Below are 115,343 nucleotides of genomic sequence, written 5' to 3'. Positions count from 1 at the left end.
TGGAAAGAAGTGAAAGAAAGCAAGGCGACGTTTTTTAATTACATTGGTTCGATGTTAACTATTTTATATAAACAAGAGCAAAGCATGACAGACCGTGATCATTCAGTAACTAAAGTATTTGGAGGAGCTGCACCGAAAGAAATATGGGAAGGGTTCGAAAAACGATTTAATTTAAAGATCCTAGAAGGGTATGGACTTAGTGAAGTAGCGACTGTAAGTATGTGTAACACGTTGAGAGACCAAAAAATAGGTTCAATTGGGAAACCTTTATCTCACCTAGACGTGAAAATTGTTGCTCCAAATCGTAAGGAATTACCACCTAATACAGATGGTGAAATTGCCATTCGTGCAAAACAAGAAAACACGATATTTTCAGGGTATTATAAAATGCCAGACAAGACCGCTGAGGCAGTTGAAGACGGCTGGTTTTTCACAGGGGATAGAGGTTCTGTGGATGAAGAAGGCTTCTTTTACTTTAAAGATAGATTGAAAGATTGCATACGTTACAGGGGGGAAAATATCTCTTCTTATGAAATTGAGAAGATTATTAATAAGCATCCAGATGTAGTAGAAAGCGCAGCTGTTGGTGTTCCTTCTGAACTGTCTGAGGAAGATGTAAAGGTATATTTAATATTAAAAAGTAATATAGACGAAAAGAAATTCGACTTTGAAAAATTCATCAAGTATTGCGAACAAAATATGGCTTATTATATGATACCACGCTATATAGAACTTCGTCACAAATTTCCGAAGACAGCAACCGAGAGAATCCAAAAGTATGAATTACGGAAAGAAGGTATTGATTCGGCGTGGGACCGTGAGAAGCATAATATTAAGAAATAAGAAATGTGGAGCCTGACATAACATGCATTTTTATCTAGTTTGTCTTTCAATTTAGTTATATATCAAATGATACGATATATTGCTAATTAAATATTATTTTAATTAAAGGGAGAGTGCATAACATGGGTTTAAGAACAGGACTATTTTTTATGCCAGATCATCCAGAAAAAGAGAATACGACTTTAGCTTTAAAAAGAGACATAGAACAAATTATTTATGCTGAAAAATTAGGATTTGATGAGGTATGGATGGGGGAGCATCATTCGGGAGGAAGAGAAATCGTTCCATCAGCAGAAATTATGTTAGCTTATGTTGCAGCGCTTACTAAACGTATTACATTAGGGACGGGTGTCGTTTCACTACCTTACCACCATCCATTTCAAGTAGCTGAGCGAATTGCCTTTCTAGAACACTTAACGGAAGGCAGACTAATATTGGGGGTAGGTGCAGGAGGATTACCAAGTGATATGGAATTATTTGATATTGCTCCTGAAGAAACGCGTCCAATGATGAATGAATCATTAGAAATGATTATGAAAATATTTAGTACGGAAGGACCTGTTTCTCATAAAGGAAAGTATTGGGAAATGAACGAAATGGAGCTAAATGTAAAACCATATACAAAGGGCGGACCACCAATGGCAATTGCCGGTTTGGCAACGTTAAACAGTTTTACTCTTGCTGCAAAACATGGTATTTCTCCATTAAGTGTAATGTTTTCTCCAGTCCATGTTCTTAAACAACACGGCGAAACATTAGATGTAGTTGCAGCTGAACACGGTCGGCCTTCACCACGACCTGATTGGAGAATCACTCGAGTTGTTTATGTAGCTGAAACTACTGAACAAGCTTGGGAGGATATTAGAGCAGGTGCAGAAGAAACGTATTATGATTACCTCTTTGGGTTAGGGTTAAGACCGCTTGCGAAAGTAGACCCAGATATGCCTGATGAGGATGTAACATTAGAATATATGGCCGAAACGGGTCCATGGATTATAGGAAGTCCTGATGATTGTGTTCGAAAAATTAATAACCTAAAAAAAGAAATAGGTGAATTTGGTACGTTATTAATAACTACTTATGATTGGACAACAGTAGATAAGTGGAATAAATCACTCGAGTTGTTTATGCGTTATGTAAAACCTAGAATTTAAATATAATATTTTTTGAAAGCGTTTTCTATTAAAGGGGGAAGGGTATATATAATAAGAATTTTATATTTTCCTCCTTTTTTATTTTTCTAATCTTAGTAATAAAAATCGTTCAATTTCAGTAAATAAGGAAATATGAAATGACTTGAATACAAGAAATATAGGGACTTCGCCAAAGTGAAGAAATGTCTCTTCAAAGGGTAGAGAGTAAAGAGTTGCAAAACATAAATTTTATGGAAAATTAACAGTAATAGAAAGAATTGATTGTATAAGTAGTCCCGAATAGTTTTCACCCAACAGGTGCAATTGCTAGAAAAGCAAAATATGATGAAAATGTTAAATTAATTGAATTCATTCCAGCAAATTTTATCATCGGTAGGGATCGAGTAAATGGTCGTAAAGTAGTTGTCGGTGCAGATGTTACCAATTCGAGGTGGAGCCGCAGACGAATTAATCCAGTGAAAACAAATTTATGCTAAACGATTGGGCGATAGGACAGGTGGAGAAGGAAGTGTAAATTACCTGGATACTGAAGGACATACGTATATTCTAATTAACCCTGCATGGAATTTAGTCATAGCTAATATGGAATGAGTGCTTGTCGTTTCTGCTTGTTTAGGATCAGTTGCGGGACTTGGAGATACTAGAGTAGCACCTTCTCATTTCTAAGTTATGGTTGAAAAAACCTTCAGCTTTTTGTAGCAGCGCAGGGCCCCCTGTTGTCACCTTTAGTTTGGGACAGGAATTAACGAAGGAGGAGTTAGATAGTGTACAAGTGAATGCTCAAGTAGAGCGATAGATATTTTTGTTTAGTACGAAGAGGAGGCATTTTCACAAATTCAAACATTTTTATCATACCTACCTTCTAACGATTGGCAAGCTCCACCAATCATTGAGAGTAAAGACGACCCTAATCGCAGAGTGGAAAGACTGATTTCAATCATTCCTAAACATCGTAGGTCCCCCTATAAAATTCGCGATATTTCAAATATTATCTGCTATAAATTCAATTTTGTTAAGGGAAATTATTATGGTTGGAGGTACAATAACCGTGAGTTGCGAAGTTAAATGGGTATCCTGTCCGTGTCTTACCCATACGTCAATAGAAGAGGGCTAACTTCGGAGAAGTTAAAGCGATTTTTAGATCTATGTCAAATGTTTCACTTACCAGTTGTCGATGAAGTAGATCACCCTGAAATGGTTATAGGTCTTACATCTGAAGAAAAGGGAATGATCCGAAAAGGGGAATGAGGAATATCAGCAAGCAAAATGACGATGGTCGAAATAATCCTTCGACGTGTTTTTGGAGTTGGTTGTGCTGAAATGACGAATGAACATGGTTTGAATTTACAGTATGCGTGGCTGTCAGGAGAGTAGGTTCTTTATCTTTATCAGTGAAGGAGAGTACATTTAGCTTGTCTTCGGGAATTAAAAGCTAGTGATAGTCCTGAAGCACTATTAAATGAATTGATGGTAATAGGATATTATTTAATGCTTCTTAAGTTGGGCTTTAATGTTATAAACGATCGATCAGTTTGGATCTTACCTATACTACTACTTTTATTAAAGTTACAGATAGGGTCTTAACGGAGAATTTATATTGTTGTTAAGCAGTATGAAGTTATTTATAAGCAGATATTAAAGGTGAAATGCTAATTTGGCGAATTTAGTAAGGCACAAATACTTAGTTCACACTCTTTTTTGACTCTTTTGACAATAGTGTTGAATAATGATAAGTTTGTTTTAAAATTGGGAATAGAAAAAGGGAGAACCAATGGAAAGAAAAGATAAATACTCAATTAGTGAAATTGCTTCGATGTTTGATATTACATCAAGAACGATCCGTTATTATGAACAAGTCGGTCTGTTAAAATCCGAAGAACGAGAAGGTCCAACGCAACAACGTTATTTTACAGACAGTGAACGGCGTAGGTTAAAATTAATTTTGCGTGGAAAGCGCCAAGGGTTTAAATTAGAAGAAATTAAAGAAATGATTGACCTTTATGAGTCAAACCCGACAGGTGAAAAGGAAAAACAGCGTATCTTACAATATGCTGATGAAAAGATAGCTGAAATTACAGAAAAAATTCATGAATTAGAAGTGATGAGAACCGAGATTGAAACTAATCGCCAACGGTTTTTAGAAGAAAATACGAACTCACCGAAGGGATAAATTGAAAATCTCCTTATAGTTACTTTCAGTATCTATAGGGAGATTTTTTTTTACCATTGGAAATGAATAAATATTTTGACAAATCAAAATCCGAATGGTAAAATTTCCATAAGTTGACGTTAACGACAACTATAACTCTTATTCTAGTAAGATTTTATTCTATCAAATCAAGGAGGACTTTAATGACGACGATTCATGGATTTTTAGAAAGAAATGCGAGGAAATTCCCTAATAAAGAAGCATTTATTACTTCAACAAACCGCTTAAGTTATCTTGAAATGAATGAAAAGGCAAATCAGATGGCCCGTTACTTACAAGGTCAGGGTATCGGAAGTGGTGACCGAGTCGCAATTATGTCGAGAAATAATGAGCACTTCTTGTATTCATATTTTGCTTTATTAAAATTAGGTGCTACCGTTATGCCGCTTAATGCTCGATTAACAGCAGGCGAGGTTAGTACTATTCTAAAAAACGTTGATGCTAATGGACTTCTTTTTGAAAGCGTTTTCATCAATGTCATTAAGGAAATGGTCAAGGAATGGTCACCAGCTTATTTACATACGATTGAAAGTGCAAGTGAAGAATCTATGCAACTTGAAAAGTCAGATTTAAACCTCTCTATGAAAACAACCGATATTTGCGAAATTTTATTTACATCAGGAACTACAGGAGTACCTAAAGGTGTTTTATTTTCTCACGAGAGAATGGCAGCAGTAGCAGCCGCTATAGCCATCGAACAGAACTTTTCAAGGGATGATAAAGTTCTCACCATGATGCCGTTATCTCACTCGGCGCCGTTAAATGCTTATTTTATTGCCCCTTTATACTGTGGAGCCGCTTTTGTCATTGGTGATTTTGCACCGAAAGCATTTTTAGAATGGATTGATAAAGAAAAAACAACATTCACCTTTGCGGCACCAGTTGCCTATTTATTGGCTGCTAAAGAACCAAATATAAAAGATTATGTTTTTTCTAGTATGCGAGGGTTTGCATACGGAGGTAGTGCGATGCCTTTAGCTTCGTACGAATATGTTGCAAACGCATTTGGAAATACAAACTTCTATCAAGTTTACGGTTTAACAGAAGCGGGACCTAATGGATGTATGCTAAGACCAAAAGAGCACTTAATAAAGTCAGGAAGTATCGGAAAACAAGCGACTGTTAATATGGAAATGAAAGTAATACGTGAAGACGGTTCACAAACAGCCCCAGGCGAATATGGTGAAATTTTGCTAAAAGGGGACTCGTTAATGCTAGGTTATTATAACAATGAGCAAGCGACAGCTGAAACTGTTAAGGATGGTTGGCTGTACACTGGGGACATTGCCTATACCGACGATGACGGATACGTATATATCATTGATCGTAAAAAGGATATCATCATCCCTGGTGGTGTGAATGTTTATCCGAGAGAAGTTGAAGAGGTGTTGACTAAGCACCCTGCCGTATATCAGGCATGTGTTGTTGGAATCCCAGATGAAGAGTGGGGCGAAACAGTAAAAGCCGTTATCGTTTTAAAGGAAAATGAAAACTGTTCTGAAGCAGATTTAAAAGGTTATGTTAAGAACCACTTAGCAGATTATAAACATCCTCGTATTTATAGTTTTGTAAAAGAACTGCCATTTAACGCTAGTGGAAAGCTACTAAAACAAAAAGTAAAGGAGATGTAAGAGAATGGGGAAAAACGTGATCGAAGAACAAAGCAAGCTTGAATACGGAAAATGGGAAAGTGGGAATGAGGCCAACTGGTATACAGATGATCCTATTTTAACTCGCTATGCTAAACGTTATTTATCTAGTGCGATTTTTAATTATGTAGAAGAGGCTTTTACAAAAACAGGGGCTTTAGCGGCAGGACCGATGGATAAACGTGCGGTACACACCGACCGTGATGGTGCACCTCGATTAATCCGATATAATAAGAAGGGTGAAGAAATAAACGAGGTTTGGTACAACGAAGGTTATCGCCAGACGGTTAAGGATGGATATGGAACAGGAGTTGTTGCTTATCGCTATGATGAAAATGCACCTGAAAAAGTACCGTTCCTAGTTAATGCTATCTTAATTTACTTAATGTGTGAAACAGAACCTGGATTTACTTGTCCTGTTGGATTGTCTCAATCAGCAGCGTTTGTCCTTGAAAAGTTTGGATCTGAACAACAAAGGGCAGATTATTTATCACTACTAGCGTCATGGGATCCAGAAACACATCAAGAAGGAGCAACATTTTTAACAGAAATTCAAGGGGGGTCTGATGTTGGGGCCGCTACAACTGCTGCTGTTAAAAATGGTGATCATTATTTATTAACGGGAGAAAAATGGTTTGCGAGTAATTGTGATGCTGAAGTAGCAATCGCTTTAGCACGAGTGAACGATAAGCCAGGAACTAAAGGGCTTGGTTTATTCCTTGTTCCACGCACGTTGCCTGATGGAACGCGAAATAATATAACGATACGCCGGTTAAAAGATAAGCTAGGTGTTCGAGCTGTTGCAAGTGGTGAACTTATTTTTAATAATGCAGTTGGTTATTTAATCGGTGATGAGGATAAAGGCTTTAAATATATGGCAGAAGCCCTGAATGTTTCTCGGTTGGGAACAGGGATTTCTGGTGTCGCATTAGCGAGACGTGCCTTTCTCGAGGCTGCAATTTATTCTGAACATCGTGAAGCTTTCGGACAACGAATTAACCGCTTTCCGATGGTTCGTGAAACATTAGTGAAGATGATTACAGAAATTGAAGCAAGCTGGGCAATTTCTGCACAGATGATTAAATTGTTTGATGACGTTCACACGTTTGATAATAAAAATGCTGAGAATTACACATTACTAAGAATTTTACTATCATTAGTGAAATACCGTGGCAGTGAATTAGGTGTTTCTGCAACAAAGGACGCTTTAGAGCTTCACGGTGGTAATGGTTATATCGAAGAGTATGTAACGCCTCGTCTCCTTCGTGATGCTGTTGTTAACCCAGTTTGGGAAGGTACAGCCAATATTCAAGGACTAGAAATTTTAAAGACGTTACAAAAAGCAGGTCCAAGTAGTTTTATAAAGGATCTCCGTGAAACGCTTGATCAAATAAATAATCCTTCATTAAATGATTATAAGAACTCACTTCAGCAAGAAGTTATCCGTGTTGAGGAATTACTCACTCATACATTGAGTCAAGATGAATACACACAAACAGCCTTGGCGAAAAAGCTAGCAGACTTTATGTACGATGTTTATGCAGGTGTTCACTTACTTGAGGAAGCTCAATATGATCTTGAAACGAGTTCCGATGGTCGCAGAGCACTAGCTGTAGAACAATGGATTAAGCTCGTATTTGATCGCTCTCCTGACCGCGGTATTCTAGCAAACGAAAGTATTACAGATGGCGTTTTTGAAGCGTTAGTATGCTTCGGAAAACACTCTAGTTAAAACCCAACTAAATAAATATTGCACCACACTTCTGCCAAACTTCACTCAAGTGATATCAGAGGTGTGGTGCTTTTTATTCGTCTCCATGGAACAGCTGGGTTGGTAGATAATGTATGAACCAACTATTAAAAGCGAAAAATAGTTTGGACTTAAAATTTACAGTAAACATCTTTGCAGAGGAGATGATCGTGTGCTTCCTCAACAACGACCTGTAATCGGCATTACTAGTACGGTTGAAAAGCATAATAATCTATCATCAGTGCATGTTCATGAAAAGTATATTGAAGCGGTTTTGCAGGCTGGCGGAGTTCCAATAGTAATCCCAATCGGTCCAGTAGAAATGGTCAAGGATTGGGTTGCAATTTGTGATGGTATTATCTTAAGTAGTGGTGAAGACGTGGACCCATATCATTTCGGTGCAACTCCACATCCGTTGTTACAAAAAACATATAATAAACGTGACCAACTGGAAATTGAACTAGTAAAAAAAGCACAAAAGCCAATCTTAGCAATTTGTAGAGGAATTTCTATATTAAATGTTGCTTTCGGTGGAACACTTTTGCAAGATATTGAGGCCAGTAACCAAGAAGCTATTAAGCATTTTCAACTGGCAGAAAGACCCGAAGCAACTCATCAAATTAAGATCAATGAGGATAGTTGGTTATACGATGTTTTAAAAGTAACAAATACACGTGTTAATAGTATGCACCATCAAGCAATTGACAAGATAGCAGCCAATTTTAAGGTGGTGGCCAATGCCACAGATGGTGTAATTGAAGCGATTGAGGGGGTTGGTGCATCCTTCATGGTGGGGATCCAATGGCACCCTGAAGAAATGGCAAGCAATGATCCAAACATGGCTGAGTTATTTAAGGCGTTTATAGCTAAATGCACTCATTAGGTAAATTAGCAAATTTTTCGTAAAAAGTTTCTTTATAATACTTTTAAAGGTGGGAATAAATTGATGCAAAAGAAGAGATATGTTTGGTACGCCAGTTACGGTTCAAATTTAAGTAAAGATCGATTTTTATGTTATATACGAGGTGGAAAACCTGAAGGGTCTAATAAAGAAGAAATAGGTTGTCGAGACGATACGCTCCCACAAAAAGAAGCGTCTCATATTATCCACTATCCAATGTATTTTGCAAAAAACGCTGATAGGTGGCAAAAACAAGGTGTCGCTTTCATCGGCTTAACTAAAGATCAAGATCAACGAACGTATAGCCGTAAATATTTAATTACAGAAGAACAGTTTTTTGATGTCGTTAAACAAGAAAATAATGGGATAGAATTAGAGATAAATTTAGATGAAGTAAAAAAAGAAACTTATAAAACTCTTCGCGATTCGTGGTATGGAACAATTTTATATGTAGGTGAAGAAGACGGGTATCCGATTTTTACGTTTACGGCTGATTGGGACTTAGATGTTCCTTTCCAAAAACCGTCAGAACCATATTTAAGCATGATCATAGAAGGGTTAAAAAAGCATGTAAAGCTAGACGATGCTAATATTGTTGAGTATCTTATAGCAAAACCAGGTGTAAATGGAAACTATGATCGTACCAGTATTAAAAAGTTGATTAGATAATGATTTTATAATAGACAATTGATTTATTAAGAAGAAGGGAAACAAGTCAAACAAATTGAATATTATATATAATAAGCTTTACTTTTGTTAGGTATCTAACCCATATAAATCAGCAAAAAAGGAGGTAATAATGACTGTTATTCCAAAACCTGCCTCAACGGTTGTATTGATGGATCATTTATCAAGAGTATATTTAACGCAACGTCCAAAAACTATGAAGTTTCTAGGTGGTTATTACGTTTTTCCAGGTGGAGCAGTTGAACCAGAAGACTACATAGTAGGCAGCGAGTATATTATAAACCATAATTCATCTGAGACTTTTAGCGTTGCCCACTATGTAGCAGCTGCGAGAGAATTATTCGAAGAAGTTGGTATATTTCTAGGAACGCAAAAAGGCGGACGACCCGTTAATTTTACAGTAGAACAAGAAATGGAATATCGCCGTCTTTTACTAGAAGGGAAAGTATCTTTCTTAGATATATTAACTCGTGAACAATGTTTTCTTAACCTTAGTCACTTACAGTATTTCGGTTATCGGCTAACTCCAAAAGGGAACCCTGCGCGCTTTGATACACGCTTTTTTCTTGCTAAACTCCCTGATGGACAAAGCCCAAAACCTGACCTTCATGAAGTTGATGACGCTTTTTGGGTTACTCCTGAAGAAGCATTAGCCTTATATGAAAAAGGTGAGTTACCGATGGTATCCCCAACCGTTATTTCACTTCGTACCTTGGTGAATCACCAACAAGGAGAGCCACTGATGATGCCCGAGAGACAAAGAAGAAATGGCTAGAGTGATTAGGAACCTACGATGAAATAATTTAGGTCTTTTTGTCCTACAGTACCTTCATTAATTAGTTTAATGAGGTGGGCTTCTATTGTTTTCTTGGCAACATAAAAAACACTAGGATGAATGGTATTTTCATAGATTTTTTCAGTCAGTTGAGTAGCGGTTAGATACTCATGATTAACCAATAAAGATTTGATTTGATTTTCACGTTGAAGTCGCCGTTTTAATACGAATTCGAGTTGTTCGTAAGGGTTTTTAATCCATTGCCCGTGACCAGGTCCAATACATGTCAGCTTGAGGCGTTTTAAGCGATTGAGGGTTTGGATATATTCACTCATATTTCCTTCGGGTGGTCCAATCCATGTTGTTCCTTCAGCAACAATATTGTCTCCAGCTAGTAAGATTTGTTCGGAAGGAATATATATATTGATTTGACCTGATGTATGTCCTGGCCCATGAAGCACTACTAGCTTAAGAGAGGCTATATTTAAAGTAGCTTCATCTGCTATATATGAGATCTTTGATATAGGTGAGATGGCTTCGATTATTCCTCGTTTTTCATTTTTATGACAGTATACGGTGGGTGACCAATCGCTTAATTGCCGAACGCCTGGTGCATGGTCACGGTGGGAATGGGTAAGAATAATTTTTTCTGGTCTAGCTAGATGATTTTGCTCGATTGCTTTTTCAATTTCTACCTTCGTCTCTTTACGATCATACCCTGCATCAACTAGTAAACTTTCATACTCGTTACCGATTAGGTAACAATTTGTGGTGGTATGGGGGTATAACGTTGGGGTAGGAACAGGAACTTGAATGATTTTCGCTTTATGACCTAATTGCATAAACACCTTCCTTTCACTTTTTTTACATCAAACTACCATTTACTAACGATTCTTCTTCTTTCAAGAAATTCCTTCTTAAAAATGACTAGTTAAACAACATAATAAATAGGGTCATGAAACTACTTTTAGTATGAGGAGTCAAAAAATGAACCTATATGTGTTAACGATTATTTCCCCTCTAGTGTTTTTGCTTTACCAAGTTATCATTGATTTTGTAGATCTTTTTCCTTTTAATGATATAAAGGCAAGAGATAAGCGCTTACGAAAATTTGAAATATTAGGAAATTATCCTCCACTCATTATTATTGCGTTATGTTTTTACTATAATACAAGCTGGAGTGTGTGGGTTGGTTTTGGTTTAACAAGTATCATACTCATAATGCATGTATTTGCTTGGTGGTTTCCTTATTTTACTGGTTATCCTAAAACCGTAAGAAAAGATTATGAGCAGTATTTTATGAGAACCTATAAATTTTTACCGAAAATAAAAAATCATATTGTACCAGATGCAGAGCACGTTGGTGTTGGTGTGCTACTACTAGTAACTTTTATTGTCCAAGCGATGTATCTATTTGGATAAATATTTTAATTAAAATAAAATCCCCTCTGTATACAACTTATAATAGTTGCTTCTTAAATGAGGGGATAATTGTCTTAGCTTTTCAGGATTAGATTGAGTTTAAGCCAGGAATTATTGTTGCGAATTTTGTCTGCCTGTTGGCGAAATTGCTTTTTCTAGCTCTTCTTTTGATAACATATTATCAGAAGTCATTCCATCATTATATGGATTTCCTTTTTGACTTCCGTTTTTCTGGTTCATTCGCTTTTTGTTGTTGGTCAATTTATTCACTCCTACTCATAATATCTTCACTTCATATGATGGCAATTATCAATAGAATTTATGCTTAAGCATTAAGCAACATTCTTTAAGTAAAGAGCCTTTAATATTTAGTCTAAAAGTTTGTAGCTCTCACTCAATAAAATTTATAGAAAATGTGAATGCACTACCAAAATGAACATGAAGTAATTATGATTAAGGTAAGAAAAGATTTGGGGGTGATCAAATGAGAATTGTAACTGCCGAAGAAATGTATACTATTGACAATTACACTTTCCAACAAATCGGAATAAGTGAAGATACATTAATGGAATGTGCTGGACAATCAGTCACAAAGCATATAATGGAAAAGATAAATGCTCATCAACCTATTGTAGTCCTTGCAGGCGCTGGAAACAATGGCGGTGATGGGTTTGTAATTGCAAGAATTTTAAAAAGCTATGGATATACTGTCCAACTATGGGTCATACCGCCATATGAAAAAATAAAAGGGGCAGCAAAGCATGCTTTAGAAGTATACATAAGATCGGGGTACCGTGTTGATTACTTTTCTGGTAATGAAGAACGATTTTTTACGTTATTGTCTACTTACGATGTTATTATTGATTGTCTTTTAGGAATTGGTGTAAAAGGTGACCTGCGTTCTCCATATGAAGAAATAATTCAAGAGATTAATTCATTAAAGTCTAGACAAGTCATTTCCATAGATATTCCTAGTGGTGTACCAGCTGACGGGGGAAAAGTAACGTTAGCTGTTAAAGCAGAAACGACAATTGCAATCCAATACCCTAAAGTGGGCGCTTATACTTATCCAGCAGCTTCATTTTATGGTGAGGTACAAGTTGCTGACATCGGTATACCTCCGTTAGTCGGCAAAGAGTGTGCACAAAAAAGAATGCTGTGGACAGAACAGCAGGTAAAGCAATACTTACCTAATAGACCTGCTCATTCACACAAAGGCGCGAATGGAAAAGGACTATTGCTCGGTGGTTCACAGCGTATGACGGGGGCTATCATGCTTTCTGCAAAAGCTTCGTTACGAAGCGGAGCGGGTTTACTAACGGTTGCGGTACCAGACGTCATTCATCCTATTGTAGCAACTCATTTTTTAGAAGCGATGTATATGCCATGTGCTTCCGAAAACGGACATTTTAAAGGTGAGGTGGACCTTAACTTTAATGCGTTTGATGTAATTGCAATTGGACCTGGGATGGGAAGAACGAAGGGTGGACAAAAAGTAGTAGAAGTTGCTTTAAAGCAACAGATGCCAGTTGTTTTAGATGCGGATGCTTTGTTTCATTTAAAAGAATTGTTGTTCCTTTTAAAAAGCCGTTCGAAACCGACTGTAATAACACCCCATGCAGGAGAAATGGCACGGTTATGTGGAGTCTCCATTGATGACGTTGAGAATAACCGATTTGGACTATCTAAAAAGTTTGCTGAAGAGCATGGAGTTTATCTAGTATTAAAAGGGCCTTCTACGATTGTAACGACACCTGGTGGTGAACAGTTTGTAAATCCAACAGGAAATTCAGCACTAGCTAAAGGTGGTACTGGAGATGTTCTTACGGGTATTATTCTTGCTTTTATGTTGCAGCACAAGTCCATTCAAGCAGCCATTAGTAATGCAGTATTTGTTCATGGCCAATCAGCAGATTTATTAATTGAAGGTAAACATACTAAGATGGATGTGCTCGCAACGGACCTTATTGAACATCTCCCAGCAACGCTAAAATTACTGAAATAAATACTACAGATAGGAAGGACGTTCTATTTTGATTACATACAAGGAATTACATCATGTTAGTTTGCCAGTTACAGATTTAGAAAGGGCAAAATCGTTTTATAGTGAAATATTAGGATTAAAGGAGTTAGACCGACCTAACTTTGATTTTGCTGGCGCTTGGTTCCAAGTCGGAAATCAGCAAATACATCTAATCGTGCTCCCAGAGTCTAAGATGATTAAGAAGAACCATGAAATTAATACGCGTGACGCTCATTTTGCATTGAGGGTAGAAAATTACGATGCAGCACTAGAATGGCTTAAGAAGCACAATGTTCCACACAAAGAAAATCGTTATAGCAAAAGTGGCTTTGCACAGATCTTTTGCTGCGACCCTGATGGTCATATTATTGAATTGAATGTTGATCAAAAAAACTTATAACGTTAGAAAAGCGCAAGAATAGGGACGTTACTGGACGTCCCTATTCCTCATATTCTGGTTCTGACACTTGTGCATCGAGAATTTTTTGTAATAACGTTAATCTTTTTTTATTACTCACTTGCTTGATCGTGCGATTGAGGAGATTATCAGAGTTTACGCGATGAACAAAAACGAGTTTTTTTTCTGGTATGATATCGATTGATTGTCCGTATCTCCCGATCGCAGAATAAAGACCTAAATCACTAAACTCCTCTGTATCCGCAACCCACCACATATATCCGTACCCATAAGCTTCTGTATTCATTACTGGGGTATGCACCTTCGTACTCTCCTTAATCCAGTCGTTCGGAATGATTTGTTTACCTTCCCACATTCCATTTTGTAAATATAATTGGCCGAATCTAGCCATATCTCTTGTTGACATTCGAAATAAAAAAGAAGGATGGATCGAGCGATTGACTTCTAGTTTATAAGAGGTATCCTCAACAGAATAATCTTCCATCCCAATAGGAATCGCAATTTTTTCTTTGAATTCTGTAAACAAATCAGTATTAGTTTTATCTTTAAAAATCGTTCCTAAAACATTGAAGTCCCAGTTGTTATAGTAAAAATGAGTTCCTGGTAAATGTAAGCCGCGATCTGGTCGAGTCCACCTCATCCATAACGACTCTTCACCCGCGGTTAGAAAAACACCCGAACGGGATGTAAGCAAGTCAGCAATTGTCGCTTGTTGTTCTTGTTCAGTAAGTTGAACATTGTCCATGATGTCTAAGTCTTTTAATGTGGCATGAATGTCGATGGTGCCTTCATTAATGTGAATGCCGTAAAGTGCACTTAAAAAGCTTTTCCTGACAGAATGAATATTGCTTTTTCTTGTAACATCTCCCCAGGAAGCTAGAATTTTCCCATCGTATATTACCATTGCAGCTGTTGAACCTAAGGTGTCATAATATCTTTTAGCTTCTTCCAACCGTTCTGATGACCACCCTGCCTTCTCGGGTGTTTCATGCTGTTCCCAGTTTGAATTTGTATTCAAAGGTGTTGAATTTTTTGACCCTGCAAAGGTGTAGATAATTGTAAAAAATATCCCAGATATTATAATTATTGGCCATTTGTTTTTACCAAACATGATAAACTCATCCTTAAATTAGTAGGTTTTTAAGTGACGCCTCGCATATTTACATTTGATTTAGAAGTCTTCACAGTTGATTGTTGATTAACATTAACATTTCCAACTATATATTTTCCAAATGAAAATAGGTTAAGTATATAGATAGTGTAAATTGAACAAATTATACTCCCAAAGAATAGGATTATAATTGTAAAAACTCCTAGATTTATAGAGGTGAGAGCAAAGAACAAAATAAGGGCTGCCATATAGAGTGTATGCAATAAATATATCCCGTAAGAGTACTTACTGATTAGCATAAGAACGCTCGGAATTTTTTTCAGTTTTATACCGATATAGATTACTAATGCAATAATACTGATCGTGTGAAGTAAAATATCAACTCGTTTTGAACTGTGAATAATAATGACCTCACTATGATACAAGGATAGTAAGGAAATGCTTGTAATAATTGGTGCTGCTAATATTAAGTTTTTGTATTTACTTATTGTAGTAATCATGGCTTGATAATGACGCCCCGTATAATACGCAAGAGAATAATAAAAAATCCATCCAGGGAAAGGGATCCAATAAAAACGTTCCCAAATATATTCGCTATACCAAACATTTATAGGATCAGTAAAATTGAAAATAGATAAATAGATTATATTGATGATTAGAGAGCCTGCAATAACAAGGGAAGGCGAACGACTGTCAAACCATTTCTTGAATAAGATAAACAGAAAATAAAATTGAAAAATAATTAACACAAAATAGGCATGGAAATCACCTATTACAGCGTTTAAAAATACTTTCAAAGTAAATTGTTCTAGTGAAATTAGTAAAAACGGCAGGGCATATAACACAGCCATACATAAATAAGGTATTAGGATGAATTTTACTCTTTTTAGCATAAACGGCTTAAAAGCAATCTCCTTGCCCTCGTAACTATACCCGAGAATAAAAGCTGTTATAAAAATAAACGCAGGTGTCCCGTAATATAAAAATACATTTACAGAGTCTAATATCATTAATAAAAATTCAGGAAGCTTGGATAAATGTCTTATATGCTCCGTTCCCCATGCGATCGAGTGCAGCAAAACGATACTTAAACAAGCGATGCTTCTTAAAAAAAATATTTCATTTACATGCTTTTTTTTCATATCCATTCAACATCTCTCTCTATTCTTTTTCTTTTGGAATTTGGAATAGGCCTTGACGTTTTCTTGTCTATAAATAGGTTAAATTTACACCAGTGCATATTTAAATGAGATTACTGATTAGATGTGATAAATTAAATAAGTCTTAGTATAGTTTTATTTCTCATCCAGACTGCAACAGTAGAGCTGTAAATATGATGAATTTAACATATTATTGCCAATTTTAAAAGCGACAAGCTTATGATTGGGTGTCAGGCACCTTTAACACATTAATATGATAAAGGTGCCTGACACGTATTTTTTTCTCCAGTTCATATTCAGTTCATCTTAAAGTGTTACAATCGTTAAAGTTGAGATAAGTGTAATTTATTTTTGTAATGATAGATGGAGGTCAAGAACATGAAATTTAGAAAACGTGTAGGAGTTGGACTTCTTGCAACGACAATGGTATTAAGTTTTGGACTAGCTGGATGTAACTCTGAAACTACTAGCTCAGTCGAAGAAGAAGAGGTAGAAATCAGTTATCCAGTTGAAATTGCTGAAATTCAAAAAGGTGAACTCGTTAGTGAGCTAAAGCTTCCTGGAAATGTTATGGCAAGTAAGCTTGTTCCAGTTATACCTATGTTAGCTGGTGAGGTCAAGACTGTTCGTGTTAAAAACGGAGATACTGTTAAAAGAAACGACGTTTTGATTGAAATAGATGCAACAGATGTCGACCTAAACATATCTCAAGCACGAGCTGGTTTAGAAGCAGCTGAAGCCAATTTAAAAAGTGCTAAATCTATGAGAGAACAAAGTATTAAGCAAGCCGAATTACAGCTTCAACAAGCGAAAGATGTAGTAGAGATGATTAAAAACGCAGACAGCCAAGCAGATATAGACCTTGATGAGGTACCAGAAGAATTACAAGGCGTTTTTAAAAGTATACTAGGAAGTAATATGCCGACAGAAAGTGATAAAAAACAAGCTGAAACAGCAGTGAAACAAGCTGAAATGGCGTTACAACAAGCACGAGGAACAGATCAAATCTCAGCTGCAGAGGCCTCCGTAAAGCAAGCTAAAGTTGGCGTAGAAATGGCAGAGCAACAAAAAACACATGCCGTAGTACGTGCCCCCATGGCTGGTCAAATTAGTAACTTTAACGTATCTGTAGGTGAAATGGTTTCTCCACAAGCTCCATTATTACAACTTGTTCAAATGGATGAACCAGTTGTTCAGTTAAATGTAAATGAGTCAGTCCTGCCTAACTTACAAGTCGGTGAAAAGGTCGATGTTCATATTCGTTCAATGAACAAAACGTATGAGGGTAATATTAGACATATTAGTATAATCCCTGCTGAACAATCACGTGCTTATCCTGTAGAAATTGCATTGGTTGATCCAGATGATGACCTAAGAATAGGGATGCTTGCAGAAGTGATTATTAAGCCTTCTTTTGCGGTTGAAGAAATCCTAGTCCCTGCTAATGCTGTATCAACTGAAAATAACGAACGAATTGTTTATGTAACTTCTGACGGAGAAAGAGTTGAAAGACGTGCTATTACTATCGCTAATGAAACATCAGAAATGTTTAGTGTTGAAAGTGGACTAGCAGAAGGTGAATATGTTGTCGTAAGAGGAACTCATCAGCTTTATGATGGAGCACTCATTAATATCCGAAATAATATTGGTCAAACGTTTGAGTCTCAAACAGAGGAAATAACGGAAGATGACGAAATAACTGAAGACGCAGAGCACAATGAAATTGAAGAAGTTGAAGATGAAGTTGAAATTGAAGTTGAAATTGAAGAAAAAGACGCGTAAACGCAAAACGGGGGTTCTAAATGAAATTAATTAAAGAATCGGTGAAACGGCCAGTTGGTGTCATCATCATCGCTCTCGTTATGATTATTCTTGGGGGCGTGTCGTTGTCTGGATTAAAAGTAGATTTAATGCCAGACTTAGATTTACCAATTGCGGCTGTTGCCACTTCATATAATGGTGCTGCACCACAAGAAGTTGAGAATTTAGTAACGAGACCACTAGAAGGAGCCTTAAGTGCAACAGAAGGTTTGTCGACAATGCAGTCGATTTCCACTCAAAATCAATCGTTAATTATCTTAATGTATGATTTTAATACAGACTTAGATGCAGTTATGCTAGACTTACGGGATCGGATTGATATGGTACGAACTACACTACCAGATGGTGCTGGCTCACCAAGTGCTATGCGCTTTGACCCTAATCAATTCCCGATCATGCAAATAGGTATTTCAGCAGATATGGAATTAACGAGACTAACGAACATTGCAGAAGATAATATTATTCCACGAATGGAACGTATTCTCGGTGTCGCATCTGTAAATTTAACTGGAGCTCAAGAAAGAGAAATACTAGTTGAACCAGACTTGACGCTCATGCAAAACAACGGGTTGACGATATCACAATTATCGCAAATGATTGGTGGGGAAAATAGAAGTGCTCCAGCAGGAGAGATTAAACGTGGTGGAGAAGAAATGCCACTACGGATGATCGGTGAATTCCGAACCATTTCTGAAATCGAAAATATCAATATCCCGCTTCGTACAGGGGAAACAATTAAACTATCAGATATTGCTGTAGTAAAAGATACATTTAAAGAGATGTCTTCATTTGCTTATGTCAACGGAGAGCCTACATTGAGCATTGATATTTCCAAGCAAGGAGATGCTAACACGGTAGACGTAGCAGATGCTGTGAATAGAGAAATTGAACGATTACAAAGAGAACTGCCACAGGGGGTTACACTAACACCTATTATGGACTCTTCTATTTTTATTAAAGAGTCAATAAAAAGTGTAACGATGAATATGATTCTTGGTGGCGCCATGGCGGTGCTTGTGCTCTTACTGTTTTTACGAAGTTTCAGAAGTACATTGATTATCGGATTGTCTATTCCAATCGCGGTTATATCTGCTTTCACCCTCCTATACTTTGCGGGAGAAACAGTTAATATTATCACATTAGGTGGTCTCGCACTAGGTATTGGTTTATTAGTAGATAGCTCGATTGTTATATTAGAAAATATATATAAGTACCGCGAACGTGGGTACAGTCAAAAAGAAGCGGCAATAAAAGGGGCTTCCGAAGTATCGTCTGCAGTTATCGCTTCAACGATGACAAGCCTCGTCGTATTTGTTCCAATTTTATTTACACAAGGAATTGCAGCTGAACTCTTTTTACCTCTAGCCTTAACGGTAGGCTTTACGTTAATTGCCTCACTAGCTGTAGCATTAACGATCGTACCTATGCTTTCTGGACTTTTATTACCAGAAATGAAAGTTGAAGAGGACCCTAAAGGTTTAGGGAAATTAAGTGTTCAAATTGGTCATTTTCTAGAAGGTATTAATAATAAATATCGTGGTGTTTTAAAATGGTCGATAAATCATAAAAAAACAATTACATTTGGGACATTATTTTTATTAGTAGCCAGTCTAGGTACAGTAAAATTTGTCGGTCTGGAGTTAATGCCTGCGTTTGACCAGGGCGAGATTTCAGCAAGCTTTGAACTGCCCCCTGGAACTGCAATTGAAGAAACACAAGCAACAGTTGCGGAACTAGAGGAGTTTTTATTAGATACAGGTGTCACTGACGTTGTTTATACTTCAATAGGTGGCGGCGGTATGATGGGAGCTGGGGGTGGCTCAAATAGCGGTGATTTTTATATTCGTCTAGTTCCTGCTAGTGAGCGAGAAGTAACAACAAATCAAGTCATAAAAGATTTTGCTGCATTTGCCGAAACGCTTCCCGATATTGAGTTAAATGTATTCTCATTCGAAAGTGATGGAATGGGAGGGAACCCAATCGAAGTCGAGGTAAGAGGAGAAGACTTTGATACACTTAAGGTCATTGCTGATGATCTTAGTGAAATCATTAGTGACATTCCAGGGACAAAAAATGTTACGCATTCCATGGGAGAAACAAGACCAGAGATGCAAATTCATGTAGACCGTGATGTCGCTATTCAATATGGTTTCACATATGCAGAAGTAATGGATACAGTAAGAAGCAGTGTGAGCGGACAAGTCGCATCACTTATGCGAACTGAAGGTCAAGAAGTAAACATTACAGTTATCTTACCTGAAGAAAACCGTGAGAATTTTACACAATTGCAAAACTTGCCGTTAGTAACGCCTACTGGTGATACCGTTCTTCTTTCAACAATTGCTGATTTCGTTCAAGCCGATGGTCCTAATGTGATCAACCGACAAAACCAAACACGGGGGGTTGCAGTAACTGGGGACATTATGGAACGTGACTTAGGCAGTGTAATTGCTGAAGTTGAAACAGAATTGAATCAGTACATTTTCCCAGAAGGGTATGATTATCAAATTGGTGGAGATTATGAAATGATGATGGAGGCATTTTTTGACTTAGCACTTGCCTTAACATTAGCAATCTTCCTAGTTTATGCCGTTATGGCGTTCCAATTTGAGAAAGTGCTATATCCGTTTATCGTTATGTTCAGTCTTCCAGCGACTTTTATTGGTATAATGGCAGGCTTCCTAATTACAGGCCGTCCTTTAAGTGCTCCTGCATTTATCGGAGTCATTATGTTAGCTGGAATTGTTGTAAACAATGCGATTGTTTTAGTAGATTATATTAACAAGCTGAGAGATCGTGGAATGACGCGAGAAGAAGCTATTTTGGAAGCAGGACCAACTAGGTTACGTCCAATCTTAATGACGATGCTAACAACTGTTTTAGCGATGGTTCCATTAGCAATTGGAATTGGTGAAGGTGCTGAATTACAAGCTCCAATGGCAACTGTTATTGTATTTGGTCTAACGTTCTCTACTGTTATTACGTTAGTTCTGGTACCCGTAATCTATATCTACACTGATAACTTTACTAATTGGTGGAAAAGATTATTTAACCGACAAAAAGAAAAAAATGATGTAGAAGCATAATTAAATTTACTTCATTAGTACTATAACCTCCATTACTTTGAGATGTTCATACGAAATGGGAGGAAGTTAAAACAAAGGGTGGACCCGTTCCATCCTTTGTTTATAGGTAAAGCTTTTGAAGACGTATTAAGTTACGCTATCCAAAAAATGCTAAAACATTCTTATAGTTTTTACTTAGAACTTATATAAAAAAGCTCTTATAGAAAGTTGGATTTTATGAACACCATTTTAGTAGTTGATGATGATGCACATATTCGAAAACTAATTAGATTATATTTAGAAAATAGCCACTTTTCGGTTATTGAAGCGTCTGACGGAAGAGAGGCGTTAAAAATTCTTTCCGAACAACAAGTTGATTTGGCTATTGTTGATGTGATGATGCCCTACGTTGATGGTATTGTATTAACTGAAGATATTCGCTCCTTTCTAAATATTCCGATTTTGATGGTGACGGCTAAAGGGGAATCACAAGATAAAGTGAGAGGGTTTAATGCGGGGACAGATGATTATTTAGTGAAGCCATTTGATCCAGTCGAACTCATACTGCGAGTGAATGCCCTTTTAAAGCGTTATAATTCTATTTCAGAAAATGTAATTAAGGTGGGGTCTACTACGATTGATATCGAGAGACTTATCGTACAAACAGATGACGAAACAGTGCACTTAAAAAGAAAAGAATGTGAATTATTATTTGAGTTAGCCCGTTCACCAGGTAAAATCTTCACACGTACACAATTAATTGAGAAAATTTGGGGCTATGATTACGATGGTGATGAAAGGACCGTTGATGTTCATATTAAACGTTTAAGGGAGCAATTAGGGTCTTTCCCAGATTTGACAATAACGACAGTTAGAGGGCTTGGTTATCGCCTCGAGGAGGTTTAATTGATTAAAAAGAGCCTCTACTTGCGAATTGTTGGTACCTTTATTAGTGTTGTAATCATAAGCTTGTTTATCTCCTATTTGATCAATTCTTTGTTTTTTCATCGAGAAATCTTTATAGATGATGAAGTAAAGAAAATGACAAATGGTGTTGCTGAGCTTGTTGAAATTACCCAAGTTGAAAGGATGCCAGAGTTATTTGAGACATTAAGCGAATTTAATTTTGAACTGATGATCATAAATGAAGATGGGGTCACGCATTCTTTTACAGACCCTTCTTTTACGATTGATACGGATACCGTTTTAATGATCCTGCAATCACCTGAAATGGAACCTTATATTCTTCCACACCACGACATGGATGCGACAAGGATTGTAGGAATGCCGATCAAAATAGCAAATGAAATGAATGCTTTATTTATTCGGATTAATTTCGAAGAAGAAGTGTATGCAATTAAACGTGTCATCTTTTTTACGTTATTTTTAGTTCTGTTTATTGGTAGCTTATTAATCCTGTTTGCTTCAAGGTACTTCGTGAAGCCGATTAAAAAATTAACTGATGCAGCAAAGGAAATGGCGACAGGGAATTTTTCAGTTCGATTAAAGAGTAAGGATAAGGATGAAGTTGGGGAATTGATTACGAGCTTTAACTATATGGCTTCAGAGTTAGGAAAAATTGATAAAATGCGTGAAGACTTCGTTAGTAACGTCTCTCATGAAATACAATCACCTCTTACATCCATACGAGGCTTTACAAAAGCATTACGAGACGATGTTATTCCTAAAGATCATCAAAAAGAATATTTAGATATCATTTATCAAGAAACGGAGCGTCTTTCGAGGTTAAGTGAAAACTTATTACGTTTAGCTTCGCTAGATTCCGAGCACCACCCATACCATCCTAGTAAGTATAAGCTCGATGAACAAATTAGAAGAACGGTGTTAGCAACGGAACCTCTATGGAAAATGAAAAATTTAAAAATTAAATTAGATCTGGAATCTTCTGAAGTACTTGCTGATCAAGATTTATTTGAGCAAGTTTGGTTAAACCTTATTACCAATGCAATTAGATATACAGATGATCAAGGTACAATTGAAATTCATTTACAGAAACGCTCGAATGAACTAATCGTAAGTATTAAAGATACGGGGAAAGGAATTCCAGAGGAAGCTATCCCTCACTTATTTGAGCGCTTTTACAAAGTAGACAAAGCACGAAGTAGTTCGGTAAAAGGAAATGGACTCGGATTATCTATCGTTAAAAAAATATTATCATTACACGGCTGTTCTATTCGAGTTGTAAGTGAAGAAGGACTAGGCTCTACTTTTATCATAAAGATCCCGAATAAAGGGTACCAGGCACCTTCATCCCTTTAATGTGTTGAAGGTGCCTGGCACTTGACATGAAGAGGGTGGTTCGTTATTAAGAGAAGAGTAGTTTTATCGTTTTTCACCCTAACGGTTATAATTACGATTTGTTATGTTATGTATGCTTTCCTATATGGAGTACTTGTTTTTAGCATACAAAAACCACTAGAAAGTAGCTATTTAGATGGGGTTAACGTGGAGCAGTTCTATGGAGATGATCGTTCACAAGACAGGGTTGTACTTGTTGAAGACCCTTTGGACGCAGGAGTTGCTCGCGTTAATCTTATTGCAAATGCAGAGGATACTCTCGATATTACTTATCATGTCCTCCATGCTGGTAAGGCTAGTGACGTATTTTTTTCGAGTATAATTGATGCAGCGGATAGAGGAGTTAAGGTCCGTATTTTACTAGATGGGATGTTTCATAATCTTAGAGGTTCGATGAAAGACGTACTTTACGCTTTTACTTTCCATAATAATATTGAACTTAAATTTTATGAACCGATTGACGCCCTTCGTCCATGGACATTAAATAATCGACTTCATGATAAACTGATTATTAGTGATAAAGAGTATGCAGTAATCGGTGGCCGAAATATTGGTGATAAATATTTTGCTCCAGAAGGTTTTGAAGGCGCATCAAATGACAGGGATGTCATAATTATTAACACGGATTTGCATAGTATCAATGGTAGCGTCGTTAATGATATGAAGGAGTACTTTGATAAAGTGTGGGAACATGAATATACTAAAACACCTTTAACGCAATTATCCTACAAACAAAAAGGAGTCGCTCAAGATAGTCTAGATACATTCAGACTGTTATTTAACACTTTTTTTTTGGATCACCCCGAATTCCTTCAGAATGATTTAGATTGGCTTGATCAGTCGGTACCTACAAATAAAATTACCTTTATTCATAACCCGATAGAACGAATGAATAAAGAGCCATGGGTTTGGTATGAATTAACTAACCTTATGGAACACGCTGAGCAATCAATTTTAATTCAAAGTCCATATATCATTCCTACTAAAAATATGACAAAACATTTAAATACAAGTAACATTTCAGCCAACGACATTACTATTCTTACAAATTCATTAAGTGCAACTTCTAATGTGATTGCTTATTCAGGGTATAAGAGGTACCGAGAGAAAATTGCAGGTTCCATTGCTAATCTATATGAGTACCAAAATTCTACGAATCAATTGCATACTAAGTCATTTCTATTTGATAATCAAATTAGTGTTATTGGTTCGTTTAATTTAGACCCAAGAAGTACATTTCTAAGTACCGAATCTATGGTAGTAATAGATAGTGAAGAGCTTGCCGATCTATTAATTCAAGAAGTAGAAGCTGTGATTGAAAGACAAAGTTTACTTGTAAATTATGATGGTACTTATGTCTATAACCCTCTTGTTGAAGAGGAAAAGGTACCATTTAAAAAAGCTATAATTACTAAAATCTTATCAATTCCCGTACGGCTAGTTGAAAATATGTTGTAATAGTATAAGAAATATTGATATAAGAGGTGTGAGAATGAACATCAATAACATAGTTGTCGTAAGTCCAATGTATCAAGAGATACAAACGCTTATGGAAAAAAGAGAGATAACTAAGAATTTTCGTTTTTTACCTGAAGAAAGGGTAACATCAGCTGATTTAGCGTGGGCTGATGCGTTTGTCGCTTTTAATACAAAAAAAGATTATGATTATTGCCAAGTCCAATGGGTTCATTCCCTTGGTGCAGGTGTCGATCGTTTTCTATTCAAAAAACAATGGCCTGAAGGAGTCCTATTAACAAGGACGATTTGTTCATTTGGTCAAAGAATTGCTGAATACTGTCTAAGTTATATATTAAAAGATATACAGTTTCACAATGAATTTAACGAACTACAAGCTAAAAAAACGTGGAAGCCGCTCACTCCAAAATTACTTAATGAACAAAAGGTCATGATATTTGGAACAGGAGAAATTGGTCAAAAAACAGCTGAAATTCTTTCGTCATTAGGTGTCGATGTTTTTGGCGTATCTTTGAGCGGAAAAGACAAAGAACACTTTAAAGAAGTGATAACGATCGGCGCACATGAAGAACGGCTAAATGAAGTGAATTATGTCATTAATACTTTACCGTTAACTGAAAAAACAGAGGCTCTTTTTGATGAAAAAGTATTTAATCATTTATCTAACGTAGGGTTTATCAATGTCGGTAGAGGTGCAACGATAGATGAAAAAGCATTACTTCAAGCTCTTGAAAATAAGCATATAAAGTTTGCAGTCCTTGATGTTTTCACGGTAGAGCCACTTCCAAAAGATAGCTCTTTATGGGAACATCCAAGTGTAATTATTACCCCACACATATCAGCTGTCACAACCCCTGATGAAGGAGTAGACTGCTTCGTAGATACCTTAATGAACATTGAAGCTAAAAAACCGCTTCGTAATAAGGTTGAAATAAGTAAAGGGTTTTAACTTAATTCAAAAAATGAAGACCTCATCAACAAGTCGGATGAGGCCTTCATTTTTTATCTATACTATTTTCACTATTTTCGCAAAAAGCATAGATAAAACAAATTAAATCATTTGCTTAATAGATTGAACGGCGGTGTGTACCATGTCACTTGTTACTTCTCGGTGCGTAACAAAACGAATGATGCCATCATCAAAAGGAACTGCTAGAATGCCCTGGTCTTTTAGTTGGTTTAAAAATTGATCGTTTGATAACCCTGTCTGTTTAATATCACAAAGAATGATGTTTGTCTCAACATCCTCGACACTTACAGATAGCTTCGGGATAGTATCTAACCCCTCCGCTAACAGACGTGCGTTTGTATGGTCTTCCGCTAGACGATCGACCATTTTTTCAAGAGCGATAATCCCTGGAGCTGCAATCACACCAGCTTGGCGTAATCCACCCCCGAGGCGCTTTCTCCATTTACGTGCCTCTTTAATAAACAATTTACTTCCCGCGAGGATTGACCCAACAGGCGCAGAAAGCCCTTTAGAAAGGCACACCTGAACTGTATCCACATATTTCGTTAATTCGGACACAGGCACACCTAAGGCTACTGCAGCATTAAATAGTCTTGCGCCATCAAGATGGACGGGTACCTCTTTTTCTCTAGCAATCTCATAGATCTCTTTCATGGTTTGAAGCGGTACGACTTTTCCACCTGCTTTATTATGAGTATTCTCTAAACAGATTAAACCTGAATATGGATAATGGATATCGTCGCCTCGAATCGCTTTTTTTACATCAAGTGGATCGAGTGCTCCTTTTATTCCTGGAATGGGGCGTGTTTGTACCCCTGCTAAAGCTGAGGAAGCGCCACCTTCATATAAGAAGATGTGGGATTCTGCTTCTAGTATCACTTCATCACCTGATCTGCAATGCGTTAAAACCGCAACTTGGTTTCCTTGTGTTCCACTTGTTACAAATAATGCATCCTCTTTACCTAGTATTTTAGCAGCTAATGCTTCTAAGCGGTTTATCGTAGGGTCTTCTCCATAAACATCATCACCAACTTCAGCAGTGAACATCGCCTGCCTCATTTCTTCGGTTGGTTTTGTGACTGTATCACTTCGAAAATCAATAAAAGTCATGTTTTTCTCTCCCATGTTGTTATTTTATACACCATTATACAGGACAAACAGAAGTTTAAATAGGAAAAGAACCTATATTCTATGATAGGCATATGGTAACAGATAAAACAAAACAGAGGGGGAGAACTATGAACGAGCAGCAATATGTTATAAGAACTGAAAAAATCCCTGTGCAATTTCCTCCCCAACATCAACCGTTTCATCCAGGTTTTGAATGGCTGATGAGACCAAGGCCTATTTCTGAAACACCTACCTATCGAACTACTGGGAGATTAGGAGGTAAGGTTGCGGTAATATCTGGTGGAGATAGTGGAATCGGTAGAGCAGTCGCTTATGCATTTGCTAAAGAAGGAGCAAATGTTGTTATTATCTATTTAAACGAGCATGTTGATGCATTAGAAACGAAACAACGTATAGAACAAATAGGACAACATTGTCTTGCCATCGCTGGTGATCTAGGCCAGGAACAAATAAGTCATGATGTTATTAAGAGAACGATGCAGTTTTTTGGAAGAGTCGATATTATCGTGAATAACTGTGCTGAGTCGTACCCGAAAGAACGTATTACAGATATAACAGCAGAACAACTACTACGAGTTTTTCAATCCAATATCTTTTCCTATTTTTACTTAACAAAGGCAGCGCTTCCTTATTTAAACCGCGGAAGTTCTATCATTAATACAACTTCCGCGGTTGCATATGAAGGGCAACAAGGAAACCTCGATTATTCCACAACTAAAGGGGCAACTGTAACTTTTACGCGCTCACTAGCTCTTGATCTCGTGAATGAGGGAATTCGGGTAAATGGGGTTTCACCAGGACCGATATGGACTCCAATAATCCCTTCAAGCTTTCCTGCTGAACAAATGTTGAGTTTTGGATATGGCACTCCGATGAACCGAGCGGGTCAACCGTATGAGCTTGCTCCAGCATATCTTTACTTAGCAAGTGATGAATCGAGCTATGTAACTGGACAAATGCTTCACGTTAATGGGGGCATTAGAACAGGGAGCTAAGTGACTTTTATTGAAAAATGGTACTTACGTTGTATAAGCCCTTACACTTGCTTACATTTTATAAAGCAAGTTTTTTATTTTCGTTCAAACTCCCAAAAGTCTTTTTTCCAAACCTCTCCAAAAATTTTTTTGTTGGAGTGTGCTGTATGGCCTCGATTATTCATGGTAAAAATAGCTAAAAAACGGTGTAAGGAGTTTTTATGAACATCATTGAATTAGAAAACGTTGAAAAGGAATACGCCGACAGAAAAGCAGTGGGTGGGATCAGCTTAAGTATAAAGCAAGGTGAGGTATTCGGAATCCTAGGGCCAAACGGCGCTGGGAAAACGACGACGCTTCTCATGCTTAGTGCACAACTCCAACCTACAAATGGGGTCGTTTGGTTTAATCAAATGGAATTGACGAAAAATATGAAAAAAGTAAAGTCTTCCGTAGGTGTCGTGCCACAAGAAATAGCTTTATATAGTGAAATGAATGGTTTTGATAACCTATACTTTTTTGGCTCTTTATATGGAATGAAACGAAAAGAGTTAAAAAAACGAGTTACCTCTCTGCTAAAAATAACAGGCCTTAGCGACCGGGCGAGAGAACCATTGTCCCAATATTCAGGTGGAATGAAGAGGCGAATCAATATCGCGGCAGCACTTTTACATAACCCTAAAGTCGTTTTAATGGACGAGCCAACTGTAGGAATCGACCCACAGTCTCGTATCAAAATATACAAGTTAATCGATCTGTTAAAAAGAGAAGGAAAAACGGTCATTTATACAACGCATTATATGGAAGAAGCGACATCGCTATGTGACCGAGTTGCGATTATTGATCATGGTAAACTACTGATGCTTGATAGCGTTTCAAACTTAGTCGATAGTGTAGCTGCTGGTATCATTGAATTTCAACTACGTGCTCATGAACAACTAGAACAAGCTCTTCTTGAAATAAGTCATTTACCATTTGTAAAAGAGGTTGAAAATAGTGGGTTAAAGATTAGTATTGTCGTCACAATGGATATCCAAGAGGCGATCGGAACATTAATGAACAAGCTTCAAACTAAAAAAATATTGATTGAGAATTTAGTTATTATGCCGCCTAATTTAGAAACAGTCTTCTTACGGTTAACTGGAAAAGCATTAAGAGAATAATTTGGAGGAGTAGCATGTCATTTTTAGCGATTACGAAAAAAGATCTTAAAATACTGTTTCAAGATCGTGGGGCTGTTGTTGTATTATTTTTACTTCCAATTATGTTCATTAGTGTGATGAGTTTTGCATTAATGCCAATGTATAACCTAAGTGGAAAAGATATTGAAGTTCTAGTTGTAAATCAGGACTCAAGTAGAGAGGCTGAAAGCTTTATAGAGACGCTAAATGAGGTCGATGGAGTTTCAATTATCACGGTGTTAGAAGATAAAAAATTAACGGAAGAACAAGTCCAATCCCTTATTCTTGATGGGAAATATCCGTTTTCTATTATTATTCCAAGTCATTTTAGTCAAGCCTTGAATAATCAGGAGCAAATTTCTATAACCAGTTTTCAAGATGCTGCTCAAAGAAGTTCAACCTCTGTTTTAGAAAAAGCGATTGAAGGTGTCACGCAGTCTTTTTCGATGCAGTTTACAATTAACAGAATGGTTGATAATCAGGTAGAAATCATTAACGAGAAAATGAATGAAGAACTAACAAAAGTTGAGATGAAATATGAACAAGAATATGTGCAACTTTTAAATAACCTGAATGTTGACCTATTCCCTCTAGATCCACTTGAAAGTCAACGATTTGTCAGCGAGTTTAAAAAAGAGTCGTTTTTACTAGATGGTGTCAAGAATGACCTAAAAATAGAGGCTCAAGCAGCTTTTCAAAATCCAAATTTAACGATTGACTCTTTAACAGGTTCAAATAAACGCTCCACTCAACCAGACCCTTTCCAGCAAAATGTTCCAGGTTACACTGTCATGTTTGCTTTTTTTATCGTTACGTTTGCAGGTAGATCATTTTTAAACGAGAAAAAAGCGGGGACCATGCAAAGAATACTATGCGCGCCTGTTAACGGCTGGAGTTTACTATTTGGAAAATGGATACCATTTTACTTAATCGGTCTCACCCAGGTCATTATTCTCTTTAGCTTTGGTCATTTCGTCTTTGGGATGTCGTTAGGAACCTCATTGATCGCTCTAGTTTTCATTAGCTTAGCTTTAGTTTGGGTTAGTTCTACTCTAGGGATGTTAATTGCTTCACTCGTTCAAACGGAATCACAAATTACTGGCTGGTCAGTCATGGTCATATTAACAATGGCAGCACTCGGCGGAACAATGGTTCCCTTATTTGTCATGCCAGACTTAATGCAACAAATTGCCTTTATTACGCCACACGCATGGGCGTTAACAGCTTATCAAGATATTCTAGTACGAGAATTAGGCTTTAAAGATATTGTAAGCCATTTGCTTGTGTTAGGAAGTTTTGGGACAGTATTTATGTTCACTTCGATTTGGAACTTAAGAAACTATATATCTAATGGTCACAAACGTCACAAACAAAAGCTATTTAAGAAAACCACCGAAGTAGAAAAGGAATCCTAACCGATGTCATTTTCATTGATATAGTGTTAGTGCTTTGTTATGTTATACAGGAAGATACTATTAGAAAGAGTGTGATTATCATAATAAAATTCTTTCAGTATAACTGGCAGGTAAGAGATGAATGGTTTGAGTGGTGTAAACAACTTTCACCTGAAGAGTTGATAAAAAAACGTGACGGCGGCGTAGGTAGTTTCTTGCAAACCCTTTTTCATATTATCGAGGTTGAATATAGCTGGATTCGTGGAATGCAGGTAAAAGAAGATATAGTCTTTGAGTTCCATGATTATAATACGCTTGAAAAAGTTAAGTCACTGTCAGATGAAATTCGGGGTGAAATAGTTGATTTTTTCAGAACAAAAAAAGAGGAATTAAACAATGAAAAGATATTGGTTGCGTGGGAAAACGAGCCGTATACTAGAGATGCCATATTACACCATGTCATTGCACATGAAATCCATCATATTGGTCAACTTTCTGTATGGGCAAGACAGCTTCATCTAGCACCAGTGCCCGCTCATTTTATTGGTAGAAATCTATAGTTAAACAAACCTCATTTCTACAATGAAAAATGAGGTTTGTTGCTATATATTATGCAGCTTCTTTCCCGATGTACTTCTTTGGTGTGATAGGTTTTGGCATTTTAACAAGCTTGGCCATAATCATTGCGATAACACAGATAAGACCTGCAAGGAGGAAAGCTTGTGAAAACGGAAGAGCTTTAATGATGAATGGTCCCGCAAAAGCGGAAAGACCATAGGCTTGATACATAAATCCGTAGTTACTACCAATATTTGTAGTTCCATAGAAGTCAGCAGTAACTGAAGGAAATAGCGCCAAGAACCCGCCGAAACAAAAACCAATTAACGAAACAGAAACTAGAAACGACCAGTAATTCATCTCCCAAAAGCTCATGTAAAGCATGATAATAGCCGTTAATCCGTAGATAAGCATTAATGTGCTCATTCGCCCAAGACGATCGGAAAGGTTTCCTAACAAAATTCGTCCTGCTGCGTTAAAAAGTGCAATAACCATTACGGCATTAGCCGCTTTTTCAAGGTCGAGCTTTGCTACTTCAATGCCGATATCTACTGCAAAACTAATGACCATTAAACCAGCCATACTACCAAATAAAAACATAATCCATAATAAATAAAACTGATAAGTTGTCAACATTTGCTTAGGTGTAAATTGGGTGTGCGTATTTAGTAAAACTGCACTTTCAGGTGCCGTTTGATCAACTGCTGGTGGATTTTTCAACAATTGTGCTCCCGCTACAACAAAGAATAAATAGATCAATCCTAGATATAAAAACGAAGAAGATACACCCGTGAGTTCGATTAAGTATCCGATTACGGGCTTATAAATTAAGCCACCTAATCCAAATCCAGCTACTGCGACCCCACTTATAAATCCTCTTTTTTCTGGAAACCACTTTACGCATGCTGATAAAGGACAAACATAAGTCATACCAATGCCAATTCCGCCAATAACACCGTAGTATAAGTAGAGTTGCATAAGTGTTGTCGCTTGACTAGATAGGATGAGTCCTAAGCCTAGTAAAAGTCCCCCAATCGTAGCAACCCATCTCGGTCCTATTTTATCTTGCAGCCTACCAGCAAAAATGGTCGTTAGGGCAAAGGTAGCAATTGTAATGGAGAACGTAACGACAACATCTTCTCTAGCCCAGCCAAATTTATCAATCAATGGCTGATTAAACAAGCTCCACGCATACACTGCTCCTAAATTAATTTGAATAATAACAGCGCCAAGGACGACGAACCATCTATTCAAAAGTAAAACCTCCTTGATTTTCTAATATGTATAGTTTCAAACTAACTAGATTAATTGAAAGGCCTTTCAACATCAAAAAAAGACCAACGTGATTGACATAAAAATCAAACAACGCTGGCCTCCTTAGTACTCACATTATGTGTTTACAAAAAGTTTCCATTTTAATTAGATGTTAATTTTAGATTGTTGGGTTGTGAACCATATTCGGAATTAATAAAAACCATTCTTGTTGATTTCTCTTACCCTTGTGATGGCAAAGGCAACAACTCTCCTGAATGTATTATTTTTATGCTGCCTTTCCTATTATGGCATAGTTTTTGTAAGTGTCAATTAAAAAATTATATAAAAATAATGAAGGCGATTACATAGAAAAAGTATCGCCTTCATAAAAGAAAACTTAACAATAATCATTCTAGAATATCTGATACCTTTGGTTTGTTTAACAACCGCTGGATGTACACACCAACTGCAAGACTTGCAAGCTTTGTAATAAGGGAAGCAGTATAAAATGCTCGATAAGAAAAAATCTTTATTATTTTTGATTTTATTAGCAAAGTTTCCAACATCAAGAAAGAACAGACAGCGGTGGTTATCCTATATTTCATATTTTTTAATATTGCAATAACGAATATTATTGAGCTAAAAGCACTGTATAAAGTTGAAATCGCTACATGGCTGCGGTATGGATTTTTATATAGACGAATAGTAAAAAGACACGTTTTAAAAAGTGAGACATGTAAAAAATTCATCGTGGAATAGCAAACGAAAATTGAAAAATAAATCGTCAATAACTCAAACCATTTATTTCTTTTTTCTATAACTTGTATCATCCAAAATTTCGCTAAACCATAAAAAAACTGTAAACCGACTGTTGTATATGGAGTTTTCCACCAATACTGCTTAAAAACGTTTTGCTTAACAAAAAGTCTTTCAATACCTGACAGTAGTAACGAAAAAAAGATCGACCACCTTGCTTTTAACTTTAACATGTTCATAAACATGCTTGTCGTGGGGACGACAAACAGCTGTGAAACGGTTGAGCCCAATATATTATCGAAATATTGCTGTTTCATTATTTTCGGATCATACTCATAACTCTTCCCGATAATTAGGATGATAAATTCAAAAAAATAATTAAGCCCAGTAAAAGCTAAATAAAGTGGTATAAAATAGTTTCGTTTTGCTTTTTCTGTTTTGCGAAATGTGAAAATTAATAGTAATAATGAAAATAAGTTTAAGCTTAAGTAAAATATTCTATTTTTCATTTAAAGAACCACCTAACCACACTATTAATGGGATATATTGGACGGGACCTGTAATTTAACTTAACTACAGCTCCATCCAACTTTACGATTAGAATATCCTAAAATGCCTAATCTAATAATTTATTGGTAAGGGACGCCATTTGCCAACAAAAAATAGAGGTAGTGATTAGGTATTTACATTTCATCTATTTACCTTTTTGCTTTATTGGGAGGAGTGTAACGATAAAAATAATAGCTGCAAGCATGTAAGCGAATTTCGATAAGCTTGGGTAGCTTACTTGGTTTTGTACTCCGATACCGATGATTGCCCACACAAATACAAGTGAGAAAAGTCGATCATTCTCATTAATTCGAAAATGTATAGCTAATAGTGTTGCAACAATGAGCATGATGATCGTCCAAGTGATCGGTGATAAGCCAATTCCGTCCCAGTTGTATTCCACCAATACATAACTGATGTTTGCAATCGTGGCCACACTTATCCAACCGAGATAAATGGAGAATGGTGCTTGGTCAATCTTAGCTGGCTGATTATCTTTAACTTTTCGATAAAGTAGGATAAGCATAATGAGTAAACTAATCATTACAAGGACAGTCCAAATAAATAATTGATAATGCCAGAGGAAAATCCATGTAACATTTAATAGACAACTTAAAATAAAAAGTGGGCTGGTTTCTCTATAAAGTGGAAGCTTTCTTCGCCTTTTAGATATTTGCCTGACGAGCCAAATCCCTAGTAGCATGTAAATTAAGCCCCAAATTGAAAATACATAGCCTGCAGGAGTAAATAAAACTTCTAATCTAGCTGATATTTCCCCAGTTGTCTTTCCTCCAATTGGAATAATATTTGCAAGTGCATTTACTAACACCATAAATAGATAAGCGAGCCAATTTAAAATTAGTGTCAATAGCATTTCCTCCTTTTCACGAATGTTAATAGGAAGCTTTTTCCTAATTATAAATAATATGAAAGAGACGTCCCAGTCATGTATGGGGCGTCCCTTTAGTAATGGATTTGTTCTGTTCGATAAATTTATTACGATTCCATATTAGCTAAGTAGTATATCGCTTTAGCATAAATCGCTGTAGCTCTTAATAGATCTTCAACTTCAATATACTCGTCCTTTTGATGTGCAGTCATAACTTTTCCTGGGAAGACTGCTCCGTAGGCTACACAATTCGGCAGTAAGCTCGCATACGTATTTCCACCACTTGATAGTAGTGTTGGCTCCTCACCTGTTTCTTCCTGATACGCTTGTTGGAGAGAGCGGATCATAGCGGTGTCTTTATCCACATGATGAGGATTTTTGTTCCGAATTTCACTAATTGTAAAAAGAGATGTATCAAGCGTGTTTTTTATTTCACGTTCAATCGTTTCAAAATGACCTGTAACAGGGTATCTAATATTCAATTGTACGGTACCTTCAGCTCCTGGTTCATAATGAAATATCGCAGGATTTACGGTTAACGGTCCCGTTATTTCGTCTGTATGAGCAATACCGAGGACTTTTCCGTAATGATCCTCATAAAATGTATCACTAATAAACGATAGATATTCCTTTCCATTTTGATCAAACTCGAACGTCGAAAGAAAATGGGCTAAGTAAACTGCAGCGTTAATTCCTTTAAATGGCTCCATACTATGAGCAGAAACACCTTTTAACTCTAGTCTGAGCTTATCATGATCGGTCGTGCTTTCGCCATTTAAATCATAACTTTCTAAGAAGGATGTAAATTTTTCTGCAATTGTAGTAACATCACCACAAATTGTAGCTGTCGCTGTTTCAGGAACCATGTTTGCTCTTGTTCCTGATGTAAAGGAAAAGAGTGTAAAAGGACTTGAGCTAGAATGATCAGGTTCGCTTCGGTAATTCATGACACACTTCACATGAATTTGACCTTTTTCAGCGTTAATAATAGGGAAGGTAGCGTCTGGTGCGAAGCCTGCGATAGGGCGCTCTTCAACTTCCCGGTACTTCTTCATACAACTCATGCCACTTTCTTCATCAGTCCCAAAAATAATGCGAACATTGCGCTTTAAGGGTAATTGAAGCTCATTTAATACCTTTACTGCATAAAACGCAGCCATGGTCGGACCTTTGTCATCAATCGCACCTCTGGCATATAGCTTTCCTTCGCGGATAGTCGGTTCAAATGGTGGAGAAGTCCATTGACCAGTGGCAGGAACGACATCAATATGACAAAGCACAGCTATATGCTCGCTATTTGAAGTACCAAATTCGGCAAAGCCATAAAATCCCTCATGATTTTTTGTGTAGAACCCTTGCTGATCAGAAAGGGTTAGCATATAATCTAAAGCTTTTGCTATATTCTTACCCATCGGTTCTGCAGGTGAAGCTGTTTCTAGATCCTTTGTACTTTCTATTTTTAATAAGTTCGTTAAATCTAACAGTAGATCATCTTTACGTTTTAGCACTTCCTGAAACCAATTCATAAAAGCCACTCCAATCTAATATGTACTTTTGAAAAAGAAAAGAACTATAAAAATCCTTAGTAAACCGAAATATATTGAACAATATCATTATACCAGAACTTCTTCACCTCGTTTATTTCATAGGCTAGAGTTTTAGAAATTTAACTAAATGATGTTTATACATGTTTAACTGTAAGGAATAATGATTATAGAACAGGAGGTCGACGATGAAGTCTAAATTTATAAAAGAATCAAGAGTCATTAAGACACATTTAGTATTACCGAATGAAACCAATAATCATAATACGTTATTTGGTGGAATTTTAATGAGAAATGTAGACGAAGTCGCTTCAATTAGTGCAAGGTTGCACAGTCGAACAGATGTTGTGACAGCTTCTACTGATTCAGTCGATTTTTTAAATCCTATTTATCAGAGTGATGCGGTTTCATTGGAATCGTTTGTAACGTGGACAGGGAAAACATCAATGGAAATATTTGTGAAGATTATTGCCGAAGATTTTAATTCCGGACAAAGAAGAATGGCAGCAACTGCTTTTCTAACATTTGTAAGCTTAGGAAATGATGGGCGACCTGTAGCCGTCCCTGGAGTTATTCCAGAAACGGAAGAAGAAAAGAAACTTAACAATACAGGTCATGAACGAGCGAAGATTCGAATTGAGAGAAGAAAACAAAGTAGAGAAATGGCTGAATTTATAACGACAACTAAACCGTGGGAATAACAGACAGTAAAATAACTCCAGTGATTATAAATAAACTTACATGCTTTAAAATTGGGATTTATGTTATAATTTGGATTGGTCTTTCTACGAAAATTTAAATAATATAAGAGGCGATAATTAATGGCAAAAGTTATTTTATTTGATCTAGATGGTACGTTACTTCCTATGGATACAGAAGCGTTTATACAAACTTATATTAAAGAATTAGCACCAAGAGTATCACATATAATTGAACCGCAACATTTTGTGCCAGCGCTTTGGGCAGGAACTGAAGCGATGATGAAAAATTTAGATCCTAGTTTAACAAACGAAAGAGTGTTTGAGGAAACGTTTTTAAAAGTAGCAAATGTAAAGAAGGAAGAGATTTGGCCAGCATTGGATCATTTTTATGATGCCGTTTTTCCAACATTTTCTCATTTGAGTCAGCCGAGTACTGTCGCTAAAAAGATTGTAGACGAAGCTTTCTCACAAGGGTATCGAGTAGCTATTGCAACGAATCCCGTCTTTCCGAAAGTAGCTATTCATCACCGTTTACAGTGGGCTGGAGTTGCTGACATGCCATTTGAAATGGTGACCGTTTATGAGGAAAGCACATTTACGAAACCACACACTCATTATTACGAAGATATTTGTAATCGTCTAGAAGTCACTCCAGAAGAATGCATAATGATTGGAAATGATATGCAGGAGGACATGGTTGTTAGTACGATGGGTATGAGAACATTTCTTGTCGAAGGTCATGTCATTGATCGGGGAACAGCTACTTATTCAATAGATGAAAGCGGGACGTTAGAAGATTTGTATGAGAGGATCGTGAAGCGTACGGGAGTTTTTGCCAAATAACTACTGATCCGTATTTCCTTTTGCAAGTGAAGTTAGACCTTTGAGTATAACTAGCTGTTTAAGATGGCTAAGCTAGTCCACGTATAACATAAAAATTAAAGATAATACTACTCTTAAAGGATAAAATATTTTTTATCCTTTTTTTATGCTTTATAAGTTTTCATGCGTCCGAAGATTTTAATAAGTTGCCAGATTTATAAAAACGTTAAATAAAAGTGCAACAAATTATAGGGGGACCAAACATTTATGTGTGGATTTGTAGGCTATTTAAAAATGGAGAAAGAAGATGAGACAATAAGTAACGACACCTTCTTTAATATGACCAACCTTATTACGCATAGAGGACCAGATGATGTTGGCTTTTATTTTGATGACTATGTAAAATTAGGCTTTAGAAGGCTATGTATTATAGATCTAGAGCAAGGGAAACAACCATTTACATATGAAAATAATCGGTACTGGATGGTTTTTAACGGAGAAATTTACAACTATCTTGAGTTAAAAACCCATCTTCAAAAAGATGGCTATAAGTTTAAAACATATTCAGATACAGAAGTGATTATTGCATTATTTTCAAAGAAGAAGGAAAAAGCATTTTACGATTTAAGAGGAATGTTTTCGATTGTAATTTGGGATAGAGAGGAACAAACCCTTTACGCAGCTAGAGATCGCTTTGGGATTAAGCCATTATTTTATAAAGAAACTAATAAGGGTTTAATTGTAGCATCAGAAAAGAAGAGCATTTTATATGCTCAAGAAAAGGAACAGATTAATCAAGAGGCGCTTCATCATTACTTGACTTACCAATTTGTCCCAGAACCTCTGACGATGTCAGAACGGGTTCAGAAAATAGACCCTGGACATATGTTCATAAAGAAAGTAGGGCAGCCGCTAACTATAAAGAAATATTGGGAACCAACATTTAAGCCTAATATTTCTTCAATAAATCATAGCAAGCAAAAAATCCTCAATGCTCTTAAGGATTCTGTAAAGTTTCATATGCGTAGTGATGTTCCAGTTGGTTCCTTTTTATCAAGTGGTATTGACTCAACAGCCATTGTTGCTCTTGCAAAAGAAATTCACCCTAATATTAAAACGTTTACTGTAGGCTTCGAACGAGAAGGGTATAGTGAAATTGATATCGCCAAAAAAACTGCAGACAAGTTAGATGTTGAAAATATTGCGTATGAAATCACGCCTGAAGAGTTTGTTAAGGAACTACCCAAAATCGTCTGGCATATGGACGATCCAGTTGCTGATCCTGCAGCGATTCCCCTTTATTTTGTAGCTCGCGAAGCAAGTAAACATGTAAAAGTCGTGTTATCTGGAGAAGGGGCAGACGAGCTTTTTGGTGGATATGGTATTTATAAAGAACCACTTTCATTAAGAAGAGTTTCTTCATTATCAATTAATACTAAAAAGATACTTAAATCCATTGCTGAAAATCTCCCTTCTGGTATTAAAGGGAAAAACTTTATCGAACGAGGATGTACACCAATTGAAAAAAGGTATATCGGTAATGCGAAATTGTTTAGTGAACTGGAAAAAGCAAAACTATTAAAAAGCTACTATCCAAAATTTCATTATCAAAACGTGACTAAGCCATTGTATGAAAAGGTTTCCCATCTAGATGATGTTACCAAAATGCAATATATTGATATACACACGTGGCTAAGAGGAGATATCCTTGTCAAGGCGGATCGAATGACAATGGCACATTCTCTTGAATTACGAGTACCATTTCTCGATCCGGAAGTTTTTGAAGTGGCTTCACAACTTCATCCAACAATTAAGGTCACAAAAGAGACGACAAAGTATGCTCTTAGAAAAGCACTCGAGGGAATAGTCCCTGATCATGTTGTTAATAGGAGAAAACTTGGTTTTCCTGTACCTTTACGTCATTGGCTGCAAAATGAATTGTATGACTGGGCAAGAAATTTAATCCAGGAGAGTAATACTGATTACTTGTTTGATAAAAACTACATCCTTAAACAACTTGAGGAACATCGTCAGGGGAATAAGGAATTTAGGTCAAGGCACTGGAAAAGTAAACAAAGCTTAGGGGACCATAGTCGCTATTTATGGTCTGTATTACTATTCATGATTTGGCATAAGCAAAATATTGAAGAAGCTTATGAAAAGAGCTTTGTTGATAAGGAAAATAAAAAGTATATCTAACCAAAATAGTGAGGGAATACCTCACTTTTTTGGTTTTTGGTTTTTTTATTCCCTTTTTCCCTTTTAGTTCCAGAACATACCTTTTAACAATTAATGTTTTAACCTTCATTTATGTTGATACTTTTTTAATATATGTTTCATATCCTTGTGCTTCTAATTCTTCTGCTAACCGTCTAGCATTTTCTTCATTTTCAAATGCACCGACTTGAACGGTATATAAGACATCTTCTGTGTTGTTATTTTCCGTTTCCTCAAGGTCAAATAACTCAACTAGACCATTTACGTGGGCTTGGGCAATCTCAGTTAGGAAGGAAGAATTACTTAATTTTTCGGCTTCTGATTCATTATCAACAAACAGATTTTCCGTTAGAATAGCAGGCATAGCTGTCTCCCGTAGTACAGCAAAGTTCGCTTCTTTTTTTCCTCGATCAGTTACATTTAAAGTATTTACAATCACCTGATGCATTGTATCTCGTCTATTAACAGTTTCTGATGCTTTACTCGTATGAATATACGATTCAAAACCTGAACCCCCACCAGCATTTACATGAACAGAAATAAAGTAATCTGCATCCCAATCATTGGCCATTTGTGCTCTTACTGATAAACTTACCGATATATCCTTCTCACGACTTAATTGAACCTCTACATTTTCATATCTATTTAACAATGCCTGCATTTCTAAAGAAATCGTTAAAACCAAGTCCTTTTCAGCTAACCCATTTGCTTCAGCTCCAGCGTCATCGCCACCATGTCCAGGGTCTATAAAAATCTTGACCATTTGAATATCACCTCATTCTTATCCTACGAGTAATTCTAAGGACTGTATAGACAAAAATGGAATTAATTATGAAATGGTTAGAAGTACATGAAAGCCGAGTTAACAATTCATAACTAAAAATTAAATCAGTCTTAAAGGAGAAGGATAAAGATGAGGAGATTTATTATAGATAGAGATACAGCTTCAGATGATGTCGTTGCACTTATTAGGCACTGCGAGAGCCTAGTATAAAAGTAGAAGCAATAACGGTGGTGGCTGGCAATGTTACAATTGACTTAGCAGCTAAAAATGCCCGTATATCTATTGAAAAATCGAATACTTATACTCCACCTGTTTATAAGGGTGTAGGAAAGCCGTTTATGAGAGAGCTATTTACGTCAAAATATGTCCATGGAAAAGACGGAATGGGAGATTTAAACCTTCCAGAACCGTTATAAAAATAGAGCGAGAACATGCAGTTGATGCAATGATAAATCTCATTATGGATAACCCTGGAGAAATGGAAGTTGTCACATTAGGCCCGCTAATAAATCTTGCGTTAGCTTATTTAAAAGAACCGCAAATGGCAGTTGCAATTTCAGATGAAATCATTTTAAAAAAATATGAGGCTCATGCTTTTATTGAAACTAAAAGTGAACAGACCTATGGGCAATTCGTAATTGATCAGCACCATTTGTTAAGAAAATCAGTAAACGTTACGATTTGCGAGGAAGTAGATGCGAAAAGATTTAAGGAGCTGTTATTTAAAAATATTATCTAGCTATTTAAAGGAGAAAAGGGGCACTCAAATGAAAATGATTATGCCCCTTTTAGATATTTTTTTTGGTACTCATTTATTTAGATCGCTTTGAGGCCATTGGAGGTTGTTCCATCCATTGGTTTTTTATCATTAAATTCATACTACGTTTCACTCGCATAAGACTTAATTTTTAATTTGTAAGGGTACTACTTTTTCACCGATTGCACGGATTAATTCAGGAGGCAGAGGGAAGTTCAAGGATGCTGGATCAGCTGCTACGGCTGTAATCGTTTGTTGAAAAGCTTTCTCTGTAATATTATAAGACTCAAAATTGGAAGGAAGGCCGACTTTCTGCTGGAGCAATTTGATTTTCTCGACTACTTGACTAAGTAAAGTTTGAGGGTCGTCACTACTCAATCTGTTTATACTTAACGCTTCAGCCAACTCTTTTACTTTCGGTAAGTATAGATCAGGGACAGACTCTATGATAACTGGTAAAAATACTGCATTAGCCAACCCATGAGGAATACGGAATAAGGCCCCGTAAGCATGGGCAAAGTTATGAACAGGAATCGCATTTAAGGCAAAACTAAACGCTGTAATTCCCATAAGACTCGCTTGAAGCATTTCCATTCTTGCTACTTTATTGGCTCCATCCTCAACAGCAAGAGGTAGGTTTTTCTCGATCAAACGAATAGCATGAAGGGCATACGCATCAGTTAAACCAGTTGCAGTTGGAGAAGCAAGTGCTTCAATCGCATGCGTCAAAGCATCAAAGCCTGTGAATGCTGTTATGAATGGTGGTAAGCCAATGGTTAAGTCTGGATCTAAAATGGCAATATCAGCTGCAATAAAAGGATTTATAATACTCGTCTTTATTTTAAGATCTTCATTAAAAACAACCGAGATTGGAGAAACTTCAGAACCTGTACCAGCAGTAGTAGGAATTGAAATGTGGGGGATAGGGATATAGGTTGCTTGCGGAAATGACTCGTATAAAAATCCCCCTGGAATAGCCTCATTAATATTTGTCAAGCCTTTATGAAGAGAGTATTTTACAGCTTTTACTGTATCTAGAACACTTCCTCCACCTACCGCTAGTAGGGCATCTGCGTCTACATCTCTTGCATAACGTGTTGCCGCATTAACTGAAGAGCTTTCGGCATCTTGAGTAATGTCTAAGTATATACCTACAAGTTCTGGTCCCGAGCCTCCTGTAGTTAATTCAAACATTTGCGCTACTTTTTCTACAACCCCAGCTTGTTCAAGTCCTCTGTCACTAAATAAAACAACACGCTTCGCTCCTAATCCTTTAAAAAGATCAGGGACTAGTGCTCTAGTATTGGAACCATTATATATAGCTGTTCGTAATGAGAATTGAGATAAAGTTGTCGTTAACAAAAGATCACCCCATAATTTTTTTAGTTTTTGAAAAAGAGATTTAGTTAAGATTAGAGAATAATATTTGATACCAAGAACGATTTTTTAAATCAGAAACCATCGAAGAGTGAACATGTTTAAGTTGGGTATAAGCATCTAGTGATTGTTTCCCCATTTCACGACCGATTCCACTTTGTTTATATCCTCCAAACGGGGCATCATTTCGTAACATATGCCAGTCATTTATCCAAACAACTCCAGCGCGTAATTGTTTTGCTACTTTATAGGCTTTATTTACGTCTTCAGTCCACACACCCGCCGCTAAACCATAAATCGTATCATTAGCTTGTTTGATTGCGTCATTTATGTCTGAATAACGGATGATACTAAGTACAGGTCCAAATATTTCTTCTTGGGCAATTTTCATATCATTTGTAACGTTCGTAAATATAGTTGGTTCAATAAAGTGACCGCCTTCACAGCCTTCTACAGCTACTGCTTTTCCACCGCAAACAAGTGTTGCTCCTTCACTTAAACCAGATTCAATATAGGATAAGATCGTATCTTTCTGTTGCTTAGATATAACAGGACCAACGTCTGTCGTTTGATCTAATGGATTTCCAAGCTTTAGCTGCTTCGTTAAGGTAACAAGCCCTTCGACGACTTGATCGTGGAGTTGATCAGGGACAAATAACCTTGTACCAGACTCACATAATTGGCCAGAATGGAGGAAGACGCCAAATAAACTACCAGGTAAGGCTAGGTCTAAGTTTGCGTCGTCTAAAAGTATATTAGGCGATTTACCACCAAGCTCTAACGTAGTATTTTTTATCGTGTGAGATGCCATGCTCATAATATTTCGTCCTACTTCCGTAGAACCTGTAAAAGCAATTTTATCCACATCAGGATGATTGGCTAATGGTTCACCAACCTCTTTTCCTGAACCTGTTACTACATTAATGACACCTGGAGGAACGACTTGAGAAATAATCTCTGCTAATTTTAATGTCGTTAACGGAGTAAAACTCGCTGGTTTAATGACAATTGTGTTCCCAGTCGCAAGAGCAGGGGCAATTTTCCAAGTTGCTATTAACATCGGCATGTTCCAAGGTGTTATCGCTGCACAAACTCCAATCGGTTCACGCCAAACAAAATTTTGAGAGGGTCCTGGAAAAGGAGGGATAGGTAGCGTTTCAGAAAACGGATAGTCGACGACAATTTTAGCCATCGTCTGGAATAAGTCAGCCATTTGTAAAATATCACTACTTGATACTCTACGAACTGTTCCGCCTGAACTAATGACTTCCAAGTATGCTAATTCTTCAGCATTAGCAACAATTAAATGAGAAATCGTGTTTAATAGTTGTGCGCGATCCTTCGGCTTCATATTCGTCCATTCTTCATTTTCAAATGCCGTTTTAGCAGCTTGCACAGCGGCGTTAACATCAGCTTCATTGCCTTTTGCTACCTTTGCAATGACATCTCCTGTTGCTGGATTTTTTACATCAAAAGTATCACCAGTGACAGAAGGTACCCATTGCCCATTAATGAATAATGGAAAGTTCATTACTTCAAGATTAACCGTCATAAAGAAAAGCCTCCTTTTATTATTGGAACTGGACAAAATGACTTTCAAAAAACATAATTGCAGGCTATAATTAGATTGTATTTTAAATTTTCAATCTAGTAAGCGCTTACAAATATAATTTTATATACAAATTTTCTTGAGGAAAAGTACTGAAAATCGAGGGGTGAATATTGTCGAATGTTAGATGTGAAAGTGTTTGATTACATTCATAGTTTACAGACGATAGATGACCCACTAAAAAGAGTGGAGTGGATGATGAAAGGATGTACAATTTTCTTTCCTTTTAATAGAGGAACGATTTATACTTATTCACCATTAAATTATATTGGTGAAGGTATTCTATTGGTCGAAGACGGGAACATACAACCACTCAATATGATAAAAGAAGATGTACGAGATTTTCCACCTATTTATTATGCACTATCCAAAAAAAGACCTCATCAAACTACAATTGAACCTAAGAATTGGCCCATCCATTACATAGAACAATTTCAATTAACTTATCTCATTATCATACCTATTTGTTATAGCGGAACCGTTATTGGAACAGCATTAATTGATCGTTGTATAGATGATCGAGAAATTACAGCAGAGGTACTTGAAGATCTCTATCAATATTTCCAAATCTCCTCTCAATGGCTTTTACCACACTCTAAGACTAAGCACAAATTAAGTAAACGTGAAAAAGAAGTCCTACAGAAACTTTCCTATGGTTACAGTTTAAAAGAAATGGCAGATTTCATGGGGTTAAGCGAATTTACCGTTAGGGATTATTTAACATCAGCTAGTCGGAAGCTCGGAACTAAGCATCGAACGGAAGCTGTTGCTGTTGCGATGAGAAGTGGAATAATTATTTAAAGTATAGATAGGTATATAAAAAATAATAAAGTAAGCTTGTTCATCCGCACTGTGGAAGAACAAGCTTTTTCTTGTGAGTTAGTTCTTGTTATTAAATTTGCACCGTTAAGTTAAAATACAAGCTGTTTGTATAATTCTTACTTATACTAAACAGGGGGGATTATTTTCATCTAAACTGATACATAAATCGTTCCATATAGTAAATAAACAATTGATTATAATTACCTGAATAATAAGAGTTACTAGCATGTCCAGCATATGGGAGGAGGATTAATTCAGATTTTGAATTTCCTCTTTTTTTGTAGGTTTTATGAAAATTAATCGCTATCTTCTGATCAACAATCCCATCATGCGTCCCTTGACATATTAAGACAGGAGGACTATCTTTTGCTACTAAAAGTGAGGGGTCCAAAATGTCTTCTGATCCGTCAATTCCCACCACCGTTGCTAACCCATTGGCAGGATAAACAGGTATGACACCTTTAATTTTCAGCTTTGGATTTAAATAATCGTATCAATTACTAGCTGGCTAGCAAAGTGTTTATTTAATTGTGCGTTATTCAAAGAGCCTTTATCACCTGATGTCCAACCTCCACCATGAATTCTTATCAATACTGAATGGTTTCCAGGTAAGTCCTTTTTATAGGTAGTTGGCATATAAACATCAAAATGAAGCGTAATTCCTTTATCGACACCTTTTGTTCCTTCGTAATAAACAATATTTTCTTTAACCCGATAATTACGTGTGTTTACTCCAAAAAAGTAATCAGGCATTGAAAATGGAGTTTTTGTAAAAAAGTTACTTTCATTAGCAGGGATGATATCTTTTGGATCAACTCCAAACGCTTCCATATATCTTTGGTCCGCTTCATAAATGATAAACGGTGTCATTAACAACGGTAAACTAATTATTACCGTTAGTGAAATACCAACTATAGCTACCATCGATCCAACAAATGGTTTCGTTCCGTTCGGTAAGATTTTTAAAATAAGTACAGTTACTGCAAGGAAGATGATACTAAAAAATAAAGACAGCTGCGGGACGGCTACCTCAACAACATTAGCGCCTCTTCCTACAAGTAACTCGAAAGCTACATAAATACCTAATCCTAGACTTGCACTTAATATAATTAATATTGCTATATTTATAACCCATTTAATAAGTGAAGTTTCCCTTTTACAAGGCCGTTCCAGAGATAATTAGGTCTTTTTTGAATGACGTAAATTTAAGAGTGATAATAGACCACCAAAAAACAACAATGAAAAAAGTAACGTAATCGAAACTGTGCTCCGAGAAGATGTATTTGTTACTTCTTCTGATACATGCTTGTTCATAATCGGTACAATGAGCATTATTACGATCGTCATACATAAATAAAGGTAATCTAAGCTCCTTCCACCACTAGTTATTAATGTTAGGAGTATATTACCAATTAGTGTAAAGAAAAAAATGACCCCAAAAATATTCCACAGTCCATGAGAGATGTTTGTTACTAAATATATGATTGCAAGTATGATTGACAAACCATTTGCTGCAACTATTACTTGTATGAAATAACCATGTAGTCTCTCCTTAATAAATACTTCCTTGGATACCAGTTAGTGATCATAAATTTTCTTATTATAGTGTAACGTACTAAGTTTTAGGTTTTCACCTTATTAAAAAAATACTCATAAACATAAAGGGTTTTAGATGTATAAATTACGTATAAAAACATTGAACTTTTTTGTAATATAATTGGATATTTTGTTGTTTTATCATTTACCTTTGGGGTATAATCTTATATATTATCTGAATATTCAGATTTATTATAGTAGAATAGAAATTAGGGGTGGAGTAATCGTGTCTGAAGTGAAATTTTATTATGGGGATCAAGTACCTTTAGAGATGCATAAGGTGCGAATTGTGCAGAAAATCAACCTTAAACCAATTGAACGTCGTTTAGAGGCCATCGAGGAAGCAGGTTTCAATACATTTTTGTTGAAAAATGATGATATATTTATGGACATGCTAACTGATAGTGGCGTCAATGCGATGAGCGACAAACAGCAAGCCGCGATGTTAGAGGCAGATGATAGTTATGCAGGTTCAACGACTTTTACAAAATTAGATAATAAAGTACGTGAAATTTTTAAAAAAGAATTTTTCTTACCAATGCACCAAGGAAGAGCTTGTGAAAATATCATCTCCCAAGTGTTTGTTCAACAAGGAACAATTGTCCCGATGAATTATCATTTTACCACGACTAAAGCTCATATCGTGATTAATGGGGGGATTGTTGAAGAGATCTTCACAGACGAAGCACTTAAAATTACGAGCGAGCATCCATTTAAAGGAAATATGGACATTGACAAGCTTACTGGACTCATTGAAGAGCATGGTAGAGAGAAAATTGCTTTTGTACGTGTAGAAGCTGGGACAAACCTCATCGGTGGACAGCCATTTGCATTAGAAAACCTTGAAGAAGTCCGAAAAGTTTGCGACAAGTATGATCTCATGCTTGTTCTGGATGCTAGTTTATTAGCAGATAATCTTTACTTCATCAAACAAAGAGAAGAAAAATGTAAAGAAATGAGCATTAAAGAGATTACAGGAGCCATTTCGGATCTATGTGATATTATTTACTTCTCTGCACGTAAACTAGGTTGTGCTCGTGGTGGAGGAGTTTGTACAAATAATAAAGAGGCCTATCTTAAAATGCGTGAATTAGTTCCGCTCTACGAAGGATTCCTTACTTATGGTGGGATGTCTGTTCGTGAAATGGAAGCATTAACAATCGGTTTAGAAGAAACAATGGACGAAAATATGATTAATCAAGGACCTCAATTCATTGCTTATATGACAGAGGAACTTTTGAAAAAAGGGGTCCCTGTTGTAACACCTGCAGGCGGTCTTGGCTGTCACCTAAATGCGATGGAATTTCTTGATCATATTCCGCAAACCAAATACCCAGCAGGTGCACTTGCCGCAGCTCTATATGTTGTCAGTGGTGTTCGTGGAATGGAAAGAGGAACATTATCAGAGCAAAGAGAAGAGGATGGAAGTGAAACATTAGCACACATGGAATTACTTCGCCTAGCGATGCCACGACGAGTGTATACTCTTTCTCAAGTAAAATACGCTGTCGACCGCATTGCATGGCTTTATGAAAACCGTGATCTTATTGGTGGGTTAACGTATGTTGAAGAACCAAAAGTTTTGCGCTTCTTCTTCGGAAGATTAGAAGCTGATTCAGATTGGCCAGAAAAATTAGCAGCAAAGTTTAGAGAAGATTTTGGCGAAAGTTTATAAGTATCCAGAACAAAATGAATTACAAGTGATCAGGCGCTTACCCTATTGGGTAGCGCTTTTTTATTGGTTATAGAGAGGCTCGTGTAAAGAGCGCAAAGAACTTAACTTATATTGTTAGATAAACGAAAAAACTCGAAATAGAATTTAGTTAACTATTATTTATTTTTACATAAATTCAAAAATCCTTAACAAAAGTACAACAAACTGTACTTGTTTGACAAAACGTATGTTCCTATAATGGAGATAAAGGTATTTCATTTGAGTTTTTTAGAATAAATCGTAATCTGTAACATTGATTAAATATTAAAATTATAAAAAATGGAGGGAGAACAATGGCGAGAAATCCTGGTATAACTGATGATATAATAATTGATATGTATAAAAGCGGCATGTCGTATAAGGAAATGCAGACAATTGTTGGGATATCAGATCGTGCAATTCGTAATGTGATTTATAAACACGGGATAGACATGAATCGTAAACAATATTCAGGGCAACCTCGTAAACATAAAGTAAACGAAGATTTCTTTAAAGTTTGGACACATGAGATGGCCTGGGTTTTAGGACTGTTTGTAACAGATGGCTGTGTTAACAACAAAATTCATAGTGTGACTATAACTCAGTAGGATGAAAGAATTCTCCGATTGGTTGCTCAATTGATGGAAGCGGATTATGTATTGGCACCGATTGGTTCCACAAGGACAACTCCAACCTTAATTATTAATTCTAAGAAAATAAAAGAAGATCTAAATGGATTAGGGATCCGCGCTAAAAAGTCCCTGGATATACAATTCCCAGAAGTACCAGCAGAGTTTTTACCTTCATTTATAAGAGGAGTTATTGATGGGGATGGATGGGTTCAAAATACTGGCTATGTTATGAATGTCACAACAGCTAGCTTATATTTTGCTGAGGGACTATTACAAGTATTCCAATCTTGGAATTTAAGAAGTGAGATTACTATTACTAATAGTAATACTAGTAATATAATTTACCGCTTATGGGTAAAAGGAAAAGAAAGTCTACCTAAACTTGCAAATATTATTTACAAAGATAAAGATACATTAATTTATTACACTTCTGATAAAAAAACACGTATGAAAAAACATGAATAAGAGCGAAAAAATCAGCTGGCTGAGGTGAAATTACTATGTGGAAAAAAGTTAATGGTGAATTGATACATACAACCGATGAAACAAGAGTGAAATTTAGAACAAACATAAGTAAATCTATATTAGATCAACTTGAAAAAATTGCTTTAGAAAACGATACTTATGTAAATTACCTTATTGAAAGTGGTTTGCGTAATGTATTATCTGCAGGAACCATTACTTTTGATAAAAAAAATAGACCGAAAGATCGAGTGCAATTTAAAACGACGTATGATGAAAACTTACTGGAGAAAGTTAAGGAATTCTCTAAGGAACATAAATTATTTATAAATGATGTAATTGAATATAGTACCAACTTTATTGATGTAACAAATATTAAAGATCGAAGTTATAGATATAGGGTGGAATAGCGCATATTCCATTTTACCAAACAACGCCCCCGACATAATATATATTATAAGAACTTAAAAATTAAAAATATAAAAGCCGTTAATTACTAAATTTATAACGGCTTTTATCTCAATTGTTAAGTAAACTTGCAATAGTGAGACAGAATTTTAAATTTTAATTTGAATTCCATTTGCCACACGATCCCATGAATTACCAATGCCTTCTTTACGCAGCTCATATTTTTGAACTCGTTCAGTAGCTGTCTTTGGTAAGGATTTTTTAACTTCAATATATCTAGGTACCATATAATATGCCATGTTTTCAGAACAATACTGAATGAATGCCTCATAATTTAATTCTGCATTTTTTTGTAAAACAATTACAACTTTGACGTCTTCTTCCGATAACTCGGACGGTACACCTATTGCTGCACATTCACTAATGTCTGGATACTTGTTGACAACTTTCTCTATTTCGAATGAAGAAATGTTCTCACCGCGGTATCGTATACAGTCTTTAATACGATCTTTAAAATAAAAATACCCTTCTGTATCCATGAAGCCACGATCTCCTGAATGAAACCAACCATCTTTTACTGTTTCTTCAGTCTTTTCTTTCATTTTATAATACCCCATAAACTGAGTATTTGGCTGAAGTTCTCTAATGACAATTTCGCCTTCTTGTCCTGGGGTTAAGAAATCGCCTTTATCGTTGACGATTTTTACGTCTACGTAAGGCACTGGAAGTCCGATTGAACCCACTTTGATCTTCTCTAGAGGATTACAAAGAGCGATTGTTGCTGACTCGGATAAACCATATCCCTCAACAATAGTCATTTCAAAGCGTTCTTCAAATTCGTTCCATATTTCTTTAGGGGCTGCCCCACCAAAGGCCCTTGTTATTGTATTTAATTTATCTGCCTTCCCTACTGGTTGTTTATAAAGGATAGTTAACATGGATCCAATATAATTAAAAATTGTTGCATTGTGTTTTTCTATTTCACTCCAAAAATTCCGAGCACTAAACCTTTCAGATAATGCTAAAACCGTTCCAGATAACATAGCTCCCATTACTGATAATTGTTGTGCATTGCAATGAAATAACGGTAAGCAAGTATATAGTTTATCCCTCGTTGTAATATTCATCATTCGATGTACGAAAGTATTACCAGTATTTATATAAGTATAGTGCGGAAGAATTACACCTTTTGGTAGCCCAGTAGTACCAGATGTATAGATTATTGCCATCGGGTCATCTTGATTAATAATACTAGCAGGTTTGTCATTCATTGTTTCCTTAGTTACTCCATTTATAAAAGTACTACAATTCACAATTGATTTTAAAGAGTAAAGATCTTCTTTGATTTTACGAATTTCATCCTCATATTCTGAATGAAAAATGATCATAGTTGAGTCGGAATGGTTGAGGATATATTTTAAGCTTTCCCCTTTGATACTTGTGTTTAACGGGACCATTACCGCACCAAGTTTTGCTAGACCGAACCATATCCATAAGAACTCTGGACTATTTTTAAGCATCATAGCCACATGGTCCCCTTTTTTAATGCCGTACTGTTTTTTTAAATGATTTGCTGTTTGATTAGACTTTTCTTCTACTTCTTGATAAGTATATCTTTCTTCCTTAAATTCAAGAAAAGTTTGATGCGGAATATTTTGTGCGTTTAGTTCAATGACTTCTACTAAATTATTAAACTGCTTCATAATATCCTCCCTTTAACCAAAAATAAGTGGTATAAATGTTACGCCTAATGCCGCTACAATAAATAGTAAAAACATAGATACTAAACAATAACCCCAAATATCTCTAAGGGAGAGTCCTGCTAAACCTAGTGCAGGTAATACGAAGAAAGGTTGAAGTAAATTTGTGAGTAAATCTCCAATGGTCACTGTATTAATGGCTACGCTGATTGGAATACCCATTTCTTGTACTGCTTGAACCATAATAGGTCCTTGTATTTGCCATTGTCCTCCTGCAGATGGAACAAAGATATTTACGATTCCAGCCGAGATTAAACTAAATAAAGGGAACGTAAATTCATTTGAAATACTTACAAACCATTGTGAGATCAGTGTAATTAAGCCTGCTCCGACCATCATTCCCATTATTCCCGCATAAAATGGGAATTGAAGTGCAATTCCAGCTGCTGATGGCATTCCTTTAGTAATGGCATTAATATAGCTTTTCGGTGAACCATGTAGCGCTAAGCCTATCATTAAGAAAATAAAGTTAATAATATTTAATTCCAAATTAAACCCGTTATTACTAAAGTACATAATAATCCAAGTTAAGCCCATTGCCACTAATATGTAGGATAAGGCTTTGCTGTTTTCTAAAATTGAAGCAAATGTCTTTTTGGATGGTGGTTCGGGATTAATTTCAGCTGTAGCTGCAATTTCTTTATTTTGAAATTCTGTGAATGGTCTAACATCCTCTTTTTTTGGCGCCATTTTTCTATAAGCCCAAAGTGTTACAATGACAGAAACTAAGGCAACAATTAGTAACACTGGGCTGAAAATGGTTTCTGTTAATGGAATTAGGCCAATTTGTTCTTCTAGAGAGTGTCCTGGAGTATTTACGAGTAATGGAGCAGTTACAGTTATACTTGCAGGTAAAATAGCAACTGTACCTGTGTATGCAGCAGCGATCAGTATTCGATAATCTGCAGTTTGTACATTGCGAGCTACTTCCATGGCAAATAGTGTTCCTAATACGAAACCTAAACCCCAACTTAAGTAACCTGCTACTGCAGCAACTAAAATTGTTATTGTTAATGCTGAAGTTTGTGTTTTAGGTATTTTAGCTAGTTTTGTCATCCACTTTTTAACCAGTGGAGCTTGTGTAAGAGCATATCCTGTAATTAAAATAAGGAGCATTTGTGTAGTGAATGCTAAGAAGTTCCAAAACCCACCATACCAGTGTTCGATCATTTGAAAAAATGACTGTCCCCCTGCTGTCATTCCAAAAATGAGAGTGACAAAGGTTAATACGATTGCAAAAATAAATGCATTAGGTAGATAATTTTCAACGGCTACGTTAAACCTTTGCGATATTGACCTTAACAAGCAAACTCCTCCTCCATAAAATAAAGCGCTTTCAATTATCAGTAGTATAATTGCAGCCCTTTAAAGATTTATTCTATAATTAACAGACTGCAGTCTGTTAATTATAACCCTAATTTTATTTTCAATTTTCAGAATTGTCAATAACTATTTCATTTTTAAGAAATTGTTGTATGATAATACATAATAAGTAGTCATGTTGTTGACTAGGAGGTGTAGTGTGGTTACGAGAAAACAGAAAGCTCTTGAGACAAAAAATAAAATCTTAACTACCGCTTTAGATTTAATTGCTAAAAAAGGTTTTAACAATGTTAGCGTTGATGAAATTGTTGCAGTATCTAATACTTCTAAAGGAGCATTCTATACTCACTTTAAAACAAAACATGCGATATTTTATGAAACTTTTAAAGAAGTAGATGAATACTACCTTAAATATATTGAAGTTCAAAGCCCTTTTAATAATGTTTGTGAACAATTATTAGATTTTTTTGAAGCGATGATGACTTATATTCAAAAAAATATCGGTTTAGATGTTCTAAGGACTCTTTACATCAATGAATTGAACCCTGACCGTAGTAGTTTTTTTACGAATCCAGATCGCCCTCTATATCGTATTATTAACGAATTAATAATTTCTGGACAAGAGTCTGGTGAATTTACAGAAAACCTATCCGCTGAAGTAATTACTATGCAAATTTCTAGGGGTATCAGAGGCTCGTTATATGATTGGTGTTTATATAGTGAAAATTATAATCTAATAGAGGAATCAAAATTGTTTTTATCTTTACTTTTAGATGGTTTAAAGATAAAAAATAGTCGTAGAAGCCATTAAGAAATGGTCTCTACGACTATTTTATTTATTTTTCAATTTGTTGATCTTTTTCTTGTTCATTCCAATAATCTAGAACTTTAGCATCTAACACTTTAGCATCTACATATTTTCCTTGTTTTTCTGTAAATGACTGACTCCAGTCTAACTCTAATTCTTTTGCAAGTTTAACGACTGTTAATAGTTCCTGCCAAGCTACGTAACGTTTGTACCAAAAGAATTGTGGTTGTTCGCTCATGTATGGATATAGGTCGTCAAATTCTGTGTGCTTACAATCAATCGTACGCTCGAATTGCACTTTTGCGGTTTCAATTTTCTGAATAAAAAAATTAGCTAGCTCTTGTTTCATCATATTTATCACCTACATATATTATTTTTTAGTGACACTTTGTAATAAAACCTAACTATACTATTACTCTATCATAAAGATGTAATAGTATCTAGTGACTAGTTTTTGTTAGTTTACATAATATAATTATGTGATGCGTTTGTGCTAATTTATTATTAGGATTTAAGCATACATCTTGTAAAGAAGGGTTAAATTTCACCTATTTCCGTTCAACAATGTATTATTCCCCCTCTATTTTTTCTTTATTTACTATTTATAGTTAAAAAGGTTCAAAAAAATGATGAGTAAAGTTACTCATCATTTTTTGGCTCGGTGCTAACGATTTGCCATATCCGGATGACTTCCCCGTCTGTGGCACTATCTACGACAAACGATCCGTTGCTATATCTATCATTAGGTCGTAAATGTGCGACTTCTACGAATGCTTTGGACTCCGACTTTGTTATCAAAATAATTTGTTCGTTATTAGTTACTTTTTGAATTCCTACGATTCGATGTGGCTCTTTTTTCAGCTCGCGCAACATCACGAGACCACGTTTTGCTCTTGTTGATTTATCGAATTCTTTAATCGACATTTTCTTAACAGCACCACGTTGTGTTGCCACAAAGAAATAAACTTCCTGATCTGACGTAAATGAATAGCCATTGACTACATAATCGTCAATTTTCAAGTTAATCCCTTTAACTCCAGCTGCTCGTTGGCCGACGATATTAACTTCATCTTCTGCGAACCATAAGCCATAGCCTTGATGGGTTCCGATAAAAATTTCAGTTGCTCCATTAGTTAACTGAACATTTACTACTTCATCATTTTCTTTTAGCTTTACTGCTACTAAAGGCTTTGTAAAACGTTGTGCTTTATAAAGAGATAACTGACTTCGTTTAACCATTCCATTTTTCGTTATAAATAATAAATATTCTTCCTCACTAAAATCTTTAATGACCATAGAATGGAGGATCTCATCTTCACGGTCTAATCCTGAAACGAGGTTTGCAACATGCTGTCCATTGTCTTTCCAGCGAATATCTGGAAGCTGATGGACTGGTAAATGTAGATAGTTTCCTAGCTTAGTGAAAATAAGAAGCGTGTCTACAGTATTGGTATTATAGTGACCAATGACATAATCCTCTTCCTTCATTCCTGTCGGTTCACTGTTTGATGCTGCATAAGAACGTAGGCTCGTACGTTTCACATAACCTTCCTTCGTTACAGTAACAATGACATCTTCAGCTGGAACAAGGACTTCAAGATCAATCTTAATTTCTTCCACATCTCTTTTTATTACTGTTCTACGCTCATCTGCAAATTTTTCCTTAATTTGAAGTAAGTCTTTCTTAATAACACTAATTAACTTTTTTTCACTATTAAGGATCGCTTCTAAGCGGTTTATTAGTTTAACTAATTCATCAGCTTCTTTTTGTAAAGTTGTAATATCTGTATTTGTTAAACGGTATAGCTGTAAAGTTACTATAGCTTCTGCTTGTGGTTCAGTAAATTCAAAGCGTGCTATGAGGTTATCTTTAGCATCGCGTTTATCTTTTGATGAACGGATTGTCGCAATAACTTCATCTAATATCGAAATTGCTTTAATAAGCCCTTCAACGATATGGGCACGTTCCTTTGCTTTACGAAGCTCGTATTCTGAACGACGTGTAATCACTTCTTTTTGGTGACTAATATACGCTTGGAGCATTTCTTTTAAGCCGAGTAATTGTGGACGTTTATTGTGAATAGCAACCATGTTGAAGCTATATGTCACTTGTAGATCAGTATTTTTAAATAAATAGTTTAAGATCGCTTGTGAACTCGCATCTTTCTTAAGCTCTACCACGATACGTAAACCCGTTCGATCTGTTTCATCTCGTACTTCAGCAATTCCATCAACTTTTTTGTCAAACCGAAGCTCATCCATTTTCTTAACAAGGTTTGCCTTAATAATCTCATATGGAATTTCAGTAATAACAATTTGTTGACGGCCGCCTTTTAATTCTTCAATTTCTGTTTTTGCTCGAAGTACAACTTTTCCTTTTCCTGTTTGGTATGCTTGCTTGATACCGTCTAAGCCTTGAGCAATACCTCCAGTTGGAAAATCAGGCCCTTTTATATATTGCATTAACTCCTCTAAGCTAGCTAAAGGAGTTTCCATTAAATGAATAGCTCCATCAATAACTTCACCTAAATGATGTGGTGGGATGTCAGTTGCATACCCTGCAGAAATTCCCGTTGAACCGTTTACGAGCAAATTAGGAAACATGGAGGGTAATACAACAGGCTCTTCCTGTGTATCATCGAAATTCGGGATAAAATCAACAGTTTCCTTATCGATATCTCGTAAAAGTTCAGAGGCGATCGATGATAATCTTGCCTCTGTATAACGCATTGCTGCTGGTGGGTCCCCGTCAATCGAACCATTGTTACCGTGCATCTCAACAAGAAGGTTGCGAAGCTTCCAATCTTGACTCATACGGATCATCGCATCATACACTGACGTATCACCATGCGGATGGTAGTTACCGATTACGTTACCAACCGTTTTAGCAGCTTTTCGGAACGGCTTATCTGCTAGGTTTCCTTCACGGTACATTGCATATAATATACGGCGTTGTACAGGCTTTAAGCCATCACGCACATCTGGTAGCGCACGATCTTGGATAATGTATTTACTGTAACGGCCAAAGCGGTCGCCAATAACTTCTTCTAGTGGTAGGTCTAAGTAGCGCTCTGTCTGTGCCAAGTTAATCCTCCTTCGTAACCATAATATTTTCGTTTTCTAGGATGTTTGTTTCTTCTTCTAAACCAAATGCAACGTGAGACTCAATCCATTTTCGGCGTGGTTCAACTTTATCTCCCATTAGAGTAGATACACGTTTTTCTGCACGGGCAATATCGTCGATTTTCACTCGAATAAGCGTTCGTGTTTCAGGGTCCATCGTAGTCTCCCACAATTGCGTAGCGTTCATCTCACCAAGACCTTTATAGCGTTGGATCGTATAGCCTTTCCCGATCTTTTTAATCGCCTGTTTTAACTCATCTTCATCCCAAGCATATTCCAGTACTTCTTTTTTGCCAGTACCTTTACTAACTTTGTAAAGTGGCGGAAGCGCAATATATACTTTTCCTGCTTCTACAAGCGGCTTCATGTAACGATAAAAGAATGTAAGTAATAAAACTTGAATGTGAGCACCGTCTGTGTCAGCATCGGTCATGATAACGACTTTATCATAGTTAATATCTTCAATGGAGAAGTCAGCACCAACTCCAGCACCAATCGCGTGGATAATAGTACGGATCTCTTCGTTTTTCATAATGTCATCTAACTTTGCCTTTTCCGTGTTAATGACTTTTCCTCGTAACGGAAGGATCGCTTGGAATTTACGGTCACGCCCTTGCTTAGCAGACCCACCTGCAGAGTCACCCTCAACTAGGTAAAGTTCATTGCGGCTCGGGTTCTTTGATTGCGCTGGAGTTAGTTTTCCACTTAAAAGAACGTCTTTTTTCTTACTCTTTTTACCGCTACGTGCTTCTTCACGTGCTTTTCGAGCAGCTTCACGTGCTTGAGCAGCTTTAATTGCTTTTTTAATAAGCATTGTACTTAGATCTGGATTCTCTTCAAAGAAATAAGCCAGTTTTTCGGAAACAATAGCATCAACTGCTGAACGAGCATCTGGTGTTCCTAGCTTACTTTTCGTTTGCCCTTCAAACTGAAGCTTTTCTTCAGGCACTCGAACTGAAATAATTGCAGTAAACCCTTCGCGAATGTCAGAGCCGTCTAAGTTCTTGTCGCGCTCCTTTAGCAATTTTGCTTTACGAGCATACTCATTAAACGCACGTGTCATAGCTGTTTTTGCTCCAGCTTCATGCGTTCCACCATCTTTTGTCCTAACGTTGTTAACAAAGGATAGCACGTTCTCCGTATAAGCATCATTGAATTGGAATGCGAACTCCATATCGATTCCATTTTGCTCCCCATTGAAGAAGATCACTGGCATCAATGTTTCTTTATCTTCATTTAAATACTCTACAAAAGCCTCAATTCCACTTTCATAATGGAATAGTTCACTTGCTTCTTTATCTTTGCGTTCATCAACTAATTCTATTTTCAGCCCTTTGAGCAAGAAGGCTGCCTCTCTTAAACGTTCAGTAAGAGTTTCAAAGTTGTATGTTGTTACACTGAACATCGTTGAGTCTGGTTTGAAGTGAATTTTCGTTCCTGTCTTCTTTGTTGTACCGACATGTTCCAACGTCGTAACAGGTTTTCCTCCGTGCTCAAAGCGTTGACGATAGATCTTTCCGTCGCGTTTGATCTCGACGACGAGCCATTCAGAAAGAGCATTAACTACAGAAGCCCCGACCCCGTGTAGCCCCCCACTGGTTGCGTATCCCCCTTGGCCGAATTTTCCTCCTGCATGAAGTACTGTCAAGATTACTTCAGGTGTAGGTTTACCGAGCTTGTGCATCCCCGTAGGCATTCCTCGACCATCATCAATGACACTGATCGAATTGTCTTTATGTATCGTTACTTTTATATAATCACCGTAGCCAGCTAAAGCTTCGTCTACTGCGTTGTCTACAATCTCATATACTAAATGGTGTAAACCGCGACTGTCAGTACTTCCAATGTACATTCCAGGGCGTTTACGGACGGCTTCTAAGCCTTCTAGTACCTGTATGGCATCATCATTGTATTCTAATTTCTGTTTAGTCGCCAAATTGAAAGCTCCTTTCCCACGCTCATATTCATTTTTTTCTTTTCTCTAGAATAGAACTATAACCTAAAACAAGGAAAAAATCTAATTAATCCTTAAACAATATATCACAAAAGAACAACTGTATCTTTGTATATTTTGTTCACAACTACAGTTTTTCCTGCTTTTTTGAAGAATTATTTAATGACTTTTGTCCTGAATTTGTCTTTGGACACAAAGGGAATTAGACCCTAATAGCTAAAGTTAACGAAGTATAACGAAAATCAATCCCTACAACAGGCAATAAAACTGTAAATAAATTTTAATAGTCAGTCAAATAGCCCTACTTTTCTAACGACCAAACATGAGCTCATAACTAAACCTCTCAAATTCAAGTTCAGTTTTAAAAAAAAGTCCTTAACTCAAACATTCAGTTAAGGACTTTACGGCAACTATTTGGTTAACGCATGTTCGACTTTAATGCATCTGTCCATAATTGTCGTTACGCCATGTTCCTTTAAGTAGTCATAAGCTTCTTCGTTTTGGAGCCCTAGCTGTGCCCAATAAACATCAGGCTTAATTTCAACCGCTTCTTTTGCTACATCAAGAAGATGCTCACTTCTTCTGAATACATTTACAATATCGACATGACCTTCGATATCTTTTAGCGATCCAACTGCTTTTACCCCTAAAATTTCTTCACCAACAGCAGCTGGGTTAACAGGGATGATTTCATAGCCTGCATTTTGCATCGCTTCAGAAACCATGTAAGATGTTCTGTCTGGATTTGTAGATAACCCAACAACAGCAATTCGTTTACTGCTCTTTAAAATTTCTCCTATTTCAGTACGACTTGGATTTTCAACCGTCATGAATAATCACTCCTTTTTGTTCCCTTTTATCATACGATTTCTATTCGCCTCTCATACATTCAGCATAATGTGCGAAATTCCTGCACTTTTTTCATAATTTTTAACAAAAAAGAAATAATAACTCTAAGGCACTATTTTTTGGCGATAGTAATGTAAGCTGAACTGAGGTGAAACTGATGAGCAGACTCCAGACAAAACTACAACAACTTAGATCAAGCTTTCTGTTTTTACCCAGCTTTTACAGCCTAATTGCTATCGCCCTTTCCTTCTTGTTTGTTCAATTGGATTATTATATTTTTTATTCTGATAGACTCGGAAACATCATACCCTCTGTGTTTTTTACTGATTTAAGTTTAGCGCAAACGCTTTTAGGTGCGATTTCAGCTTCGCTATTAACGATGACAACAATATCCTTTTCAACCATTATGGTAGTGTTGACCACCTATTTATCACAGTTCTCTCCGCGAACACTGCAAAATTTCGTAAATGATCAGCATACACAGAGAATATTAGGCGTTTTTATCAGTGGATTTATTTTTGCGATTGTGACACTTTTGTTGTTGCGAGAACGTGATGGTATATCATTATTTTTTTCACCGACGGTTGCTGTTATTTATGCAATTATATGTGTTGGTTTTTTTGTCTTTTTTATTCATCACGTTTCTCTATGGATACAGGTAAGTAATTTAATCCATCAAATTTCAATAAATACGATTAAAGTGATTCAAAATAATTATCAAAATAAACAAGAGGCTCACCACGATGCACCTTGGGATGATTGGGAAAGTGATGAAATCAAACAACGAGAACCTACGTTCTTGTATGTTAAAAAACCTGGTTATTTACAATTAATAGATCTTGATGCCCTTATCGAACAAGCAAAAAAGGATGATATCATTATTGAGATGAAGTTTCAGCTTGGTGATTACGTTGATACTTTTACACCATTTCTTCATATTTGGCCACTTGCTAATAAAGTGGACCCTGATCGTTACCTGTCCTTCTTTATTTTTGGGCATGAACGAGCGACGGTCCAAGATATTGATTTTGGTTTAACAAAATTAGTAGAAATCTGTTTAAAGGCCTTATCTCCTGGGATTAATGATCCGAATACTGCCATTTCGTGTATAAATGAACTTGGTAAAGTATTAACGGCATTAGGTCAAAAAAATGTGGAGCGTGCCTTTTATAATGATGATCAACGAGCACTTCGGCTAATGTTAGAACAGCAGCATTTTAGAGATTATTTATATAGAAGTTTCTATCAAATTCGTCACTATGCTAAAGATGATGTTTCAGTATTGTCAGCAATAATAGACGCACTTAACGTCGTCGCCTCACATAACGATAATGCAGTAAAACAAGAAATAAAAAGGTTTACTGAATATGTAATGGAAGGAATTAACGAAAAGTCGTTTTTATCTTTAGATAAAGAGTATTTGGATCATAAGCTAGAAAAGCTTGCTTTACATACAGAAACAAACGATCGGACCCAACATAATTTTTAAACCCGTCGTATATGCTATCTTAAAACATAGCTACTTTTTCACTAATAACGTAAGCAGGGGTTCCTATACTGAAATCAAACTTAAATCTTAAGAATAGAGCAATAGAGCCAAATTCAAAGAAATGACAAAGGAAGTCAAGCAAGCAAAAATCGATAAGGAGTCGCAGCATATGAATACCATTACTAGTCTTTTAAAGAAACATTAAATCACTACAAATCAGGTAGAGAAGTAAACGAAATTGAACAAAATTATTTTACTCTTCCTAAATCGAGGTTGACACTAGCTGTCAGCCTTTTTCTTTTATATCATACTCCTCTCTACATATGAAGATACTAAGCCTAAGAGGTGATCTTTCATGAAATTGATAATTGCTTTTATCATTCTTTGTTTTTTAATCCCAACTTCCGTTTATGCAGAAACTGAACGTTCCGAAATAAAAGTAGCTTTTGTTCGTGATGGCTATCTTTGGACAAAAATCTATCATCAAGAAGAAAAAATCTCGGCTGAACGAGCAAACTACACCGGCTCCCCACAATGGTCTTTCGATGGCAGTATGCTGCTTTATCAAAAACAAGGTCAAAACCATTCACAAAATGAAATTTGGGTTTACGATCTTCAGACGAAGCAACATCAACAAGTTTTTTATGACGGTATAGATGCTAAATGGTCCCCTACTGATAATATAATTGCTTTTAAAAGTAATGGCGTATTGAACATATCAGATTTAAAAGAATTTTATAACATTGCGCTAGGAGTTTGTGATTATGAGTGGCAGCCTGATGGTAAGGGGTTTATCGCCTCTTCTAGTGCTGTTCTTCGACCAACAGGCTGGACAAATACAACTCTTTATTCAATTTCAATTAAGGAAGGCTATCGAAATTTAAAAAGCTTAACGGATCATGTGAGAGAGTTATTTGTTTTACCTTCTGAATTAAAGAAAGGTGATCGATCAATTATGGCGATCAACGCTACTGACTTTTCTTATTCGCCTGATGGAAAATGGATTTCTTTTATCGTTTCGCCAACAGCATCTATGGCGATGGATAGCAATATGCTTTCTGTCATTTCTGCTGACGGAAAAGAATTTGAAGCGATTGATGAAATAATTCTTTACTTAGACGATCCGAAGTGGGCGTTCAAGAAAAACTTATTGGGGTATATCGCAGGTGGCGGTAGAATTGTCTTTGGGTTCAGGGATAAAGACTTAAAAGTAAAAGAGCTGCCCTCCTCTACTTCATTAAGTCTTACTCCACCAAACTATGCAGAGCTTGGATTTACATGGATAAATGATCAAGCCTTAAGTGTTGCAAGAGTAAAGGAAAGTGAGTGGTCGAATGATCCTAAGAAACGACCTAAACCTGCCTTGTATTATATAAGTATGAATGGACAAAGGCAGGAAAGAATATCAAATCCACCTGAAGGATATGGGGATTATCAACCAAAATTCCTACCTCCACTCCAGAAAATTTCTTGGTTAAGACGTACTGACATAACTGGAAGGGGCGACGTTTGGATAGTGGATGTTGACGGCAAAAACGCAGAACTATGGATCAAAGATGTCGAAGACTATACCTTCTTTATAAAACAAAATATTAATTATTGATGGTGCCTGGCACCTATTATGCAGATTTTAATATCATGACGTCAGTCAACGTTTTCTGATAAAGAATAAGTTCCATCTCATAAAAGTAACAGCAAATATATAAAAGATAAATGAATACCAAAGCTTCCATCCTGTATAGGTTAAATAATCAAACTTTACGGTTAACCATTCAAAGAACGTAGAAAACACTACCCAACCGATCAGATAAGGTATAAAAGATTTTATCTTTTTGGGCATGTAATTAGAAATTATAACTCCAAAAAGTGGAGACGTTAGAAATTTCATAAATAAAGCTCGAGCGCTAATGCTATCGTCATCATTGAAATAGTATAATTCCATTAAATGTCCTAAGGTTAAATCAACAGTGATTTCAATATAAGAAACGATGATCCATATGATGTGGGCGAGTTAAATTCTTTGGCATAAACCATACAAATATGGCTAATAACACAGTAACAATATACATAAAAGTCATACCAACACATCCTAATAAGCGGGGCTATTTTGAGTATTGCTTAAAAAAGATTTTATAGTCATACTTTCTTTTGACTATTGCTTTAAAATACTTGTTTAATAAAAAAGCCTTTTTATATGAGTTAGTTTTTATCTTGTTTTAATAGGTAGTTTTTGGTATAAACTGGTTTTATTATTCTATATTCGTCAACATATGTTCTTTTGGTTATCACACCTTTACTTACCATTGATAAAGTCGATTAAAACATGGTATATTACTAGTACAACAAACCCGAGAACGCAGTGAATTCACTGTTTCTCACTTCAAAACTCTTGCCATGACGCATACCATACATGCGTTATCTTGAAAGGGATGGATTGTATCTTTACCATTCCTCCTTTTACATAAACATCGCCCTACGATGTTAGTACTTCTTAATGTCTTAAACCGATACTGTTTTTTAGGGAGTTCAGTATTCCACCTCTAACAACAAGCCCTGCAAGCTAGGGGAAGTTGAAGGATTTGGAGAGGACACCCACCTACGAGAGTAGGTTTTTAAGACATCACGAGGTACGGCAGAGTGGGATACATACTCGGTTTGTTTGATTATTTTGATCATACTTTACGTCTGGAACGCTATTATCGTTCCAGGCGTTTTTATTTTTTGAACAGATTATGATGAAATCTTTATGGATGTAGCTTGATTTGCCTATAATGGTAATAAAAACTGTGAGGTGATTTTGATGTGTGGTCGGTTTACACTTTCTGCAGATCCCTCTTTACTAAAAGAACGTTTTGAGATAGTAAATGATTTTGAAGATCAATACGCTGTCAGGTACAACATAGCACCGAGCCAAAATATATTAACAGTCATCAACGATGGTCAAGACAATCGTGCGGGATACCTTCGCTGGGGACTCATTCCTTCTTGGGCAAAGGATCCGAAAATAGGCTATAAACTGATTAATGCTCGAGCAGAAACGCTAGCGGAAAAACCTAGCTTTAAACAAGCTTATAAAAAACGGCGGTGCTTAGTAATAGCAGATAGCTTTTACGAATGGAAAAAAGTTAAAAACAAAAAAGTTCCTGTAAGAATTAAACTGAAACAAGAAGGTGTTTTTGCAATGGCTGGACTATGGGAACGTTGGAAATCTACTGATGATAATATTATTTATTCGTGCACGATTATTACAACAAGTCCAAATTTGTTTATGAAGGATATTCATGATCGCATGCCTGTTATTTTAACAAAGGAAACGGAAAAAGTTTGGTTACATAATAAAATTGAGGACCCGCATACACTAGACGATATTCTTCAACCTTACCCACCAGAAGAAATGGAAGCTTATCAAGTTTCAACAGAGGTAAATTCACCCAAAAATGACTCACCTACTTTAATTAATCCACTCGTATAGTCATGTACTAACATAAAAAAAGCTGACTTTTAAAAGTCAGCTTTTTATTTTAGCCAGAAATGGATCGATCTTTTGGAGTTGGGAGCGTTCGTTCAGTTTGGTAAAGCTTTAGTAAAACAAAAACGACTGGAGCAATATATAGTCCCCATAGACCTACTAGTCCATAACGGATGAAGTCAAAAAGAACCGCATCTGGAAAAACAAATTTTAATCCTGATTGGATAGCAACAAGGCCGACAATACCTACAACGAAAGCAACCGCTTTCCGCCAGATCTGTTTTGAGATAACCATACGGTTCGTTTCCGCTTCAAGTAAGTAACCAACACCTGCACCTAGTAAAAAGCCAGCATATTTGATACCTTCTTCTTCAGGGAAAACGATCATCAGGACGATTGGAAAGACGATAGCAAGTAACCATTTTATTTTCGTTGTTAGTCTAGAAATACGTTTTTCTATTGCAATTGCTACAGTTAAAATGATAACCGCTAGTGAGATACCAACCATAACGTCGGTAGGCCAGTGTAATCCTGAATACAGGCGTGATGTAGATATTAATAATACGATGGTGATAGCAAAAATCCAAAATGCACGTTTATTAATCATATAAGCTAAATAACCAAAAAGTGTTGCTGATCCTTGAGCGTGACCACTTGGGAATGAGTCGTATGGATAGTGACTTCCTACTTTCGCTGACTCTAAGAAAATTGAATTAACTCCTTCAATATCAATCGGTCGCTTAACAGCAAAATGAATTTTAAAGAACGCATTAATATAAATCGACATTAAAAAGATATAAAATAGTCGAAAGCCAGCCGTCTTTGATATGCACCAATACACAAGCGGTAAGATGATCATATAAAACTCTTCATTGCCTAAAAACGTTAAAATAAGTGCAATAAAATTTAAAAATGGGTTTTGCAGTTCAGTCATTGTGACTAAAATCTCAGTTTGATTCATGATGCCTCCTTATTTTGTTATAAAATTATTTTAATATCATTCGACATCATGTAATAAAATCCTTCTTAAGTAGTGAATTAACTCCATTATTAACCGAGTTTTGCTGAATATATTTTGAATTTTGATCTGCTTAAGAAGGGGTTAATATGTGATCTTGTAAACTAATGTACTTTCGATAGACCAAGCCTAAAATGAGAAAATCTCAGATTAATAGAAAGAATTTTCTTAAAATAAAAATCTTTTTACAAAAACGAACATATAATAAAATAATTCGAATTGTCACCTATTATGGCTTATTTTGAAACCGCTTACACCTTAATGACTGAGTCCTGAACTTTTAAAAATAAATAATAAAGGAGAATGTGTATGAAATTCATTCCTAACTTTGGTGAATTTTATCAAAAGCCTCTTGTCCCTATTGGTGAAAATGACCGGATCTTAGCTTTAGAAAAATCGCCTAATAGGGAAATATTTGACGACTGTACGCATTGGCTCATCGCCTTAGAGGGCAAAGAAATCTCCGAGAACTGTAACTTCTACCAATGGCGAGTTTTAGTTTATCCAGCGAAAAAATGTGGTCGATTTGATTGCCAGCACCCTTACTTTATTTCAGCATTTTTTCCAACGATGGATGATGCATTGTCATTAACAAACGAAATAGAAAAAGGAGCTAATCAAGACAAAATTACTCAAATCCCTCAAGCTGCTAGCTAATTTTTTTAAAAAAGAAACAAGAATTCTTCTTCGTTTCTTTTTGCAAAGCTATGTGAATAGCTACACATACATAATTCCTCCCATCCCCTTCCATTAACTCTTCACGACGTTATCTAACACCTCCATCTTAGAGTCAAATAACTCCTACTCACAAACATAAAAGGGATTATAGATATTTTCCCCTCCAAATAATTTTGCCCATATCAACAGAGACCAAATAAAGAAGCGTAATGACAATGGACTACCTTCTGCCAGTACGCTTCTGCTTCCGCTAATTCACTTACATTACCCTAATCTAAATACAATTCCATGACCGCCTTTAGGATATTCCCATTGAATATTTTGATGTGGGCAGCCGATCCGGCAGCTTCCACATTCGTGACAGCCTTCATAGCCGACATGCATTCGAATATCTTCCCATTTGTAAATTTCAGCAGGGCAAAAGATCGTACAGATTTTGTCTGGGCATTTGTTCAAGCAAATGTCTTCATCTAATACATGGAGATGTGATTTTGTATCTGCGTTAAAGCGAACAAGATACTGCTTTTCTTCGATAGACTGACCTTTTTTTTGTTCACTCATTATTTCATCACCTTCCAGGCTTTAATCATATCGCGCGCAATTTTTAGTTTCTGTTTAGGTGTACCAATATCTTTAATGATTTTCTTTTGTTTATCTCGCTTAGACATTCCATCAACGGTAAACATCTGGCTTGCTGCTTTGTTCATCATCGGAATATACTGGTCAAAGTATTGTGGGAATTTATCGAAGTGGTGTGTAGAGTCTTTGTATTTTTTCAAGTCTTGACCGACAAAGCTATCCATTAGTTTTTTACGGTAATGATCTAAAATTCTTTCAGAAAAATCGCCAGCTTCTTTGGCCAAGAGTACGGTTTCTGCGGCAAACCTACCCGAGGTCATCGCTAAGTTTGAGCCTTCCCGATGTATGGCATTAACGAGTTGAGCGGCATCCCCAACGACGATGACGCCATTGCCAACGACTTTCCCCATAGAATGATAACCGCCTTCAGGAATAAGGTGAGCTAAATATTCTTGTGGCTCGCTTCCTTGAATGTAAGGGCGGATCATCGGGTGATTTTTTACGTATTCAAGCAATTCATACGGTCGAATTTTATGCTTGATTAAACCAGACAGGAGAGTCCCGACCCCGATACTGAGTGTGTCTTTATTCGTGTAGAGGAATCCTGTTCCTAAAATCCCTTTAGTTGCATCGCCAAAAAGTTCAATCGTACAGCCCTGATTTTTTTCGAGATTAAATCGGTCTTCAATAATTTTAGAGTCCAGTTTTAAAATTTCCATCGTTGCAAGAGCTACTTCATCTGGCTGGTATTCTTTATGAAAGCCAAGTGATTTAGCCAGAAGCGAGTTAACCCCATCAGCTAAAACAACAACATCGGCATAAACTTCCCCGTCTGGCCGGTCGGTCCTAACCCCGACGACCTTTCCATCTTCCACGATACATTCTAGAACTACTGTTTCATTGACTAGTAATGCACCTTGCTCAACAGCTTTACTTGCAAACCATTGGTCAAATTTCGCACGTAAGACCGTAAAGTTGTTGTATGGCTCTCTTCCCCACTCTAGTCCTTTATAACCAAACGTTACAGCAGACTCTTTATCCATCATCATAAAGCGTTGTTCGACGACTGGACGTTCAAGTGGTGCTTCTTTATAAAATTCGGGGATAACATCTTCCATCATTTGTCGATAAAGGACTCCACCCATTACATTTTTTGACCCTGGGTATTCCCCGCGCTCAAGTAAAAGAACTTTTGCACCTCCTTTAGCTAATTCATGAGCACATGATATTCCAGCAGGTCCTGCACCAACAACGATACAATCAAACTTTTCGGGCATGTTGTGCCTCCTCTCTCGACAACGCAACTTTAAATTGATCAATTAACATAGGTACGATTTCAAATGCATCCCCGACAACTCCGTAATGACACGATTCAAATATTGGCGCCCCGGGGTCTTTATTTATTGCGATGATCAACCCAGAGTTCTTCATTCCAACGATGTGTTGAATGGCACCTGAAATACCGATGGCAAAGTAAATTTTCGGTGTAACAGTAACCCCCGTCTGGCCGACTTGATGATGGTGTTCAATCCAGCCTGCTTCAACGACATCACGGCTCGCTCCAACTGCACCGCCAAGTGTGTCTGCAAGTTCATGGCAGAGCTGAAACCCTTCTGAACTACCAAGTCCTTTACCTCCAGCAACTATAATATCTGCTTCATCAATCTTAACTTTTTTCGTAGCCATTCTAACAATTTCTAAAACCTTCGTTCTTACATCATCTTCTTTAAGTGGAAGATTTTCTTCTATGAGATTGCCTTTTCGACCTGGCTCTCTGGTAAGCGCTTTCATAACTTTCGGACGTACAGTAGCCATTTGTGGACGATACTTTTTACATAGGATGGTTGCCATAATGTTACCACCGAAAGCTGGCCGGCTCGCCAACAGTAGTCCAGTATCTTCTTCAACATCTAGCTCCGTTGTATCTGCCGTTAAACCTGTAGGTAGATCAGTCGCTACTGCACTTGCTAGATCTTTACCAGTTGAAGTTGCTCCATATAAAATAATTTCTGGTTTGTGTTTTTCACAACAATCAAGCAAAGCTTTCATAAATGACTCTGTCCGGTAATCTTTGAAAATAGGTGCATCGTACACATAAACGACATCTGCACCATACTCGAAAACTTCATTGGCAAGGCTTGTTACGTTTTCTCCGATGATGACGCCACCTAATTTAACTCCACGTTTATCTGCAAGCTTTCTACCTGCTCCTAGCAATTCGAGAGATACAGGAGCGATTTTCCCATCAGTTTCTTCAATAAACACCCAGACGCCACGATAATCTTCAAAATTCATTACGCTCCTCCTTTCTGGGTAAAGAGTTCCTTTTTCTCCATTAAGACGCCTAGTAACTGCTCAACTTTCTCTTGTGAACTTCCTTCTAAGATTTTTCCACCTTCTGGCTTTGGCGGAGCCCATACTTTTGAAACGATGGTTGGTGATCCTTTTAGTCCGAGTTGTTTTTTATCGGCACCTTCTAAATCAGCTACGGCCCAAATTGTAGGTTCATAGCGTGCAGCTCTTAACATATTTGGAAAAGTTGAATAAGGTACTTCATTAATTTCTTTTTCCACGGAGAGAAGACACGGTAATTGAGATTGAATGACTTCATAGCCATCTTCCAATTTACGGTGAACAACCATATGCCCTTCCTCTTTATTTACCTCAACAACTTTCTTAACCGATGTTAAAGGTGGAATATCGAGTCGTCTTGCAATACCAGGGCCAACTTGTCCTGTATCGCCATCAATGGTCATTTTCCCGCAAATAATTAAATCAATTGGCTTGATTTTTGAAATTTTCTCAAGAGCACAAGTTAAAGCATAGCTCGTTGCTAATGTATCCGCACCCGCAAATGCTCGGTCCGAAATCATATACCCTTCATCAGCACCGATTTCAATACATTTTTTAATCGCTTTTACTGCAGGAGGAGGACCCATCGTTAATACAGAAACGGTCCCTCCATAGCGGTTTTTTAGACGTACCGCTTCTTCCACTGCATGTGAATCATATGGGTTTAAAATTGCTGGGGCACTGGCTCGGTCCATCGTGTTTGTCTTAGGGTTCATCTTGATGATCTTCGTATCAGGCACCTGTTTAATACACGCTACAATATGAAGCATTTCTTTTCACTCCTTTCAACACCAAACCAATCATTTTTCAGACAGTTATGTGTGTACCATTTATGTCATTACTTTAAATATATAAGGACAATGCTAATAAAATGCTTTTTTTCTTTCAGTTTGTGTAATAGTTTATTAATGTTCTAAAGTGTTAGTTCAAAAAAGAAATTGAAAAAAGGAAGAACATTGCCGTGTTGAACGGATGTTCTTCCTTTCATATGATCGGGAAATTATATTAAACTCTTTAGGATCATGTTTCTTAGAATCTCTTTCTTGTCTTTTTAAAAGTAAACAGATATTAACAAAACATAGTCAAAATTTAATTGATATCCTTCCTTTTTTACCATACTTAGAATCTATTTAAGAGTGTTCGTGTTGGGACATAATGTTTTATGTTCTCACACGTTCATGGTTTTTACTTTTAAATAAAAACCTTTAGTTAAATCCCCCAAAACCTTTTTGCATTTCCAGCGAATAAAGCTTCTTGTACAGCGGGTTGTAAATCTAAGCTTTCAAAGTGTTCTTGAATTTCTGCTGCCGTGCCATTAAGTAATGGTAAATCACTGCCGTACATCATACGATCCGGCAACCGTTCAATCCATTCTTTAAATTGTTCTGGAGGTGGGAAATCAGCAGACATACTTTTAGCTTCTAATGCCGCAGTATCGAACATAACGCCTGGTAATTCTTCAGCTAAGCGTAAAAACTCTTCAGTTTCATTCATACCTAGATGTGCCACTTGAACGCGTAAATTTGGGTAACGCTCCATTACTTCAGCAAAGTATTTTACACCAACAGTCCCTGTGTGATCGGATGGTGCTGTTCCTGCGTGAACAATAACTGGTTTATTGTATTTAATAAGTGTTTCATAAAAAGGATAAAGACGTTCATCACTCATCTTTACGTTTTGTACTTGGCAGTGAAGCTTCATGCCAGCAAACCCTAATTCACCAAGACATTTTTCCGTTTCTTTTGCAACATCATCTTCATGATGAACACAGCCAATGGGGACGATTTCTGGACGAGCTTTCGCTTGTTCATATAACCAGGTATTTAATTCAGCAGCCATTCCTTTTTTATGTACATATAAAAGTACTAAAAATTGGTCGAAGCCTCGTTGTTTTGGATAATCGAAAATTTTGTCTGCACTCCAGCCGTCATATGGAACATTCCACCCTTCTCGACGAAACCAACTATAGATTGCATTCATTAGTTTGTCAGGAAAAGCATGTATGTGTACATCAATTTTACTCATTACTCATCCCCCTATTTCAGAAATTTCAGTTTATTTATAACCTAAGTATACCATTTTTTTCTTGTTAGTGAGACTAAATATTTTATATGAGTTTCCTGCATGTTAAATATGTGTTTATATTGATGAATATTGATTATGCTTCCAATGTTTAAAATGTAAATTTCACACGCCTTGGGTAACGGAAAGGTTGAAAAAATTAGGACAAAAGCAACAATTTTAGAAAAGCCAATAAAAAAGAGACAGGGGCTCGTCCGACAGCACCCAATTCTAAGGGTGATGAAGGTTGCTTTCTCCCTGCCTCATTCGTATGTTAAGTTGCTGATAAACCGCCATCAATTGGGAAGATGACGCCCGTAATAAAGTTGGCTTGTTCGGAAGCTAAATATAACACGGCGTTAGCTACATCATCTGACTCACCATAACGTCCTAAAGGTATTGTTGCAGTTAACTGTTCTTTAACTTGTTCTGCATGCTCTGGTGCGAAACCTGCTTCTAGGGAACGCATCATTCGAGTATTGACAGGTGAAGGGTTTACTGCGTTTACTCGAACACCAAATGCTGCTGCCTCAATTGCTGTCGCTTTAGTTAATCCAACGACGGCATGCTTTGAGGCAATATATGCACTTACATTTGGGCTACCCTTTAAACCAGCGATCGAAGACATATTAATAATTGAACCGCTCTTTTGTTCTTGCATGACTCTTAATACATGCTTCAGACCATAAAAAACTCCTTTTATATTTACATCAATTACTAAATCTAATGATTCTGAAGGGTAATTGGTGATCGGTTGAACAACACCTTCGACCCCAGCATTATTAAAAAATACATCGATTCTTCCAAACTGCTCTTTTGCGAGCGCTACATATCGTTGAACTTGTGCTTCTTGACTAACATCGGCTTGAACGAGTAAATATTGACCTTCTTTCAGTTGCAACTCTTTTGCGGTTGCTTGAAGGGCTTCTTCATGTAAATCAACTAACACAACGTTAGCTCCTTCATTTGCAAATGCTTTAACGGTTTCCTTCCCAATTCCTGCCGCAGCACCTGTAATGACTACAATCTTCTCAGCAAATTTCATCTTATTCACCCTTTACAATTGTTGTAGCTTGTTACAATTTAAGATTACCATATCTATGAATATACTCATTTTTAAATTGTGAATAGTTGGTGATATATTCGGAACATTTTAGTGAAATAATTTAAAAGATTTAATATTAACAGCATTTTGTTCGACATATGCATTTATTGTTAAACGTCACCAAGTTTTTTTAATGTAATGGTCATAATATCTAAGGCTTTGCGAGTGCTTTCAGTATCAGCTAATATATCCGCTTTTAACAAAAATTCAGTTTCAGCTTCATGCTTAAACATGAGAAAAGATTTAATTACACTCTGGGAAATATGATTAGCATAAAAGTCATTTTTACTATAGTAAGTCCTTAAATATGTTATATAGTTAATAATTTTGACCATAGAAACCGCTATTGCATCTTTAGGTAATTTCCCAATAAAATTTGCAATGCTTCCTCCACCTACAGCTCCAAGCAACGCACCGCCACCGATTAAGATCTGCATGCCTCCTGCCATTCCCAGACCTCCTGCTGCTATAGCACCACCACCTATGGCAGCAAGGCCAGCAGATGTTGCTGCTGCTCCTGCAAGCCCCATCGTGCCCCCAATGGCTGCAGCTATTGCTGGCGCGGCTAAGCCTGCTGTTAAGATAGCAGCACCAGTACCAGCTATTGACCACTTGATGACGCGCCCCCAGTAATTATTTACTTCTTTTAAGAAGTTTCCAGTATTCTTAATGATGTTCTTGCCCACTTCCCCAGGGAAGCCACATTGTGTCGTAATGACTGCAATTCCTTTATTCATATCACGCTCGGATAAGCCTTTTGGAAATCCTTCTAGTTCAGCGTAGACAGGGGTCAATATAGCTTCTTGTAACAGCAAGTACATTTTATATTCATTTTCCTTTTTTAGTAGAAACCTAGTTTTCAATTCTTCAATCGTTAAGTTTCTCAAGCCAGGATTGTGACTTAAAGCCACCCATGCTTGTTCGGACCAAAGTGTTAGCCATTGTTTTTTATCTGTTAGTTCTTTTCTTAACGCCTCTGCACGCCAGTTGTCGTATGTATGTTTAAGGTTATCGTAGGACCCTTTTAGAACGTTCGCCACTCTACCATTCGTTTTAGGTATTATTTTTTTTTGTTGCTCTAATGTAATCTTTTCACGAACGATGGATAGGTCCGTTTCAATCCGCTTTTCTACAAGTTTAATAATTATTGCGAGTCCATAAATATCAATATTAAAAGCATCCAGCTCTTGGATCGTAGGTTGATAATTCATTCAGATATGACCTCTTTCAGCAAATGGAATTCAAATTGTAAGCCCCTTCTATTATAGGAGGAAGAGAAATGTTTCTACAATACAAAAAAATGGTCTCTGGAGTGCCAGGCACCATCAACGAATTAATGCGTTAATATATTGAAGGTGCCAGGCACCTTCAATATTCACTACATTCAGTTTTCCTCGTCTTCTATTGTCTGAATAGGTATTGCTTTGCGATCGTTTTGGGTTAATAAGCGGTGGCAATGAATATACAGGACTCCTTTGCGATAAACCGTTTCGATGCGGTCTCTGCGAATTGGGTAAGGCAGGTCTATAGATCGCTTAAAGTTTCCTGGATTGGCTTCTTCTTGAAGGGTTCGATAACCATTCAAATTGAAGTTCATCTGACCTTCCACTTCAATCAGGTTTTCATCAATGTAGATGGAAATATCGTCTTTCGATTTTAACCCTGGCAGGATGATCGCACATACTAGCTCATAACCTGACTCATAAAGATTCACTTTTAGTTGGTTCGTAGAGTTGTTCGGTAAATTTTGAAACTTATCCCAAAAGTCTTCTCTAAAAAAGTGATCAAAGTAATGTTGAAATTGTTTCACATGTTGAAATGGATCAAAATTGTTCACTTTAATGTTCCTTTCACATTAAAATTACCTACCGCAAATTATTGGTTTGCGGAAACATTTTGGTCGACCGCATCCGGGTCAAAAGCATTGTTAATATTAATACCATTATTCGTAATCATAAAATCACCCGTGTGCGCACTTCCAGACCCCGTCACAGATTTACTAGCTGATTTTGGAGACATGTTCAACACATCTCCAAAACTTATATTTCCGTCATTAGCATTAATTTTAAATGGACCAAATACGATGGCTGGCATATAAAACACCCTTTATATCAAGATACTTTTAGTTTATGTTGCAATTTGTTTATCGTTACGCAATTGTTAAGGGTTTTCTACAAACTGCCGAATATGTTTGATTCGCGTTTCGGCATTAATGATTGAGTTTGAACCGATATGAAGACTAGAAGAAGAACCAACAGCTATCACTCTTATATGGTCCACATGGATAAATGGATTTTCATTCGTTCTTGTTATCGTAATCGGTTCAGTAATTACGGGCATCGGGTTTTTAATATGAAACATTGGAAAGGCATCAAAATTCCCTTCATTTCCATAAAAAAATGGAATTTGCCGTTGTACAGCAAGCGCCCTTGACCACTGGTTAATATGATAACTGTCACCAACTTGGAACGTGCTACTTAAAGAGACGTCATTTACATTTATAGTATTTACGTGTGAAATACGATTTTGCATGGCTCCACCTCTTCGATCTATCAACTAATAGATTACCAACTTCTCAATTTATTGTTCAGGAGCTAAAGGTACAAATGGACTGACGATTAAAGACTCAGGCGGCGTATCAAAATAAGAAGACAAGCAAACCGTATTTGTATCCCCTACAAGAAAAATAGAGGAACTAGCAACCCCGACAACTCGGATGGCACCTACAGACAGGTTTCGATTTACAACGTTAAAATTCATGTTGGTGGATTCTCCTCTCTTGGTAAATGTTTTATGAAGGCATCAAAAGTATTCCCGATGTCTTCCTTTACCTTATTGACTGTCATTTGTTCGACCTGTTTTACATCATATTGGTCACCTTGTACTTGACTTAAATAGTGGTTGATCCGTTGATCGATTTGTTTTTTTACATCACCAATAATAAAATTACGGTAATTTGGATCCAATTGATAATTATGTTTTTGTTCAAGGGATTGAATTAACGGATGACATTCGTGATCTAAAAAATGATAGATTTGATGCTTTATCGCTTGAACACACTCTGGATGCATATGAGAAAATATTGGGACATTCAATTCATTTTGATTAATATTAAAATCTTCAATTGGTGATGTTCCTCCATTAGGAGTAAGGCCGATATTTAACGTTCCTTCGAGACGTTCAATTTTTAGTTGATCAAATTTATATTCGATTCTGTCAATATGGCTCCCTGGTGGACCTTGTTTTAATTGAGATAACTCTTCACGCATCTGCAAAAGTTGTTGCTCTAACTGAAGAATTTTTTGATTTTGTGCTTGTAAATATCCGTTCATTTTTTCAAAGTACGCCCCATAATTCCAGTTGTTATACATCGTCTCCCCACCTCTTTACAAGATTTCAATTTACCTTTTATGCGGTTGGAGGTGCCAGGGGGACCAAAGGTAAAGTAGTAGGAGGACGGTCTAGTTCAGGAGCAGGTTCAACAAATCCAGCTGTATTGTATAGATTAGAAATTCCTTTAATCATCCCTGCACTTCCGATCTGTAAAACAGAAGAGTTTGTAATACCCTCGACTCTTAAGTTATGAATAACAATGTTTTGGTTTATAAAAAAATTCATACCAACCGCCCCTAATTAAATATTTCCTGCTATTGGCTGATCCACTAAATCGGCATCATATACTTGGGTTGTATTATAGTCATTTCTCACTTGAATGCCGTCTCCTGTCATAAACGATCCAGCACCTGCAAACGTTTTGGCTTGACTTTTTGGTGAGATATTAAAGACATCTCCAATATGAAAAACACCACTACTTGATATGCTATTAACTTTTATAGCTCCTACTATCGCTGGCATAGACAAACACCCTTTTTTATAATCCTTGTAGGCATTATATGAATTTTTCAGCTAGGCGTTACACCTAATCGGGACGTATGTAAAATCAATTCCTTACACCATTAACTAAAAAACAACATTTATATATCCAAAAAATAACAGGTGAAAAATGAACAATTAACAATAGTGCGCTCCCAGCACCACCAGCCATTTTATTCAAAGATTTAATTAAACGTTTATTTAAATTTTTGTGTTAATTGTACGATTTATTGAGATTAATAGTGATTTGACATACGAATTCAGCTTTTTTAAATAAACTAGCTTTCTTTTTTAAAGCTGTTTTCGTATACTTTTGTTGCTTTTGGTCCAAAAGAAGAGCAACAATCCTTAAGAAAAGAGCCTATTTTAATAATGGCGGTGTATAGTATATTGTTGAAAATCGTTACAGCCCAAAATCAGTACTCAACATTAACTGAGTTTAAGTGAAAAATAAGGAAATGAACGTAATATTTCCCCAGGAAGCGCATGAAATGACAAGGTACAAGAGGAAATGACTACTTTTATCGGTGTTTTTCGACGTAAAAAAGCACCCACACAGGTAGACGTTGTCACCTAGTGAGGGTGCGGTTATATGGACTATTGCAATATATTCTTAGTTAACTCGCTTCCATTGCTTGAAACTGGGCACGGACCAGATTGTAGTAATGGCCTTGGTGGTTCATAAGCACCTCGTGGTTTCCTTGTTCTACGATTTGGCCGTGGTCTAAAACGATGATGTTATCGGTTTCACGAATGGTCGAAAGGCGATGAGCAATAATAATTGCAGTTCTACCCTTTAACAAAGTTTGTAAAGCATTTTGAATTTTTTGTTCCGTTTCCGTATCGATACTTGCAGTCGCTTCATCTAAAATTAAAATTTGCGGGTTCGCTAGTAACACCCGAGCGAACGATAACAGTTGCCGCTCCCCTACCGAAAGGATATTTCCGCGTTCTTCGACTTCTGTTTCATATCCATTTTTTAACTGCTCAATAAAGGAGCTCGCCCCAACCATTTCCGCAGCCTGTTTGACTTCTTCATCTGTAGCCTCTGGACGACCAAAGCGTATGTTCTCCATAATGGTTCCAGAGAAGATGAACGTATCTTGTAGAACGATACTCACCTGTTGACGGATACTATCAAGTGTTAAATCGCGCAAATCTTGGCCATCAATTTTGACGGCACCACTCGTTGGATCGTAAAACCTGGAAATTAGATTAACAATCGTCGTTTTCCCTGATCCAGTATGACCAACGAGTGCGACAGTCTCTCCTGGTTTCATTTCAAGATTAATTCCGTCTAGTGCTTTTCGCTTCGCATCATAAGCAAATTCAACATCTTCGAATGTAATATGCCCTTTTATTTTCTTGATGTCTTGTGCGCCATCTTTTTCAGGAACAGAAGGTTTTTCATCTAAAAACTCAAAGATTCGTTCAGAAGAAGCCATCCCCATCAGTAACTGATTGTACACTTGGCCGAGCCTCGAAATAGGCTCCCAGAACATGCCTAAGAAAAAAGCAAACATTACAAATGTCCCTATATCTATACTTCCAGATTGAATTAAGAAGACACCGTACCAAATTAAAATCGCTGTACCGATTGCATTGGACATTTCGACGAATGGACGGAACATCGCATTTTGCTGCGTCGCATTTCGCCAAGCTTTAAAATTATCTTCATTCATTTCATTAAAAAACGACATGTTTTCGCGTTCTTGGGTGTACGATTGCGTGACACGAATCCCTTGAATACTTTCATTTAAATGAGAATTAATTTGTGACTGTTTGACACGTACGACTTGCCATGAGCGGCGAATTTTTCTTCGTAAGCTCGTTGAGATAATAAACATAATCGGTAAAATAACCATAATTGCAAGTGTTAACTCTGGGCTGTATACAAATAAAATGACGAAGATCCCGATTAGTAATAAGACGTCCATTAATAAGTTAATAACCCCATTCGTAAATAAATCCTGAAGAGAATTGACGTCATTTGTGACACGAACGAGAATTGATCCTGCAGATCTTTGGTCAAAAAATCGATGCGACAGCCGTTGAATATGCTTGAATAAGCTTTGACGTAGATCATAGATGACATTTTGTCCAAGCTTATTCATCCAGCGAATTCGAAGTGTGTTGGCAAGCCATGACAGCATGTAAAGTCCCGCGATTAAAACAACGACATGAACGAGCGCATTCATATCCCGTTGATAAATAACATTGTTTAATGCGTACACCCCGATTAACACAGGAGTCGTAAGTCGAACGGCCGTTGAGATAATCATCGCAGCAATTGCCAGCGGTAAAAGGTTTTTCGAATACGGCTTCATATAACTGAACAAACGGATCATTTGTGGCCAGTTAAATGGCTTTTCGATCGCAGAGTCGAGTGAATAGTGGAAACGATGATTTTTGGTTGATCTGTGCGATTTTTCCGTCATGAGCTCACCCCCAGTTGTCGTTGAAACGTGTGTTGGTCCTGAAATTGAATATCATAAATTCTACGGTACGAACCTATTTCGTTTGCGATTAATTGTTCGTGTGTACCTCTTTCAATAATTTCTCCATTTTCTAAAACGAGTATTTCATCAGCGTGTTTAAGAGAAGAAATTCGATGTGCAATAATAAACGTCGTTCTCCCCGTCATTACTTCACGGAAAGCGGTTTGAATCTTTCCTTCTGTTTTCATGTCAACGGCACTTGTGGCGTCATCAAGAATTAAGATGCTCGGATCAATGAGAATCGAACGGGCAATTGCGATACGTTGTTTTTGACCGCCAGATAACCCCATTCCCCGTTCACCTAAGACCGTGTCATAACCATCAGGAAGCTCCATAATAAAATCATGGGCTTGTGCTCGTTTCGCTGCTTCTGTAATTTGCTCTAGTGTTGCTTCTGGATTTCCATAGGCAATGTTATCGCGAATGGAAGATGAAAATAAAAATGATTCCTGAAGCACAACACCGATATGGTGACGCAATGTTTTTAACGAGTATTGTTTAATATCACGGCCATCGATAAGGATCTCTCCATGGTTTGGCTCATAAAACCGTGAAATAAGTTGAGTTAAGCTCGTTTTCCCAGACCCTGTAGCTCCAATTAACCCGATAACTTTTCCTGGAGGTGCGTCAAATGAAACATCCTTTAATGCGAGTTCCTCTTCACTACTATATTGATGACTAACATTTTTAAACTGAACATGCCCTCGAATGCTGGTTTCTAATGGTTGTTCCGCATCTCGAATATCCTCGATTTCATTAAGTACTTCTAATAAACGTTCTCCAGAAGCTTTTGATTGTGAAAATGTATTGATGATAAAGCCAAGATTCATTAATGGCCCTATGATGTACCAAACTAATGAGAAAAAAGCGACGAGCTCACCTGGTTGTAATGACCCTTGGATGACCAGCCACCCACCGTAACCTAGAAGGAAAACAACACATAATTGCCCGATAAACTCCATGATTGGAAAATACTTTGCCCATATATTTGATGTATTAATGAATTTATTTTTATAATCACTATTTTTATCTACGAAATTATCAATCTCAAAGTCCTCGCGTGATAGGGATTTTACCGTGTTCATTCCGCTGATGTTTTCTTGTACTTTTGTCGTCAAATGTCCAAATGACTTTCGAATATGTTTAAATGCGGGGTGAACTTTTTTATCAAATCGATAAACAGTTAAAATTAAAAATGGCATGGAAGCCAAGGTGACGATTGCTAACGGAACACTGAAATATAGCATAATACTAAAACTGAAAGTAACGATTAAAACTAAGTTTAAGAGCTGGGCAAACCCAAAAGATAAGAAGAAACGGAAGCCCTCCACATCTGCAGTGAGCCGAGACATTAAATCGCCTGTTTTTGCATTGTCATAATAGCGAAAGGGCAAGTATTGCAGTTTCTTATAAAGTGCATTCCGTAGTTCATAAACAGCCCGAACGCCAAATAAGTCCCCTAAAAATTGATGGTAATACGTCGCGAACCCTTTTACGACCATTAATAAAATAAATCCAAATGCGATGTACGGAACATACGTAGAGTTACCTGCCAAAATAACGTCATCAATGGTGACCTTTAATATGATTGGATAAATAACAGTTATTGCAGTAACAACTATTAAAAATAACATCGATCCGATAAAGAATTTCTTATAAGGCCAATAAAACTCTTTTAACCTTTTAAAAGTATCCATAGTAAACCTCCTCCTAAGCTGTATATTTGCGTGTCTTCCAAGTGTCAATTGGTAAGATCAAAAAATGGTAATAGTATAAATATATCGGGTTTCGAAAGAAATATCCAATCATTCGCTACAGTATTTTTTGAAATTTCGATAAAACTATTTTATCGCGGTGCCAGGCACCTTTACCAATGCAGTTGATTAAAGGTGCCTGGCACCGTTATAAATAAAAAAAAGCTTATGAACGATGAGTCCGATAAGCTTTTCATTGTATGCAGTTAGAGTTGGTATTAGTTCCTTAATGGAATGGGACGTGCACGAGCTTCCATTCATCTGTAGGGGACTTGCGCATAACGGTAAATAAGAAAGTTTCCACAACGATTGGTCCATCTTTGGCTTGGTACCTATAGGTTACTGGTATTTGATATATAAGCGGCTTTTCTTTAACGGGCTGATGTCTTTTATCCATTTTTCTAATGGCTACAATGTTGTCGATCGGGATGGAATGTACATCTCCTTGATAAATAAGACTCAATATGTCAGTCTCTTTTTGATGCACAGCGATTAGAAACAGTTCAATAACTTCTTCTGCTGAGAGTTGTTTAGTAAATTGATCAAGCTGCCCAGCAGCCTTATGAGCCATGACCTGATGTGATAAATCTGTATTTTTTAATCGATGTGTTGTACTTCCTTTAAAGTGTATGCAAAAATGACCTGGGAAGCCATTGGCTAATGCCCCTTTTCCGTGAGGCATTCCGTGCATTGAAGCCGCGAGCACCTGGTTATTCACATGAACTACTATCGCCCTTCTATTCCAGCTCCATTTCCCACCATAGATCGCTTTCATTACCTTTGTATCTTGATGGGTTAACGGTTGTACGTCTGCATGTTTACTACCAGCTCGTCTTTGTGCATTAAAGCTAAAGCCAGTCTCAAGATCTGTTATTTTAAAAGACGTGTACTTAGGTAAAATCTTGGTAGCCTCATCCCAAGTTAGTATTTTTCCAAAATGATCCGCTTCTAATGTTTTAAAGTGCTCGGTAATTAAGTGTGCTGTTTGAGGCTTAATACGAAGTTTCTTTTTTTGTTGAACGTCAAAAAGCTGTCCTGTATTATCGGCAATTAAAATTCGTACTAGACCGTTTTCTACAAATAAAACATAATTATTAGAAAACGGTAAATCTTTTACAGATGTGAATTTCGCCTTCAGAATTTCGTGATATAATTCATCCGACTGCACAGTTGTAATCGATTGATAGACAGCTTGACCCGAAGCTTTAACGATAAAAGAAACTTGATTATGATCATCTTTGGCCACAGCGGGTAGAGCGTTAATGAATAAAAGTAAACTTAAAAGAATTAGCATAAAAGTTGTTATTTTTTTCATTTGTTTTATCATTTCCTATTTCTTAGAGTTTTTCCCCTTTTTTGTTACTAAGTCTCCTTTTACCATAGCCTTGTAGTTATAATTTCCCTTGCCGATAAATAATTGTAGATAATTTCATAACAGCATGAATGTAACAGTTTTCTCGTAAGGAAAATGGGTCACCAAAATATTGTGGCAGGATCGTACTCATCGTTCCTGTCATTTTATTATAAAGAAGCTTAAACACCTCTTCTTCACTGTAAAATTGAGTTTCTCGTCCTTGAAGCCATTCAAAGTACGATACGATTACCCCACCTGCGTTAGCTAGAATATCGGGTATAATAATGACGCCCTTTTCATTTAAAACACGATCAGCATCACCAGTTACAGGTGCGTTGGCACCCTCCACAATAATTTTTGCTTTTATTTGGTCCACATTGTCTTTACGAATTTGTTCTTCAAGTGCTGCTAAAATTAGAACGTCAATATCTAAATAAAGCACCTCTTCTCTACCTAAAAGATTAGCTTTTATATTGAACTGATCTAATTGTTCTTGAGTAGTTGGTAGTTCATAATTATTTTTTATTACTGCATCAATTAAGGCTGGGATATTCAACCCTTCGGAATTATATAATGTCACGTTCCGATCACTGACAGCTACGATATTGCTTTGTAAATAAGTACAATGGTAAGCTTCGAGTGCTGCAACCGAACCAACATTTCCAAAGCCTTGAACTGCAATTGATAAGGGAAGATCTGCGCAATCTAAAGCCGTTTTTGCATACTGGTTTCCATTGTGTTCTAACCATTTTCTTTGTTCTTTTATAAAATCTGCAAGTAGATAGCGGAAGGTAAAATAAACCCCTTTTCCTGTCGCTTCTCTTCGACCTAAAGAACCGCCATTCACCACACTTTTACCTGTAAAGCTTCCGCGGTACGGCTGACCAGGACGTATCGTTTTATACTCTGCGGTCATCCAGTCCATTTCTCGATCCCCTGTTCCAACATCAGGTGCAGGAATATCTTTATCAGGACCTAAAATGTCACTAAAGTATTGAACATACTTTTTACAAATAAGTAAAAGTTCCTTTTCCGTGAAGTCACGAGGGTCAATAACCACCCCACCTTTTCCACCACCAAAAGGGACTTCATGTAACGCATTTTTAAGAGTCATCAATGCAGCTAAATTAGTCACTTCATCTTCGTTAACAAGTTCATGGAATCTGATCCCGCCTTTATAAGGACCGAGTGTATTATTATGTTGAATGCGATAAGCTGGAATTCTCACGACCTTACCATTTTCTAAAGGAATACGTAAAAACGATTTGTGCACATGATTGGGTGTTGAGAGGATGGCTGCCAGTGAAGTAAACGCCTGATCTCTAGTTTCCCCTTGCAAGTTTGGCAAAAAACTATTGTCTTCAAGCAGCGCTTGTAATGAACGTTGAACAATAACCCCAGTTTGGCTACCCATTTTATACGACCTCCTTCTCTTTTAGTCACCTACAATTAGTATTTAAATTCCATCATTAATTATCCAACTTTCAGTGCTATTTATTTTTGCGATTAAAAGAAGCAGTAATACATTAGTATCACTGCTTAGTAGTTAACTTAAATATCGCTAATGCAGAATTTTAATACTAATTAAATGACTGCCAAAAGGAACCTTCGACGTTAATTATATTGATTATATCTACATAAGGGATTTGAAAGGTTGGAAAACCAGCCGCAAAAGCTGCGATTTCATAAGGTAGAAAATAAACCACAAGTGCGCCCTCTGTAATATAAAAAGGCTGATCAGGTTTAATGCCTTGATAGGCTCCAGGGAAAAAGTAGGAAAATCCTTCTTTTTGTTCTTGATCTATTTGGTTTTCGACGATGTCACTTAAAGCCGCTACATAATCAGCACCTGGTGTAAAAAGATCTTTCAGTTCATATATGTCACCTGTTTCAAGGTTGATATGAACAAACTCTTGACTTGGCATTCCGTGAGCGGCACCAAACGGATATTCATAAGCTGATAATTTCAAAACTAGTAAGTTTTTTTTATAGAATTCGATTGAAAAATCACCTGTATACGTATAATCGAGTTGAACATCACTCGGTATGTCTTTTATATTAGATTTTTCACTAAGAAGGCGGTTGATTTCTTCCTGTCTGACTTTATTTTTCATCCCTTCAATTTGCGGATAATACACTAGATAATCTTTATTTGGACTGAACTTTACTTCTCGAACTTTATAGGCTCCATTAAGCGGTATAATCGTATTAGGCTTCCAGATCAATTTTCCTGAACGATCATAATACATGACTCGTTGATCAACGAACGCTTTGATGATGCCATTCTCAAGACTAAGAGTGCCAGTTCCTTGAACTACTGGATAGTTTTTCGCTCTTTTTCCCGTTCTATCAATGAAAAAAGTATATTGGTCCTGTGTAACTGAGCTTAAACCATCCTTAAAAAGAGAGACCGTATGATATTGAAAATCACTTAGTAATTCCCCGTCGCTTGTAGCGATCGCATAAACAGACCCCATGTATGGTTTGTCAGTATCAATAGCCTTTCCAAGCGCTACACGGTCCGCCTCTAGTTGTAATATATCGTTGTACTGTGCTGATATGATGATATTTCCTTCTTTGTCAATTAATCCATACCGATTGGATATGCCATCAATCACATTGACAACCGCTGTTCCTCCATGAAATAGCTGTGCAGTTGAAAATTGTGGCTGGATGACAATATCACCTTTTTCATTTATATAACCATAAGGGTCATCAAACGACTTTCTAAAAGGACTAAGACCTTCACTAAATCCACTCATGATTGGATACGGATACGTGTTAATGATCGTTCCTTCCTTATCTATTAATGCATGATTCTGATCGGCTAGACGGACAAGGGCAGTCCCATCCTTAAAATCATTTGCGTATTGGTATTGCAGTGGAAGGACTTCTCGACCACTTCTATCTAGATATCCATAAAGATACTGACCATCGGTTGTTTGGTTAGAAAATACAGCACGCCCTTCTTCAAAAGGTGCTATAAAGTTGTAAGCTTTAACTGTAAGTATAGTTCCTTGCTCATCTAATACTTTAAATCCCTCTCTATCAATGACCACAGCTCTCCCTTCTGTAAAGGGAAGGACAGACTCGTATATAGGTTCAACAACATATCTGCCAGAACAATTGATTAACCCTGTTTTATCATTTCTAGTCACTATTGCTAAACCATTCTCTTGAAAATCATCAGCTCTGTCGTATTTTGCAGGAAGCCTTAAAGTACCTAATTGGTTAATAAACCCCCACTTCATCCCCTCTACTGTTTGAATGGAAGCAGGAAAGAGACGACAAAGCTTTTTTCTTGCTTCATCTAAACTCAAATCTTTACGAATAACTCTTGGTGTTGCTGAAGACGACGTATTGGGCAAAAAGTGTCGGACAAAATCAATCGAATTTTGTTCTTCTCTCATCATTCATTTCCCCTAAACTTATAGTTTCTCTAGTATATGGGGATGAATTGAATTGGGTTCTTACCTATGTAATGTATCCAGAGCTATGAATAACTGAACCGAAGTATAATTGAAATTTAACAAAAGGCATTATCCCAAAGTATGTCACTTTTACCTATTGGGACCGTAAACCAACAAAAAAACCTATGAAACGGTTAGGTTCCATAGGCTGCTGCGTTATAATGGATAGTTTCTTTATCTGAAGAAGTCGGGTAGTGAAATGACTGTTTATAAGACTCTGGTCCTTTACCTGTAATTATAATCCAATCTCCTTCTTGCGTCTCTTGCAAAGTCGATTGAATAGCAATTGTACGATCCTCAATGACACTGCCTTTCCCATTCCCGTGCCTTTCGAGTAGATGATGGAGAGTGTCTACCATTTGGCTAGCTTCTATCCCATTAAGATCATCTAACGTTAATATGAATTTATCACTAAAGTTAGAAGAGATTGTAATCATTTCTTTTCGCTTGGTCGGATCACCGTTACCTCTAAACCCAAAAATGTGAATGATACGTTTGGCTCCTTGTTTTTTAATCGTTTGTAAAACATGTGTTAGTCCATCTGGTGTATGTGCATAATCAACAACGCATATCGCTCCGTTACCATGGGAATATGTTTCGAACCTTCCAGGGACACCAGGAAAAGAATTTAAAGCAGTGATCACTTGATCTGAATGTAATCCTAGTCTTCGAGCAGTAATGAATGAAAGAGAAGCATTTTGAGCATTGTGTAGACCACTTAAAGGTAAGGCAACTCTATGGTGAAGCCCTTCTTCTTTCAAATCAAAATCAGTTGAAAATTCTACATTTACATTTGCTAAATTAATATGGTCTGCTTCGTGATAACCGACAGAAAATACATTTTTCTGATTAGTTGCTAAACGATCAATAAGTCGCCTGCTCCAGTCACAGTAATTGCTAATAATTGCTTCACCGTGATGATTTAATTGGTTAAATAATTGAGCTTTGACCTCAAAATAATTATAGATCGTTCCATGGTAATCCAGATGATCATGAGAAAGATTTGTGAATAGTGCAAAATCAAATGGAATTCCATTTACTCGGCCTTGGCTTAGTCCATGAGAAGAAACTTCTATTATTATTACCTCATCTTCACTCTTTTGAATAAGCTCATGCAACGTAATTGGATCTGGAGTTGTATTAGATGGTGATAAATGTTCTCCATTGATAATATTAGCTACAGTCCCTACTAAGGAACACCGAATACCTGCCTCCTCTAGAATGTGACGGAGCATAAAAGCTGTTGTCGTTTTACCGTTTGTTCCAGTAATACCGATTAACGTATGTTTTTTTGCCGATGTTCCAAAAAAGCTTTGAGCAAGCTTAGGAAGAATGTTGCGGCTATTTTTTACGCGAATGTACGGTATCGAAAATCCCCTTAAATCTTTGTCACCGATAATGGCAATAGCACCAGCTTCAATCGCATCTTGTATATACTGGTGCCCATCTGTTTCATAACCAGAAATAGCAACAAAAACATAGCCTTTTTTAATTTGTCTTGAATGAAAATGTAGGCCACTTATTAAAATGTCTGGTATTTCATTTGCTAAGAGGTCATCTTCAATCGATTGCAATAAAGAACTCAACTTCATGGATAGCCTGACTCCTTAAAGTAAGATTACTTAAACCAGGGTTTCTCAAAAATATATAATGATATATTCTTTCCATGTTGTAAGAATATATCCGCACTATATAAATGCTCCTTACTAATTTTCTCCTATTTCAGCCTTCTTATTTTATTTGTTAGCTCGATACATAGCTGTTATTCGCATGGAAATACTATAGGCGAAAGAGAAGGAGGGATTATTATGGCACAAACACTACAAAATCTAATGACAACAAATGTCGCTTCTGTTACACCGCAAGATACGGTTCAAAAGGCTGCTACTTTAATGAAAGAATTGAATGTAGGTTCTATTCCAGTTGTTGAAAACGGGCAAGTAATGGGGATTATTACAGATCGTGATATTACATTACGTACAACTGCTTCAGGAATTGGTAGTCAAACTCCAGTTTCACAATGTATGACAGATCATGTTGTAACAGCCTCTTCAACCATGGATGTACATGAAGCAGCGCAATTAATGGCCGAGCAACAAATTCGTCGACTACCTGTCGTTGAAAATGGACAATTAATCGGAATGGTAGCTATTGGAGACTTAGCTGTAGAAAATATTTACCAAAATGAAGCTGGAGAAGCACTTTCCAGTATTTCAACTCCAGCCCATCGACAAGAATAACCTTTTAAGCATTGAGGACAGCTAAATAGCCGTCCTTTTTTATTAGTTCCATTCTCAAAGAATGGTACTCTGGCATTGAAATTTTCACAGGTCAATTATTACACTGGTGTTAGACAGAGGTTTATAAGTATTTTAAATATTTTGAAAATAAAAATTATTCATGTATGTTTAGTTCCAAAGATGAATATAGTAAACTATAATCGTTTTTCGAAGCAGACTAAGCAATAATATTTTTTCTTAATTCTAACTAATCATATTAATTCTTGATGAGGTTACGATGTATTGTCCTCTTGTTGTTACCCCCCTTTATTTCTGTATTATAACCTTTACGCGTTACACACAATTAAATAAAAGGAGTGATTATGTTGTTTGAGTCGATTTATGGTATGGATGACTTGTCAACTGTTCAACACATCGGATATGCATCCGAAAGCAGGATGTATGATTTCACGCTTGTTTTTTCAGATCACTTCTTTGGAAAGACTTTAGTAACTTGTCTTCAAAGCGGTAATTCCTCGTTATTGGACTTCCAAGATGTGAGTAATGTTTCAATAATTAAAAAAGTTTTTCGCATTCAAGATGATGAAATAGCTCAAGAAGTTTCTGCATTATTACAATCGAAGATTCCTCTAGCAAAAAACTTTAATCAGTATGAATAATTAAGGGGGAGATATTGGCAATCTTAATTTTATGTAAGCGCTGTCAAGGGCAAGGAAATGTGCGTAAACGCTGGCTTTTTCTTTTCATAAAAAAAATTTCCTGTCCCTTCTATGAAGGAACAGGAAAACATAAAGTGGTTTCTTAAAGTTTATAGTAGTGAGGATGACTCCTGTGTTCAAACTTGAATTTAGCTTTTTACGGACTATTAATTCTTGAAAAAAGTAAAACACAGTGAGGAGTCAACCTCTTACATAATTATTGAACCTTTTCGGGCGAGCCGTAATCAATTCCGTGAGTTTCTACTGTTACAGATTTCATTTTCTGTGCTTCTTTTGGTGATTCCCCAGCAAGCTCAACATTTGCGATGTTATCCACTGTATCCATTCCTTCAACTACTTTCCCGAAAGCAGCATATTGTCCATCTAAATGAGGGGCATATTCATGCATAATAAAGAACTGAGACCCTGCCGAGTTCGGATCGTTTGTTCTTGCCATTGAAATCACACCACGTTCATGAGGAAGCGGGTTATCAAAATTATTGGCATTAAACTCTCCTGGTATCGTATAGGCTGGACCTCCCCTTCCTGTTCCTTCAGGGTCACCACCTTGAATCATAAATCCTGGAATGACACGGTGAAAGATCACACCATCATAAAATCCATCCTCAATTAAAGACACAAAGTTAGTAACCGTGTTTGGTGCAATCATTGGGAAAAGTTCAATTTTAATTTGCTCGTCATTTTCCATCGTAATCGTCACAATCGGATTGTCACTTGACCTAGCTTCTTCGACTACATCCCCTCCAGTTGTTTCTTGTTCAGCTTCACCTGCGTTTCCAACTTCTTCTTCAGTCGGTGCTTCGGTGCCTGTCCCACAAGCAACAACAAAGGCAGTCAACATAACTAACATCGTCAAAAGTATGAATTTTTTTGGGTTGAACAACTTGGTTTGCAATTTTACTCATCTTCCTTCCTTGCAAGAGATCAATTTTTGTCTATGGATTATGTAAATGAAGTTCCTATAGCAATAATCATTATATCATTTTTATATATAAGGTATAAGCAATTATCTTTATTAGTGTTTTCTGTACGGTTTTGAAATACGAGTGCAATGCCCATTTCATAAAATAACAAAAGTTACAAATAAATCAACTTATGTATTAACATAGATCCAAAAAATAATAGAATTTATGGTATTCGTCCTGTCAGATCAAAAAGATAGTCATAGTTTATCAATAAGGAGGTGATCATTAATGTTATCGAAAGGAGAAAAGTTGCGTCGTATCTTAGGGGCTCTTCCAGGTGTTTATCAAATTGAGCCTGGACAAACTGTCCCAAGCTGTGAGCGTTATTGTAGAAATGTCTGTCAAGCCTTATTTCCACTCCAACAGACACAATGCATCAATGATTGTTTAGCTTGCCAACAAACTGCTGCAGTTCCCCCTAGAAGGATTAGAAGAAAGTAACAAAATTAGTTGTCCGTTTAACTAGATAAAAAGAGAAGGTGTATTCTACCTTCTCTTCTTTCTATTTAACAATAGGTTTAGTTGCTAATTTCATGTTAACCATTATGCTTAGTTCTTCTTATGTTACATTTCGAAAACTTTCTAAATACATAGCCATCGGTTTTCAAATTCTTGATGTTGTCTGGTAATACATCGACTAATTGACTATTCGATTAAACCATATGAAACTCTTTATAGGCTCTTTTTCCGGGTGAGGGTGTTGCTCCATCCATTCGAATTCATATTCGAGCCATATACATCTTAATAACCCCTTCTATCATAGACATATATTTCATTTACCCCTGTACTTCTATTTTGAAAATTGAAATTAACAGAGTTCGAGATTTTGACAATAAAAAAAGAATATTTTTTGTATAACGTAATAGTTTAGATTATGTGAGCTTTTTCTATCTTGTGATTATCTGCTCCGAATTAAATAATTTGTGAGAATAAATTTGAAAAGACCAATTAAAGAAGGAAAGCGCTTACATAACAGAGAATTAATAGATTAAACTGTTATTTAGAAGAAAGAATGTAAATGAGGAGGGGTTTTATATGGTATATACAAGGCCAAATACTAAAGGATCTCTAGTAACTTTTAAAAAGCGTTATGACAATTACATTAATGGTGAATGGACTGCACCTGTTAACGGTGAGTATTTTGATAATATTACACCAGTAACTGGTGAGGCTTTTTGTGAAGTCGCTCGTTCATCCGCTGAAGATATTGAATTAGCTTTAGATGCCGCTCATGCTGCAAAGACAAGCTGGGGTGCTACATCCGCTGCAGAAAGAGCGAATATTTTGAATAAAATTGCAGATCGTCTTGAAGAAAATTTAGAAATGCTAGCGGTCGCTGAAACATGGGAAAATGGTAAAGCAGTACGCGAAACATTGAACGCTGATCTACCACTTGCAATTGATCACTTCCGTTATTTTGCTGGTGTTGTTCGAGCTCAAGAAGGCAGCATTTCGCAAGTCGACAATGATACAGTTGCGTATCATTTCCACGAGCCTTTAGGCGTCGTCGGACAAATTATTCCATGGAACTTTCCTATTTTAATGGCAGTGTGGAAGCTTGCACCTGCCCTAGCAGCTGGAAACTGCGTTGTTTTAAAACCTGCTGAGCAAACACCTGTTTCTATCATGGTATTAATGGAGTTAATTGAAGATCTCTTGCCAAAAGGTGTCGTTAATATCGTTAACGGATTCGGTGTTGAAGCGGGTAAACCACTAGCATCAAGTGACCGTATTGCAAAGATTGCATTTACTGGAGAAACAACAACAGGCCGACTCATCATGCAATATGCTTCTGAAAATATAATTCCAGTTACACTTGAACTAGGTGGGAAATCTCCGAACATCTTCTTTTCTGATGTGATGGAAAAAGATGATGCTTTCTTAAATAAAGCAGTTGAAGGTTTTGTTATGTTTGCTCTTAATCAAGGAGAAGTATGTACTTGCCCTTCTCGTGCACTCATCCATGAGTCGATTTATGAGCCATTCATGGAACGTGTTCTTCAACGTGTTGAGGCAATTAAAACTGGTAATCCGTTAGATCCTCAAACGATGATGGGTGCGCAAGCGTCACAAGAACAATTAGAAAAAATTCTTTCATACTTAGATATTGGAAAACAAGAAGGTGCCCAGTGTTTAATTGGCGGTGAGCGCAATGTATTAGACGGTGACCTGAAAAATGGTTACTATATAAAACCGACTGTCTTCAAAGGTGATAATAATATGCGTATCTTCCAAGAGGAAATCTTTGGGCCAGTCGTATCTGTTACTACATTTAAAGATGCGGATGAAGCTTTAGCAATTGCTAACGAAACACTTTATGGCCTAGGGGCAGGAGTTTGGTCTCGTAATATTAATACAGCGTACCGTTTCGGACGTAACATTCAAGCTGGTCGTGTTTGGACGAATTGCTATCATGCATACCCTGCTCATGCTGCTTTTGGTGGCTATAAAAAATCGGGAATAGGTCGAGAAAATCATAAAATGATGTTAAGTCATTATCAGCAAACGAAAAATATGCTCGTCAGCTATAGCGAAGACGCACTAGGATTCTTTTAAAATACAGGAGGTCTTTCTATGGTAGAGAGAGTAAAAGCGACGGAAGCGACACTTGAATTAATTGGGAAACTTAAAAAACGTCACGGTGACTTAATGTTTCATCAATCTGGTGGGTGCTGCGATGGAAGCTCACCGATGTGTTATCCAAACGGGGATCTTCGTATCGGAAACTCCGATGTACTGCTTGGTACGATTGGAGGATGTCCCTTCTATATTGCAAAGGACCAATACGAATACTGGAAGCATACTCAATTAATTATAGATGTGGTTGAAGGCCGTGGCGGGATGTTCTCATTAGAAGGACCCGAAGGAAAGCGTTTTTTAACTAGGTCTCGTGTCTTTTCTTCTGAGGAGCGCCAGCAATTAGGCTTTTAAAAATTGAGTATAAACTAAAAAAGGATGACTCAAGCGTAACTTTACCTTACACTTTGAGTATCCTTTTTTATATGGCACTGTTAAGATTTTGTGTTTACGACCAAGATGACATGCCGCCTTTGACATTAGTAAGTTTGGTAAAACCGAGTCGCTTCAATCGTTTACTCGCTTTATTGCTTCTCATGCCGCTTTGACAGATTAATACGGTTTCTTTTTCACGGTCTAATTCGTTATGACGTTTCTTTATTTTGGATAATGGAATGTTATGAAACCCTTCAATATGATTTAACTCGTATTCTAGTGCTGATCTTACATCAATAAGTTGAATGTCTTTTTGCTTGACTAGCATTTTAACTTCAGTATTACTGATTTGTTTAACACCTTTTGCAGGGAGGAAGTTTCGTACTGTTAATATAATTAAGACCACTACGACAACCCATTTTAATATATCCAATTGTATCGTCTCCTTTTAGCATAGTTCAGCAAAGCCCTTCTCTTGCTGGTCAGGATTACTAATATAATAGCCTGTGACGTGAACCCCTTTTTGTTTTAAAAAACGAATACACAAGTTCTTAGCTACTACATCATTAGAAATAATGACAACCTCACTACCAATGAACGGCTGATAATATCTTTTAATATAAGCAAACGGTATATTAGTAGCACCAGCTATTGGAGCGTGGCTTGCAATATGATAGTCACGTATATCAAGTGTTTTTGTACCTTCTTTAACGTGTTCAGGGTTAGTACATTTTACCCCTCGCACTGGGACAAAACGTCGATAAAATAATATAAATATAAAAATCAAAACGAATGCTATCGTAAACATTTCTTTGTTCCTCCTAGTATTACACAGCTGCGTCTACTATTTTACTATATTATAAGATAAAAAATCACTTGTTAAGTAAAATATCTAGTGGAAAATAATACGCAGTTTGTTTTATTTTTAGCTATTAGTCCGTTTACCAAGTTTACGAAAATAGACTTACAAAAAAGCTCAAAAATAAATACCCATTACCGATATATATAGCGGATAATGGGTATTTTTATTGCCTACCTTACTTTGTAACAACTGGACCGTCCCAAGAAAGAATACCGCCACTTACGTTTGTTACTTTTGTATAACCTTGTTCATAGAGAAAGTTTGCTGCTTGCATGCTGCGGTTTCCACTTCTACAGAAGATAACAATCTCTTTATCTTTTGGAAGCTGCGTGTATTCACTAGCAAGACGACTTAGTGGAATGTTTGTCATCCCAGCAACATGTTTATCTTCATACTCATCAACTTCACGTACATCAATGAATACCGCATTATCGTTTGTTTTCATTTTAGCTTCAAGTTCAGCTGTTGTAATTTCTCCAATCTGATCATTTGATGTTCCAAAAAACATAAATATCACTCCTACTCCGATCACCAATGTAAGAACGGCTAACATGGTTTTGTTTTTCACAAGCAAAGACCTCTCTATCGTTGATTTGTTTTTAGAGTATTTGAAAATCTTATTTATACTCTTAGGATAACATGATTAACGAGTAGACGGCTCTATCAGTTTCCAAAAAGTTCAATTTTGTAGTAGCCTGTGGCTCACTAAACAAAGATTACTAGATAAATAAGTTGACGTTTCCTTCCTCTGCTTCTGCAAGGTATGTTGCGACACCTGCATATTCGATACCGTCAATTAATTCTTCCTTTTGGATCCCCATAACATCCATCGACATCGTACATGCCACCATTTTAATATCTAGCTCTTTGGCCATTTCAATTAATTCATTTAAGGATACGACATTGTGTTTTTTCATCATATGCTTCATTAGCTTTGATCCAGCACCACCGAAATTCATTTTAGATAATCCTAATTTTTCAGGACCTCTTGGCATCATTTTGCCGAACATCTTCTCTAAGAAGTTCTTTTTAACTGGGATATGTTCATCTTTACGCAGTACATTTAAGCCCCAGAATGTGAAAAACATCGTTACTGGCTTCCCCATCGCTGCTGCACCAGTTGCAATAATGAAACTAGCTAATGCTTTATCTAAATCACCATCAAATACGATCATTGTCGCTTTCTTTTGTTCCATTTATATCTCCTCCTAATATACTTGTGTAGGTATTTTCTATATTGTTATAATATACCCTAATAGGTATTTTGTCAACCAAAAATAAAAGTTGTATTTTGTGCTATTTAACCTCTCATTATTTAAAACTTTTTCGCCTATTCGACGCTCCCTTTTTACATATCTAGAGCAATAGCATTCCCATCGTAATCAATATGTTCGATTTTGCCATTTTCAATATGGTAAACGACAGGGATAATCGGCACGTGCTGACCTAACTCCTTATAGATCGCGTGTGCTTGTAACCGTTCCACTTGTTTTAAAACATTTGTCTTAGATAGTTGTGAAGTACACATTAGCGTACTATCCTCATTTTTAAATGACTCTCGAATTCCTTTAAGCCATGGTTTTAAAGCTTCTTCGTTATTTCCGTTTACCGCTGCATCTATTCCTCCACAATGAGTGTGGCCAATAATAAGAATTCCCTTAACTTTCAAATGCTTTAAAGCGTAGTATAAGCTTGCAGAGAAGCTTTCGTCGTGTTCATTTACTTGATTACCAATATTACGATGAATGAATAACTTCCCGAGCGGCATTTGTGTAATGACAGAAGGGCTTACTCGTGAATCGCTGCATGCTAAAACGAATAATTCTGGTTCTTGTCCCTGAACCATTTTATCGAAGAAATAAGGGTCTACTTTCCTCATCTCTTCAAAAAACAGTTTATTTTTTCGCTTTAATTCTTTCCATTTCATTATACTCACTCCTTGATTTTGGCCAGTGCTTCATCAATTGAATGAGACTCGATTTTCCCCTTGTACTTTTCATACCATCCAGCTCGCTTCAAAACATCTCGAACAGGTCCTTTTATATCACATAACATGATATTCTTACCGAGACCTTCATAAGTGGCGAACAGTTCGTTTATATGTTCAATTGCGACAGCATCCATATCATTAACACCTGAAAAATCTAGAATGACGGTATGAAGTGAAGGTTGCTCTAAGAACTTCCGTTGGATCATGTCTTCGATCTTTGTAATGTTTGCAAAATACAACGGCGAGTCAATTCTTAATATAGAAACATTCTTTTTCTCTACAGCTTCTGGATACCTCTTGATATTACGATAGACATTCGCCTCTTTTACATAACCTAATTCGGCAACATGAGGGTTTGCACTTCTCCAAATAAAAACGATTAAAGAGAAAATAATGCCAAGGAAAATTCCAGTTTCAATACCTAACGTTAATGTGGCCCCAAATGTAATTAACAAAGTAGCACCGTCTATTCGTTTAATTTGAAGTAAATGCTTAGCCTCTTTAAAATCGATTAAGCCATAAACAGCTACCATAATAATTGCTGCGAGGACGGCATTCGGCATGTAGTGAAACCATGATGTAAAAAATAATAGCGTTAAAATGATTAAAGTTGCTGTAATAATGGATGCAAGACCTGTTCTCGCACCAGCACCGTAATTAACAGCTGATCGTGAAAATCCGCCAGTTACTGGATACCCTGAAAAAGTTGAGGCTGATACATTGGCAAGACCTAGACCAATTAATTCACGGTTCGCATGTACTTTATATTTCTCTTTAGTAGCAATCACTTTTGCCATCGCGAAACTTTCAACAAAACCAATGATTGCAATTGTTATCGCAATTGGCATTAAAGCACTAACGGCCTCTATACTCCATGTAGGCAAGGAAACCATCGGTAAACCGTCTGGTACTTCTCCGATTATCCTTACTCCTTTTTCATGGAGGTCAAATATATAAACAAGGAGTGTACTATAAACAACGACCACAAGTGGCGCTGGAATTTTCGGCACCCATTTTTTCATAACAATTAAGATAATAATACTAGTAATTCCAATGAAAAAAGTATAAAAATTAATGCTATTGATTTGTAGAAACGCTCTATATAATAATTCAAATACATTTTCAGTTGAGGGGAGGTTAATACCCAATAAGTGTTTTAATTGGCTAAGACCGATAACGATTGCTGCAGCAGAAGTAAAACCACTAATAACAGCATGGGAAATAAATTCCGTTACAAATCCAAGTTTCAATAACCCGAGTACTAATTGGATTACCCCAACCATTAAGGCAAGTAATAAAACAAGTGAAACATACTCGCTTGAACCTGGTTCAGCTAAACCCTGGACACCCGTTAAAACAAGAAGTGAAACCATAGCAACAGGTCCCACTGCAAGCTGTCTTGAGGAACCGAAAAAAGCATAAACGATCAATGGTATCGTTGATGCATAAAGTCCAATTACAGGTGGCAAGCCAGCAAGCATCGCATAAGCCATTCCTTGGGGAATTAACATGATCGCAACAATTAAACCTGCTGATAAATCGCCGCGTAAATCATGCTTTTTATACGTTAACATCCACTCAAGTCCTGGTAATAACTTCTTGAGCATTATTTTTTCCTCCTTTCTAATGATGGAGAAGGTGACTCTCTAGCGGTCTCACCTTCTCTTTTTTACACTAAAAATAGATGCACCTAATTTTAATAGCATCTATTTTTAGTAAGATAGGTGGCTTATGGTTTAGTTTGAGTCACCTTATATTTATAGCTTAATTATGCTTTTTTAATCCAGAACTTGAAAACTTCACCGTCTTCGTCTTGATGAACAAGTTCGTTTCCAGAAGTTTTACACCATGCTGCGATGTCAGCTTTTGAACCTTTATCTGTTGCATGAACTTCTAAGATTTGACCTGCTTCTAGTTCATCAATTGCCTTTTTTGTACGTACGATTGGCATTGGACATGCTAACCCTGTTGCGTTTAATACTTTATTACTGTTCATAATCATTCTCTCCTTTAAATTAAAGCTCTTTTTATAATTAGTTTGAGTGATTCAAATTCCTTTTAATTACTTTCTACTTTTCCTGTCCATTCAGACATTCCAGGCTTAACGTTCATTACACTTTCAAAGCCGTTATCTGTTAACAACTTCGCAGCCATTGCACTTCTGCTACCTGTACGGCATACAACATAAATCGTGTCTTGTTGATTTAATTCCCCAAGGCGTGCTTCTAAATCACCTAATGGAATAGATTTAGATGTCGGAATTCTAGCAAACGCATGTTCAGCAGGTTCTCGAACGTCTAAAATTGTTATTCCTGCTTCACCAATTTTGTTTTCTAAGTCTGAATTAGATATAACATGAGGAAAATCTACTTCTTCCTTAGTTTCAGATGGATCAGCTTTACGTAAATAGTGAAGGAGCACGTCTCCATCTTCGTTTGTACCTAAATATTGGTGTCCTGTTGAATTAGCCCATGCTTTTAAGTCGGCTAATGACCCTTTATCTGTAGCTTGGATTTCAAGCACTTCTCCTGATTTTAATTGTTCCATTGCTTTTTTTGTACGAACGATTGGCATTGGGCATGCCAAGCCTTTTGCATCTAATACTTGATCTACTTTAATTGACATATTGTTTTACCTCCTCGTATAATACCCTTACCCCTATATATATATTACAATCAAAACAAACTTCAGTCAATAATTTACCTTTAGGGGTATTTAGGTGTTTAAAAAATATTTTTAGTTTCACTGTTAACAAAGCCTTTATCATTGTCTTCTCCTAAAAATACTAGGAGAAGACAAAATTCTACTTCATAAAAAAGGTTACAAGTTGAAACAAAATGAAGATGGCTCCTACCAGGAACCAAAGATAGACAGCAGGTCATATCGGTGGTTTCGTAAACTGTTTTTTATCCTCTACTGTCTTCTTTGAATTAATGCCTCACTGGTGAGTTGTACAGTGATCTTTTTTTTCTTTCATAAAGTGGTGCCTCCCTTTTACTAATTAGTGAGTGTGGTGCACGGCACAACGGTTTGGTCCAATTTCTAATTCTTGTTGACGCTCTGCATCAGCTTGCTCAACACCACGGTTGATCGCAATAATATCTTCAAAGTTTGGTGGTTTAACTGAAGATGCAGATTGTTCAACGTGATCAAGGAATGATTCTTTTGACATTGTAAACATTTTTTCATTTCGTTCACGAATTTTTCCTAATAGATCGCCAATATATCCTCTGTCATTTACTTCTTCCACATAATCAGCGTAGTGACCTGGAAGTACGATAACATCGTCTGCAATGGCTGAAACTTTATCATAAATGGTGTGGTATAAATCATCTGCCCACTCACGAACTTTATTACCTAAGTCTGGACGACCTAAACCACTAACGAAAATAGTGTCACCAGAGAATAGTAATTTATCATTCACGAAGAAGGAGACACTCCCAGGGGTATGACCTGGTGTTTTTACAGCTAATACTTCTAGCTTTATATTGTTAAATTCAATACGGTCGTGATTTTCCAATGCTTCAAATTCAAATATTGCTCCTTCGCTTTTCATTAGAAAATACTTAGCGCCTAGATCTTTCGCTAATTCATGACCACCAGAAATATGATCGGCGTGTAAGTGAGAGTCAACAATGTGAGTAATTGTTGCCCCCTCTTTTTTAGCTGCTTCTACATAGACATCTGTGAAACGGCTTGGGTCGACAATTAGAGCTTGATCATCAGAAGTAACCATGTAAGAAAGACAACCTTTTCCGATACGTATAAATTGATCGACTTTAATTTTTTCATCTTCATAGATACGTACTTGATGAAGATGTTCACTCCACGCCTTCATTCCATCTACTAATGAATAGACACGATTAAACCCTGCTTCAACGAGCATTTCGCCAACAAATGCAGATGAACCACCTTTTGCACATAACACTACAATATCTTTGTCTTTTGGTAATTTATCAACGATTGAATCAACACCATCAATAAGTTCAAAATATGGAACGTTAAGGTGCGAGAAAGACTTCCCTTCAATCTTCCAATCTTGAAAGTCTGTTTCATTACGAACGTCAAGAATAAATAATGGCTCATTATTTACAATACGATTCATTATATCTTTTGCAGTAATATCTTTTACATTACTCATTATTAACCTCTCCTTACACTATTTATTATACCCTGTTGGGTATCCCTGTTAGTTACATCATATACCTTTAGGGGTATATATGTCAACACCCTAATATAAATTTTTTTCTTTTCCCGAAGATTGTTTCTCTAAGCTATTGGACTGCTAACTAATTGAATGCTCGGTTATAGTTGTTATGTAAGTATAGAAGAATTGCTTTAGTGGATACATTTTTGCTAAATGGAGAACTTATACATTAACACTTGTTATCATTAGATACATAAAAGGAATGGTACTCACTCATGGTTTATTTACTATTGTTAATTGGATTTGCTCTTTTGATTAAAGGTGCGGATTATTTCGTTGATGGGTCAGCAGCTATTGCTACATTACTACGTGTTTCTCCCCTATTAGTAGGTCTAACAATCGTCGCATTTGGGTCAGGTGCCCCAGAAGCAACTGTTAGTATTATTGCTGCACTTGAAGGTAGTACAGATGTGACAGTGGGTAATGTCGTCGGGAGTAACATCATTAATACTGCATTAGTAGTTGGAGTAACTGCAGTTATTTTTCCGTTAAAGGTCGAAAGTGCTACGATAAAAAAGGAAATACCTTTAGCCTTTCTAGCAAGCATTGCATTACTTGTTTTAATTAGTGACCAGTCTTTACAAAATGCAACTGAAAACTTGATTACACGTAGTGATGGTATTGTCTTTCTATTGTTTTTTTCTATTTTTTTATATTATGTTATTGAGGCAGCGAGAAACAGCCGTGAGACATTGACCGAAGAAGTAAATACCGCTTCCCAGAAACCTGCATGGGGGAAAAATATTCTTCTAGCACTAGGAGGTTTGTTGGCCATTATCTTGGGAGGGTATTTTGTTGTCGAAAGTAGTACCGATATCGCTATTCGATTTGGAATGAGTGAAACATTAGTAGGGTTAACAATTGTAGCGATTGGGTCTTCACTTCCTGAACTTGTTATTTCAATAGCTGCAGCGTTGAAAAAACAAAGTCAAATGGCCTTAGGTAATATTGTGGGAAGTTCAATTTTTAATATCTTATTTGTACTCGGTGTCTCGTCAATTATTACACCGCTCCCAGTCGATCCGAAAATATTTTTTGATGTCACAGTTATGATCATTCTTACAGTTGTTCTGTTCATCTATTCACGAACAGAATATGAAGTAGGAAAATTGGAAGGTTTTATAATGTCGCTAGTTTACATTGTGTATCTTGTGTTTATTATTATTAGAAATTAATTTTTATCTGTAATGTTTGTTAGAAAGTAATGAGCAAACAAAAAGGCTGGCTCATTTGTAAAGGGTTGAGGCAGCCTTTGCTATTTTTTTAGAAGTCTATTACGACATCCAAGTTGTAAAGTTCTCATAGCTCGTTTTTTTTACTTGCGGTATTTTCATATCTGGATAACCAACATAAATAAATCCTAAGATTTCTCCTTGTTCTGATATACCGAAAAACTTCCTTACTTCTTTTTCGTAACATATAGCTCCTGTTCGCCAAATCGCTCCTAGCCCTAGTGCATGGATAGAAAGTAACATATTTTGAATCGCAGCATTCACTGCTGCATATTCCTCTTTAATAAGTACATTTTTTTTAGCGCTCGGTTCAACACCAACAGTGATAATGACAGGAGCTCTGAGTGGATTTTTTTTCACACGATCTAACTTTTTAGCCATTTCTGTTGGATCATTGTCTTCTCCCTTCGCAATTGTGATTTTCTCAAACACTTCACCTAATTTTGCACGACTTTGGCCTGTCATTACGAAAAAACGCCACGGTTCTGTTCGGAAGTGATTTGGTGCATACGTTGCAGCTTCTAATATTTGTTCAATGTATTCTTTTGGAACAGGATCAGGTTTTACTACACCTATACTTCTTCTATTTTTTATTGCTTCAAACAATTCCATGAAATCAACTCCTTCTTGATATATAAGCCCAGAATACTCCTTCATTTATATGTGAGATGTACTTAAAATGTTAAAATGCTATGAAATACAGTTTTCACCTTAAAATAGTATTACTTTATTATATATTTGTATTTTTATAAATGGGAAATAGATTGTAAATTTAAGCTTTTATTTTACTTCTTAGCGCTGTTAAATAACGTTGTAGATTATTTGGCTACACCCTCCGATCCTGAAAGATACAATCTAAATTAAATATTTGCATACCGTACCTCCAATTAAGGTCATTTTTCCTAAACTTGCATCAATTTGTGACAATTTAAAGAAATGCATTGCAAAATAGTTTGAAAATTTGTAAAATTTAAATTAGTTATCAAAACTAATATTCAGTTTTGGTTTCAATTTTATAAAGGAGGTACAGTGATGGCTGGTATGAATTCTGGAAAAGTAGCTCATGATCATGCGTTACAAGTTTTAGAATTACTGACACACGAGTATTGGACGAGTGAATTGATGGAAAAAATTAAAAATGAGCTGAAAGTTTCCTATGAAAAGCTTAGCGAGCACTTATGTGCTGGGAAATGTGCTTGCGGGGATAAAAAGTCTGATGTGGACTTTTATCAAACGCTGTATGAAGACATGCAAGAAGCATTGTCTTTTCAATCCATGTCGGTTGTTCCTGTACTTCAAGAGCAATTGCTGGAGTACTATCAAACAAAGGATCAGTCGCATCGGTGTATTCAATCGTTGTTGAATACTAAACATACATGGGTTCATGAGATCGACTAAATAAAGGGAACCAGAAATGGCTTTGGCTGTTTCTGGTTCTCTTTATTTGGGTTTGGTGTTTGTAATTGGAAATAGATTTAGCTAAAATCAACGTTGAGGTGTTCCTATGGATTTTCTAATATGGCTAATTATCATTTTATTGTTTATTTTTAGTTTTATTGGGCTTATCTACCCGATTATCCCTTCTGTTGTGTTAGTTTGGTTAGGGGTCGTTTTGTATTACTTTTTCATTTCACAAGCTGAAGTTTCATGGTGGTCTTGGGCAACGCTGATCGTCCTTACAGTTGTTTTATTTTTAACAGATTATTTGGCTAACCTTTACTTCGTTCAACGTTCTGGCGGGTCTAAGTGGGGAATTCGCGCGGCAACAATTGGTGTAATTATCGGCTGCTTCGTCGTTCCCCCGTTTGGGATCTTAATTGTTCCTTTCATACTTGTACTTTTGACTGAAATAATTCAGCGAAAAACGATTACTGATTCCTTTAAAGTCGCATTAGGAACGCTTATCGCCTTTTTAAGTGGTACTTTTGCAAAAGCGCTTTTTCAGCTTGTAATGATAGTTGTATTCATAATAGATGTGTTTATAATAAAATAGCTCTGTTAACGGTCCACTAGCAACATATTTTACGAAATAAACAAAAATAGCAACAAACCATATGTTAGGTTTGTTGCTATTTTCCTATTACTGTACCATACTTATTTTTTATAAGAATTTCTGCCAAAATCGGAGGTTCTTCATAAAAATGATTTCGGCAAGCTCACGTGAAATTAACGTGGCACCTATCTCTTTCATTGACAGCTTTGCGTGCTTTACCATATTATTGCTTAGAACGATAATCGTAACATCGTCATCGATGTATCTTTCATAATGACTAACATATCCTCCTGGATGCGTTCCTGCATGAGCAATACTTCGTCTTTGAAACTGGTTCTTAATCAGCCAAGGATAACCAATACTTATCCATTTACTGCTATAGCTTGATTCCTCCATCATTTTTACCAATTCTTCACTTAAAATATAGTTATCTTTCAACGCTCGGTCTAATTTATATACATCCTCAACTGTTGAGTGAACCTCACCACAAGCAAACATTAATGATGGATGGAATACTTTACCAACCCTTCCTTTTATATGGTTTCTAGCCGTATTTTCTAAATTATCTCTTTCAAAGCCTGTATCTTTCATTCCTGCAGGTTCAAAAATATTTTCTTTCACATACTGTTCGTATGACGTTCCCAGCACTTGTTCAATGATCAATCCTAGCATCAAAAATCCAGTATTATTGTAAGAAAATTTCTTACCAGGGATAAAGCGTAAGCCTTTAGTATGAACAACATTAAGTATTTCTTTCGGTGTATACTCCTTCGTTGTATCAATCGCTCTTCGTATCATTAAATAGTTAGGTATGCCTGATGTATGGTTTAATAAGTGATGAATGGTAATGTTTTCTTTTTTGTATTGCGGAAAAAAAATGCCTATCTTTTGACTCAAAGATAGAATTCCGTGTTCGATCAATTGAAGTGTTGCAATGGCAGTTACTGGCTTACTTATAGCTGAAGCTGTTGAAAAACGGGTTTTTGTTGTGTTTTTAACTCGTTTCTCAATATCAGCAAATCCAAAGGCTTTATTAAATATTACTTCACCTTTCTTAGCAATGAGTACACTACCAGAGAAGTTAGGTTTATTAGATAAATATTCATCAATTTGCTTGATCATTAGGCACCCCGAACTTTGGCTTATAGAATTTATAAAAGCTTAATTCGACAACAACAAAATATTATCCTCTAAATCAAAACAGTAAAAAGGTTCAAAGTTGATTTTGTTTCAGAGCAATGTGTCAACAACGATTCGTTACACAGCAAAAAAAGAGAAGCAAATTATTTTATATTTTTGAAAAAGCAATCCCTCCTTTTCTAGCACGTATATTTGTGGAGATCATATCGAATAATTTACTTTTAGTACCTTTAGGTTCATGTTCGTCATTCGTTAATCCATAATAAAGTATTTTCAAGTCAAGGGCTGTTGTCTCTTTTAATATCTTTTCTTTAGAATGTGTTGTCCAATAATCTATAATGGTAGCAGGGTTCTTATAGATTTTGTGATCTAATTTGGTTCCCTTTAGGTTGGGATAATTGCTAGATTTTATCTCATTTAACGCTGCCACAAACGAATGAGCTTTCGCCTTCGTTTTTTGGGGTGCCTGTTCCCCTTCATTACTACCTTCATTAATAGGTTTAGAAGGTTTCCTTTGAAGTTGTTTAAATTTACAAATGACAGTTTCTATATTACCTATATCTTTTTTGGAAGCATTTACTGTTTCATAGATCGTTTTTAATTTTTCTAAGTGAGTAATAGCCTGTTTAAAGAGTTCCTTATCCATTCTATTTCCTCCTCGCTATTTCATTTGGTCAACTTCTATACAACTTAAAATCTCATTCGTAAGTACACCATAATCTCCACTTTTATTTCCTTTTGCTGTCTCTCTAGCAATGGTTTCACTATTATGAATAATCGTTGAAAAAACATACTTGCCTTCGATATGCTTTGAAAGAACGGTTTCGATGTTTGCTGTTGTTAAAGCAGCCTTCAGGTCACTGTGTACGTCATGATTTTTCACAGTCACTTTTTTCAGTGTTTCAACTATACCGAGTAACTTTGGTTGCGCTCCAAAAAGTGCTTTTGCTAACGTTGCTTCTGGATTGTTTGTGCAATGCTTTTTATAGATGCTTTCAACCGTTTTAATATAGTGGGCGACGCCGCGTACGCTCATTGTTTGGATGATTGTTGGAATGAGGTAATAATCAGAGCACAAAAAGGAGCCTTGGGTAATCACATTATTACTAGGAGGACAATCAAATAAAATGAAGTCATACATATCTACTAGCCTGGTTGTTTGGAGGAATTGTTGCATAATCACGAGATCTTCTAATGAGTTGCTAAGGTTCATTTCTTTTTCATCTAAACCGCCTGTTGGGTAAAAAATATTTGAAGGAATAAAGTCAACCTTATTGTCCGTCGTTTTAATTAATGTTGAAATTTGGAATGAAAATTGAATGGCAGGATATTTTTTTTGCTGTAACCATAGGTCATATACATAATTGAGACACTCATTTGGCTCTAGTTCATCTAGAGAACGATTGACTCTAGTCAAACAAATCTCACTTAGGGAACATTGGGGATCTAAATCAATCAGTAATACTTTTTTATGTTCTTCAACCAGATGTAATGCAATTTGATATATGCTCGTTGTTTTTCCTACCCCGCCCTTATAGTTTCCAACAAATATTTTCGTCGCCATCTATTCACATCCTCTAAGAAGTTAATAGTACAATGTATTAGGAGAATGTATTTATATTCCAAGTGTTATTTTTATTTGTTCGGATGAAATTAAAAAAACAAGGTAGTTTTTACCTTGTTTTCTATGTTAATTATTCAGCAACTGGTCTATTGGAAAAAATGAAACCCTTCTTCTGCTGTCAACATACTTTTACCGTTTCATACATTACTGGACTCTAACTTCAAACCACCCTACTTCATCTTGCGTCGAACGATCGCTTCAAACCATGACCATGGAAGGATATTCTTCATAAAAATTACCGATCGAATTCCTTTTCCAACAGGATAACGAAATTTCGGATTTTTCGAACGGCAAATGTTGGTGATGACTTCGATAACTTCATCAGGACAAGCCGCTTGTTCACCAGACCGTTTAGCTTCTGCATATATCTTTTGTAGAAATTCATCATATTCGCTTTCAGTTGTAAGATTTATTTTACTTAATGCTTTCTCCCAAATGTCAGTTTTATATGAACCAGGTTCAACTATACTCACATGGATGTTAAATGGAAGTAATTCTAACCGTAGTGACTCACTAAAGCCAGAAAGTGCGAATTTGGAAGAAACATATGGTCCTAGACCTGGAAAACCGACATGTCCACTTATGCTTCCGATATTAATAATTTTTCCTTGTCGCCTTTCTCGCATCATAGGGAGAAAAGCTTTCGTTACTGCAATCACTCCAAAAAGATTCGTTTCAAATTGAGCTTTCCACTCTTCAAGGTCGAGTAACTCTGTAATTCCTCCAGTACTATAGCCAGCATTATTTATTAAAATGTCTATTTTTCCATACTGTCTTTCTACATATTGTTGTACCTGTTCTATATGCTCTTGATTAGTCACGTCTAATGGTAAAATTTCAATTCGATCCGTTAATTTTTTTTGCTTCACTTCACTGCGTAATGCCGTCTGCTTGGATAAATTGCGCATCGTAGCAATTACAGTATATCCTTGTGATGCTAGTTTGAGTGTGGATAAATAACCGAAGCCACTATTCGTCCCAGTGATTAAAACAATTTCTTTACTCATGATCGCTCCCCTTAACGTTATGGTCTATATGTTTTCGATATCTGCTATCATAGTCCTTTATTTCAAAGATATATTTTTCTAATAAAATCTAAAATTACCTGTGAATTGTTCGACTAAAATAATAAATCGTAATAAATACTATTTACAATTGACATATGTTACGATAGACTATAAACCGTAATTATTACGTTTATATAGAGGAAAGCTACTTCCCTACACCGTGGTTGAGCTTATAGGAGGAAATTAGGAAATGAGAGTGCCAGTAACCGTTTTAAGTGGATATTTAGGAGCAGGAAAAACAACATTATTAAACCATATATTACAAAACCGTGAAGGCTTAAAGGTCGCTGTCATCGTGAATGACATGAGTGAAGTGAATGTCGATGCAAGGTTAGTCAAGGATGGTGGCTTTGTTCGAACAGAAGAAAAGCTAGTTGAAATGCAAAATGGCTGTATATGCTGTACGCTTCGTGAAGATTTAATGAAAGAAGTTGAACAATTAGTCGATGCTGGCGGAATTGACTACATCGTAATTGAGTCTTCAGGAATTAGTGAGCCTATCCCTGTTGCACAAACGTTTACCTACTTAGATGAAGAAATGGATATTGACCTAACGTCAAAGTGTCGTTTAGATACGATGGTAACTGTAGTTGATGCGAATCGTTTCTGGGAAGATTACGCTTCAGGTGAAACATTATTAGACCGTAAACAAGGTACAGATGAAACAGATACTCGTGATATTGCTGATCTATTAATTGACCAAATGGAATTTGCGAATGTAATTATTTTAAATAAAACAGAAATGTTAGAAGAAAGCGATACGAAAGAGTTAATGGACTTCTTACGTAAAATGAATGCCGATGCGAAGATCATCCCAACTTCACATTCAAACGTTCCACTAGCTGAAATTTTAAATACGAATATGTTTGATTTTGAAAAATCGAGTCAATCACCTGGCTGGATCAAAGAATTAAATGAAGAGCATACACCTGAAACCGAAGAATATGGAGTTACTTCGTTTGTTTACAGACGCCGTAAACCTTTCCATCCAGAACGTTTAATGAATTGGCTTGAAAATTGGCCTGTTGATGTAGTTCGCGCAAAAGGCTTCTTCTGGCTTGCTTCAAGAAATGAAATGGCAGGTCTTCTCTCTCAAGCAGGTTCTGCGGTAACGATACAAGGGGCTGGCGAATGGGTAGCTGCTTACACTGAAGCAGAAAAACAAAAAACACTCCAGGAAGAACCAGAATTACTCGAAAAGTGGGATCCAGTATTCGGCGATCGTATTACAGAGCTTGTTCTAATTGGAATTGATATGGACCATGCTGAGGTCGAGGCTTCTCTTGAAGAATGCTTGTTAACGGATGAAGAAATGAACGTGGATTGGACAACATTTAACGATCCGATTCCACGCTTTGTAGAAGCATAATAAAATGAAAAAGTAACACATTAAATGATAATAGGATATACAAGGGGATAACAGCTACATTATCCCCTTGTTTTGATTAGCCTCTTTTTCAAAGATTGTTGCTTTTGACATTTGACTTTAATTTTGTTTAATTCATATATGTATACTCACTCCTCTTTTCTATGTAAAATATCAATAACTACTTCATGACGTATACTAAATAAAGTTAATAACAATCAAATGTGGTGAAACCTAATGCTTATTTTGGCAATCATTACTTGTCTTTTTTGGTTTGCTGTTTTAGTTGATGCGACAGTAGGTATGAGGAAGCTTGAAAAGCTTGAAACAGTAAAGACTAATCACCTGATTAAACACAATCCCCCTCTAGTGTCAATCATTGTTGCTGCTCGGAATGAAGAAAAAGATATTGAAGGAAGCTTACTTTCACAATTACAACAGACGTATAAAAATATTGAGTGGATTGTTGTGAATGACCGTTCTACAGATTATACGGGCGAAATAATTAAAAACCTAAGTACTAAGGACGCCAGGGTTCAGGCTATAGACATTGAGCAATTAGATGAAGGGTGGCTTGGAAAAAATCATGCACTGTATAAGGGTTATTTAATGTCAAAGGGGAATTATCTTCTCTTTACTGATGCAGATGTTTATTATAAAGCTGATACAGTTGAAAAAGCACTCTCTTATATGATTAGTAACAAAGTAGACCACTTAACACTGGCTCCAAATATGAATGTAAAACGTTTCTGGGCAAAAGCCTTTGTTACATTTTTTCTATTTGGATTTTCGTATTTTAAACGGCCATGGAAAGCAAATGATGAAAAAAGTAAAGTTGCAATCGGAATCGGAGCCTTTAACCTCTTAAAAAGAGATGCATATGAGGAGATTGGTACACATGCCACGATCAGAGAACGTCCCGACGATGACTTAATGCTTGGTATCCAAATAAAGAAAGCCGGTAGGAAACAACGATTTGTATCCGCATTAGAACATTTAGAAGTAGAATGGTACGCTACATTAAAAGACGCTATTATTGGTCTAGAGAAAAATGCATTTGCTGGACTTTACTATCGTTACACGATGGTACTTATAGCAATTGGGGGCGTATTTATTTCACAGCTATTCCCTTTTTTAGCCGTATTCTTTACCGATGGGATTACTAGAACAGCTAATCTAATTACGATTTTACTCTTGTTCCTTTTATACCAGCAAACAGCTAATGTTATGGCCAAAAATGCACTAAAATACTTCTTGGTCTTCCCGATAACAACGATCTTGTTTATGTACTGCATTATCAGAGCAACTTTTCTAACCGTCGTACGTGGTGGGATTGTCTGGAGAGGTACGCATTACCCATTGGCTCAACTACGAAAACAAAATAAAAAATAACATTAAAAAAGCGAGGGTTCTATATTAGAATAGACAACCTCGCTTTTTCCTTTGATTTGAACAAGTCCACGATTTATTTAAGGTCACAAGAATGAGTAAAAATATAGAGTATCTGTTTAATTGATTTAAAATAGCAATTTTGAAGTTCTCATTACTCGTTTTCGTGACGCAAATAAGTCGTTTCATAAATGTGCTCAATGTCTTGATCGGTCATATGCACAAACTCTTGTTTCTCAAGCCCTCTTACCATTTCGATATAACGGATCATGTTTTCGCGTTCTTTTCTACTCATTCTAATTCCCCTCTCTGTATTATAACAATATGTTATTTGTTTATTATTATATAACAGGAAAAAGGAATGTCAACAGTATTTTTTGAATTTTTTTATTTTTTCTTAAAAATAGGAAAAGAGGCTTGACCTATAAAGTGAAACTTTTCAGTGAGGCTTTTCCACATCCCCCATCGAAAATTTAGTTGAAATATTCGGGTTGTAACCTGTAACTATATTGATGAAGGTTAATTTAATTTCACATATACTTCAAGAGGTGTTCTCCAATAATTTATAGGGTACAGCTACACAGAAATTTAACTGTACTATAACAATTATTTCAGACCTTTCTACTAGCTTAAAAATGCGCTCGAATTATTACCTTATTTTGGATTTAAGATCCTAAGTCACTCCATATTAAAAAGCACACTTTTAGTAGCTTTCTACAAAGAGTGTGCTTTTAATTAATCGTTGACACCGCCACTAGTATTAGCGAGTGGCAACTTTATTGAGAAAGTTGTCCCGCTGTTTATTCTAGAAGTTACGTTAATCTCCCCATTATATTGATTTACAATACCATAACAAACCATTAATCCTAAGCCAGTTCCTTTTTCTTTTGTTGTATAAAAGGGTTCACCTATTCTATTGAGGATCTCAGGAGGAATTCCTTTCCCTTCATCACTAATACTTATAACAACTTCATTGTTAGAAAGTGTTGCCTCAATAACCAGCTTCCCGCCTCTATCCATTGCATCAATACCGTTTTCAATAATATTAAAGAATAACTGTTTGATTTGAACTTCATTACAAAACAAATTATAGGTATTTTCTTTAGTATTACAGGAAATATCAATATTTTTTAATTCAGCTTCTTTTTGAAATAGCCTTGTCACTTCTTGTAGAACTACCGCAATATCAATTATTTTCATTTGTTGGGATAAGGGCTTCCCTAATGTTAACAATTCATTAGATAAGAGAGCGATTCGATCTAACTCACTTTCAAAGATTGAATAATGATCTGGATAGTAGATGGAGCCTTCTTTCCATAATTGAAGAAATCCTTTTATCGTTGTTAAAGGATTGTTAATTTCATGAGCAATACCTGCTGCAAGCTCTCCGATAAATGATAGTTTTTCTGATTTAATATGAGTTTGTTGTGCTCTAATTTGATCACTAATATCTTGGGCAATCCCAAATACTGCAACAACATTTTTATTTATGATTACGGGGGTAATTGTAATATGTATACTTTTTTTCTCACCCTGCTTCGTAATGCATGTAATATCAAAATTTTGAGGAATTTGATTTTTTACATTTTCGAAATGATAGAGTGTTCGTTCGAGGTCGTCTTCATGAACAACTAATCTAAAATTCCTATTTAATGCTTCATCTTCTGTATAACCAAATATCTCTTCAAAGCTTTTATTTACAGCTAAAAAATTTCCTTTTAGGTCTAAACAATGAACAGCATCAGGATGATAATCAAATAGGGAATTACAACACTGCATCGTTCGTTCTATCTTTTTTTTGCTAGATGTTATGTTATGAAAGTGAACAGCGTATTGATTTGCTGAAGAGTAGATCTCGACGTTGTACCAAGTTAATGTGCGCTCAAAAAATAGTTCAAATTGAGTATTTTCTCCTGTACTGATTACTTCTTGAAATTTTATGTATAAAGATGTGTATGTCATCATTTTAGGTTCGTGCCAAATAACTTTTTTCAATATGGATTGCCTAGGTTTTAAGAACAATTTTTCTGTTGCTTTATTCAAATATTTACAAATTCCATGCTCATCTAAAATAAAAAAAGGGTCATGTAAATTGTCTATAAAATCATTTAACCATCTGTCCTTACCGTCTACCTTATCCATAGTCATTTCCTTTCCTTATAAAACTAATTTCATACTAACGGGCAGTATAACTCCATTTTTAGACGATAATTGATAGAACGTCCATCCTGGAGATAACTGCCCGTATAAATAGTACTTACTATTAACTTTTTGCGGAGTGAAAAAAATTCCATTATCTAAATACTTCAGTTTAATAAGGTGCATATATTGTTTTCTCTTCTTTCAATTCAACAATGAGCTAAAAATACCTTCATTATGATGTCAAAATAGGCCTAAAATAATAAAACATGTTAAAGAAATTAACATGTTTTATTATCATATGAATAATATTATCTATTTTTATCAGTTTACGTCTAACTTTAGTACAACTGGGCAATGATCACTACCTAGTATATCGCAATGAATTTCTGAGTCCATTATTTTATCCTTTAGTTGATCTGAAACAATAAAATAGTCTATTCTCCAGCCAATGTTTCGTTCGCGTACTTTATTCATATAAGACCACCAAGTATACGTTTCTACTCTATCTGGATAGAGGTATCTAAATGTATCGATAAACCCATTTGACAGTAATGTCGTCATCTTTCCTCGTTCCTCTTCAGTGAACCCAGAATTACCATAGTTTGGTTTAGGGTTTTTTAAGTCGATTTCTTGGTGAGCTACATTCAAATCTCCACAATAAACGACTGGCTTTTCTGAGTCCAACTGTTTCAAGTAATCTCGAAGTTCATCTTCCCATTCAAGCCGGTATGACAGCCTCGTCAAATCTCGCTTTGAGTTTGGTGTATATACATTTACTAAATAGAACGACTCAAATTCAAGTGTGATAATCCGTCCTTCTTGCTCTTCATTTTTCTGTCCTACACCATATGAAACGGATAGAGGTTTTTTCTTAGTAAACACAGCTGTACCCGAATACCCTTTCTTTTCTGCATAATTCCAATATTGTTCGTAACCTTCTAATTCGAGGTTAATTTGCCCTGCTTGACATTTCGTTTCTTGAAGGCAGAAAATATCTGCATCCATTTCATTAAAGTAATCTAAAAATCCCTTTGTTACACATGCTCTAATTCCATTTACGTTCCAAGATATAAGTTTCATTTTGTTTCTCCTGTCTCCTAGATGTTCTCTTTGTCTATTAATTATTAAAATATTAATTAAGGTCTCTGCCATTATTTATTAAGTACTTTCTCGCTTTAATATTGGAAGTATCTTTTTTAATGATGCTTCAATATATTATACAGGAAACCAATTATTTTTTGCACGGGATGCATCTTTACCATAAAGTGCTGTTATGATACCCTTTAACAAAGCTTAACATAAAATTGATAAGCTCTTTTCTTAAAGAATGTTACTTTTTGCTATTGGACCGTTAACCAAACGTAAGCTTGGTTCTTTACGCTATTAACTTGAAGCTTTTGAATATAAATAAAGCAGATGGACAAATGAAAAAGCATAGCTTTTAAACTATGCTCAAATCTACTTACGTAAATACTGTTAATTATTATTTAAATAAGTATTTAAAACGTTTGTTATATGCTCAATTTCTTTTGGGGTCTTTGACTGGATTACATAATGGTCGCCGTCTAAGTGCGCAGAAACATTATGTACGCCCTGTTGTTCGAGGAAATCAAGGACATCATCTACACTTTCATTTTGTGTTAAAAGTACCTTCTGTCCAACAAAGTGACGGTTTACGTAAATATCATACATATCATGAGCGTTTTTTACTTGAGCTTCAGCATCAGCAACGCGAAAAAAGGGGAAATTTAAGTTTGTATTATTGTTATACATACGTTTCACTCCTATTTGCATATTGCTGTTAGTATGCGCACGCAGTTCATTTGTATAACATTATTAATGTTTAACTAATTAATACATCACGATAAACTAAAAACGGTGCCATGCACCTATATGGTACCCGGCACCGAAAACGCATCGTAAAGATATATTGTGCGATTCAATTTATCAGGTTGTCACTTGGTCACGGAGCGCTCTTCTTAGAATTTTCCCGCTAGAAGTTTTCGGAAGTTCATTTTCACAAATAATAATTTCTGCCGGAACCTTGTATGCAGCTAAATGTTGCCTGCAGTATTCGAGTAACTCAGCTTCAGAAATATTATCTTTCAAAACGACGTAGGCTACTACTTTTTCTCCGTACTCTTCATCAGGAGCACCTACAACTCCTGTCTCTACAATTAGTTCATGTTTAAATAAAACTTCCTCCACTTCACGCGGATATACATTGTAGCCCCCTACAATGATTAAATCTTTTTTTCGATCAACAATGTATACGTAGCCGTCCTCATCCATCTTGGCAAAATCACCTGTATAAAGCCATCCGTCTCTTAGATCGCTAGCTGTTTTTTCTGGCATTTGATAATACCCTTTAAATACATTAGGCCCTTTACAAATCAGTTCTCCGACTTTCCCACGTTCCACTTCATTTCCTTGATTATCGACGACCTTAACCTGTATATCCTCAATAGGAACACCTACAGAACCTTCTTTAATTACTCCGTATCGTGGGTTTACTGTAACGACCCCAGCACCTTCAGAAATACCGAAGCCTTCCTGAATTAAAACACCGAACTCATTTTTAAATTTATCGAGAATAGCTAGTGGAAGCGAAGCACCACCTGAAGCACAATGAGTCACTGAAGAGAAACCTTCTGGATTTTCTTGTAGGAAGTGATAAATAAAATTATACATTGTTGGAACACCACCAAAGAATGTTACTTTATGTTCTTTGACAAGGCGTAAAAATTCTTTCGGACTAAACTGTCTCATAATGATTACTTTGGTACCTTTGACAATCGGCATATTTAAACAAACGGTCATAGCAAAAATGTGGAACATAGGAAGCGCGTTAATAATGACATCATCTTCAGTAATATGAAGGGCATTTCCAGTAGCAACGGCGTTTGTATATAAGTTTTTATGGGTTAACATCGCGCCTTTTGGTTTTCCAGTTGTCCCTGACGTATAAAGGATGACAGCGTTTTCATTTTCATCTATTGGAACACCTGCAAAATTTTGGTCACCACTTTGAACAAATCGGTTAAACTCTTCACTCGTAACATCAAGAATATATGTAAGTTCTTTTAACTCACTTTTTAATTCTTCAATGACAGGCAGTAATTGCGGAATGGAAATCACAGCTTTAACATTTCCGTTTTCTAGCAGATATTGCAGCTCCGTTTTTGTGTATGTTGGATTAATCGGAATAACAACGGCACCAATATGCCAAGCGCCGTAAAGAGCATACATGAACTCTGGAGCATTTCCCATGATAAGTGCAATATGATCACCTTTTTGTATACCTGTCTCCTTCAGACTCGATGCAAAACTATTTACCTTTTTATTTAGGACTCCATATGTTTCTTCTTGGCCTTCAAAGTGATAAGCTATTTTGTTTCCATGCTCCTTGGCGATATTTTGCAGGGCTAAATTCAATGTCATATACCTTCACTCCTTTTAGTATGGTAAAAGATACCTTTGATTCGCTAACTTTGCTAGATGCTAAATATTTGCATTTTTATGTTCGGACCCTCGATTTAAAACGTTCTAAACCATCTTCAGTTTCATCGCTTTTTACATGAGGCATTCCAAGTTGACATTCTACTCTTAGCGCTTCATCGAGTGGTAAATCCCACCCTCTAATAGCTGCTTGTTTATCACTTATTAAAGATCCTTGAGGGTAATTTGCCATTTGATTAGCAAGCTCTTTACATCTTGTCATGAGCTGATCGTGAGGAACAACTTCTGTCACAAGCCCCCAATCATATGCATGCTTCGCATCAATTTTTCTCCCAGTTAAAATTAAATCCATCCCTCTCCCCCAACCAAGTATTCGTGGAAGGCGTTGTGTTCCACCATCTACAAGAGGTACGTTCCATCTTCTCTCAAGGCAACCGAATTCAGCTTTATCACTTGCAATTCGGATATCACACCAACAAGCCATTTCCAGACCTCCAGCAAAACAATACCCATTAATCGCTGCAATGGTTGGCTTTAATACTGAATTCAAACGCGTAAAACCTAAATAACCGTCGCCGTTATATGCAAAATTTACATCAAATTGTTCAACAGGTCC

The 115,343-nt window shown here is 36.4% G+C and carries 111 protein-coding genes and 1 other RNA gene (2 of these 112 only partly in view); 49 read left to right on the top strand and 63 right to left on the bottom strand.

What is annotated here, in order from left to right:
• From GKP30_RS06760 to GKP30_RS06715, 10 genes are all read left to right on the top strand, one after another.
• A protein-coding gene (locus GKP30_RS06760; protein ID WP_216828658.1) for an ATP-dependent acyl-CoA ligase crosses the window boundary here: on the top strand, positions 1-843 show its 3' portion. Its footprint begins 720 nt before the window's first position; 843 of the gene's 1,563 nt are visible here — the last part of the coding sequence; its start codon lies off the left edge, out of view; its stop codon occupies positions 841-843.
• 122 nt (positions 844-965) lie between these two features.
• The gene (locus tag GKP30_RS06755; protein ID WP_216828657.1) at positions 966-1,997 is read left to right on the top strand and encodes an LLM class flavin-dependent oxidoreductase; all 1,032 of its coding nucleotides are present in this window, start codon (positions 966-968) and stop codon (positions 1,995-1,997) included.
• 834 nt (positions 1,998-2,831) lie between these two features.
• Positions 2,832-3,062 carry a carboxyl transferase domain-containing protein gene (locus GKP30_RS24000; RefSeq protein WP_216828756.1) on the top strand — a complete coding sequence of 77 codons (231 nt, stop codon included), beginning with the start codon at positions 2,832-2,834 and terminating at the stop codon, positions 3,060-3,062.
• Between the two features lie 15 nt (positions 3,063-3,077).
• Positions 3,078-3,245 carry a hypothetical protein gene (locus GKP30_RS06745; RefSeq protein ID WP_216828656.1) on the top strand — a complete coding sequence of 56 codons (168 nt, stop codon included), beginning with the start codon at positions 3,078-3,080 and terminating at the stop codon, positions 3,243-3,245.
• A gap of 523 nt (positions 3,246-3,768) precedes the next feature.
• On the top strand, positions 3,769-4,167 hold the full coding sequence (locus GKP30_RS06740) for a MerR family DNA-binding protein (protein ID WP_216828655.1): 399 nt from the start codon (positions 3,769-3,771) through the stop codon (positions 4,165-4,167).
• Between the two features lie 182 nt (positions 4,168-4,349).
• Entirely contained in the window at positions 4,350-5,837 is a 1,488-nt protein-coding gene (locus GKP30_RS06735) for a class I adenylate-forming enzyme family protein (protein ID WP_216828654.1), read from the top strand.
• A gap of 4 nt (positions 5,838-5,841) precedes the next feature.
• A complete protein-coding gene (locus GKP30_RS06730) occupies positions 5,842-7,587 on the top strand; it encodes an acyl-CoA dehydrogenase family protein (protein ID WP_216828653.1) in 1,746 nt (581 codons plus the stop codon).
• Positions 7,588-7,777: 190 nt separating this feature from the next.
• Positions 7,778-8,488, top strand: a complete 711-nt coding sequence (locus GKP30_RS06725; protein ID WP_216828652.1) for a gamma-glutamyl-gamma-aminobutyrate hydrolase family protein — start codon at positions 7,778-7,780, stop codon at positions 8,486-8,488.
• Positions 8,489-8,551: 63 nt separating this feature from the next.
• Positions 8,552-9,175 (top strand): hypothetical protein, encoded by a 624-nt coding sequence (locus tag GKP30_RS06720; protein WP_216828651.1) that lies wholly within the window; start codon positions 8,552-8,554, stop codon positions 9,173-9,175.
• A gap of 130 nt (positions 9,176-9,305) precedes the next feature.
• Complete coding sequence (locus GKP30_RS06715) at positions 9,306-9,968, top strand: NUDIX hydrolase (RefSeq protein WP_216828650.1); 663 nt, start codon at positions 9,306-9,308, stop codon at positions 9,966-9,968.
• A gap of 5 nt (positions 9,969-9,973) precedes the next feature.
• On the opposite strand, the gene GKP30_RS06710 is transcribed toward GKP30_RS06715, so the two are convergent.
• The gene (locus GKP30_RS06710) at positions 9,974-10,810 is read right to left on the bottom strand and encodes an MBL fold metallo-hydrolase (RefSeq protein WP_216828649.1); all 837 of its coding nucleotides are present in this window, start codon (positions 10,808-10,810) and stop codon (positions 9,974-9,976) included.
• A gap of 145 nt (positions 10,811-10,955) precedes the next feature.
• On the opposite strand from GKP30_RS06710, the gene GKP30_RS06705 reads away from it, so the two are divergent.
• Positions 10,956-11,390: a hypothetical protein gene (locus GKP30_RS06705; protein WP_216828648.1), complete on the top strand. Its 435-nt coding sequence runs from the start codon at positions 10,956-10,958 to the stop codon at positions 11,388-11,390.
• Between the two features lie 111 nt (positions 11,391-11,501).
• Here GKP30_RS06705 and GKP30_RS06700 read toward each other — a convergent pair whose 3' ends face one another.
• Positions 11,502-11,651: a hypothetical protein gene (locus tag GKP30_RS06700; RefSeq protein ID WP_216828765.1), complete on the bottom strand. Its 150-nt coding sequence runs from the start codon at positions 11,649-11,651 to the stop codon at positions 11,502-11,504.
• A 223-nt stretch (positions 11,652-11,874) separates the two neighbouring features.
• Here GKP30_RS06700 and GKP30_RS06695 point away from each other — a divergent pair, with 223 nt between their 5' ends.
• Positions 11,875-13,395, top strand: coding sequence for an NAD(P)H-hydrate dehydratase (locus GKP30_RS06695; protein ID WP_216828647.1), 1,521 nt, complete (start codon positions 11,875-11,877; stop codon positions 13,393-13,395).
• Positions 13,396-13,423: 28 nt separating this feature from the next.
• Positions 13,424-13,813, top strand: a complete 390-nt coding sequence (locus GKP30_RS06690) for a VOC family protein (protein WP_216828646.1) — start codon at positions 13,424-13,426, stop codon at positions 13,811-13,813.
• Between the two features lie 40 nt (positions 13,814-13,853).
• On the opposite strand, the gene GKP30_RS06685 is transcribed toward GKP30_RS06690, so the two are convergent.
• The gene (locus tag GKP30_RS06685; RefSeq protein ID WP_216828645.1) at positions 13,854-14,942 is read right to left on the bottom strand and encodes a serine hydrolase domain-containing protein; all 1,089 of its coding nucleotides are present in this window, start codon (positions 14,940-14,942) and stop codon (positions 13,854-13,856) included.
• A gap of 29 nt (positions 14,943-14,971) precedes the next feature.
• On the bottom strand, positions 14,972-16,090 hold the full coding sequence (locus tag GKP30_RS06680) for an acyltransferase family protein (RefSeq protein ID WP_216828644.1): 1,119 nt from the start codon (positions 16,088-16,090) through the stop codon (positions 14,972-14,974).
• Positions 16,091-16,480: 390 nt separating this feature from the next.
• On the opposite strand from GKP30_RS06680, the gene GKP30_RS06675 reads away from it, so the two are divergent.
• From GKP30_RS06675 to GKP30_RS06650, 6 genes are all read left to right on the top strand, one after another.
• Positions 16,481-17,884 (top strand): efflux RND transporter periplasmic adaptor subunit, encoded by a 1,404-nt coding sequence (locus GKP30_RS06675; RefSeq protein WP_216828643.1) that lies wholly within the window; start codon positions 16,481-16,483, stop codon positions 17,882-17,884.
• A 20-nt stretch (positions 17,885-17,904) separates the two neighbouring features.
• Positions 17,905-21,009 (top strand): efflux RND transporter permease subunit, encoded by a 3,105-nt coding sequence (locus GKP30_RS06670; protein WP_216828642.1) that lies wholly within the window; start codon positions 17,905-17,907, stop codon positions 21,007-21,009.
• Between the two features lie 216 nt (positions 21,010-21,225).
• Complete coding sequence (locus GKP30_RS06665; RefSeq protein ID WP_216828641.1) at positions 21,226-21,894, top strand: response regulator transcription factor; 669 nt, start codon at positions 21,226-21,228, stop codon at positions 21,892-21,894.
• A complete protein-coding gene (locus GKP30_RS06660; RefSeq protein ID WP_216828640.1) occupies positions 21,895-23,268 on the top strand; it encodes a HAMP domain-containing sensor histidine kinase in 1,374 nt (457 codons plus the stop codon).
• Positions 23,269-23,454: 186 nt separating this feature from the next.
• Complete coding sequence (locus tag GKP30_RS06655) at positions 23,455-24,765, top strand: phospholipase D-like domain-containing protein (protein WP_216828639.1); 1,311 nt, start codon at positions 23,455-23,457, stop codon at positions 24,763-24,765.
• 34 nt (positions 24,766-24,799) lie between these two features.
• Positions 24,800-25,732: a D-2-hydroxyacid dehydrogenase gene (locus tag GKP30_RS06650; protein WP_216828638.1), complete on the top strand. Its 933-nt coding sequence runs from the start codon at positions 24,800-24,802 to the stop codon at positions 25,730-25,732.
• A 102-nt stretch (positions 25,733-25,834) separates the two neighbouring features.
• On the opposite strand, the gene ltaE is transcribed toward GKP30_RS06650, so the two are convergent.
• Complete coding sequence (ltaE, locus tag GKP30_RS06645) at positions 25,835-26,863, bottom strand: low-specificity L-threonine aldolase (RefSeq protein WP_236034935.1); 1,029 nt, start codon at positions 26,861-26,863, stop codon at positions 25,835-25,837.
• 128 nt (positions 26,864-26,991) lie between these two features.
• Here ltaE and GKP30_RS06640 point away from each other — a divergent pair, with 128 nt between their 5' ends.
• From GKP30_RS06640 to GKP30_RS06625, 4 genes are all read left to right on the top strand, one after another.
• On the top strand, positions 26,992-27,879 hold the full coding sequence (locus tag GKP30_RS06640) for an SDR family oxidoreductase (RefSeq protein WP_216828636.1): 888 nt from the start codon (positions 26,992-26,994) through the stop codon (positions 27,877-27,879).
• Positions 27,880-28,079: 200 nt separating this feature from the next.
• Entirely contained in the window at positions 28,080-29,021 is a 942-nt protein-coding gene (locus GKP30_RS06635; protein WP_216828635.1) for an ABC transporter ATP-binding protein, read from the top strand.
• A gap of 14 nt (positions 29,022-29,035) precedes the next feature.
• Complete coding sequence (locus GKP30_RS06630) at positions 29,036-30,454, top strand: ABC transporter permease (protein WP_216828634.1); 1,419 nt, start codon at positions 29,036-29,038, stop codon at positions 30,452-30,454.
• An 80-nt stretch (positions 30,455-30,534) separates the two neighbouring features.
• Positions 30,535-30,993 (top strand): DinB family protein, encoded by a 459-nt coding sequence (locus tag GKP30_RS06625; protein ID WP_216828755.1) that lies wholly within the window; start codon positions 30,535-30,537, stop codon positions 30,991-30,993.
• A 49-nt stretch (positions 30,994-31,042) separates the two neighbouring features.
• Here GKP30_RS06625 and GKP30_RS06620 read toward each other — a convergent pair whose 3' ends face one another.
• The 4 genes from GKP30_RS06620 to pepV all read right to left on the bottom strand — a co-directional run bounded on the left by GKP30_RS06620 (position 31,043) and on the right by pepV (position 35,965).
• Positions 31,043-32,245 (bottom strand): L-lactate MFS transporter, encoded by a 1,203-nt coding sequence (locus GKP30_RS06620; protein WP_216828633.1) that lies wholly within the window; start codon positions 32,243-32,245, stop codon positions 31,043-31,045.
• Positions 32,246-32,652: 407 nt separating this feature from the next.
• On the bottom strand, positions 32,653-33,510 hold the full coding sequence (locus GKP30_RS06615; protein ID WP_216828632.1) for a hypothetical protein: 858 nt from the start codon (positions 33,508-33,510) through the stop codon (positions 32,653-32,655).
• 185 nt (positions 33,511-33,695) lie between these two features.
• A complete protein-coding gene (locus GKP30_RS06610; RefSeq protein WP_216828631.1) occupies positions 33,696-34,424 on the bottom strand; it encodes a tryptophan-rich sensory protein in 729 nt (242 codons plus the stop codon).
• A 122-nt stretch (positions 34,425-34,546) separates the two neighbouring features.
• A complete protein-coding gene (gene pepV / locus GKP30_RS06605; protein WP_216828630.1) occupies positions 34,547-35,965 on the bottom strand; it encodes a dipeptidase PepV in 1,419 nt (472 codons plus the stop codon).
• 206 nt (positions 35,966-36,171) lie between these two features.
• On the opposite strand from pepV, the gene GKP30_RS06600 reads away from it, so the two are divergent.
• The 3 genes from GKP30_RS06600 (at position 36,172) to asnB (ending at position 39,705) form a co-directional block, all read left to right on the top strand.
• Positions 36,172-36,684: an acyl-CoA thioesterase gene (locus GKP30_RS06600; protein ID WP_216828629.1), complete on the top strand. Its 513-nt coding sequence runs from the start codon at positions 36,172-36,174 to the stop codon at positions 36,682-36,684.
• Between the two features lie 120 nt (positions 36,685-36,804).
• On the top strand, positions 36,805-37,527 hold the full coding sequence (locus tag GKP30_RS06595; protein ID WP_216828628.1) for an HAD family hydrolase: 723 nt from the start codon (positions 36,805-36,807) through the stop codon (positions 37,525-37,527).
• A gap of 246 nt (positions 37,528-37,773) precedes the next feature.
• A complete protein-coding gene (asnB, locus tag GKP30_RS06590) occupies positions 37,774-39,705 on the top strand; it encodes an asparagine synthase (glutamine-hydrolyzing) (RefSeq protein WP_216828627.1) in 1,932 nt (643 codons plus the stop codon).
• A 109-nt stretch (positions 39,706-39,814) separates the two neighbouring features.
• On the opposite strand, the gene GKP30_RS06585 is transcribed toward asnB, so the two are convergent.
• Positions 39,815-40,486 (bottom strand): N-acetylmuramoyl-L-alanine amidase, encoded by a 672-nt coding sequence (locus GKP30_RS06585; protein WP_216828626.1) that lies wholly within the window; start codon positions 40,484-40,486, stop codon positions 39,815-39,817.
• A 212-nt stretch (positions 40,487-40,698) separates the two neighbouring features.
• Here GKP30_RS06585 and GKP30_RS06580 point away from each other — a divergent pair, with 212 nt between their 5' ends.
• Together GKP30_RS06580 and GKP30_RS06575 are read left to right on the top strand one after the other, a co-directional pair.
• Positions 40,699-40,923, top strand: a complete 225-nt coding sequence (locus tag GKP30_RS06580) for a nucleoside hydrolase (RefSeq protein WP_236034945.1) — start codon at positions 40,699-40,701, stop codon at positions 40,921-40,923.
• A gap of 29 nt (positions 40,924-40,952) precedes the next feature.
• Positions 40,953-41,246, top strand: coding sequence for a hypothetical protein (locus tag GKP30_RS06575; protein WP_216828624.1), 294 nt, complete (start codon positions 40,953-40,955; stop codon positions 41,244-41,246).
• Between the two features lie 162 nt (positions 41,247-41,408).
• Here the strand turns inward: GKP30_RS06575 and GKP30_RS06570 are convergent, their stop codons facing one another.
• Both GKP30_RS06570 and GKP30_RS06565 read right to left on the bottom strand, forming a co-directional pair.
• Entirely contained in the window at positions 41,409-42,626 is a 1,218-nt protein-coding gene (locus GKP30_RS06570) for an iron-containing alcohol dehydrogenase (RefSeq protein WP_216828623.1), read from the bottom strand.
• A gap of 40 nt (positions 42,627-42,666) precedes the next feature.
• The gene (locus GKP30_RS06565; protein WP_216828622.1) at positions 42,667-44,193 is read right to left on the bottom strand and encodes an aldehyde dehydrogenase family protein; all 1,527 of its coding nucleotides are present in this window, start codon (positions 44,191-44,193) and stop codon (positions 42,667-42,669) included.
• Positions 44,194-44,370: 177 nt separating this feature from the next.
• Here GKP30_RS06565 and GKP30_RS06560 point away from each other — a divergent pair, with 177 nt between their 5' ends.
• On the top strand, positions 44,371-45,051 hold the full coding sequence (locus tag GKP30_RS06560) for a helix-turn-helix transcriptional regulator (RefSeq protein WP_216828621.1): 681 nt from the start codon (positions 44,371-44,373) through the stop codon (positions 45,049-45,051).
• A gap of 166 nt (positions 45,052-45,217) precedes the next feature.
• Here GKP30_RS06560 and GKP30_RS06555 read toward each other — a convergent pair whose 3' ends face one another.
• Complete coding sequence (locus GKP30_RS06555) at positions 45,218-45,493, bottom strand: alpha/beta hydrolase family protein (protein ID WP_216828620.1); 276 nt, start codon at positions 45,491-45,493, stop codon at positions 45,218-45,220.
• A 59-nt stretch (positions 45,494-45,552) separates the two neighbouring features.
• Entirely contained in the window at positions 45,553-45,996 is a 444-nt protein-coding gene (locus GKP30_RS06550) for a hypothetical protein (protein ID WP_216828619.1), read from the bottom strand.
• Between the two features lie 898 nt (positions 45,997-46,894).
• Here GKP30_RS06550 and GKP30_RS06545 point away from each other — a divergent pair.
• The 4 genes from GKP30_RS06545 to GKP30_RS06530 all read left to right on the top strand — a co-directional run bounded on the left by GKP30_RS06545 (position 46,895) and on the right by GKP30_RS06530 (position 49,865).
• Positions 46,895-48,343, top strand: a complete 1,449-nt coding sequence (locus GKP30_RS06545; RefSeq protein WP_216828618.1) for a tryptophanase — start codon at positions 46,895-46,897, stop codon at positions 48,341-48,343.
• Positions 48,344-48,675: 332 nt separating this feature from the next.
• Entirely contained in the window at positions 48,676-48,969 is a 294-nt protein-coding gene (locus GKP30_RS06540) for a helix-turn-helix domain containing protein (RefSeq protein ID WP_216828617.1), read from the top strand.
• A gap of 33 nt (positions 48,970-49,002) precedes the next feature.
• Positions 49,003-49,458 carry an LAGLIDADG family homing endonuclease gene (locus GKP30_RS06535; RefSeq protein ID WP_216828616.1) on the top strand — a complete coding sequence of 152 codons (456 nt, stop codon included), beginning with the start codon at positions 49,003-49,005 and terminating at the stop codon, positions 49,456-49,458.
• 35 nt (positions 49,459-49,493) lie between these two features.
• Positions 49,494-49,865, top strand: coding sequence for an rRNA methyltransferase (locus GKP30_RS06530; protein WP_216828615.1), 372 nt, complete (start codon positions 49,494-49,496; stop codon positions 49,863-49,865).
• 147 nt (positions 49,866-50,012) lie between these two features.
• Here GKP30_RS06530 and GKP30_RS06525 read toward each other — a convergent pair whose 3' ends face one another.
• Entirely contained in the window at positions 50,013-51,566 is a 1,554-nt protein-coding gene (locus tag GKP30_RS06525; RefSeq protein ID WP_216828614.1) for an ATP-dependent acyl-CoA ligase, read from the bottom strand.
• 12 nt (positions 51,567-51,578) lie between these two features.
• Positions 51,579-52,928, bottom strand: coding sequence for a short-chain fatty acid transporter (locus tag GKP30_RS06520; protein WP_216828613.1), 1,350 nt, complete (start codon positions 52,926-52,928; stop codon positions 51,579-51,581).
• Positions 52,929-53,145: 217 nt separating this feature from the next.
• On the opposite strand from GKP30_RS06520, the gene GKP30_RS06515 reads away from it, so the two are divergent.
• A complete protein-coding gene (locus GKP30_RS06515) occupies positions 53,146-53,757 on the top strand; it encodes a TetR/AcrR family transcriptional regulator (RefSeq protein WP_216828612.1) in 612 nt (203 codons plus the stop codon).
• Between the two features lie 25 nt (positions 53,758-53,782).
• On the opposite strand, the gene GKP30_RS06510 is transcribed toward GKP30_RS06515, so the two are convergent.
• The 4 genes from GKP30_RS06510 to GKP30_RS06495 all read right to left on the bottom strand — a co-directional run bounded on the left by GKP30_RS06510 (position 53,783) and on the right by GKP30_RS06495 (position 59,661).
• Positions 53,783-54,106: a hypothetical protein gene (locus GKP30_RS06510; protein WP_216828611.1), complete on the bottom strand. Its 324-nt coding sequence runs from the start codon at positions 54,104-54,106 to the stop codon at positions 53,783-53,785.
• Positions 54,107-54,393: 287 nt separating this feature from the next.
• On the bottom strand, positions 54,394-56,838 hold the full coding sequence (gene parC / locus GKP30_RS06505; protein ID WP_216828610.1) for a DNA topoisomerase IV subunit A: 2,445 nt from the start codon (positions 56,836-56,838) through the stop codon (positions 54,394-54,396).
• A 1-nt stretch (position 56,839) separates the two neighbouring features.
• On the bottom strand, positions 56,840-58,813 hold the full coding sequence (gene parE / locus GKP30_RS06500) for a DNA topoisomerase IV subunit B (protein ID WP_216828609.1): 1,974 nt from the start codon (positions 58,811-58,813) through the stop codon (positions 56,840-56,842).
• A 428-nt stretch (positions 58,814-59,241) separates the two neighbouring features.
• The gene (locus GKP30_RS06495; protein ID WP_216828608.1) at positions 59,242-59,661 is read right to left on the bottom strand and encodes a CoA-binding protein; all 420 of its coding nucleotides are present in this window, start codon (positions 59,659-59,661) and stop codon (positions 59,242-59,244) included.
• A gap of 176 nt (positions 59,662-59,837) precedes the next feature.
• Here GKP30_RS06495 and GKP30_RS06490 point away from each other — a divergent pair, with 176 nt between their 5' ends.
• Positions 59,838-61,169 (top strand): DUF2254 domain-containing protein, encoded by a 1,332-nt coding sequence (locus GKP30_RS06490; protein ID WP_216828607.1) that lies wholly within the window; start codon positions 59,838-59,840, stop codon positions 61,167-61,169.
• A 355-nt stretch (positions 61,170-61,524) separates the two neighbouring features.
• Positions 61,525-62,772: a TolB-like translocation protein gene (locus tag GKP30_RS06485; protein WP_216828606.1), complete on the top strand. Its 1,248-nt coding sequence runs from the start codon at positions 61,525-61,527 to the stop codon at positions 62,770-62,772.
• Between the two features lie 45 nt (positions 62,773-62,817).
• Here the strand turns inward: GKP30_RS06485 and GKP30_RS23995 are convergent, their stop codons facing one another.
• Positions 62,818-63,141 carry a CBO0543 family protein gene (locus GKP30_RS23995; RefSeq protein WP_407928596.1) on the bottom strand — a complete coding sequence of 108 codons (324 nt, stop codon included), beginning with the start codon at positions 63,139-63,141 and terminating at the stop codon, positions 62,818-62,820.
• Positions 63,142-63,636: 495 nt separating this feature from the next.
• Here GKP30_RS23995 and ssrS point away from each other — a divergent pair.
• A non-coding RNA gene (gene ssrS, locus GKP30_RS06480) (6S RNA) lies at positions 63,637-63,817 on the top strand.
• 152 nt (positions 63,818-63,969) lie between these two features.
• Entirely contained in the window at positions 63,970-64,641 is a 672-nt protein-coding gene (locus tag GKP30_RS06475) for an SOS response-associated peptidase (protein ID WP_216828605.1), read from the top strand.
• Positions 64,642-64,690: 49 nt separating this feature from the next.
• Here GKP30_RS06475 and GKP30_RS06470 read toward each other — a convergent pair whose 3' ends face one another.
• Complete coding sequence (locus tag GKP30_RS06470) at positions 64,691-65,599, bottom strand: phosphatase PAP2 family protein (RefSeq protein ID WP_216828604.1); 909 nt, start codon at positions 65,597-65,599, stop codon at positions 64,691-64,693.
• Between the two features lie 366 nt (positions 65,600-65,965).
• On the opposite strand from GKP30_RS06470, the gene GKP30_RS06465 reads away from it, so the two are divergent.
• Positions 65,966-66,313: a hypothetical protein gene (locus tag GKP30_RS06465; protein WP_216828603.1), complete on the top strand. Its 348-nt coding sequence runs from the start codon at positions 65,966-65,968 to the stop codon at positions 66,311-66,313.
• 285 nt (positions 66,314-66,598) lie between these two features.
• Here the strand turns inward: GKP30_RS06465 and GKP30_RS06460 are convergent, their stop codons facing one another.
• The 20 genes from GKP30_RS06460 to GKP30_RS06365 all read right to left on the bottom strand — a co-directional run bounded on the left by GKP30_RS06460 (position 66,599) and on the right by GKP30_RS06365 (position 86,972).
• Entirely contained in the window at positions 66,599-66,895 is a 297-nt protein-coding gene (locus tag GKP30_RS06460) for a ferredoxin family protein (protein WP_216828602.1), read from the bottom strand.
• Entirely contained in the window at positions 66,895-68,190 is a 1,296-nt protein-coding gene (locus GKP30_RS06455; RefSeq protein WP_216828601.1) for an FAD-dependent oxidoreductase, read from the bottom strand. The genes GKP30_RS06460 and GKP30_RS06455 overlap by 1 nt, the downstream gene beginning before the upstream one ends.
• Positions 68,174-69,208: an electron transfer flavoprotein subunit alpha/FixB family protein gene (locus tag GKP30_RS06450; RefSeq protein WP_216828600.1), complete on the bottom strand. Its 1,035-nt coding sequence runs from the start codon at positions 69,206-69,208 to the stop codon at positions 68,174-68,176. The genes GKP30_RS06455 and GKP30_RS06450 overlap by 17 nt, the downstream gene beginning before the upstream one ends.
• Positions 69,208-70,035: an electron transfer flavoprotein subunit beta/FixA family protein gene (locus GKP30_RS06445; protein ID WP_216828599.1), complete on the bottom strand. Its 828-nt coding sequence runs from the start codon at positions 70,033-70,035 to the stop codon at positions 69,208-69,210. Before GKP30_RS06445 ends, GKP30_RS06450 begins: the two co-directional genes overlap by 1 nt.
• Positions 70,036-70,474: 439 nt before the next feature.
• Positions 70,475-71,290, bottom strand: a complete 816-nt coding sequence (locus tag GKP30_RS06440) for an amidohydrolase family protein (RefSeq protein WP_216828598.1) — start codon at positions 71,288-71,290, stop codon at positions 70,475-70,477.
• Between the two features lie 310 nt (positions 71,291-71,600).
• Positions 71,601-72,371 (bottom strand): SDR family NAD(P)-dependent oxidoreductase, encoded by a 771-nt coding sequence (locus tag GKP30_RS06435; protein ID WP_216828597.1) that lies wholly within the window; start codon positions 72,369-72,371, stop codon positions 71,601-71,603.
• Between the two features lie 170 nt (positions 72,372-72,541).
• On the bottom strand, positions 72,542-73,642 hold the full coding sequence (locus GKP30_RS06430) for a hypothetical protein (protein ID WP_216828596.1): 1,101 nt from the start codon (positions 73,640-73,642) through the stop codon (positions 72,542-72,544).
• A 173-nt stretch (positions 73,643-73,815) separates the two neighbouring features.
• On the bottom strand, positions 73,816-74,268 hold the full coding sequence (locus GKP30_RS23870; RefSeq protein WP_216828595.1) for an Hsp20/alpha crystallin family protein: 453 nt from the start codon (positions 74,266-74,268) through the stop codon (positions 73,816-73,818).
• 38 nt (positions 74,269-74,306) lie between these two features.
• Complete coding sequence (locus GKP30_RS06420) at positions 74,307-74,525, bottom strand: spore germination protein (protein ID WP_216828594.1); 219 nt, start codon at positions 74,523-74,525, stop codon at positions 74,307-74,309.
• A gap of 66 nt (positions 74,526-74,591) precedes the next feature.
• Positions 74,592-74,963 (bottom strand): spore germination protein GerPE, encoded by a 372-nt coding sequence (locus tag GKP30_RS06415; protein WP_216828593.1) that lies wholly within the window; start codon positions 74,961-74,963, stop codon positions 74,592-74,594.
• Between the two features lie 48 nt (positions 74,964-75,011).
• On the bottom strand, positions 75,012-75,191 hold the full coding sequence (locus GKP30_RS06410) for a spore gernimation protein GerPD (RefSeq protein WP_216828592.1): 180 nt from the start codon (positions 75,189-75,191) through the stop codon (positions 75,012-75,014).
• On the bottom strand, positions 75,188-75,802 hold the full coding sequence (gerPC, locus tag GKP30_RS06405) for a spore germination protein GerPC (protein ID WP_216828591.1): 615 nt from the start codon (positions 75,800-75,802) through the stop codon (positions 75,188-75,190). Before gerPC ends, GKP30_RS06410 begins: the two co-directional genes overlap by 4 nt.
• Before the next feature lie 37 nt (positions 75,803-75,839).
• Positions 75,840-76,049, bottom strand: a complete 210-nt coding sequence (locus GKP30_RS06400; RefSeq protein WP_216828590.1) for a spore germination protein GerPB — start codon at positions 76,047-76,049, stop codon at positions 75,840-75,842.
• Between the two features lie 15 nt (positions 76,050-76,064).
• Positions 76,065-76,286, bottom strand: coding sequence for a spore germination protein (locus GKP30_RS06395; protein ID WP_216828589.1), 222 nt, complete (start codon positions 76,284-76,286; stop codon positions 76,065-76,067).
• Between the two features lie 635 nt (positions 76,287-76,921).
• A complete protein-coding gene (locus GKP30_RS06390) occupies positions 76,922-78,742 on the bottom strand; it encodes an ABC transporter ATP-binding protein (RefSeq protein WP_216828588.1) in 1,821 nt (606 codons plus the stop codon).
• A complete protein-coding gene (locus GKP30_RS06385) occupies positions 78,739-80,499 on the bottom strand; it encodes an ABC transporter ATP-binding protein (protein ID WP_216828587.1) in 1,761 nt (586 codons plus the stop codon). Before GKP30_RS06385 ends, GKP30_RS06390 begins: the two co-directional genes overlap by 4 nt.
• 283 nt (positions 80,500-80,782) lie before the next feature.
• Positions 80,783-81,871 carry a hypothetical protein gene (locus tag GKP30_RS06380; protein ID WP_216828586.1) on the bottom strand — a complete coding sequence of 363 codons (1,089 nt, stop codon included), beginning with the start codon at positions 81,869-81,871 and terminating at the stop codon, positions 80,783-80,785.
• 76 nt (positions 81,872-81,947) lie between these two features.
• Complete coding sequence (locus GKP30_RS06375; protein WP_216828585.1) at positions 81,948-83,324, bottom strand: Glu/Leu/Phe/Val family dehydrogenase; 1,377 nt, start codon at positions 83,322-83,324, stop codon at positions 81,948-81,950.
• 166 nt (positions 83,325-83,490) lie between these two features.
• Entirely contained in the window at positions 83,491-85,320 is a 1,830-nt protein-coding gene (locus GKP30_RS06370; RefSeq protein ID WP_216828584.1) for a WG repeat-containing protein, read from the bottom strand.
• Between the two features lie 194 nt (positions 85,321-85,514).
• On the bottom strand, positions 85,515-86,972 hold the full coding sequence (locus tag GKP30_RS06365; protein WP_216828583.1) for a UDP-N-acetylmuramoyl-L-alanyl-D-glutamate--2,6-diaminopimelate ligase: 1,458 nt from the start codon (positions 86,970-86,972) through the stop codon (positions 85,515-85,517).
• Positions 86,973-87,188: 216 nt separating this feature from the next.
• Here GKP30_RS06365 and GKP30_RS06360 point away from each other — a divergent pair, with 216 nt between their 5' ends.
• A complete protein-coding gene (locus GKP30_RS06360) occupies positions 87,189-87,620 on the top strand; it encodes a CBS domain-containing protein (RefSeq protein ID WP_216828582.1) in 432 nt (143 codons plus the stop codon).
• 365 nt (positions 87,621-87,985) lie between these two features.
• Entirely contained in the window at positions 87,986-88,279 is a 294-nt protein-coding gene (locus GKP30_RS06355; protein WP_216828581.1) for an SAV0927 family protein, read from the top strand.
• Between the two features lie 256 nt (positions 88,280-88,535).
• On the opposite strand, the gene GKP30_RS06350 is transcribed toward GKP30_RS06355, so the two are convergent.
• The gene (locus GKP30_RS06350; RefSeq protein WP_407928595.1) at positions 88,536-89,189 is read right to left on the bottom strand and encodes a peptidylprolyl isomerase; all 654 of its coding nucleotides are present in this window, start codon (positions 89,187-89,189) and stop codon (positions 88,536-88,538) included.
• A gap of 343 nt (positions 89,190-89,532) precedes the next feature.
• On the opposite strand from GKP30_RS06350, the gene GKP30_RS06345 reads away from it, so the two are divergent.
• The 3 genes from GKP30_RS06345 (at position 89,533) to GKP30_RS06335 (ending at position 92,235) form a co-directional block, all read left to right on the top strand.
• The gene (locus GKP30_RS06345; protein ID WP_216828580.1) at positions 89,533-89,745 is read left to right on the top strand and encodes a hypothetical protein; all 213 of its coding nucleotides are present in this window, start codon (positions 89,533-89,535) and stop codon (positions 89,743-89,745) included.
• A 594-nt stretch (positions 89,746-90,339) separates the two neighbouring features.
• Positions 90,340-91,860: an aldehyde dehydrogenase gene (gene adh / locus GKP30_RS06340; RefSeq protein ID WP_216828579.1), complete on the top strand. Its 1,521-nt coding sequence runs from the start codon at positions 90,340-90,342 to the stop codon at positions 91,858-91,860.
• 18 nt (positions 91,861-91,878) lie between these two features.
• Positions 91,879-92,235 carry a DUF779 domain-containing protein gene (locus tag GKP30_RS06335; RefSeq protein ID WP_216828578.1) on the top strand — a complete coding sequence of 119 codons (357 nt, stop codon included), beginning with the start codon at positions 91,879-91,881 and terminating at the stop codon, positions 92,233-92,235.
• A 94-nt stretch (positions 92,236-92,329) separates the two neighbouring features.
• Here GKP30_RS06335 and GKP30_RS06330 read toward each other — a convergent pair whose 3' ends face one another.
• From GKP30_RS06330 to GKP30_RS06290, 9 genes are all read right to left on the bottom strand, one after another.
• Entirely contained in the window at positions 92,330-92,689 is a 360-nt protein-coding gene (locus GKP30_RS06330; RefSeq protein ID WP_216828577.1) for a rhodanese-like domain-containing protein, read from the bottom strand.
• A 15-nt stretch (positions 92,690-92,704) separates the two neighbouring features.
• Positions 92,705-93,064 carry a hypothetical protein gene (locus GKP30_RS06325; protein WP_216828576.1) on the bottom strand — a complete coding sequence of 120 codons (360 nt, stop codon included), beginning with the start codon at positions 93,062-93,064 and terminating at the stop codon, positions 92,705-92,707.
• 229 nt (positions 93,065-93,293) lie between these two features.
• Complete coding sequence (locus tag GKP30_RS06320; protein WP_216828575.1) at positions 93,294-93,626, bottom strand: rhodanese-like domain-containing protein; 333 nt, start codon at positions 93,624-93,626, stop codon at positions 93,294-93,296.
• A gap of 211 nt (positions 93,627-93,837) precedes the next feature.
• Positions 93,838-94,314 (bottom strand): DsrE/DsrF/DrsH-like family protein, encoded by a 477-nt coding sequence (locus GKP30_RS06315; RefSeq protein ID WP_216828574.1) that lies wholly within the window; start codon positions 94,312-94,314, stop codon positions 93,838-93,840.
• 152 nt (positions 94,315-94,466) lie between these two features.
• Positions 94,467-95,045 carry a carbonic anhydrase gene (locus GKP30_RS06310; RefSeq protein WP_216828573.1) on the bottom strand — a complete coding sequence of 193 codons (579 nt, stop codon included), beginning with the start codon at positions 95,043-95,045 and terminating at the stop codon, positions 94,467-94,469.
• A gap of 5 nt (positions 95,046-95,050) precedes the next feature.
• Positions 95,051-96,715 (bottom strand): SulP family inorganic anion transporter, encoded by a 1,665-nt coding sequence (locus GKP30_RS06305; RefSeq protein WP_216828572.1) that lies wholly within the window; start codon positions 96,713-96,715, stop codon positions 95,051-95,053.
• Positions 96,716-96,876: 161 nt separating this feature from the next.
• Entirely contained in the window at positions 96,877-97,104 is a 228-nt protein-coding gene (locus GKP30_RS06300; RefSeq protein WP_216828571.1) for a sulfurtransferase TusA family protein, read from the bottom strand.
• A 62-nt stretch (positions 97,105-97,166) separates the two neighbouring features.
• On the bottom strand, positions 97,167-97,733 hold the full coding sequence (locus tag GKP30_RS06295) for a sulfurtransferase TusA family protein (RefSeq protein ID WP_216828570.1): 567 nt from the start codon (positions 97,731-97,733) through the stop codon (positions 97,167-97,169).
• Positions 97,734-98,109: 376 nt separating this feature from the next.
• Positions 98,110-99,249, bottom strand: coding sequence for an MBL fold metallo-hydrolase (locus GKP30_RS06290; protein WP_216828569.1), 1,140 nt, complete (start codon positions 99,247-99,249; stop codon positions 98,110-98,112).
• Positions 99,250-99,530: 281 nt separating this feature from the next.
• Here GKP30_RS06290 and GKP30_RS06285 point away from each other — a divergent pair, with 281 nt between their 5' ends.
• Positions 99,531-100,490 (top strand): calcium/sodium antiporter, encoded by a 960-nt coding sequence (locus tag GKP30_RS06285; protein WP_216828568.1) that lies wholly within the window; start codon positions 99,531-99,533, stop codon positions 100,488-100,490.
• Between the two features lie 99 nt (positions 100,491-100,589).
• On the opposite strand, the gene GKP30_RS06280 is transcribed toward GKP30_RS06285, so the two are convergent.
• Positions 100,590-101,159, bottom strand: a complete 570-nt coding sequence (locus GKP30_RS06280) for a nitroreductase family protein (RefSeq protein ID WP_216828567.1) — start codon at positions 101,157-101,159, stop codon at positions 100,590-100,592.
• Positions 101,160-101,579: 420 nt separating this feature from the next.
• Between GKP30_RS06280 and GKP30_RS06275 the strand changes: the two genes are divergently transcribed.
• Positions 101,580-101,945, top strand: coding sequence for a hypothetical protein (locus GKP30_RS06275; protein WP_216828566.1), 366 nt, complete (start codon positions 101,580-101,582; stop codon positions 101,943-101,945).
• A 106-nt stretch (positions 101,946-102,051) separates the two neighbouring features.
• Positions 102,052-102,540, top strand: a complete 489-nt coding sequence (locus GKP30_RS06270; protein WP_216828565.1) for a DUF456 domain-containing protein — start codon at positions 102,052-102,054, stop codon at positions 102,538-102,540.
• A gap of 108 nt (positions 102,541-102,648) precedes the next feature.
• On the opposite strand, the gene GKP30_RS06265 is transcribed toward GKP30_RS06270, so the two are convergent.
• The 4 genes from GKP30_RS06265 to GKP30_RS06250 all read right to left on the bottom strand — a co-directional run bounded on the left by GKP30_RS06265 (position 102,649) and on the right by GKP30_RS06250 (position 106,311).
• Positions 102,649-103,662 (bottom strand): serine hydrolase domain-containing protein, encoded by a 1,014-nt coding sequence (locus GKP30_RS06265; protein ID WP_216828564.1) that lies wholly within the window; start codon positions 103,660-103,662, stop codon positions 102,649-102,651.
• Between the two features lie 166 nt (positions 103,663-103,828).
• Complete coding sequence (locus GKP30_RS06260) at positions 103,829-104,326, bottom strand: hypothetical protein (protein WP_216828563.1); 498 nt, start codon at positions 104,324-104,326, stop codon at positions 103,829-103,831.
• Positions 104,327-104,341: 15 nt separating this feature from the next.
• The gene (locus GKP30_RS06255) at positions 104,342-105,244 is read right to left on the bottom strand and encodes a ParA family protein (RefSeq protein ID WP_216828562.1); all 903 of its coding nucleotides are present in this window, start codon (positions 105,242-105,244) and stop codon (positions 104,342-104,344) included.
• Positions 105,245-105,474: 230 nt separating this feature from the next.
• Positions 105,475-106,311 (bottom strand): SDR family oxidoreductase, encoded by an 837-nt coding sequence (locus GKP30_RS06250; protein ID WP_216828561.1) that lies wholly within the window; start codon positions 106,309-106,311, stop codon positions 105,475-105,477.
• Positions 106,312-106,561: 250 nt separating this feature from the next.
• On the opposite strand from GKP30_RS06250, the gene GKP30_RS06245 reads away from it, so the two are divergent.
• Both GKP30_RS06245 and GKP30_RS06240 read left to right on the top strand, forming a co-directional pair.
• Positions 106,562-107,740, top strand: coding sequence for a GTP-binding protein (locus GKP30_RS06245; protein WP_216828560.1), 1,179 nt, complete (start codon positions 106,562-106,564; stop codon positions 107,738-107,740).
• Positions 107,741-107,974: 234 nt separating this feature from the next.
• Positions 107,975-109,129 carry a glycosyltransferase gene (locus tag GKP30_RS06240; protein WP_216828559.1) on the top strand — a complete coding sequence of 385 codons (1,155 nt, stop codon included), beginning with the start codon at positions 107,975-107,977 and terminating at the stop codon, positions 109,127-109,129.
• A 151-nt stretch (positions 109,130-109,280) separates the two neighbouring features.
• Here GKP30_RS06240 and GKP30_RS06235 read toward each other — a convergent pair whose 3' ends face one another.
• From GKP30_RS06235 to GKP30_RS06210, 6 genes are all read right to left on the bottom strand, one after another.
• Positions 109,281-109,421 carry a BH0509 family protein gene (locus GKP30_RS06235; protein ID WP_216828558.1) on the bottom strand — a complete coding sequence of 47 codons (141 nt, stop codon included), beginning with the start codon at positions 109,419-109,421 and terminating at the stop codon, positions 109,281-109,283.
• 440 nt (positions 109,422-109,861) lie between these two features.
• Positions 109,862-111,268, bottom strand: coding sequence for a PAS domain-containing sensor histidine kinase (locus tag GKP30_RS06230; RefSeq protein ID WP_216828557.1), 1,407 nt, complete (start codon positions 111,266-111,268; stop codon positions 109,862-109,864).
• A 321-nt stretch (positions 111,269-111,589) separates the two neighbouring features.
• Positions 111,590-112,348: an exodeoxyribonuclease III gene (locus GKP30_RS06225; protein WP_216828556.1), complete on the bottom strand. Its 759-nt coding sequence runs from the start codon at positions 112,346-112,348 to the stop codon at positions 111,590-111,592.
• A gap of 396 nt (positions 112,349-112,744) precedes the next feature.
• Complete coding sequence (locus tag GKP30_RS06220) at positions 112,745-113,041, bottom strand: hypothetical protein (protein WP_216828555.1); 297 nt, start codon at positions 113,039-113,041, stop codon at positions 112,745-112,747.
• A 174-nt stretch (positions 113,042-113,215) separates the two neighbouring features.
• Positions 113,216-114,709, bottom strand: coding sequence for a long-chain-fatty-acid--CoA ligase (locus GKP30_RS06215; RefSeq protein WP_216828554.1), 1,494 nt, complete (start codon positions 114,707-114,709; stop codon positions 113,216-113,218).
• Positions 114,710-114,785: 76 nt separating this feature from the next.
• Positions 114,786-115,343, bottom strand: partial view of an enoyl-CoA hydratase-related protein gene (locus GKP30_RS06210; RefSeq protein ID WP_216828553.1) — the 3' portion only. It continues 219 nt past the right edge of the window; the window shows 558 of its 777 coding nt (coding positions 220-777); its start codon lies off the right edge, out of view; its stop codon occupies positions 114,786-114,788.

Origin of the sequence: Alkalihalobacterium elongatum, from assembly GCF_019024285.1 — a bacterium.
In the GTDB taxonomy this organism is placed as follows: Bacteria; Bacillota; Bacilli; order Bacillales; family Bacillaceae_F; genus Alkalihalobacterium; species Alkalihalobacterium elongatum.
This window is presented reverse-complemented; position numbering and strand designations above follow the sequence as displayed.

Bases quoted from the DNA above. Each gene is read 5' to 3' on its own strand.
- GKP30_RS06430 (WP_216828596.1), bottom strand. From the start codon at position 73,642: ATGAATTATCAACCTACGATCCAAGAGCTGGATGCTTTTAATATTGAT.
- gerPC (WP_216828591.1), bottom strand. From the start codon at position 75,802: ATGTATAACAACTGGAATTATGGGGCGTACTTTGAAAAAATGAACGGA.
- GKP30_RS06280 (WP_216828567.1), bottom strand. From the start codon at position 101,159: ATGGAATTGTTTGAAGCAATAAAAAATAGAAGAAGTATAGGTGTAGTA.
- GKP30_RS06540 (WP_216828617.1), top strand. From the start codon at position 48,676: ATGGCGAGAAATCCTGGTATAACTGATGATATAATAATTGATATGTAT.
- GKP30_RS06435 (WP_216828597.1), bottom strand. From the start codon at position 72,371: ATGAAATTTGCTGAGAAGATTGTAGTCATTACAGGTGCTGCGGCAGGA.
- GKP30_RS06325 (WP_216828576.1), bottom strand. From the start codon at position 93,064: ATGTTTACGATAGCATTCGTTTTGATTTTTATATTTATATTATTTTAT.
- GKP30_RS06440 (WP_216828598.1), bottom strand. From the start codon at position 71,290: ATGAGTAAAATTGATGTACACATACATGCTTTTCCTGACAAACTAATG.
- GKP30_RS06395 (WP_216828589.1), bottom strand. From the start codon at position 76,286: ATGCCAGCGATAGTAGGAGCTATAAAAGTTAATAGCATATCAAGTAGT.
- GKP30_RS06685 (WP_216828645.1), bottom strand. From the start codon at position 14,942: ATGTTTGGTAAAAACAAATGGCCAATAATTATAATATCTGGGATATTT.
- GKP30_RS06535 (WP_216828616.1), top strand. From the start codon at position 49,003: ATGGAAGCGGATTATGTATTGGCACCGATTGGTTCCACAAGGACAACT.
- GKP30_RS06730 (WP_216828653.1), top strand. From the start codon at position 5,842: ATGGGGAAAAACGTGATCGAAGAACAAAGCAAGCTTGAATACGGAAAA.
- GKP30_RS06445 (WP_216828599.1), bottom strand. From the start codon at position 70,035: ATGCTTCATATTGTAGCGTGTATTAAACAGGTGCCTGATACGAAGATC.
- GKP30_RS06575 (WP_216828624.1), top strand. From the start codon at position 40,953: ATGATAAATCTCATTATGGATAACCCTGGAGAAATGGAAGTTGTCACA.
- GKP30_RS06460 (WP_216828602.1), bottom strand. From the start codon at position 66,895: ATGAGTGAACAAAAAAAAGGTCAGTCTATCGAAGAAAAGCAGTATCTT.
- GKP30_RS06640 (WP_216828636.1), top strand. From the start codon at position 26,992: ATGAACGAGCAGCAATATGTTATAAGAACTGAAAAAATCCCTGTGCAA.
- GKP30_RS06550 (WP_216828619.1), bottom strand. From the start codon at position 45,996: ATGGTAGCTATAGTTGGTATTTCACTAACGGTAATAATTAGTTTACCG.
- GKP30_RS06380 (WP_216828586.1), bottom strand. From the start codon at position 81,871: ATGAAAAAAATAACAACTTTTATGCTAATTCTTTTAAGTTTACTTTTA.
- asnB (WP_216828627.1), top strand. From the start codon at position 37,774: ATGTGTGGATTTGTAGGCTATTTAAAAATGGAGAAAGAAGATGAGACA.
- GKP30_RS06705 (WP_216828648.1), top strand. From the start codon at position 10,956: ATGAACCTATATGTGTTAACGATTATTTCCCCTCTAGTGTTTTTGCTT.
- GKP30_RS06630 (WP_216828634.1), top strand. From the start codon at position 29,036: ATGTCATTTTTAGCGATTACGAAAAAAGATCTTAAAATACTGTTTCAA.
- GKP30_RS06615 (WP_216828632.1), bottom strand. From the start codon at position 33,510: ATGAAAAATAGAATATTTTACTTAAGCTTAAACTTATTTTCATTATTA.
- GKP30_RS06420 (WP_216828594.1), bottom strand. From the start codon at position 74,525: ATGCCAGCCATCGTATTTGGTCCATTTAAAATTAATGCTAATGACGGA.
- pepV (WP_216828630.1), bottom strand. From the start codon at position 35,965: ATGAATTGGTTTCAGGAAGTGCTAAAACGTAAAGATGATCTACTGTTA.
- GKP30_RS06560 (WP_216828621.1), top strand. From the start codon at position 44,371: ATGTTAGATGTGAAAGTGTTTGATTACATTCATAGTTTACAGACGATA.
- GKP30_RS06565 (WP_216828622.1), bottom strand. From the start codon at position 44,193: ATGACGGTTAATCTTGAAGTAATGAACTTTCCATTATTCATTAATGGG.
- GKP30_RS06290 (WP_216828569.1), bottom strand. From the start codon at position 99,249: ATGAGTAATGTAAAAGATATTACTGCAAAAGATATAATGAATCGTATT.
- GKP30_RS06450 (WP_216828600.1), bottom strand. From the start codon at position 69,208: ATGAATTTTGAAGATTATCGTGGCGTCTGGGTGTTTATTGAAGAAACT.
- GKP30_RS06310 (WP_216828573.1), bottom strand. From the start codon at position 95,045: ATGAAATGGAAAGAATTAAAGCGAAAAAATAAACTGTTTTTTGAAGAG.
- GKP30_RS06665 (WP_216828641.1), top strand. From the start codon at position 21,226: ATGAACACCATTTTAGTAGTTGATGATGATGCACATATTCGAAAACTA.
- GKP30_RS06215 (WP_216828554.1), bottom strand. From the start codon at position 114,709: ATGACATTGAATTTAGCCCTGCAAAATATCGCCAAGGAGCATGGAAAC.
- GKP30_RS06490 (WP_216828607.1), top strand. From the start codon at position 59,838: ATGAGCAGACTCCAGACAAAACTACAACAACTTAGATCAAGCTTTCTG.
- GKP30_RS06255 (WP_216828562.1), bottom strand. From the start codon at position 105,244: ATGGCGACGAAAATATTTGTTGGAAACTATAAGGGCGGGGTAGGAAAA.
- GKP30_RS06585 (WP_216828626.1), bottom strand. From the start codon at position 40,486: ATGGTCAAGATTTTTATAGACCCTGGACATGGTGGCGATGACGCTGGA.
- GKP30_RS06510 (WP_216828611.1), bottom strand. From the start codon at position 54,106: ATGATGAAACAAGAGCTAGCTAATTTTTTTATTCAGAAAATTGAAACC.
- GKP30_RS06230 (WP_216828557.1), bottom strand. From the start codon at position 111,268: ATGGATAAGGTAGACGGTAAGGACAGATGGTTAAATGATTTTATAGAC.
- GKP30_RS06740 (WP_216828655.1), top strand. From the start codon at position 3,769: ATGGAAAGAAAAGATAAATACTCAATTAGTGAAATTGCTTCGATGTTT.
- GKP30_RS06225 (WP_216828556.1), bottom strand. From the start codon at position 112,348: ATGAAACTTATATCTTGGAACGTAAATGGAATTAGAGCATGTGTAACA.
- GKP30_RS06360 (WP_216828582.1), top strand. From the start codon at position 87,189: ATGGCACAAACACTACAAAATCTAATGACAACAAATGTCGCTTCTGTT.
- adh (WP_216828579.1), top strand. From the start codon at position 90,340: ATGGTATATACAAGGCCAAATACTAAAGGATCTCTAGTAACTTTTAAA.
- GKP30_RS06300 (WP_216828571.1), bottom strand. From the start codon at position 97,104: ATGAACAGTAATAAAGTATTAAACGCAACAGGGTTAGCATGTCCAATG.
- GKP30_RS06270 (WP_216828565.1), top strand. From the start codon at position 102,052: ATGGATTTTCTAATATGGCTAATTATCATTTTATTGTTTATTTTTAGT.
- GKP30_RS06315 (WP_216828574.1), bottom strand. From the start codon at position 94,314: ATGGAACAAAAGAAAGCGACAATGATCGTATTTGATGGTGATTTAGAT.
- GKP30_RS06695 (WP_216828647.1), top strand. From the start codon at position 11,875: ATGAGAATTGTAACTGCCGAAGAAATGTATACTATTGACAATTACACT.
- GKP30_RS06410 (WP_216828592.1), bottom strand. From the start codon at position 75,191: ATGAATTTTAACGTTGTAAATCGAAACCTGTCTGTAGGTGCCATCCGA.
- GKP30_RS06235 (WP_216828558.1), bottom strand. From the start codon at position 109,421: ATGAGTAGAAAAGAACGCGAAAACATGATCCGTTATATCGAAATGGTA.
- GKP30_RS06475 (WP_216828605.1), top strand. From the start codon at position 63,970: ATGTGTGGTCGGTTTACACTTTCTGCAGATCCCTCTTTACTAAAAGAA.
- GKP30_RS06675 (WP_216828643.1), top strand. From the start codon at position 16,481: ATGAAATTTAGAAAACGTGTAGGAGTTGGACTTCTTGCAACGACAATG.
- GKP30_RS06295 (WP_216828570.1), bottom strand. From the start codon at position 97,733: ATGTCAATTAAAGTAGATCAAGTATTAGATGCAAAAGGCTTGGCATGC.
- GKP30_RS06715 (WP_216828650.1), top strand. From the start codon at position 9,306: ATGACTGTTATTCCAAAACCTGCCTCAACGGTTGTATTGATGGATCAT.
- GKP30_RS06335 (WP_216828578.1), top strand. From the start codon at position 91,879: ATGGTAGAGAGAGTAAAAGCGACGGAAGCGACACTTGAATTAATTGGG.
- GKP30_RS06720 (WP_216828651.1), top strand. From the start codon at position 8,552: ATGCAAAAGAAGAGATATGTTTGGTACGCCAGTTACGGTTCAAATTTA.
- GKP30_RS06245 (WP_216828560.1), top strand. From the start codon at position 106,562: ATGAGAGTGCCAGTAACCGTTTTAAGTGGATATTTAGGAGCAGGAAAA.
- GKP30_RS06320 (WP_216828575.1), bottom strand. From the start codon at position 93,626: ATGTTTTTTGGAACATCAAATGATCAGATTGGAGAAATTACAACAGCT.
- GKP30_RS06455 (WP_216828601.1), bottom strand. From the start codon at position 68,190: ATGCCCGAAAAGTTTGATTGTATCGTTGTTGGTGCAGGACCTGCTGGA.
- GKP30_RS06400 (WP_216828590.1), bottom strand. From the start codon at position 76,049: ATGAATTTTTTTATAAACCAAAACATTGTTATTCATAACTTAAGAGTC.
- GKP30_RS06365 (WP_216828583.1), bottom strand. From the start codon at position 86,972: ATGAAGTTGAGTTCTTTATTGCAATCGATTGAAGATGACCTCTTAGCA.
- GKP30_RS06735 (WP_216828654.1), top strand. From the start codon at position 4,350: ATGACGACGATTCATGGATTTTTAGAAAGAAATGCGAGGAAATTCCCT.
- ltaE (WP_236034935.1), bottom strand. From the start codon at position 26,863: ATGACTTTTATTGATTTTCGAAGTGATACAGTCACAAAACCAACCGAA.
- GKP30_RS06485 (WP_216828606.1), top strand. From the start codon at position 61,525: ATGAAATTGATAATTGCTTTTATCATTCTTTGTTTTTTAATCCCAACT.
- GKP30_RS06610 (WP_216828631.1), bottom strand. From the start codon at position 34,424: ATGCTATTGACACTAATTTTAAATTGGCTCGCTTATCTATTTATGGTG.
- GKP30_RS06600 (WP_216828629.1), top strand. From the start codon at position 36,172: ATGAAGTCTAAATTTATAAAAGAATCAAGAGTCATTAAGACACATTTA.
- GKP30_RS06470 (WP_216828604.1), bottom strand. From the start codon at position 65,599: ATGAATCAAACTGAGATTTTAGTCACAATGACTGAACTGCAAAACCCA.
- GKP30_RS06305 (WP_216828572.1), bottom strand. From the start codon at position 96,715: ATGCTCAAGAAGTTATTACCAGGACTTGAGTGGATGTTAACGTATAAA.
- GKP30_RS06525 (WP_216828614.1), bottom strand. From the start codon at position 51,566: ATGAAGCAGTTTAATAATTTAGTAGAAGTCATTGAACTAAACGCACAA.
- GKP30_RS06345 (WP_216828580.1), top strand. From the start codon at position 89,533: ATGTTATCGAAAGGAGAAAAGTTGCGTCGTATCTTAGGGGCTCTTCCA.
- GKP30_RS06385 (WP_216828587.1), bottom strand. From the start codon at position 80,499: ATGGATACTTTTAAAAGGTTAAAAGAGTTTTATTGGCCTTATAAGAAA.
- GKP30_RS06680 (WP_216828644.1), bottom strand. From the start codon at position 16,090: ATGGATATGAAAAAAAAGCATGTAAATGAAATATTTTTTTTAAGAAGC.
- GKP30_RS06370 (WP_216828584.1), bottom strand. From the start codon at position 85,320: ATGAGAGAAGAACAAAATTCGATTGATTTTGTCCGACACTTTTTGCCC.
- GKP30_RS06595 (WP_216828628.1), top strand. From the start codon at position 36,805: ATGGCAAAAGTTATTTTATTTGATCTAGATGGTACGTTACTTCCTATG.
- GKP30_RS06465 (WP_216828603.1), top strand. From the start codon at position 65,966: ATGAAATTCATTCCTAACTTTGGTGAATTTTATCAAAAGCCTCTTGTC.
- GKP30_RS06390 (WP_216828588.1), bottom strand. From the start codon at position 78,742: ATGACGGAAAAATCGCACAGATCAACCAAAAATCATCGTTTCCACTAT.
- GKP30_RS06375 (WP_216828585.1), bottom strand. From the start codon at position 83,324: ATGGGTAGCCAAACTGGGGTTATTGTTCAACGTTCATTACAAGCGCTG.
- GKP30_RS06275 (WP_216828566.1), top strand. From the start codon at position 101,580: ATGGCTGGTATGAATTCTGGAAAAGTAGCTCATGATCATGCGTTACAA.
- GKP30_RS06265 (WP_216828564.1), bottom strand. From the start codon at position 103,662: ATGATCAAGCAAATTGATGAATATTTATCTAATAAACCTAACTTCTCT.
- GKP30_RS06635 (WP_216828635.1), top strand. From the start codon at position 28,080: ATGAACATCATTGAATTAGAAAACGTTGAAAAGGAATACGCCGACAGA.
- GKP30_RS06755 (WP_216828657.1), top strand. From the start codon at position 966: ATGGGTTTAAGAACAGGACTATTTTTTATGCCAGATCATCCAGAAAAA.
- GKP30_RS06495 (WP_216828608.1), bottom strand. From the start codon at position 59,661: ATGACGGTTGAAAATCCAAGTCGTACTGAAATAGGAGAAATTTTAAAG.
- GKP30_RS06670 (WP_216828642.1), top strand. From the start codon at position 17,905: ATGAAATTAATTAAAGAATCGGTGAAACGGCCAGTTGGTGTCATCATC.
- GKP30_RS06250 (WP_216828561.1), bottom strand. From the start codon at position 106,311: ATGAGTAAAGAAATTGTTTTAATCACTGGGACGAATAGTGGCTTCGGT.
- GKP30_RS06710 (WP_216828649.1), bottom strand. From the start codon at position 10,810: ATGCAATTAGGTCATAAAGCGAAAATCATTCAAGTTCCTGTTCCTACC.
- GKP30_RS06260 (WP_216828563.1), bottom strand. From the start codon at position 104,326: ATGGATAAGGAACTCTTTAAACAGGCTATTACTCACTTAGAAAAATTA.
- GKP30_RS06285 (WP_216828568.1), top strand. From the start codon at position 99,531: ATGGTTTATTTACTATTGTTAATTGGATTTGCTCTTTTGATTAAAGGT.
- GKP30_RS06220 (WP_216828555.1), bottom strand. From the start codon at position 113,041: ATGTATAACAATAATACAAACTTAAATTTCCCCTTTTTTCGCGTTGCT.
- GKP30_RS06650 (WP_216828638.1), top strand. From the start codon at position 24,800: ATGAACATCAATAACATAGTTGTCGTAAGTCCAATGTATCAAGAGATA.
- GKP30_RS06530 (WP_216828615.1), top strand. From the start codon at position 49,494: ATGTGGAAAAAAGTTAATGGTGAATTGATACATACAACCGATGAAACA.
- GKP30_RS06240 (WP_216828559.1), top strand. From the start codon at position 107,975: ATGCTTATTTTGGCAATCATTACTTGTCTTTTTTGGTTTGCTGTTTTA.
- GKP30_RS06350 (WP_407928595.1), bottom strand. From the start codon at position 89,189: ATGTTAGTTATGTTGACTGCCTTTGTTGTTGCTTGTGGGACAGGCACC.
- GKP30_RS06415 (WP_216828593.1), bottom strand. From the start codon at position 74,963: ATGCAAAATCGTATTTCACACGTAAATACTATAAATGTAAATGACGTC.